Annotated in this window: 77 protein-coding genes, 2 tRNA genes and 1 other RNA gene; 51 read left to right on the forward strand and 29 right to left on the reverse strand. The window is 33.7% G+C overall.

Annotation, left to right across the window (positions count from 1 at the left end):
- Window positions 1–156 precede the first annotated feature (156 nt).
- An RNA gene (gene rnpB, locus RT228_RS13050) (RNase P RNA component class A) lies at window positions 157–471 on the forward strand.
- 76 nt (window positions 472–547) lie between these two features.
- Here rnpB and RT228_RS13055 read toward each other — a convergent pair.
- Window positions 548–1,120 carry an RsmD family RNA methyltransferase gene (locus RT228_RS13055; protein WP_039330231.1) on the reverse strand — a complete coding sequence of 191 codons (573 nt, stop codon included), beginning with the start codon at window positions 1,118–1,120 and terminating at the stop codon, window positions 548–550.
- On the reverse strand, window positions 1,117–1,908 hold the full coding sequence (locus RT228_RS13060; RefSeq protein WP_006258488.1) for a DUF3822 family protein: 792 nt from the start codon (window positions 1,906–1,908) through the stop codon (window positions 1,117–1,119). Before RT228_RS13060 ends, RT228_RS13055 begins: the two co-directional genes overlap by 4 nt.
- Before the next feature lie 123 nt (window positions 1,909–2,031).
- On the opposite strand from RT228_RS13060, the gene RT228_RS13065 reads away from it, so the two are divergent.
- Both RT228_RS13065 and kdsB read left to right on the forward strand, forming a co-directional pair.
- Window positions 2,032–3,465 carry an ATP-dependent RecD-like DNA helicase gene (locus RT228_RS13065; RefSeq protein ID WP_006258487.1) on the forward strand — a complete coding sequence of 478 codons (1,434 nt, stop codon included), beginning with the start codon at window positions 2,032–2,034 and terminating at the stop codon, window positions 3,463–3,465.
- 75 nt (window positions 3,466–3,540) lie between these two features.
- Entirely contained in the window at window positions 3,541–4,287 is a 747-nt protein-coding gene (kdsB, locus tag RT228_RS13070) for a 3-deoxy-manno-octulosonate cytidylyltransferase (RefSeq protein WP_313138695.1), read from the forward strand.
- A gap of 38 nt (window positions 4,288–4,325) precedes the next feature.
- On the opposite strand, the gene RT228_RS13075 is transcribed toward kdsB, so the two are convergent.
- From RT228_RS13075 to RT228_RS13085, 3 genes are all read right to left on the reverse strand, one after another.
- Window positions 4,326–5,411 (reverse strand): hypothetical protein, encoded by a 1,086-nt coding sequence (locus tag RT228_RS13075; protein ID WP_039330227.1) that lies wholly within the window; start codon window positions 5,409–5,411, stop codon window positions 4,326–4,328.
- Between the two features lie 21 nt (window positions 5,412–5,432).
- On the reverse strand, window positions 5,433–5,618 hold the full coding sequence (locus tag RT228_RS13080; RefSeq protein WP_006258484.1) for a hypothetical protein: 186 nt from the start codon (window positions 5,616–5,618) through the stop codon (window positions 5,433–5,435).
- Window positions 5,619–5,716: 98 nt separating this feature from the next.
- Window positions 5,717–6,790 (reverse strand): branched-chain amino acid aminotransferase, encoded by a 1,074-nt coding sequence (locus RT228_RS13085; protein ID WP_313138696.1) that lies wholly within the window; start codon window positions 6,788–6,790, stop codon window positions 5,717–5,719.
- Window positions 6,791–7,079: 289 nt separating this feature from the next.
- Between RT228_RS13085 and RT228_RS13090 the strand changes: the two genes are divergently transcribed.
- The 6 genes from RT228_RS13090 (at window position 7,080) to RT228_RS13115 (ending at window position 10,242) form a co-directional block, all read left to right on the forward strand.
- Window positions 7,080–7,556 carry a DUF4920 domain-containing protein gene (locus tag RT228_RS13090; RefSeq protein WP_039330225.1) on the forward strand — a complete coding sequence of 159 codons (477 nt, stop codon included), beginning with the start codon at window positions 7,080–7,082 and terminating at the stop codon, window positions 7,554–7,556.
- A gap of 6 nt (window positions 7,557–7,562) precedes the next feature.
- Window positions 7,563–8,024, forward strand: a complete 462-nt coding sequence (locus RT228_RS13095) for a hypothetical protein (protein WP_235280006.1) — start codon at window positions 7,563–7,565, stop codon at window positions 8,022–8,024.
- The gene (gene mnmD, locus RT228_RS13100) at window positions 8,021–8,686 is read left to right on the forward strand and encodes a tRNA (5-methylaminomethyl-2-thiouridine)(34)-methyltransferase MnmD (protein WP_039330224.1); all 666 of its coding nucleotides are present in this window, start codon (window positions 8,021–8,023) and stop codon (window positions 8,684–8,686) included. Before RT228_RS13095 ends, mnmD begins: the two co-directional genes overlap by 4 nt.
- A gap of 257 nt (window positions 8,687–8,943) precedes the next feature.
- Complete coding sequence (locus RT228_RS13105) at window positions 8,944–9,171, forward strand: hypothetical protein (RefSeq protein WP_006258477.1); 228 nt, start codon at window positions 8,944–8,946, stop codon at window positions 9,169–9,171.
- Between the two features lie 95 nt (window positions 9,172–9,266).
- A complete protein-coding gene (locus tag RT228_RS13110) occupies window positions 9,267–9,659 on the forward strand; it encodes a DUF4377 domain-containing protein (protein WP_039330221.1) in 393 nt (130 codons plus the stop codon).
- A gap of 4 nt (window positions 9,660–9,663) precedes the next feature.
- The gene (locus RT228_RS13115) at window positions 9,664–10,242 is read left to right on the forward strand and encodes a GNAT family N-acetyltransferase (RefSeq protein ID WP_006258474.1); all 579 of its coding nucleotides are present in this window, start codon (window positions 9,664–9,666) and stop codon (window positions 10,240–10,242) included.
- A 37-nt stretch (window positions 10,243–10,279) separates the two neighbouring features.
- On the opposite strand, the gene RT228_RS13120 is transcribed toward RT228_RS13115, so the two are convergent.
- Entirely contained in the window at window positions 10,280–10,840 is a 561-nt protein-coding gene (locus RT228_RS13120) for an AraC family transcriptional regulator (RefSeq protein ID WP_259638201.1), read from the reverse strand.
- A 290-nt stretch (window positions 10,841–11,130) separates the two neighbouring features.
- On the opposite strand from RT228_RS13120, the gene RT228_RS13125 reads away from it, so the two are divergent.
- On the forward strand, window positions 11,131–12,636 hold the full coding sequence (locus tag RT228_RS13125) for an NAD(P)H-hydrate dehydratase (RefSeq protein WP_006258472.1): 1,506 nt from the start codon (window positions 11,131–11,133) through the stop codon (window positions 12,634–12,636).
- Window positions 12,637–12,684: 48 nt separating this feature from the next.
- On the opposite strand, the gene RT228_RS13130 is transcribed toward RT228_RS13125, so the two are convergent.
- Window positions 12,685–13,233 carry a GNAT family N-acetyltransferase gene (locus RT228_RS13130; protein WP_006258471.1) on the reverse strand — a complete coding sequence of 183 codons (549 nt, stop codon included), beginning with the start codon at window positions 13,231–13,233 and terminating at the stop codon, window positions 12,685–12,687.
- 91 nt (window positions 13,234–13,324) lie between these two features.
- The gene (locus tag RT228_RS13135) at window positions 13,325–16,150 is read right to left on the reverse strand and encodes an FAD-binding and (Fe-S)-binding domain-containing protein (protein ID WP_313138697.1); all 2,826 of its coding nucleotides are present in this window, start codon (window positions 16,148–16,150) and stop codon (window positions 13,325–13,327) included.
- A gap of 455 nt (window positions 16,151–16,605) precedes the next feature.
- Here RT228_RS13135 and RT228_RS13140 point away from each other — a divergent pair, with 455 nt between their 5' ends.
- From RT228_RS13140 to guaB, 4 genes are all read left to right on the forward strand, one after another.
- Window positions 16,606–17,625 (forward strand): quinone-dependent dihydroorotate dehydrogenase, encoded by a 1,020-nt coding sequence (locus RT228_RS13140; protein ID WP_006258469.1) that lies wholly within the window; start codon window positions 16,606–16,608, stop codon window positions 17,623–17,625.
- An 8-nt stretch (window positions 17,626–17,633) separates the two neighbouring features.
- Entirely contained in the window at window positions 17,634–18,260 is a 627-nt protein-coding gene (locus RT228_RS13145) for a LysE family translocator (RefSeq protein ID WP_006258468.1), read from the forward strand.
- A 172-nt stretch (window positions 18,261–18,432) separates the two neighbouring features.
- A complete protein-coding gene (locus RT228_RS13150) occupies window positions 18,433–19,299 on the forward strand; it encodes a hydroxymethylglutaryl-CoA lyase (RefSeq protein WP_039851797.1) in 867 nt (288 codons plus the stop codon).
- Window positions 19,300–19,355: 56 nt separating this feature from the next.
- Window positions 19,356–20,828: an IMP dehydrogenase gene (gene guaB / locus RT228_RS13155; protein ID WP_006258466.1), complete on the forward strand. Its 1,473-nt coding sequence runs from the start codon at window positions 19,356–19,358 to the stop codon at window positions 20,826–20,828.
- Between the two features lie 115 nt (window positions 20,829–20,943).
- Here the strand turns inward: guaB and nhaC are convergent, their stop codons facing one another.
- The 6 genes from nhaC to RT228_RS13185 all read right to left on the reverse strand — a co-directional run bounded on the left by nhaC (window position 20,944) and on the right by RT228_RS13185 (window position 26,780).
- Window positions 20,944–22,443 (reverse strand): Na+/H+ antiporter NhaC, encoded by a 1,500-nt coding sequence (gene nhaC / locus RT228_RS13160; RefSeq protein ID WP_006258465.1) that lies wholly within the window; start codon window positions 22,441–22,443, stop codon window positions 20,944–20,946.
- Between the two features lie 178 nt (window positions 22,444–22,621).
- Window positions 22,622–23,065 carry a hypothetical protein gene (locus RT228_RS13165; protein WP_006258464.1) on the reverse strand — a complete coding sequence of 148 codons (444 nt, stop codon included), beginning with the start codon at window positions 23,063–23,065 and terminating at the stop codon, window positions 22,622–22,624.
- Window positions 23,066–23,185: 120 nt separating this feature from the next.
- Window positions 23,186–23,968: a hypothetical protein gene (locus RT228_RS13170; RefSeq protein ID WP_016361636.1), complete on the reverse strand. Its 783-nt coding sequence runs from the start codon at window positions 23,966–23,968 to the stop codon at window positions 23,186–23,188.
- 27 nt (window positions 23,969–23,995) lie between these two features.
- Window positions 23,996–24,817 (reverse strand): 5'-nucleotidase, lipoprotein e(P4) family, encoded by an 822-nt coding sequence (locus RT228_RS13175; protein WP_006258462.1) that lies wholly within the window; start codon window positions 24,815–24,817, stop codon window positions 23,996–23,998.
- A 176-nt stretch (window positions 24,818–24,993) separates the two neighbouring features.
- Window positions 24,994–25,929, reverse strand: coding sequence for a cysteine synthase A (gene cysK, locus RT228_RS13180; protein ID WP_006258461.1), 936 nt, complete (start codon window positions 25,927–25,929; stop codon window positions 24,994–24,996).
- Between the two features lie 23 nt (window positions 25,930–25,952).
- Window positions 25,953–26,780, reverse strand: a complete 828-nt coding sequence (locus RT228_RS13185; RefSeq protein ID WP_006258460.1) for a serine O-acetyltransferase — start codon at window positions 26,778–26,780, stop codon at window positions 25,953–25,955.
- A 567-nt stretch (window positions 26,781–27,347) separates the two neighbouring features.
- Between RT228_RS13185 and RT228_RS13190 the strand changes: the two genes are divergently transcribed.
- The gene (locus RT228_RS13190; RefSeq protein WP_006261699.1) at window positions 27,348–28,907 is read left to right on the forward strand and encodes an IS1182 family transposase; all 1,560 of its coding nucleotides are present in this window, start codon (window positions 27,348–27,350) and stop codon (window positions 28,905–28,907) included.
- Between the two features lie 144 nt (window positions 28,908–29,051).
- Here the strand turns inward: RT228_RS13190 and RT228_RS13195 are convergent, their stop codons facing one another.
- Both RT228_RS13195 and RT228_RS13200 read right to left on the reverse strand, forming a co-directional pair.
- Window positions 29,052–30,866 (reverse strand): chloride channel protein, encoded by a 1,815-nt coding sequence (locus tag RT228_RS13195; protein WP_006258459.1) that lies wholly within the window; start codon window positions 30,864–30,866, stop codon window positions 29,052–29,054.
- Window positions 30,867–30,954: 88 nt separating this feature from the next.
- The gene (locus RT228_RS13200; protein ID WP_006258458.1) at window positions 30,955–31,554 is read right to left on the reverse strand and encodes an ACP phosphodiesterase; all 600 of its coding nucleotides are present in this window, start codon (window positions 31,552–31,554) and stop codon (window positions 30,955–30,957) included.
- A gap of 98 nt (window positions 31,555–31,652) precedes the next feature.
- On the opposite strand from RT228_RS13200, the gene glmM reads away from it, so the two are divergent.
- Window positions 31,653–33,041 carry a phosphoglucosamine mutase gene (gene glmM, locus RT228_RS13205; protein ID WP_006258457.1) on the forward strand — a complete coding sequence of 463 codons (1,389 nt, stop codon included), beginning with the start codon at window positions 31,653–31,655 and terminating at the stop codon, window positions 33,039–33,041.
- A gap of 183 nt (window positions 33,042–33,224) precedes the next feature.
- Here glmM and RT228_RS13210 read toward each other — a convergent pair whose 3' ends face one another.
- On the reverse strand, window positions 33,225–33,911 hold the full coding sequence (locus RT228_RS13210; protein ID WP_006258456.1) for a TIGR02117 family protein: 687 nt from the start codon (window positions 33,909–33,911) through the stop codon (window positions 33,225–33,227).
- Window positions 33,912–34,030: 119 nt separating this feature from the next.
- Window positions 34,031–34,930 carry a lysophospholipid acyltransferase family protein gene (locus RT228_RS13215; protein WP_006258455.1) on the reverse strand — a complete coding sequence of 300 codons (900 nt, stop codon included), beginning with the start codon at window positions 34,928–34,930 and terminating at the stop codon, window positions 34,031–34,033.
- Window positions 34,931–35,030: 100 nt separating this feature from the next.
- Here RT228_RS13215 and RT228_RS13220 point away from each other — a divergent pair, with 100 nt between their 5' ends.
- Together RT228_RS13220 and RT228_RS13225 are read left to right on the forward strand one after the other, a co-directional pair.
- Window positions 35,031–35,681, forward strand: a complete 651-nt coding sequence (locus RT228_RS13220; RefSeq protein ID WP_006258454.1) for a rhomboid family intramembrane serine protease — start codon at window positions 35,031–35,033, stop codon at window positions 35,679–35,681.
- A gap of 93 nt (window positions 35,682–35,774) precedes the next feature.
- Window positions 35,775–36,467, forward strand: a complete 693-nt coding sequence (locus RT228_RS13225; RefSeq protein ID WP_006258453.1) for an SIMPL domain-containing protein — start codon at window positions 35,775–35,777, stop codon at window positions 36,465–36,467.
- A gap of 61 nt (window positions 36,468–36,528) precedes the next feature.
- Here the strand turns inward: RT228_RS13225 and RT228_RS13230 are convergent, their stop codons facing one another.
- Both RT228_RS13230 and RT228_RS13235 read right to left on the reverse strand, forming a co-directional pair.
- Window positions 36,529–38,220, reverse strand: a complete 1,692-nt coding sequence (locus RT228_RS13230; RefSeq protein WP_006258452.1) for an acyl-CoA synthetase — start codon at window positions 38,218–38,220, stop codon at window positions 36,529–36,531.
- A 269-nt stretch (window positions 38,221–38,489) separates the two neighbouring features.
- Window positions 38,490–39,458 (reverse strand): aminodeoxychorismate synthase component I, encoded by a 969-nt coding sequence (locus RT228_RS13235; RefSeq protein WP_059051229.1) that lies wholly within the window; start codon window positions 39,456–39,458, stop codon window positions 38,490–38,492.
- Between the two features lie 40 nt (window positions 39,459–39,498).
- Here RT228_RS13235 and RT228_RS13240 point away from each other — a divergent pair, with 40 nt between their 5' ends.
- From RT228_RS13240 to RT228_RS13285, 10 genes are all read left to right on the forward strand, one after another.
- Window positions 39,499–40,080, forward strand: coding sequence for an anthranilate synthase component II (locus RT228_RS13240; RefSeq protein ID WP_006258450.1), 582 nt, complete (start codon window positions 39,499–39,501; stop codon window positions 40,078–40,080).
- A gap of 312 nt (window positions 40,081–40,392) precedes the next feature.
- Complete coding sequence (gene mdtD, locus RT228_RS13245) at window positions 40,393–41,814, forward strand: multidrug transporter subunit MdtD (protein WP_059051227.1); 1,422 nt, start codon at window positions 40,393–40,395, stop codon at window positions 41,812–41,814.
- A gap of 53 nt (window positions 41,815–41,867) precedes the next feature.
- Window positions 41,868–42,305, forward strand: a complete 438-nt coding sequence (locus RT228_RS13250) for a GNAT family N-acetyltransferase (RefSeq protein ID WP_006258448.1) — start codon at window positions 41,868–41,870, stop codon at window positions 42,303–42,305.
- A gap of 1,660 nt (window positions 42,306–43,965) precedes the next feature.
- Window positions 43,966–44,625, forward strand: coding sequence for a succinate dehydrogenase cytochrome b subunit (locus RT228_RS13255; RefSeq protein ID WP_006258447.1), 660 nt, complete (start codon window positions 43,966–43,968; stop codon window positions 44,623–44,625).
- A 2-nt stretch (window positions 44,626–44,627) separates the two neighbouring features.
- Window positions 44,628–46,547, forward strand: a complete 1,920-nt coding sequence (locus tag RT228_RS13260; protein WP_006258446.1) for a fumarate reductase/succinate dehydrogenase flavoprotein subunit — start codon at window positions 44,628–44,630, stop codon at window positions 46,545–46,547.
- 12 nt (window positions 46,548–46,559) lie between these two features.
- Window positions 46,560–47,312 (forward strand): succinate dehydrogenase/fumarate reductase iron-sulfur subunit, encoded by a 753-nt coding sequence (locus tag RT228_RS13265; protein WP_006258445.1) that lies wholly within the window; start codon window positions 46,560–46,562, stop codon window positions 47,310–47,312.
- An 18-nt stretch (window positions 47,313–47,330) separates the two neighbouring features.
- On the forward strand, window positions 47,331–48,533 hold the full coding sequence (locus tag RT228_RS13270; RefSeq protein WP_006261690.1) for a porin: 1,203 nt from the start codon (window positions 47,331–47,333) through the stop codon (window positions 48,531–48,533).
- A gap of 24 nt (window positions 48,534–48,557) precedes the next feature.
- Window positions 48,558–49,988 (forward strand): anion permease, encoded by a 1,431-nt coding sequence (locus tag RT228_RS13275; RefSeq protein WP_006258443.1) that lies wholly within the window; start codon window positions 48,558–48,560, stop codon window positions 49,986–49,988.
- Window positions 49,989–50,107: 119 nt separating this feature from the next.
- Window positions 50,108–51,415, forward strand: a complete 1,308-nt coding sequence (locus RT228_RS13280; RefSeq protein WP_006258442.1) for a cryptochrome/photolyase family protein — start codon at window positions 50,108–50,110, stop codon at window positions 51,413–51,415.
- Between the two features lie 105 nt (window positions 51,416–51,520).
- On the forward strand, window positions 51,521–53,533 hold the full coding sequence (locus RT228_RS13285; protein WP_006261689.1) for a sensor histidine kinase: 2,013 nt from the start codon (window positions 51,521–51,523) through the stop codon (window positions 53,531–53,533).
- A 2-nt stretch (window positions 53,534–53,535) separates the two neighbouring features.
- On the opposite strand, the gene RT228_RS13290 is transcribed toward RT228_RS13285, so the two are convergent.
- Window positions 53,536–54,297, reverse strand: coding sequence for a hypothetical protein (locus RT228_RS13290; RefSeq protein ID WP_006261688.1), 762 nt, complete (start codon window positions 54,295–54,297; stop codon window positions 53,536–53,538).
- Between the two features lie 329 nt (window positions 54,298–54,626).
- Here RT228_RS13290 and RT228_RS13295 point away from each other — a divergent pair, with 329 nt between their 5' ends.
- From RT228_RS13295 to RT228_RS13315, 5 genes are all read left to right on the forward strand, one after another.
- Window positions 54,627–56,105, forward strand: coding sequence for a catalase (locus RT228_RS13295; RefSeq protein ID WP_006261687.1), 1,479 nt, complete (start codon window positions 54,627–54,629; stop codon window positions 56,103–56,105).
- A 132-nt stretch (window positions 56,106–56,237) separates the two neighbouring features.
- Window positions 56,238–57,284, forward strand: a complete 1,047-nt coding sequence (locus RT228_RS13300; protein WP_006261685.1) for a tyrosine-protein phosphatase — start codon at window positions 56,238–56,240, stop codon at window positions 57,282–57,284.
- A 54-nt stretch (window positions 57,285–57,338) separates the two neighbouring features.
- Entirely contained in the window at window positions 57,339–57,950 is a 612-nt protein-coding gene (locus tag RT228_RS13305) for a hypothetical protein (RefSeq protein ID WP_006258437.1), read from the forward strand.
- Window positions 57,951–57,972: 22 nt separating this feature from the next.
- Window positions 57,973–58,656 (forward strand): DUF4328 domain-containing protein, encoded by a 684-nt coding sequence (locus RT228_RS13310; protein ID WP_006261684.1) that lies wholly within the window; start codon window positions 57,973–57,975, stop codon window positions 58,654–58,656.
- A 23-nt stretch (window positions 58,657–58,679) separates the two neighbouring features.
- Complete coding sequence (locus RT228_RS13315; RefSeq protein WP_006261683.1) at window positions 58,680–59,378, forward strand: hypothetical protein; 699 nt, start codon at window positions 58,680–58,682, stop codon at window positions 59,376–59,378.
- Window positions 59,379–59,455: 77 nt separating this feature from the next.
- Here the strand turns inward: RT228_RS13315 and RT228_RS13320 are convergent, their stop codons facing one another.
- Both RT228_RS13320 and RT228_RS13325 read right to left on the reverse strand, forming a co-directional pair.
- Window positions 59,456–59,836 (reverse strand): lipocalin family protein, encoded by a 381-nt coding sequence (locus RT228_RS13320; protein ID WP_006261682.1) that lies wholly within the window; start codon window positions 59,834–59,836, stop codon window positions 59,456–59,458.
- Window positions 59,837–59,919: 83 nt separating this feature from the next.
- Window positions 59,920–61,416: a PLP-dependent aminotransferase family protein gene (locus tag RT228_RS13325; protein ID WP_006258433.1), complete on the reverse strand. Its 1,497-nt coding sequence runs from the start codon at window positions 61,414–61,416 to the stop codon at window positions 59,920–59,922.
- Between the two features lie 151 nt (window positions 61,417–61,567).
- On the opposite strand from RT228_RS13325, the gene RT228_RS13330 reads away from it, so the two are divergent.
- From RT228_RS13330 to RT228_RS13370, 9 genes are all read left to right on the forward strand, one after another.
- On the forward strand, window positions 61,568–62,377 hold the full coding sequence (locus RT228_RS13330) for a hypothetical protein (RefSeq protein ID WP_006261681.1): 810 nt from the start codon (window positions 61,568–61,570) through the stop codon (window positions 62,375–62,377).
- 125 nt (window positions 62,378–62,502) lie between these two features.
- Window positions 62,503–62,832, forward strand: coding sequence for a DMT family transporter (locus tag RT228_RS13335; RefSeq protein WP_006258431.1), 330 nt, complete (start codon window positions 62,503–62,505; stop codon window positions 62,830–62,832).
- 318 nt (window positions 62,833–63,150) lie between these two features.
- Window positions 63,151–63,741: a Crp/Fnr family transcriptional regulator gene (locus tag RT228_RS13340; RefSeq protein ID WP_036496749.1), complete on the forward strand. Its 591-nt coding sequence runs from the start codon at window positions 63,151–63,153 to the stop codon at window positions 63,739–63,741.
- Between the two features lie 102 nt (window positions 63,742–63,843).
- On the forward strand, window positions 63,844–64,464 hold the full coding sequence (locus tag RT228_RS13345; RefSeq protein WP_006261679.1) for a hypothetical protein: 621 nt from the start codon (window positions 63,844–63,846) through the stop codon (window positions 64,462–64,464).
- Between the two features lie 12 nt (window positions 64,465–64,476).
- Complete coding sequence (locus RT228_RS13350; RefSeq protein ID WP_006261678.1) at window positions 64,477–64,878, forward strand: DoxX family protein; 402 nt, start codon at window positions 64,477–64,479, stop codon at window positions 64,876–64,878.
- Window positions 64,879–65,610: 732 nt separating this feature from the next.
- Entirely contained in the window at window positions 65,611–66,525 is a 915-nt protein-coding gene (locus RT228_RS13355) for a pirin family protein (protein WP_006261677.1), read from the forward strand.
- Window position 66,526: 1 nt separating this feature from the next.
- Entirely contained in the window at window positions 66,527–66,928 is a 402-nt protein-coding gene (locus RT228_RS13360) for an OsmC family protein (protein WP_006261676.1), read from the forward strand.
- An 80-nt stretch (window positions 66,929–67,008) separates the two neighbouring features.
- Window positions 67,009–67,296: a GNAT family N-acetyltransferase gene (locus RT228_RS13365; protein WP_006261675.1), complete on the forward strand. Its 288-nt coding sequence runs from the start codon at window positions 67,009–67,011 to the stop codon at window positions 67,294–67,296.
- 223 nt (window positions 67,297–67,519) lie between these two features.
- Window positions 67,520–68,575, forward strand: a complete 1,056-nt coding sequence (locus tag RT228_RS13370; protein ID WP_006261674.1) for a hypothetical protein — start codon at window positions 67,520–67,522, stop codon at window positions 68,573–68,575.
- Window positions 68,576–69,182: 607 nt separating this feature from the next.
- Here the strand turns inward: RT228_RS13370 and RT228_RS13375 are convergent.
- Window positions 69,183–70,442 carry an alpha/beta hydrolase family protein gene (locus RT228_RS13375; RefSeq protein ID WP_006261673.1) on the reverse strand — a complete coding sequence of 420 codons (1,260 nt, stop codon included), beginning with the start codon at window positions 70,440–70,442 and terminating at the stop codon, window positions 69,183–69,185.
- Window positions 70,443–70,707: 265 nt separating this feature from the next.
- Here RT228_RS13375 and RT228_RS13380 point away from each other — a divergent pair, with 265 nt between their 5' ends.
- From RT228_RS13380 to RT228_RS13410, 7 genes are all read left to right on the forward strand, one after another.
- Window positions 70,708–71,196 (forward strand): hypothetical protein, encoded by a 489-nt coding sequence (locus RT228_RS13380; RefSeq protein WP_006261672.1) that lies wholly within the window; start codon window positions 70,708–70,710, stop codon window positions 71,194–71,196.
- Window positions 71,197–71,215: 19 nt separating this feature from the next.
- Window positions 71,216–71,758, forward strand: coding sequence for a HutD family protein (locus RT228_RS13385; RefSeq protein ID WP_006261671.1), 543 nt, complete (start codon window positions 71,216–71,218; stop codon window positions 71,756–71,758).
- A gap of 193 nt (window positions 71,759–71,951) precedes the next feature.
- The gene (locus RT228_RS13390) at window positions 71,952–72,368 is read left to right on the forward strand and encodes a hypothetical protein (protein ID WP_006261670.1); all 417 of its coding nucleotides are present in this window, start codon (window positions 71,952–71,954) and stop codon (window positions 72,366–72,368) included.
- Between the two features lie 98 nt (window positions 72,369–72,466).
- The gene (locus tag RT228_RS13395; RefSeq protein ID WP_006261669.1) at window positions 72,467–73,816 is read left to right on the forward strand and encodes an SMI1/KNR4 family protein; all 1,350 of its coding nucleotides are present in this window, start codon (window positions 72,467–72,469) and stop codon (window positions 73,814–73,816) included.
- Window positions 73,816–74,358: an RNA 2'-phosphotransferase gene (locus tag RT228_RS13400; protein ID WP_006261668.1), complete on the forward strand. Its 543-nt coding sequence runs from the start codon at window positions 73,816–73,818 to the stop codon at window positions 74,356–74,358. The genes RT228_RS13395 and RT228_RS13400 overlap by 1 nt, the downstream gene beginning before the upstream one ends.
- 134 nt (window positions 74,359–74,492) lie before the next feature.
- Window positions 74,493–75,251 carry a DUF2314 domain-containing protein gene (locus RT228_RS13405; RefSeq protein WP_006261666.1) on the forward strand — a complete coding sequence of 253 codons (759 nt, stop codon included), beginning with the start codon at window positions 74,493–74,495 and terminating at the stop codon, window positions 75,249–75,251.
- Window positions 75,252–75,560: 309 nt separating this feature from the next.
- On the forward strand, window positions 75,561–76,115 hold the full coding sequence (locus RT228_RS13410) for a hypothetical protein (protein WP_006261665.1): 555 nt from the start codon (window positions 75,561–75,563) through the stop codon (window positions 76,113–76,115).
- Window positions 76,116–76,187: 72 nt separating this feature from the next.
- On the opposite strand, the gene RT228_RS13415 is transcribed toward RT228_RS13410, so the two are convergent.
- The 5 genes from RT228_RS13415 to RT228_RS13435 form a co-directional block, all read right to left on the reverse strand.
- Window positions 76,188–76,688 carry a ClbS/DfsB family four-helix bundle protein gene (locus RT228_RS13415; RefSeq protein ID WP_006261664.1) on the reverse strand — a complete coding sequence of 167 codons (501 nt, stop codon included), beginning with the start codon at window positions 76,686–76,688 and terminating at the stop codon, window positions 76,188–76,190.
- A 6-nt stretch (window positions 76,689–76,694) separates the two neighbouring features.
- Window positions 76,695–77,240 carry an STM3941 family protein gene (locus RT228_RS13420; protein ID WP_006261663.1) on the reverse strand — a complete coding sequence of 182 codons (546 nt, stop codon included), beginning with the start codon at window positions 77,238–77,240 and terminating at the stop codon, window positions 76,695–76,697.
- A 4-nt stretch (window positions 77,241–77,244) separates the two neighbouring features.
- The gene (locus tag RT228_RS13425; RefSeq protein WP_006261661.1) at window positions 77,245–78,372 is read right to left on the reverse strand and encodes a GNAT family N-acetyltransferase; all 1,128 of its coding nucleotides are present in this window, start codon (window positions 78,370–78,372) and stop codon (window positions 77,245–77,247) included.
- A gap of 76 nt (window positions 78,373–78,448) precedes the next feature.
- Window positions 78,449–78,982 carry a GNAT family N-acetyltransferase gene (locus RT228_RS13430; protein ID WP_006258410.1) on the reverse strand — a complete coding sequence of 178 codons (534 nt, stop codon included), beginning with the start codon at window positions 78,980–78,982 and terminating at the stop codon, window positions 78,449–78,451.
- Between the two features lie 8 nt (window positions 78,983–78,990).
- Window positions 78,991–79,599 carry a class I SAM-dependent methyltransferase gene (locus RT228_RS13435; protein ID WP_006261660.1) on the reverse strand — a complete coding sequence of 203 codons (609 nt, stop codon included), beginning with the start codon at window positions 79,597–79,599 and terminating at the stop codon, window positions 78,991–78,993.
- Between the two features lie 967 nt (window positions 79,600–80,566).
- On the opposite strand from RT228_RS13435, the gene RT228_RS13440 reads away from it, so the two are divergent.
- Window positions 80,567–80,650 (forward strand) — tRNA-Ser (locus tag RT228_RS13440).
- A gap of 7 nt (window positions 80,651–80,657) precedes the next feature.
- Window positions 80,658–80,732, forward strand: a tRNA-Pro gene (locus RT228_RS13445).
- Window positions 80,733–80,824: the final 92 nt, after the last annotated feature.

Below are 80,824 nucleotides of genomic sequence, written 5' to 3' on the forward strand. Positions count from 1 at the left end.
TTTATTGTTATAGGACTAAAGAAATTTCAGAAAACTAAAAAGTCAAGATGACTTCTACTAAAGAATAAGGAGTTATTTAATGTCATTAGTTCTAAAATGGTAAAATAATACTAGTAAATAATTTTTTGTGTTGTGAGAAATGAATTACTTTTGCAGAGAGTAAACTGCCTTATCGCTACTTTCAGTAATGAAAATAGAGGAAAGTCTGGACACCATAGGGAGGCATAATGGGTAACGCCCATCCTTGGCTTGCCAAGAGGACAAGTGCAACAGAAAGTATGTACAGGTAATGCTGTAGTGAAACCAGGTAAACTCTATGCGGTGAAATGTCATGTATATTTAGCGTTTGAGGGTGCCCGCCCGATGCTTTAGGGGTAGGCAGATAGAGCTATCGAGTAATTGATAGCCGGGATAAATGATAAGGGGGTACTTCGGTACTTACAGAATCCGGCTTATAGGTTTACTCTTTATTTTTAGTATCTATTAGGTACTAAAAAAGGACTATTATCTAAGATAATAGTCCTTTTTTTATATGTTAGTATGATATTTATTCATCATCATCATCATCTTCCTCATCTTCTAGCTCGTATTCAAAGAAGGTAAATACAGAACCACCATAGTTTTTTTCGAAAGAGAAATGTTCTAAATGATCCATTTTAGTAAACTTAGAGTGTTCTATAACAACCATACCTTGCTCATCAACAAGTCCTTTCTCAAAAATATCCTTTAGTATTTTTTCAAATTGTTCTTGGGTAAAATCATAAGGAGGATCAGCAAAAACGATATCATAAGAAGCCTGATGCTTCTCTATAAATTTAAATACGTCAGACTTTAGTGGAATAATATTAAGGTCTAGTTCTTTTGCTGTTTTCTTTATAAAGTTAATGCACCCCATATCACCATCTACACTAACGATAGATTCTGCTCCTCTAGAAGCAAATTCGTAACTGATGTTTCCTGTACCTGCGAATAGGTCTAATATGGTTAGTTCACTAAAATTAAAGTGATTATTTAGAATATTAAATAGAGATTCTTTACTCATATCCGTTGTAGGACGGACAGGTAGGTTTTTAGGGGGCGAAATACGTCTTCCTTTTAGTTTTCCTGATATAATTCTCATGAATGGAATAAAATGTAATATTGTTTAGGTACTTGATGATGTAATAAAAGATCATCGCTAATAAAAAAATTATTATCTACTACACTGACTTCTCGAATGTAGGTATATGCTTGTTCATAATAAGAGTCGTCCGTATCTACTCTTCCAATCAAGTAAAGTGGGTTTGACTCTGTATTTAATTCTAATTGTTCATAAGTAAACAAGATGTAATAAATAAAGTCTTGTGCAGTCTGGCATTGAAATGAATTAAAAAAAAGTAATTCTCCATTACTGACTACTACTAATTCAAAGTGATCTTTTTGTAAAAAAGCATAAACTTCTTTTTCAGTATTTTTACTTGACTTTTTTAGTAAAATCTCTACTAGTAATGTATTAATGTTGTGGTAAGTAAAGCTTCCAAATTTATCAATTAAATAATTATTGATATTGACATAAGGAATATAAACATTATTAATAGCACTACTTTCTAATTCATCAAAAGCAAAGAAGTCTGTAGAAAACACTTTTGTTGAATACTGTAGATAATACCCCATAGAATCTTCATTGAATAGTTTTCTTGGGATAAATGTATTAAGTGTATTATCATGTAGTACAATTACTTCATCGTATCTTTCTGTTAATTCTATATGCTTTTGAAAAATTTTGTCTAATTGTTCCTCTATAGATTTAGTTTGAGAAATAGCTTCAGATGCAAAGTGAATAATCTCATGTGCTAATTTGTCTTTAATAGCAAAAGAGAATTTATTTAAAGAAACTTGTATTAAAAGTTTATGGTAATTCTTTGACATCGTGAGTTTAAAATATGAATTTCGAATATAGGCAAAATTACACTTTTTTATTGCAATCTTCTAGTCAAGGGATAAAAAGCTTAGTATCTTTGGCATACAATAGATAAAAAAGAATATACAACTATGATAGGTCAACAGTTTTATAAACTACTCCGTCAGAAATTTCCTTATGATTTAACTTTAAAGCAAGACATTTTTCTTCAGAAGATTGCTGATTTTGTTACAAATGATACACAAGATGAATTGTTTGTATTAAAAGGATATGCGGGTACTGGTAAAACTACATTGTTATCTACAGTAGTTAATGAATTGAGAAGCGTTAATAAGTTCTCTGTGATGCTTGCTCCTACAGGACGCGCAGCTAAGGTGATCAGTAATTATTCTAATCGATCTGCTTTTACCATTCATAAGAATATTTATTATCCTAAGCCTAGTAAGACAGGAGGTACTTTTCAATATACCATGCGTCATAATAGAAATCGAAATACGATATTTATAGTAGATGAGGCTTCTATGATAGGAGATGCTAGTGCAGGAGATACCTCTATGTATCCACATGGATCTTTATTGGACGACTTAGTTTATTATGTGTATTCTGGTTTTAATTGTAAGTTGATTTTAATAGGGGATACAGCTCAGTTACCTCCAGTAGGAATGAATATTAGTCCAGCATTAGATATAGACCAGCTTCGATTTAATTATGATATGGATATTCAGCATATAGAATTAGATGAAGTAATGCGACAAGAAGTTGATTCAGGAATTCTATATAATGCCACAGAACTACGTCTGGCAATCGGGTCTTATTTTGCAGATACTTTTCAGTTTCAATTACAAGGGTTTAAAGATATTATTCGCCTAATAGATGGTTATGATATTCAGGATGCTATTTATTCATCATATTCAAACAGTGGGCCAGAAGAGACTACTTTCATTGTGCGTTCTAATAAACGTGCGAATGCATATAATCAGCAGATCAGAGCTCGTATTCTAGATAAGGATAGCGAGATATCAGCAGGTGATTTATTGATGGTTGTGAAGAATAATTACTTTTGGCTTAAAGACTCAACTGTAACTGACTTTATAGCAAATGGCGATATTATTGAAGTTTTACAAATCTATAGAACAATAGAGTTGTATGGGTTTAGATTTGCTTCTGTACGAATTAGAATGATTGATTACCCTGATATGGCTCCTTTTGATACTATGATATTTTTAGATACTCTGACTAGTGAGTCACCTGCTCTTACTTATGATCAGATGAACAAACTGTATAATGAAGTGTTGTTAGATTATGAAGATGAGATAACCAAGTACCGAAAAATGCAGAAATTAAAAGAGAATGAATATTTTAATGCTTTGCAGGTTAAGTTTGCATACGCCATTACGTGTCATAAGTCACAAGGTGGTCAGTGGGAGACGGTATTTATTGAACAACCTTATTTACCTGATGGAATAACAGAAGATTACGTAAAATGGTTATATACAGCAATGACTCGTGCTAAAGATAAATTGTATCTAATCGGTTTTCAAGATGAATATTTTCTTCAAGACTGATAGATAAAATAGTTTAACATTACCCAATTATTATTAATAACAAGATAGTATATTTGAATACTAAAAAAGATTAAAATGAAAGTTATAGCAGTAATACCAGCTCGATATGCATCTACCCGTTTTCCTGCAAAGTTAATGGAAGATTTAGCAGGGAAAACTATTATCCGTCGTACTTATGAAGCAACATTAGCAACAGGGCTTTTTGATGATGTATTTGTAGCTACAGACTCAGAGTTGATTTACAATGAAATTATCCATCATGGGGGAAGAGCTGTGATGAGTGTTAAAGAACACGAGAGTGGGAGTGACCGTATAGCAGAAGCTGTAAAAGATATAGAGGCCGATATTGTTATTAATGTACAAGGAGATGAGCCTTTCGTTAGTAAAGAGAATTTAGAAAAGCTAATTGATATATTTCAGAGAGATGAGACTAAGCAAGTAGATTTAGCTTCTTTAATGACTCCAATTGATGAATGGACTACAATAGAGAATCCTAATAATGTAAAAGTAGTTGTGGATGATACCAATACAGCACTATACTTTTCTCGTTCTGTAATTCCTTATCCAAGAGATAAGGAAGTGAAAGTACAGTATTATCAACATATTGGAGTATATGCTTTTAGAAAAGAAGCTTTACTTGAGTTTACTACTTTACCAATGAAGTTTTTAGAAGCTTCTGAGAAGTTAGAGCAACTAAGATACTTAGAGTATGGTAAGCGTATTAAAATGGCTATTACAAAGCATTTAGGGATAGGAATAGATACACCAGAAGATTTAGAAAGAGCTAAACAGATAATAGCAGATAATCCAGAATTAAGATAAAAAAAGAGGCTTTAAAATAAAATTTAAAGCCTCTTTTTTTATATAGTAGAATTGGTTATTTCCTCTTTGTTTTCTGTTTCAGTATTTACTTCATGAGTATTGTTACTGTTTGTATTATTTTGATAAACAGGAGTAGGGATTGGAACTTCCTTTTTCTCAATAGGTACTTTGATTATAGTCTCCCATTCTGCTGCTAATCTAGAGTCAATAACAGACTTCTTAAGCAGTAAGATAATAGGTTCATCAGGTAGAATGTTTAATTCTTTATCACTAATCTCTGTTCTTGTCTTACGCATTGCTTCTGGTAAGAATGTGTAATAACCGATTAGTGTTGATTCAAAATAACTCTGTTTATCAAGTTTATCTATTTTATACTTTTCTTCTTCGTTTAAGTATATATTCCCTTTAATAGGTAAGGCAAATCGATAAGTAAGCGTGTTTTGTGCTTTCGAATTGTTCAATATCAAATAGGGATCTCCTGCTATTTCTATTTGGTTAGTAGAACAAAAATCAGATAAGTCCTTATTTAAGGCTAATAAGTCTTCATTTAATGTTCCTATAGAAGAAGAAGCTTCTAGGTATAGGTATTCGATACTAGGAGTTGACTTGACTGCATCTAGTTTTACTTCATATTCTTTATACTGTTTAATAAAGTAAACAATAAAAGCATCTATGTTTTTGTTAAGACTATTAGTAGCTACTTGGTTAGGTGATCCTTTAAAAAAAGAAGTAAACTTTGTTTGCAGGTCTAAAGTCCCATTAAAAGTAAAAGTAATTTGTGTTTTATTTTGTTGACCTTTTAATCTCCAAATAATATTTGAAATCTTATTGTCATTTAAAATATCTTGAGATAAGCTATCGTATGGATGGCTATATTCTGCTCTTATATGATAAGATCCTAAATTTTCTAACTCTATTTGGTAAGTTCCATTATTAGACTTTTGGGAAGTCATCCAATCAGTCCAATTGTCTAAATCATTGATATAATTATAGACTATTTCTTTAGGAGCATCCACAGTGAATGTTCTCTCTACTTTATATTCGGGACTTTGAGTAAGTATGAATACAAAAAGAGAAACTAATGTTAATAGTAGTAAAAGAGAGAAATACTTTAGAATTTTCATAACAATTTAGAGCTATATGAATTACTTCAAAAAGTTTTTTAAAATAAATAAAGAACCTATAAATGATAAAAAGGCAACTAAGACCCATAGTCTATTTTTGTAATAGATACGGTGTAGTTTTATATCTTTTCTATACATGATAATCATTACTATGGTAAAAGCAATAATGAAAAATATAGCAAACTTAAGTTGTCCAGGTGTAAACATAATTATTTTTTAGCAAAAATAGTCAAAAGAGTTAGATTGTAGATAAAAAAAACGGCAGAATTACTGCCGTTTTTTAATATGATAAAAGAAACTTTAGATTAGATTTTTTCTGTCCATCCAAAAGTATCTTCAATATTCTTTTGTTGAATTCCTTGAAGAGCTGTTTTTAATTGAATTGCAAAAGAGTTCTCATCACTCACTTCTGGTAATCTATAGTAATTATCTTGGAAAGCAAATCCTTCGATTTGTCCTACTGTAACTGCAGTTCCTGCTCCGAAGATTTCTTTTAATTCACCTTTAGCATGTGCATCTAGTAAATCTTGAACTACGATAGATTTTACTTCTACATTAATTCCTTTGCTCTTAGCGATGTCAAGCAAACTTTTTCTAGTCACACCATCTAAGATTCTCTCACTAGTAGGAGCTGTGATTAAAGTATCTCCAATTCTGAAGAATACGTTCATAGTACCTGCTTCTTCTAGTTTAGTATGAGTAGCATCATCAGTCCAGATTACTTGTTGGTATCCTGCTTCTTGAGCTAATTTAGTTGGGTAGAATTGTCCAGCATAGTTACCAGAACATTTAGTATAACCAACACCACCATTAGCAGCACGGCTATAGTGTTCAGCGATTTGAACTTTTACTTTTCCTGAGTAGTATGTACGTGCAGGCGAACAAATGATACAGAACATAAACTCACTAGAAGGTCCAGCTACTACACCTTCATGAGTTCCGATCATAAAAGGACGAATGTATAAAGCATTTCCTTGTCCTTGTTTAACCCAGTCTCTATCAAGGTTGATTAGTGCTTTTAATCCATCTACGAATCTTTCTTCGTCGATATGTGGCATAGCCATACGTTCTGCAGATTTGTTGAAACGAGCCCAGTTTTCACGTGGACGGAATAACCATACATCTTCATTTGCATCTTTGTATGCTTTCATTCCTTCAAAGATAGCTTGTCCATAGTGGAACACATTTGTTGAAGGTGCAAAAGACATTGGTCCATAAGGTTTGATTTCTACTTGTCCCCATTTACCATCTTTGTAGTGGCATACTAGCATGTGGTCAGTAAATACAGAACCAAACTTCAGGTTTTCGAAGTCAACTGATGCTATTTTTGATTTTTCTACTTTCTCAATAGAAAAAAGGTTGTTTGTTTCTAAACTCATTTCTTATAATGTTTTTTTAATTGTCTGTTTACTTATGCTTGCAATGTATTAAAAAAGCAACACATTACAAAATTATCAAAAAAAGTACTCAAAAATAGTTTCTTGTTGAACTTTATCTAAAATGCCGTGATAAATATTGTTTAATCGAAATTATTTACTGAAATTATAATAATCCATGAAAGATGTTTATATAAACTAAATCTTTTTGATTTATTTTTTTGACTTAATTTTGGTCTACCGAATACTTAATTTTTTTATCATGATAAGAATAATTGCTTCTTTAAGCATAATGGCTTTCATTTTGACTGGTTGTAAAAATGAAAATAAGGATAATTCTACTCTAGTAGATGTACAGAAGACATACGAATATTTTGGAGATAGTGTAGTAATGGGAGATGTTCTTTCTAAAGAAGCTATGCTTAAGAGATACCAAGAATTAAAAGAAGGAGATACTATAAAAGTACAATTTGAAACAACTATTAATGATGTGTGCCAAAAGAAAGGTTGTTGGATGAATGTAGAGTTGCCAGGTGAGAAAAAAGGATTTGTTCGTTTTACAGATTACGGATTCTTTGCGCCTATGAATGCCGCTGGACATGAAGTTATACTAGATGGTAGAGCGTTTATATCTGTAGTATCTGTAGATGAACTAAAACACTATGCTAAAGATGCAGGTAAGTCTGACGAAGAAATAGCAGCTATTACAGAACCTAAGGTTACTTACGCTTTTACAGCAGATGGTATCGCAATTAATAAAGATAAGTAATAGAAGGTGAGAAATAAATCAATATTGTGTCTTGTTCTATTAGTGTTTTCAGTTTTGTTATCTTGTAAAAAAGAAACTAAACAAATAGAAGATAATAAAGAATCTGTGACGAAAGATACAACTGCATTTAAGATGTATAATATGGCTCCGATGGCATCTCTTATGGAAGAGATGTATGCTCAAGGAGCATTTTTAAAGGCAGAAATAGAGCAAGAAAAGAAAGAATTGGGAACTTTACCTGATAAACATAGAGATATTCTTACTGCTAAGATGACAGATCCTAGTGATAGAGATATGTTTTTTACTGAGCAGGCAGAGCAGTATTTAAAGCTAGAACAGATTCTCTATCAAGATAATGAAGGTGATAAAGTACAACAGTTTAATGATATGATAAACTCATGTTTAACATGTCATCAAAAGAAGTGTGGTGGGCCTATTCCTAGGATTAAAAAATTATTGATACAGTGAAAAGAAAAATAGTGACAACTTCAGATGGCTCTACATCTATTGAAATTGAAGAATGGGGAGAAACATATCATTCAATTCATGGAGCTATTCAGGAGGCAAGACATGTCTATATAGAAAGAGGTTTTGATAGGATAGAGAAAACTACTGTGAAAGTATTAGAAATGGGGTTTGGTACAGGACTAAATGCTTTTTTAACACTAGTAGAGGCTAGAAGAAAGGGAAAAATAGTAGAGTATCACAGTATTGAAGCTTTTCCTGTAACAGAACAAGAAAGCGTAGCATTAGATTTTAGTGCTTTATATGACAGAGATGGAGATGATATCTTGTTTAAACAGATGCATCAGTGTACTTGGGATGTATCACATGAGGTTACAGCAGAGTTTACGTTGCATAAGATCCATAGTACCTTTGAAGAAGCAGTAGTCAATCAGTCTTATTTTGATGTTATTTATTTTGATGTTTTTGGATATCAGTTTCAACCAGATTTATGGTCTGTAGAAATATTCCAGAAGGTTTATGACGCATTAGGCGATACAGGCGTTATAGCCACGTATGCTTGTAGGGGGCCTATTAAAAGGGCGATGAAAGAAGTAGGATTTAAAATAGAGAAGGTTCCTGGACCTCCTGGTAAAAGGGAGATGTTAGTCGGGTATAAAGGATAATCTACTTCCATAAAATGACAAAGAAGGAAAATATACTGTCAATTAGATATTTATTTAATCATGAATAATATTAGTTATTTATTCGATTTTAGATTAACACTAATGTACTTTTTTAGGTTTTTTGTGGTTATTTTTTTGTTATTCTAGTATTAATTTTATGTAATTAAATATCTTTTAAGGTTAAGTTTTGTGTTATGTTTTGTGTTTTAACAGAAAGTGTGTAAGTTTGTTCATAGAAAAAGAAAAAAATTGTAGTTATGAACAAACGAATGATGTTAGAGTACACTACCCTTGTACTTAAGAATGTCAGTTTTGATTCGGCCTTGTTTTCTAAAGAATTAGAAAAAGCAATGCATGCATTATTACCTTATGATTTAGAACAACTAATGATTTGGGTTAATGAATTTTTAAAAGAACAACCTAATCTTAGAGCTGAATTAGCTTTATTAGACAGTGAAATAATAGAAGAGCTTGCCTATGCATAGGGCAAGCTTTTTTTGTTTATACTAGAATTAAGTACGTAAAAACGACTCATTGAGTTTTAAATTTATATTTTTACCAAACTAGAAAATTATAAAGAATGAAAAAAATAGTTTTATTAGCCATAATGTCTTTAGGTGTATTAATTTCTTGTAAGGATAAAAATATAGAGCAAGGAGAAAATAGTACTGTTGAGCATAATGATGTGCCTGAAGTAACCGAAATAGATGCTTCTGAAGAGGTGAAGGTATTATATGTAGCTTCTAAGCTGGATGAGTGTGCGGGTATTGCCCCTAAAAAATGTATGATGGTCAAGGAAGAAGAGGATGCACCTTGGGAGTTAATGTATCAAGAGATAGAGGGGTTTAATTATGAAGAAGGATATGAGTATAAAATAGAAGTGAAGAGAATAGATATAGCTAATCCTCCTGCTGATGCACCATCTTTCAGATATGTTTTAGTGACTGAAATCTCAAAAGAAAAAAAAGCATAGGGATATGGAGGATATTGTGTTAATGGATGATCGCGTCATTCTTAAACCACTAGAAGCTTATAATTACAATGATTTAGTAGGGTTTGCAATTAAAGAACCTGAAATATGGAAATATGCAACTGTCGGAGTTGAAGGAGCTGATGGAATGAAAAAGTATATTAGCCAAGCGATTGAAGATAGGAATAAGGGTAAAGCGTATCCTTTCATTGTTTTTGATAAAAGGACAGAAGAGTATGTTGGCTCTACACGATTTTATAATATTGATCAAAAGAACAAGACGCTATTAATAGGGTATACTTGGTATAGTAAACTTACTCAAGGAACTGGAGTAAACAAGCACTGTAAGTATATGATGTTTAAATATGCTTTTGAAGTGATGGGAATGGAAAGGGTAGAGTTTAGAGTAGACAATACGAATGAGAGAAGTAAAGTGGCTGTTCAGAGTGTAGGTTGTACGTTAGAAGGAGTATTGAGAAGTGAAATCATTATTCACAGTGGTAGACGTAGAGATACTGCTATATTTAGTATGCTTAAAGACGAATGGTTTAGTCATGCTAAAGAGGCTCTAGAAGCAAAATTATAAGAACAAAAAAGACGATTTAACCAAATCGTCTTTTTTGTTATATTTTATCAATAACCTTGCGGCGTTCTGCCCCAGTAGTTTTAAAATGAGTAGGAGTTAGACCTGTTACTTTTTTAAACTGTTTGCTTAAGTGAGCTACACTACTATAATTTAATTGATAGGTTATCTCTTTTAGGCTTAATTCGTCATATACTAACAGTTCTTTTACCTTTTCTATTTTTAATTGAATAAAGTATTGCTCTATAGTAGTAGGTTCTAGTTGCGAAAATAATAGGCTTAGAGCGTGGTAATCCATTTGCATTTTATCCGCTATATAAGCAGATAGTGGTATTTGTAGATTAGCATTGTGTTTTTGTACTAATTCTATTAATACTGTTTTGACTTTGTCTACTGTTTTACTTTTTTGATTGTCTAGGAGTTCAAAACCAATCTTTTGTAATTTAACTTCAATCTCTTTTAGCTGTGAAGAGTTCAAGTCTTCTTGTATTTCTATTTCTCCTAGTTCTATTTTAGTAGGGGTGTATTTTGCTTCTGTCAGTAGATTATCTACTGCCATTTTACACCTTTCACACACCATGTTTTTTATATATAGTTTCATCTGAAATATCCTTTTAGAAACTCAAAGATACTAAATCACATTTGAACATAAATATACAGAGACAATATAGTTTGACAGTAAAAGTGTTATTTTATGCTTTTAGTATTTAGTTGATTTTATAGTAAATAATCATTGTTTTGTTATTTTTTTGATATAATTAGTATTACTCAAAGTGAGAATCAATATGTTTCTTCACACTTAGATAATTCGGTGGTATAGTAGTGTATAGCTCAGTTTTCAATAGTTGTATTTGTTACCTTTACTCATGATGATTAACTATAAGTAGCAATATGAAAATTTTTAATACAGCACAAATGCAAGCATTGGATAAAGAGACAGTATCCAATCAATATATATCTTCATTTAAGTTAATGGAGAGAGCAACAACTAAAGTCTTTGAGAAGTTGCAAACTAGATATAAATTATATCAAACATCATTTGTTATTTTTTGTGGAACGGGAAATAATGGAGGTGATGGATTAACCTTAGCTAGATTATTAAAAGAAGGAGGAGCTATGGTGAAGGTATTCTTGGTGCAAACTAAGAAATATAGTCCTGATAATGCTCAGAATCAAGATCTATTAGAGGATAGAGATATCAATGTAGAGAAGTTTAATACAAAGAGTAAATTAAAAGTAAAGAAAGATGATGTTATCGTAGATGCTTTATTTGGTATAGGATTACATAGTCCTTTAGATGAAGAGTGGCGTCCTATCTTTGATTTTTTAAATGAAACTCCATGTCTAGAGAGAGTTTCTATAGATATGCCTTCAGGATTATTAGCAGATGTGGCAACACCAAAAGAAGCTATTGTATTTAAGGCTGATGTAGTTTATACATTCCAATTACCAAAAACAGCATTACTGTTATCTGATGCTAAAGAATATGTGAAAGAACTAGAAATATTAGATATAGGACTCGATCTAGACTATATAGAGAGTACTAAGTCGGATGCTTATTTTGTAGAACAGGATAAAGTGAAAAACTTAGTGAAATCAGGAACTAAGTTTAGTAATAAGGATGACTTTGGTAGAGTAATATTAATCGGTGGGAGTAAAGGAAAAATAGGAGCTGTGACTTTAGCAAGTAAGGCTGCTATGCATACAGGAAGTGGAATCGTGACGGCTTATGTACCGAGTTGCGGATATACTATCGTACAGACAGGGATACCTGAAGTCATGTGTGATACATGTACTAGTGAAGACTATATAAAAGTATTTCCATCTGTAGAACATTATGATGCAGTAGGAGTAGGGTGTGGTATAGGATTACATAAAGATACAGCTACTGCATTAATCAGTTTTTTAAAAGAGAATAAGGATAGGAAATTAGTAATAGATGCAGATGCTCTTAATATTATTAGTGAACAGAAGTGTTTAGATAAAGTTCCAGCCGAAAGTATCTTAACCCCACACGAAAAAGAACTGAAAAGACTTATCGGTGAGTGGGATAATGACTTTGATAAGATTGATAAAGTAAAACAGTTGGCTAAAAAGCACAATGTCATCTTTGTATTAAAAGGAGCACATACGATAACAATAGCACCAGACGAAATGATCTACTTTAACTCATCAGGTAACTGGGGAATGGCTACTGCTGGAGTAGGAGATACCTTGACAGGTATGATTACCTCTTTACTTGGGCAGGGTTACACTAGTAAAGAAGCCGCTATAGTAGGAGTCTATTTACATGGATTAGCAGGTGATTTAGCTATTGAGAATATTCATCCACATAGTCTAGTTGCTTCGGATGTAAGTAACCATATTAGTGCTGCTTATAATCAAATTGCATTATAAATAGTGAATATAAAAATGTAAGGCTACCTCTAAGAAGGTAGCCTTACTTTATTTGTTTAGTTTAGAATAGATCACCGTATCTAAGAATTGACCATCAAAGAACCAGTTTTCTTTTAAATGACCTTCTTTTATAAAGCCGCATTTTTCAAGAACTTTCATAGAACCAATATTCTCTGGATCTAAGAGCGCTTCTATAGAATGTAATTTCATGGTAGAGAAGCCATAATGTACGATGGCTTGAAGAGCTTCAGTTATATAACCTTTTCCATTATACTGGGGCAAAGACATATATCCTGTTTCTGCTCTATAGTGCTCTAGTTTCATACGATAAAACCCGATGGTGCCAATCATTGTACCTTCTTCTTTTAGTGTGATTGCCCAATTAACACATTCTTTAGCTGCCATTCTTTCATCTATAGAATGGATATATTGTTTTATTTCTTCTTCTGATTGTGTAACAGGTACAGGGATATACTTCATCACTTCTGGGTCTGTACGCATGGTGTACATCGTATTTAAGTCATTTATATCTAAACGTCTAAGAATAAGTCTATCTGTTTCGAGTATAGGAAATATGGTTAAGTCTATATTTAGCATGTTTTTTGAATTGGTTTAAAAACAAATCTAAATATAATATGGCATAGACTTGTTGTCTATGCCATATTATATCATTTTTAATAAGTAGGTTCTATTTAGTTACTTCATCTATCAAGTAGAAGATTGACTTAAAGTTTACACCTCCATATTCTGTTAGCCCTATTTCACACGTACGACTAGTAGAGAATGCATCCTTCGCATCAGTAGGTATTTGTTCTTTTAAGTGTCTATTACCATGTTTGTTTAATTCAGGGAACGTAAACCCTCTATCTCCTGCGAAGCCACAGCAGTTGCTATCAATATAGTTTACTTTCTCAGCACACAGCTTAGTCAATTCAAGTAACTTGCCTTCTAATCCTACTTTCTTAACAGAGCATACAGGGAATACACTGATTTCTTTTCTTGGACTCTTAACAGGTAATATATGCATCACATAATCTAACATAAATTCGATAGGATCGTGCATTTTTAGCTTACCATCTTTATGAGCATCATAGAAGGTATAAAAACAAGGACTCATGTCGAATAATACAGGATATCTACCATCCTCAGTAGCTTTTAATAAAGCAAGTTCTAATTCGGATGATTTAATATGACCTTCTTCTTTCATTCCTTTACTGCTAAATGGCATTCCACAGCACATATTATTTACGTTTTCTGGATAGATAATGGTATATCCAGCACGTTTAAGTAGTTCTACGGTTTTAGCAGTTAAGTCCATATCAGATTTAGGATAGTCATTAGATTTACCCATTGTTCTATTAATGCATGAAGGGAAGTAAACTACTTTTCTATCTTGTCCAGGATTAACGATAGCTTCTGTTATTTTGTGCTTATTGCCTTTAGGCATAGCTACGTTCCATTGCGGTATTTTATTACCAGACATCTTACGCATACCACTTGACACACTAGTCATAATCTTATTCCCTAAGATATTTTGGAATACCCCGACGGTGTTTAATGCTTTGCGTCCCATAGCTGTTACGCGCTCCATATTTTCTACGAAGTATTCAGCATTTTTTCTGTCTTTCTCAGTAATAGCGCTATGACGAATGTTTTTAATGTATTTACCCGTATCTATTTTTACAGGGCATGCTAAGGCGCATAGACCATCTGTTGCACACGTTTCGTCTGCATAGTAGTGAGCACTATCAACTAAGTTCTCTAACTCTTCTGTATCTTTTCCTATGGCTTGTAGTCTTGCTATTTCTCTACCTACTACGATACGCTGTCTTGGTGATAGTGTGAGCCCTTCTGAGACACAGTGTGATTCACAGAATCCACATTCGATACATTTATCTACTATTTCGTTGGTAGCAGGAGAAGCCTTGAAGTTCTCTAAGTGAACATGAGGATTAGCATTGATAATCACACCAGGGTTAACTAAGTTATGTGGGTCGAAGATAGTTTTGACTTTTAGCATAATGTCATACGCTTGTTTACCCCATTCTTTCTCTACGAAAGGAGCCATATTTCGCCCTGTTCCATGTTCTGCTTTTAATGAACCATCAAATCTATCTACTACTATTTCTACCAACCCATCCATTAATCGAGCATATCTGTCTATTTCTTCTTGAGTAGAGAAATCTTGTGAGAATACTAGGTGTAAGTTTCCTTCTAAGGCATGCCCGAATAGTACTGCATCATGGTATTGTAATTCTGCAAACAAATCTTTCATGGCAATACACGCATCGGCTAATTTCTCTACAGGAAAGGCAACATCTTCAATGATACAAGTAGTACCTGTCTTTCTCAATGCTCCTGTCGTAGGTAACAGACCATTTCTAGCCTTCCAATTGAATGCGTATTGTTGAGGTTCTGAAGTAAACTCAAAAGGTTTATAAGTAGGAGTAGAAGCAATTGCCTCTCTAATCTGTTGTTGTTTAGTTGACATTTCAGTTTCATTCTCTGCTTGTGCTTCGACAAGTAAGATACAAGCCGTTTCTGGTAATGTCTTGAAATATTCTGGGGCAAGAGCTTCATCTTCGATAGATTTAATACTATTTCTATCTAGTAACTCTACTGCCGCTACAGGGCTTTTCTTTAAAAAAGGCACTGCTTGACAGGCTTTTTCTATCGTTTCAAAAATCATTAATGTACATGCTTTGTGTTTGTAATTAATGACTGTATTATACGTAATATCAGAGATAAAGGCTAATGTACCCTCAGACCCTATCATAATATGCTTAATGATTTCATAAGGATCGTGATAATCTATAAACGCGTTAAGGCTATATCCTGTGGTATTTTTGATTTTAAACTTGCGCTCTATTCGGTCGTATAATGTGCGATCTGTGTGAATAGCATCCCTTAAACGCTCTATTTCTTTGATGATTTCAGGATGTTTCTCAGCGAATTCTTTTTTGCTTTCTTCGCTTGCTGTATCTAATACAGTTCCGTCATAAAGAACAATCTTAATATCTGCAATTGTATTATAAGAGTTCTGCGAAGTACCACAGCACATTCCACTAGCGTTATTAGCAGCGATACCGCCTATCATTGCGGCATTGATAGAACCAGGATCAGGACCGATTTTACGTCCATAAGGAGCCAGGATAATATTAGCTCTTCCTCCAATAATACCGGGCTGAAACTTCGCTTGAAGCCCATTGTTTAAGATTTCGTATTTTTTCCATTGATGAGTAGCCACCATCAAGACAGAATCTGTTACTGCCTGTCCAGATAGACTTGTTCCTGCCGCTCGGTACGTCACCGCTACATTATGCCTTGTAGCAGTCTGTAGAGTAGCTACAGCTTCTTGGTGATTGTGTACTTGAACAACTATTTTAGGAACTAATTTATAAAAACTAGCATCAGTACCATACGCTAATAGTTGAATCGGATTAGTGATAATTCTATCAGAATCTAAGTGATTAGCTAGTTCTTCTTTGAACTTTTGGTATTGTAATGGTAACATATTTCTATCTTTTTTAATATGCTACAATTTACAAAACATATAAAAAAGATAAGAGTGGAACGCTTTGTTTATACTGGATTTAAATAAGATGCGGTAGTTGGAGGTATGGTGATGAATAATGTTTAAATTATAATGTTTCGAGATTGCTAGGGGTTTTCTTGAGGTATTCTTGCACCTTTCTTCGAGAAAAATGCCTTCTGAGCTAGAAAATCCCAAGGAATCTCCAAGAAAACCTCAAGAAAGTGCAAGGAAAATAAGGCTTGGTTGGTAGAGAAAGATTAGTAGAGATTACTTAGAAGGACTTTTTTGTAAACTGTTTTGACCTAATTGGTTAGTGTTAGAAATAACTATTGGAAGGCCATCATAAAAAACAAAAAAAGACCACTATGAAATCCAAGGTTTAAATACTACCTTTGCACAAAATTTAGACACACAACAACACAAAGTCATTTAGTATGTATAAAAGCATTATTAAGCCTATATTTTTTAGGTTTGACCCAGAGAAAGTGCATCATTTTACCTTCGGTGCTCTTAAATTCGTGAATAGTATTCCTGGTGTATCCGCACTTATTCGCGCCAATTGTCAAGTAAATGACCCTAGATTAGAGAGAGAAGTATTTGGATTAAAGTTTAAGAATCCAGTAGGTCTTGCAGCAGGACTTGATAAAGATGCTAAGTTATACAGTGAATTAGAAAACTTTGGTTTTGGTTTTATAGAAATCGGGACTCTTACTCCAAAAGGACAACCTGGAAATCCTAAAAAGAGATTATTCCGTCTAAAAGAAGACAATGGTCTTATCAATAGAATGGGATTTAACAATGGAGGGATAGAAGAGGCTATTGAGCGTCTAAAGAAGAATAAAGGAACGCTGATAGGAGGGAATATTGGGAAGAACAAAGTGACTCCTAATGAACAAGCAAATGAAGATTATGAAATCTGTTTTGAAGCGTTGTTTCCTTATGTAGATTATTTCGTGGTAAATGTGAGTTCACCTAATACACCTAATTTACGTGCATTACAGGATAAAGAACCACTGAAAGCGTTACTTCACGGATTACAAGTTAAAAATAATCAGAAAGAGGCTCCTAAGCCTATTTTACTGAAGATAGCACCAGATTTAACAGATGATCAGTTATTAGATATTATAGAGATCGTTACAGAAACAAAGATAGCTGGAGTGATCGCTACGAATACTACTATCGATCGCAGTAATCTGAAGTCTATTCATCAGCAGGAGACAGGGGGACTAAGCGGAAAACCTCTGACAAAGAGAAGTACAGAGGTTATTCGATTCTTATCTGAGAAGAGTAATAAAGCATTCCCTATTATCGGTGTGGGAGGTATACATTCTGCAGAAGATGCGATAGAAAAACTAGAGGCAGGAGCAAGCTTGATTCAGCTTTATACTGGCTTTATATATGAAGGACCAGGCTTGATTAAAAAGATTAATAAAGCCATATTATCTAAATATTAGAATTAATTATGTCAACAGAAGTATTATATACTTTTTTTATAACTTGTTTTTTATTGATTATTACTCCAGGACCAGATATTCTATATGTGGTTTCGCAGAGCATTACCAGAGGGCGTAAGTATGGATATGCGGTAGTGGTAGGACAGGTAGGAGGTTTATTATTCCATTTATCATTATTTGCTTTTGGGATTTCTGCCTTAATTACGCAATCTGAATTACTGTTTAAAGGTGTTAAGTTATTCGGAGCCTTATATCTATTCTGGTTGTCTTATAAAGTATTTCAGGAAGAGAATGTAATCGTCATTGATGAATCTACTTCAGGACAGAATGATAAGACTTTTATGGGATTTGTCAGAAAAGGGTTGCTGATGAATGTATTAAACCCAAAGGTGATGATGTTCTTTTTGGCTTTATTCCCAGGGTTTATTACAGAAAGTGCAGGTAGTGTACAGAAACAGGTTTTTGTACTAGGTACCGTGTTTATTACAGAGGCAGTAGTCATTTTCTTTATCATCTGTACTATAGCAGCTAAGCTGACAGATTATATGAGAGATAATAAATATGTCAATATATTTTTAAAGTGGCTTCAAATCATCGTTTTTAGTGGATTAGCAGTTTTTCTACTAGTAAGCTAAGAAGAAAATAATAGTAAAAAAGGTTCTAAGGATAATATCTTTAGAACCTTTTTTTATTTTTAGGAACTCTATGTGTCAGATAATCAATAGAATGTTGTTTGAGTATGTTAAGTAAATAAAATAAAGAAAATCACATTGTAAAATTGTGGCTTTTCATTTATATTTGAATTATATGAAACCAGCAGTAAAAATTATAGAATGTCCTCGTGATGCTATGCAAGGCATTAAGATGTTTATCCCAACAGAAAAAAAGGTACAGTATATACAGTCTCTTTTAAGAGTGGGGTTTGATACCATAGATTTTGGTAGTTTTGTTTCTCCTAAGGCTATTCCTCAGATGCAGGATACGGCTGAGTTATTAGCTCAGTTAGACTTGAGTAAGACAGAGAGCAAGCTATTAGCTATTATCGCAAACACGAGAGGTGCAGAACAAGCTGCTGAGCATAAAGAAATTCAGTACTTAGGATTCCCTTTTTCTATATCAGAGAACTTCCAGATGCGTAATACACATAAGACTATTGCAGAATCTATCGTTACCTTAGATGAGATATTGAATATCGCTACTAAGGCGGATAAAGAGGTTGTGGCTTATCTATCTATGGGCTTCGGAAATCCTTATGGAGATCCGTGGGATGTAGATATCGTAGGGGATTGGACTGAAAAGTTGTCAAAGATGGGGGTGAAGATTCTTTCATTATCGGATACGGTAGGAAGTTCTACACCAGAAGTGATAGATTATTTATTTAGCAATTTGATTCCAGCTTATCCTAATATTGAGTTTGGAGCACATCTACACACTACTCCTGACAGTTGGTTTGAGAAGATTGATGCGGCGTATAAGGCAGGATGTCTGCGCTATGATGGTGCAATAAAAGGTTATGGGGGATGTCCAATGGCAAAAGATGATTTGACTGGAAATATGCCAACAGAGAAGATGTTGAGCTACTTTACAGCAAATAAGGTAGATACGAACTTGAGTGCTATGTCATTTGAAAGCTCTTATAATGAAGCTTTAAAAATATTTAATTTTTTCCATTAAAGTTTTTTATTACATAGAAAAATAGTAAATTTGCGTGCAATTCAACGACATTGCACATGAAAGCACACACAACTAAAATCATCGGTCAAGGACTTACTTACGATGATGTATTACTAGTTCCAAACTATTCAGAAATACTTCCAAGAGAAGTTAGTTTAAAATCAAAATTTTCTAGAAACATTACTTTGAACGTTCCTGTAGTATCTGCTGCGATGGATACTGTAACGGAAAGTGAAATGGCTATTGCTATGGCTCGTGAGGGGGGAATCGGAGTGATTCACAAGAACATGACTGCTGAAGAGCAAGCAAAAGAAGTAAGAAAGGTAAAAAGAGCTGAGTCTGGTATGATTATAGACCCAGTAACTCTTCCTCTTACAGCTACTGTAGGTGATGCGAAAAAGGCAATGGCTGAATTCGGAATCGGAGGTATTCCAATTGTTGATGACAATGGGCTTCTTAAAGGAATCATTACGAATAGAGATATGCGCTTCGAAAAACAAAACGATCGTGCTATCACAGAGGTAATGACTAAAGATAATCTAGTAACTGCTGCTGAGGGTACTACTTTAGATCAAGCAGAAGAAATTCTTCAAGAGAAAAAAATCGAAAAATTACCAGTAGTTAATGCTGATAATAAATTAGTAGGATTAATCACTTTTAGAGATATCACTAAACTTACTTTAAAACCAAATGCTAATAAGGACAAGTTCGGTAGACTACGTGTTGCAGCTGCTTTAGGAGTAACTGCTGATGCTGTAGATAGAGCTAAATTATTAGTACAAGCTGGTGTAGATGCGTTAATTATAGATACTGCACATGGTCACTCTCAAGGAGTGGTAGGGGTGTTAAAAGCGGTAAAAACTGCTTTCCCTGAAATCGATGTAGTAGTAGGTAATATCGCTACTCCAGAGGCTGCTTTATTCTTAGTAGAGAATGGTGCTGACGCTGTTAAAGTAGGTATCGGACCTGGATCTATTTGTACTACACGTGTAGTAGCAGGTGTTGGGTTCCCACAGTTCTCAGCTATCATGGAAGTAGCAGCTGCTCTAAAAGGAACAGGTGTACCAGTGATCGGTGATGGAGGTCTTCGTTATACAGGAGATATTCCTAAAGCATTAGGAGCAGGAGCAGACTGTGTAATGTTAGGATCAATGCTAGCAGGTACTAAGGAATCTCCAGGTGAAACTATTATCTTCGAAGGAAGAAAGTTCAAAGCTTACCGCGGAATGGGATCTGTAGCAGCTATGAAGCAAGGTTCTAAAGATCGTTACTTCCAAGATGTAGAAGATGATGTAAAAAAATTGGTACCAGAAGGAATCGAAGGTAGAGTACCTTATAAAGGAGAACTTAGCGAGAGTATGTTACAGTTCATAGGAGGTCTTAGAGCAGGTATGGGATACTGTGGTGCTAAAGATATTCCTACATTACAAGAAGTGGCTAGATTTGTTCAGTTAACTGCTTCTGGTATTGGAGAGAGTCACCCTCACAATATTACGATTACTAAATCTGCACCTAACTATTCTAGATAGTGTTAGATGGTATGTTACGGATTACAAATTCGCAACAACCTTAGAGATATAATTAAAATAATAGGGCTATTTCGTACGAAATAGCCCTATTATTTTTTATAAGATAAGTGAGTAATTATGCTTTTATAGTATCTACTAAACGTCTTATTTTAATATTTAATACAACATAAGTAAGAGATACAAATGGTGAAATAATATTAAAGAATGCGTAAGGAGCATATGTCATTGTATCAATTCCTAGTACTCCTGAGTGATAAGCCCCACAAGTATTCCAAGGAATTAGTACTGATGTCACAGTCCCTGAATCTTCTAGTGTTCTACTTAAGTTCTCAGGCGCAAGTCCTTTATCCTTATAGGCTTTAGAAAACATTTTACCAGGTATTACTAATGATAAATATTGTTCAGAAGCAGTTAAGTTTACAACAACGCAACTTGCCATTGTGCTTGCGAATAATCCAAAAACTGACTTTGCTATGCTCAATAGGGTTTGTGTTATTTTCTTTAAAGCTCCAATAGCTTCCATTGCTCCACCGAAGAACATTGCACAGATAATTAACCATACTGTGTTTAGCATGCTTTTCATTCCTCCTGCTTCGAATAAGCTATTTAAACTTTCCATAGGAGATAGAATAGCAATATCTGTAGTGATGGCATTCATAATTCCTTTATAGGCTGTAACTGGTGTCAATGAAGTTCCTTCTCCTACAAAGGCTACTATATCTGGCTGAAAAAATAGAGCGAATACAGCTCCTAATAAGGTTCCTAAAAGTAAAGCAAGTATTGGTTTCATCTTTTTTAATATTGCTCCAATTACAATCACAGGAACTAAGAATAACCAAGGTGTAATGTTGAATGTTTGATCAATTGCCTGTAATGAAGCGGACATATCTATTGTATCAGGTACATCAAGATTAAAACTGATGATGATAAATATGATTAAGGTTAGTACATAGGTAGGGATAGTAGTGAACATCATATATCTTATATGAGTAAACAAATCTGTACCAGCCATAGCAGAGGCTAGATTAGTAGTGTCTGATAGTGGAGATAACTTATCTCCAAAGTATGCTCCTGATATTACAGCACCTCCAATAAGCGCTAGATCAATACCCATCGCATTACCTATACCTACTAGAGCAATACCTACTGTAGCAGATGTGGTCCAAGAACTACCTGTTGCCAAGGCGATAATGGAACAGATAATTACTGTCGCTGGTAAGAATATATGAGGTTCTAAAATCTGTAAACCATAGTAAATCATTGTCGGAATAATACCACTCAATAACCAAGTTCCTGATAAGGCTCCTACTAATAACAGTATATAGATAGCTCTAGTGGTCTCTCTAACGTTCTTAGTGATTTTTTTAATAATATCTTCGTAATCGACTTTATTGTATAGACCTATTCCGATTGCAATAAGCCCACCTATTAATAGAACGAATTGGTTAGAACCCGCTAAAGCAGCACTACCATAAACGAATACATTAGTACCTAATAGTGCAATAAGGACTATCATAGGGATTAGAGATTGTAATAAGGTTATTTTTTTTGATTTGACTTTAGTTTCAATATTCATGATTGTTTTATGTTGTTTGTAAAGAGCTTGAAGATACATAAAAATCAATAGAATTTAATATCTGTACAATATTATTTAGAATAAAACTACATATTGCCGTTTTATTGCTAATCCTTTAAAGTACGGCTTTTGTGTGAGAAGTGTTTATAATGAATATGTTGTAATAAAAAAGCCTCATAAAATTAATTATGAGGCTTTGTCTTATAGGCTGATAATTTTATTTTATAGGTTCTTCATCTCTTGGAGGACCTATTTTTGTATAATTTATTTGAACAAGTTCTAATTGACCATTTATACTTACCCTAGTTACTAAAGAGAGCTCGTTTTGTTCTACTTTGACAATTTGTCTTTTGTCATTAACACTTTCAAAAACAATAAAATCATCAGAAACGTTACCTAACTTAACTTTAGGTTTTATTTCATTACTATAATATTGAACTAATTTGACTGATTCAAGTTGATCTGTGAAAACCTCTAGTTCTTCATTTTTATTAAATGTACCGATTTCAGTGTATTTAACTGTACTACCATCTTTTAATCTGATAGTGTTAGATTCCCATTTTCCAAAATAAGTTTTTACTGTGATTCCACTGTCATTACTACAGCTAGTGAATAGAATTGTAGTTAAAAGGAAACAACTGATAGATAATAGTTTTTTCATTAGTTTATGATGGTTTGTTATTTGTGTGGAAATATATAAAAAAAATGAATTGAATGTTGTAATAAAATATAAAGCCCCATAAAATTAATTATGAGGCTTAGTGTATTAACTAATATTAGTTTATTTATTTGAAGTGTAAGTGACAGTTACAGGTAATGTTGAACCTCTCATTGTATAGTCATAAGTAAGAGATAATTGACCTTTAACAATACCATTAATCTTACGTGGAGTATAATTCTCTTTTTCGAAAGTAATGATATTACCTTTAATTGTTCCTTTAGTAATAACAGGTTCTTTTTTGTTTTTGAAGTATTCAGTAAGAACAGCAGTATTTTCTGTTAATACTAAATTATCAGGTTGATTTACTGCATTATCACCAGGCATATCGGTATAGTTATGAATCATTTCTGTTGTTCCATAAGTATAAGACAATTCGTGAGAAATCCAAGTACCAATGTATTGAGTAGGGTTAGAATTACCATAAGTAACAGTTACAGGTAATGTTGCACCTCTCATTGTGTAATTATAGGTAAGTGATAATTGCCCATTAACAATACCATTGATTTGACGAGGAGCATATCCTTCTTTATCAAAAGTAATTATATTGTTTTTAACCGTACCTGTTGTAACTACAGGTTCAGAAACATTTTTAAAATATTCTGTAAGTGTAACTTTATTATTAATAATGACTAGTTTATCTGTTTGATATACGGCATTTTCACCAGGCATTTCAGTATAGTTATGAGTCATTTCTGTTGTCCCATAAGTATAAGATAATTTATCTGCATACCATGTTCCTTCAGCATTTATCTCAGATCTAATAGGAGCATTGTCATCGTTAGAACATGCTGTGAAAGATAGAGTAGCACTTACGAAAAGTACTAAAGCCATTAATTTTTTCATTGATATTAAGTTGTTAGTTTTTTGTTATTATTTAAAACCTTTTACGCTTTTGTCGTAGATTTTATCTTTGTCCTCTTTAGAAAGGTCTTTTCTGTATTGGAATAATGCCGCTTCCCAATCTCCATAACCTGTATTTGGTAAAACAATAAATTTCTTACCAAATTGCTCTCTATTGTTTTTTACATTTTCGATTCTCTCTTCTTGAGTCTTTTTATCCCAAAGCGTAGAGAAGTCAGATAAGTTATCTCCTAAAAGCATTACGATTTCGTGAGTTTCGCTTAATTTTTGGCGTCTTGCCTCTTTACTAGACTCAGCAGTTCTAACGATAACGTGTGTATCATCTGCATAAGGATAGTTATACTTTACTAAGTTTTTCATAGTACCAGGTTTGTCATTCTGGTTTCTATTTGTGATATAGAATACTTCTACACCTTTAGACTTAGCATAGTTAAAGAACTCTAAACTTCCTAATAGAGGAAGAGCTTCTCCTTTAGAAGTCCATTCTGTCCAAGTTGCTTGGTCATAAGATTTACCTTCTCTAGCCATTTGTACAGCATAAGGAGAGTTGTCTAAGAAAGTTTCGTCGATGTCAGTAACAATAGCAAGAGGCTTATTGTGTTGTTCTGTAAGAATGCGATCTAGTTGCAATGTAGCAATATTGAAAGCCTGAGCAGCTAATGCTTGATATTCAGCAGCATTTTGTTGAAATACAGCTGAGTATAACTTTCCATTTACTTCAATGTTGTTTAAGGCGTTTTCTGATGTTGTAGTTGTTCCTTGTGGTACTGACTTACATGCAGTTAAAGCTGTAAAAGCTAAAGCTGCTATTAGAAAAGATCTTTTAAGCATGTGTTTTATTATTTTCTGTTACAAGCACAAAAATACAATAATAATCTGGAAGAGAGCTACAGTTAGAGGAATACAGCTTAGTTAGCCTTCTTTAAAAATTGTTAAATAAACAGAAACGAAAAACAAAAAGGGAGTTTATGATTAAACTCCCTTGATATAGATCGTATGAATAATAATTACTTTATTTCTGCTGCTTTTTCATCAAATAATTCAGAAACAGACCAATATCTTTCTCCTGTATCATAGTTGAAGGTTAAAATAGTAGCTCCTTTTTCTATTTCTGGTAATTTTTTAGCAATAGCAGCTAAAGATGTACCTGTAGAAATACCAGCCAAAATACCTTCTTGACTAGCAATTTTATTAGTATAAGCATACGCTTCTTCTTTACCTATAGTGATAATACCATCAAAGATATCTGTATTCACTACTTTAGGTATAAATCCTGCACCAATACCTTGTAATGGGTGTGGACCTGGTTTTCCTCCACTTAAGACAGGAGAGTTTTCAGGTTCTACAGCAAACACTTTTAATTTAGGAAAAACTTTTTTTAACTCTTCTGCTACTCCAGTGATGTGTCCACCTGTTCCTACTCCAGTGATTAGATAGTCAATACCTTCAGGGAAGTCATTGATGATTTCTAGAGCAGTTGTTTTACGGTGTACTTCTGGGTTTGCTAAGTTGTTAAACTGTTGAGGTACCCATGCGTTCTCCATTTCTTCTGCTAGTTCAGTTGCTTTAGATACAGAACCAGATGTTCCTAATTCTTTTGGCGTTAGGACAAATTTAGCTCCATAAGCAGCCATAAGCTTTCTGCGTTCGATACTCATTGACTCAGGCATTACTAGGATTAATTTATAACCTTTAACAGCACATGTCATAGCTAGACCAACTCCAGTGTTTCCTGAAGTAGGCTCTATAATAGTAGTGTCTTTATTGATTAACCCTTTTGCTTCAGCATCTTCAATCATAGCTAAGGCAATACGGTCTTTTAAACTTCCTCCTGGATTTTGTTTCTCTAGTTTAATCCAAACATTAATATCATTTGGAAATAACTTGTTTATTTTAATATGAGGGGTATTTCCTATTGCCTCAAGTACACTATTTATTTTCATGATTCTTAGATTTTTTTGATTAATTAAATTATGAAATTAATTGGTTCAGGATAATTTTCTTGATCTTTAGAATAGCTTTTACTTTTACTATACATTATAGAGTTAGGCTTTACACTTTTGGTTAACCATACATTACCACCTATTACAGTATCATGACCTATAATAGTATCACCTCCTAATATAGTTGCACCAGAATAAATAATAACATTATCTTCAATATATGGGTGTCTTCTTGTATTTGCTTTGTCCTTAGATACAGAAATAGCTCCTAAAGTAACACCTTGATATATTTTTACGTTTTGACCAATAACACAAGTTTCTCCTATCACGATACCCGTTCCATGGTCTATGCAGAAATGAGATCCAATGATAGCAGCAGGATGAATATCAATACCTGTCTTACTATGTGCATGTTCTGTCCATATTCTTGGTAATAGCACTACTTTCTGTGTGTGTAGTTGATGTGCAAAACGATAAATAGCAATCGCATAAAATCCTGGGTAAGCTATGTATACTTCTTGTAAACAAGTAGCTGCAGGGTCATTTTCTAAAATAGCTTGCGCATCTGTTTTAAGTGTAAAGAAAATATGTGGTAAAGCTTCGAAAAAGTCATTAGCTATTTTTTGAGACTTATCTACATCATTATTAATTTTAAATACAATAGAAAGTAACTCTAACTTTAGTGTAGATAAACGGATATTGATAGCTTCTTCTGATAAGTATTTTTTATCTTCTAATTGAAATAGAAAATGAAATAACGTATCAGTGAATTTTTCAATTCTTTGTTTGTCTAAGAATGATTGTGAACTTTCATTTTGTGTCAGTATCTCTCTAACGAAATCATTTTGCATGAATAAACGTAATTTGAATTAAAGTATGTATACAATAAAGGAAATACCTTTTAATATACATAACTATAGTAATATTTGATAATAAATACATTATTATGTAAATGTAAGAATTGTACAACGAAGGTTGAAGAGTGTTTAACAAAACTTTCATTTTATTTATGAAATGTATTTAAAACGGCTTATTTAGAAGACGGATAGTGGCAAAGTATCTATTTGGGATAATAGTTGTTAAAAACAAAGGATCTCTCTTTTTACTATACAATATTATTTTATCTTTGTTAGAGAATTACAAAGGCGAAGTAATTCAATCAGTTATGTGTTTTGTTTCTGAAATAGATTTTTTATTTTAATTTCTTTTGAGCTGGCTACTTAAAAAGGGATTTGGTTTTGTTGTTTTGTTGTTCTATTTCAAAATTTGTGAAACAAAAAAAAATACATACTTAAAATAAAAAGGGGCTGTCTCATAAAGACAGCCTCTTTTTTATTCAATATTTGGTATATCTATACTTTTAAAATTTGTTTATTTCGTTGATTATCAGTATTTTTAAATCTTAAATCAATGTGTTTATGGCAAAACAATCCCCTAGATTTAAATACTACGCTCAGAATCAAATGAGCTTGATTCCTCATTCCTTAGATGATTTTATTCCTAAATTACATCCTGTACGTATTATTAATACAGTAATAGATAAGTTAGACTTAGAAAGCTTATATGATAGCTACTCTAAATGTGGTGGTATCAGTTATCATCCTAAGATGTTGCTAAAAGTTTTAATCTATGGTTACCTAAACAATGTATACAGTAGTCGCAAGCTTGAGCAGGCTTGCTTAGAGAATGTTCATTATATGTGGCTGAGTGGTATGTCTTACCCAGACCACAATACAATTAATCGTTTTCGCTCTTCAAAACTTAAGGGTTATATAGAGCAGATCTTTACTCAGATTGTTGAATTATTTATAGCCGAAGGTTTTATCAGTATTGAAGAGGCTTATATTGATGGAACTAAAATCGAAGCCAATGCTAATAAATTCACCTTTGTTTGGAAGAAAGCTATTTCAAATTATAAAGAAAAGATGGTTCAACAAATCCTAGAGATATGGGGGTATGCAGACTCTATTGCTAGACAAGAAAGTGAACTTCCACCTCCTCCAGATTTTAAGAAAATAGATACAGAAGCTATCTCTCAAGCCATTGATACATTAAATGCAGCGCTAAAAGACAATCCAGATGTTGATCAGAAAGTAAAGAATAAACTGAAGTATATTACTAAAGAGTATCCTACAAAAATTCAAGAGTACCAAGAGCATGAAGCTATATTAGAAGATCGTAATTCTTATTCTAAAACAGATAAGGATGCTACTTTTATGCGTATGAAGGAAGATCATATGAATAGTGGTTTTCTAAAAGCAGGCTACAATGTTCAAATATCAACCAACAATCAATATATCCTAGCCTATAGTATACATTCAAACCCAACTGATACAACTACATTAATACCTCACTTAGAAAAATTCAAAGAGAATTATGGAGTATATCCAAAGTCTGTTATAGCAGATGCAGGGTATGGTAGTCAAGAAAATTACACCTATTTAGAGGGGGAAGAAATTAAAGCTTTTGTGAAGTATAACACTTTTGATCAAGAGCAGGAACAAGTAGAAAAAAAACCAAGAAAGAATGCTAAGCAAAGTACAAAGCCTTTTACAACAGATAAATTGTTTTACCAACACAAAGGTGATTATTTTGTATGTCCTATGGGACAAAAAATGCACTATATTGGAGATACAACAAAAACTACAACTACAGGCTTTATCCAAACATTAAGGCAGTATCAAGCTAAAAATTGTCAAGGTTGTCCTTTAAATGGTGTGTGTCATAAAGCAAAAGGCAATCGGACTATAGAGATAAACTTTGAATTACAACGACACCGAAAACAAGCAAGTAAATTACTCACTACAAAAGAAGGTATTGACAAGCGTAAACAAAGGTGTCACGATGTAGAAACAGTTTTCGGAAATATTAAACAGAACCATGGGTTCCGCCGATTTATGCTTCGTGGTAAGGAAAAAGTCGCAATAGAATGGGGATTATTGGCAATTGCACAAAATATCAGAAAGAGAGCTGCCTAAAAAGACTCTTTTTACCCTTTTTTTTCCGAAATGTTTTTTTCAATCCTCTAAGGTTGCAATATTTCAAAAAAAATCCCCTAAAACAATATCTAAAATATCAGAACAAAGAGGGCTGTCTCTTTTTGCAATGAGACAGCCCCTTTTTTATTCTAATAACAGTGACTTTAGGTTGATACGATATGCTTTAAGTAATTCTGCTTTAATTAGATATCCTATATATTTTTTGTTTTCTTGTACTAGTACAAATTCTAAGTTGTTAGTTTCTAAAGTCTGCATAATGATTTTAGAAGAATCGTTTTTAGATACAATTATAGGTGTTTCTATTAGGTCTTTAATAGGTGTGAATTTGGTTTGAAACTCACTGAATATAATAGGTCTTACACTATCAAGGTTAACGATACCAATGATTTTTTGTTCACTATCTAGTATAGGAATAAAGGTCTGTTTAGTATTTGCAAAAATATCTACAACAGCTGCGGTAGTGTGTTGTGGTGTTAAAGTCTTAATATCATTTTTAATATAATCACTTGCTATTATAGTTGATAATATATTAGAATCTTTATCAGAAGTGAAGACCATCCCCGTTGTAGCTATAGATTTAATATCCATAGAGTATTTTTCCATGTGCTTAGAGATTGCAAAGCTAATAGATGATACGATTAATAGAGGAACCATTAATCCATATCCTCCTGTTATTTCTGCAATTAAGAAAATACCTGTCAGAGGAGCATGAAACAATCCACTGATTACAGCTGCCATTCCTACTACCGTGAAGTTTTGAACAGGAATCTCCTTTATACCTAATAACTGTAATAGTTTGGCTAGAGTAAAACCAAGATAAGAACCTACGAATAGAGAAGGAGCGAAGTTACCTCCATTTCCTCCACTTCCCATTGTTAATCCTACAGCATAAGTTTTTACTAATGCTGCCCCTCCAACAAAGAGTAATAATACCCATTGTTTATTAGAAAAATCAGCTAACAAAGTATTATTTAGAATAGACTGAGGCGCATCACTAGTTAGTATTTTAATGCTTTCATATCCCTCACCAAAAAGTGTAGGAAAGAGAAAAATTAAGACTGCTAACATAGAAGCCCCTATTAATGCTTTCTTATAAGCACCAAACTTCATACTTGATATATAGTGTTCTGTCTTTCGGAACATTCTAGCATGATATACACAAAAGAAACCAGATAAAATACCTAGTAAAATATAGTAAGCTGTGTTACCTGTATCAAATACCAACTGATTTTTAAAAGAAAGTAAAATGTCTTCTTTGATAATTAAGTTCGTTACAATAGTACCTGTAGCAGCAGAAATCATAATAGGTATAAAAGCAGATACAGAAACATCAACTAAGATAATTTCTATAGCAAAAAGAACACCAGCTATCGGCGCATTAAAAGCAGCTGATACTCCAGCAGCTACACCACAACCTAATAATAGTATTCGATCTTTGTAATTAAGCTTATAGTTCTGAGCATAATTAGAACCAAAAGCAGCCCCTGTAATAGCAATTGGAGATTCAAGACCTAACGAACCTCCCATACCTACAGTCAAAGAACTTGTGATAATCTGTGAGTACATCTGCTTACGTGGCATAATACCAGACTTCTTAGCAACAGCAATCATGATCTGATATGTACCTTTCTCAATAGATCCATTTAGAAATTTTCTAACAACGAATACGGTAAGTAAAATACCTATAATAGGTAGAATACTGTTCATATAAGGCAGATGAGAGATGTTGTCTATATAGGTAGCAAGTTTAAATACATTGTGAGCAAAGTACTTCAAAACTGTAACAGCGATAGCAGACGATGCCCCTACTAAGACACAAGAGAAATATAAAAATTGCCTATTGCTTAAGATAGACTTCAGGAAGAATAGTATTCCTTCAGCATACTTAAACACTTGACCAGCGTAGTACTTTATTTTCTTGGGATTTATAATTTTCATATTGCAAAAATAATGTAAAAGAAAACCCTTTTGGTAATAATTATCTAGTTTTGTTATTCGTGATAATAGAAAGATATAAGATAAGATATTATTTTAATAAGTAACGCTCTGTTTTTTTAAAATCAATTAAATGTTTTTGTAATTCTGTAAAGAAAGTAGAGAAATGCTCTTCGAATGTATCATAATGTTCTACTAGTTCTGTTGTAGCAAAAGACATCTTAGAGACTCCTTTCGTTCTACGATCCATTTGTGTCAGTATATATCTTAACCCTTCTATAGAACGATATTTTACAAGCCAATTTTCTTCAAGCATAATATGTAAGAAGTTTTGAACCTTAACAGGTAGGGCAGTAAAGTTCTCTTGTAATTCGGTATAGAAACGTTGAGCATATTCTTCTAATGGGATAGAACTGTATTGATTCCAATTTTTAGCTAGAAAGTGATCGTAGTACATATCTATTAGAACAGCGGCGTAATGGTTGTATTGGGGTACAATAAGTTTTTTACTTTTTCTCCAGATTTCATGAGCATCTGTATAAGTATCTATTTCTCGATGTAAGATTACACCTTGTTGAATTTTAGTAGGATAATTGATGTAGTCTTTTCCTCGAATACTATCCGCTACAAAGTTTCCTATTTTAAGTAAAGTGTCATCCCCAGAGAGGTATATATGGGCTAAGAAGTTCATAATCTCATTTTGACTATAAAAATACGGTATTTTACAAAATTGTTCAGGCTGTCCCACCTATAATTCTATATCTTTGTGTTAATAAAAAATATGTAATTATGACATTGATTAAATCTATATCTGGTATACGTGGTACTATAGGAGGAAAAGTAGGGGATAATCTTACTCCAATTGATGCAGTGAAATTTGCATCAGCTTATGGAACATTCCTTAAAAACAACTCAAATAAAGAAAGTTTAAAAGTAGTGATTGGTAGAGATGCTCGTATCTCAGGACCTATGATTCATAATTTGGTAGTAAATACTTTAGTTGGGTTAGGTATTCATGTAATAGACTTAGGTTTATCTACTACGCCTACTGTAGAGATAGCTGTTCCATTAGAGCAAGCAGATGGAGGTATTATCTTAACTGCTTCTCATAACCCAAAACAATGGAATGCTCTAAAATTATTGAACAGTAAAGGAGAGTTTCTAAGTGGTGCTGAAGGGCAAATCATTTTAGAAATTGCTGAGAAAGATGCATTTGATTTTGCAGATGTAGATAGTTTAGGGACTATAGAACATAAAGATAACTATATGGACATCCATATAGAGGAGATATTAAAACTAAAGTTAGTAGATGTTGAAGCTATTAAGAAACGTAAGTTTAAGGTAGTAGTAGATGCTGTTAACTCATCTGGAGGAATTATTATTCCTGCTTTATTGAGAAAATTAGGAGTAGAGGTAGTAGAGCTTTATTGTGATCCAACAGGACACTTCCCTCATAATCCAGAACCTCTAAAAGAGCACTTAGGTGATATCTGTGCCTTAGTGAAAAAAGAGAATGCAGACTTCGGTGTAGTAGTTGATCCAGATGTTGATCGTTTAGCTTTTATTTCTAATGATGGCGAAATGTTTGGAGAAGAGTACACTTTAGTAGCAGTAGCAGATTATGTATTAAGTAAAACACCTGGTAACACAGTGTCTAACTTATCATCATCACGTGCATTAAGAGATATTACTCAGAAACATGGAGGTACTTATAATGCATCAGCTGTAGGAGAAGTAAATGTAGTAGAAATGATGAAGGCTACTAATGCAATAATCGGAGGAGAAGGTAATGGAGGTATCATTTATCCAGAGACACATTATGGACGTGATTCTATCGTAGGTGTAGCTTTATTCTTAACACATTTGTCTAACTTAGATATGACTGTAGCAGAGTTAAGAGCTTCTTATCCTCAGTATTATATGAGTAAGAATAAGATAGAACTTACGCCTAAGTTAAATGTAGATATGATCTTAGAACAGATCGCTGAAAATTATAAAAATCAAGAAGTATCTACAGTTGATGGTGTGAAGATAGACTTCCCTTCGTCATGGGTACATCTAAGAAAGTCTAATACAGAGCCTATTATTCGTATATATACGGAAGCAGGAACACAAGAAGATGCAGACAGTTTAGCTTTGCGTATGATAGACGAGTTAAAAGTGATTGCTGGAATATAACTATAGAATTATAGCAAATAACAAAGGGAACCAAATCGGTTCCCTTTATTTGTATAATAAGTATTTATTGAATTCTGTATAGTAGTATACTTAGTACAGAATCACTTACCTAGCGCATGAATAAAGGTACTACACCTTTATAATAAAACTATACGGAAATCCTCATTCCGATATAAAAGATGTTTACAAATTATATTTTCTAAAGATACCTTCTTGGAAGGGAGTCCATAAGCAAGCTTTCATCTTAGCTTTTTTTAGACCAGAATTAGCCCAAGTATTGCATGTATATAAGAAGCTATACTTTCCTTCTCCTTCATAAAAAGAATCGTTTAATCCGTATGCTTTATCAGTTTTGATATTAATTATATTGTTATCTGTATCTCGTTTAAACGAAGATACGATGTAATCGATGAGTATCTGGTACTGTTGTTTGGATAATTTCACCTCTCTTGTATTTTCGTCTAGTTCTATATTAGATAAGTAAGTAGAGTGTATTGCAGTAGTTCCTAACCCAAAGACAGCATTGATAGCTATACCTGGTTTTACGTTATCCCAATCCTCTACGTCTAAAAAGAATCCTTTATCTCCCCAACCTAATGCGATATAAGCGAAGTTTCTACGTTGTCCTTTTGTATGTTCGAATTTTAGCTCTTTACTCCAATCAATTAAATCTGATTTAACAGGAAACACGAAGTCTGTATGCATACCATTAGTGGTAAGGTACATGGTGAATTCTTGAGGTTCTTCTTGTACTTCATTTACAGTAATATTAGAAAGCCCTCTTGCCGCTAAAAAGTAAATAATAACACATATCCCTAAAGTAGAGATTGAAATTAAGATTATCTTAATTAATAATTTGATGTATTTCATAAAAAATTAGAATACTTATAATGTGCTAATGTAATAATTTACAATGATATTAGCGATGTGGACTTACTTTTATTGTAAATAAAAAATCCTTTCTGATTAGAAAGGATTTAATGATATTACTATTTGATATTAGCAGGTTTTTTGCCTTGGTGTTTCCATCGCTTATGTGTCCAGAAGTAGTATGAAGGCGCTTCTATAATTTGCTTCTCTAATTCACCTAAGAATCGATGAGTCAATTCATAATTAGGAACATCCTCTAGTGCTTCTCCTTCTTTTAATAAAGGAACAAAAGTTGTCTTATAATGCCCGCGTTTAACATATTCTACTTTAAGATACATAGGTACCATATCGAATTTCTTACAGAGTGCTTCTCCTCCTGTAAATACGGGAACTTCTATCCCCATAAAGTCTTGCCAACAATTGGCTTTACTCACCATAGGAGATTGATCACTAATAAAAGCATAGACACCATGGTTTTTATTCACTTCATTTTGTCTGATTACCTTGATGGTTTCCTTCATTTCGACAAGTACGGTGTTAAAGCGAGAACGAATCTTCTTAATTAACTTATCGAAGTAAGGATTTGCAATTCTCTTATAGACAGCATAACCTTGGAATTGAATAAAGCGATCTAAGATGATGATCCACTCCCAGTTAGCATAATGTGCACAGAATAGCATGACACTCTTTCCTTGTTTCTCTACTTCTAAGACAGTATCTAAATTCGTAAAGGTAAATCTCTTTTTAAGTTCTTCTTCAGAGATAGTAAATGTTTTGATCATTTCTAAGAAGATATCACATAAATGTCTAAAGGATTCTTTCTCTACTTTTTGAACCTCCTTTTCAGAGAGGTGAGGCATAGTCATTCTAATATTCTCTCTCACTGTTTTCTTTCTGTATCCGACAACTTTATATAACAATACATAGAAGATATCCGAGATAAAGTAAAATATAGGGAAAGGCATCTTAGAGATTAGCCATATTATAGGGTAAACAATTATATATATAAGGAAATTCATTCTGTTTGATTTTGTGCAAAGATAGTTTAATACCATAATCTAACACAAATTTAATAGGCGAGTAGCGAACAATTCTTTATTTTTAACCAAATATTTTTATATGGATATATCTACGGTTACCCTAATTCTTTTGGGGTTAAATGGACTTGTTACTTACAAAGGGCTAAATGATTTTAGCTTTTTTAATAAGTATTGCTTTGATATTAATCAAATTAATAGAGGAGAGCGCTATCGTTTCATAACATCAGGTTTCTTACACGTTGACTGGATGCACTTCGCATTTAATATGTTGACCCTGTATTTTTTTGCAGATATTATTATCCATGTTTCAGGAGTATTATACTTCTTGATAGTTTATGTTGCAAGTTTATTGGTAGGAAATATATTGACCTATCAGTTTTATAAGAACCAACCTCATTACAGAGCAGTAGGGGCATCAGGAGCTATTATGGGAGTATTATATGCGTCTATTATGCTTAATCCTTCTATGAGTCTGTATATGTTCTTTATACCGATTCCTATTCCTGCTTATATATTTGCAGTAGGGTATTTACTGTACTCACTTTATGGAATGAAGAAGAATAGTGATGGTATTGGCCATACAGCACATATTGGAGGAGCATTAGCAGGTTTAATATTGATTGTATTAAAGTACCCTATCTTGATCCAAACAGAATTTAAATTAATAGCAATATTGCTAATCCCTGTACTGATTTTAGTGGGAATGTATCGAAGCAAAAGGATTCAATAGACTTTTTTTGGCAATTATTTATGACCTTGGTACTATTTACAGTATGTTTTTTAGATACATTTGTAATATAACAAAGCAAAAAGAAAGTCACAAATGAAAAAAATGTCAATTATGTTCGCGTCATTATTAATGACAACAACAGCTATCGTAGCTCAAAATAACAACGGTGTAGTTGTTCCACAGATTCAAGTAAATGGAGTAGGAAAGGTAAATGTTACACCAGATAAAGTAGTCATTAGAGTAGGAGTAGAGAATAAAGCTAATTTAGCAGCAGATGCTAAAAAAGCAAATGATAAAGCTATCGCAACTATTATCAAATATATAAAGTCGATGAAAATAGAAGATAAAGACATGCAGACAGAACGTGTGAGCCTTTATAAATCTAGAGACTATGAAGAGAAGAAAGATTATTTTACAGCATCTCAGACTTTATCTATTACATTGACAGATATCTCTAAATATGAGAAGTTAATGGTAGGACTTACAGAGTCTGGAGTGAATAGAATCGATGGAGTAGACTTCCAGTCTTCTAAGACAGCAATGTATGAAGCAGAAGCTCGTACACTAGCAGTAAAAGAAGCAAAACAAAAAGCTACTGATTATGCAAATGCATTAGGGCAAAAAGTAGGTAAAGCTATTTTAGTATCTGACAGTAGTGCATCTACACCTATTATCGTTAGACCGATGGCAATGATGAAAGCATCAGCAGACTTCGGAGAACAAACTATCGCTTTAGGAGAATTAGAAGTAGTGTCTAATGTGTCTATTAGTTTTACGTTAGAATAGTAAGTTTTTTATTTATAATTAGAGAGGGCTGTCAGATATCTGGCAGCCCTTTTCTCTTTTCTTATTTTACGTAGTCAAACTCTAGTTCGACATTTTGTTTTTTGGCAATTCTTTCAGCTTGTAAGGCTCTTAGTTCTACACGCTTTATTTTACCACTAATAGTCTTTGGTAACTCTGTCACGAACTCTATCTTACGAGGCATCTTATAAGGTGCTAGATGTTCACGAGAGTATTTAAATAGTTCTTGTGCTAATGTTGCAGATGCTTTAGTATGGTCATTTAAGATAATAAACGCTTTTACTTCAAATCCTTTTACTGGATGAGGACTCGCTACTACAGCAGATTCTACTACATCATGATGTTCTAATAATACACTTTCTACTTCGAATGGGCCGATGCGGTAATCAGAAGCCTTGATCACATCGTCATCTCTACCGATAAACCAGATATAACCATCTTCATCTTTATATGCCTTGTCGCCTGTGTAGTATAATCCATGTTTAAATACTTCACTCTGTTTTACTTTGTCGTATAAGTATTCTTTAAATATCCCGTTTAGCTGTCCTGTACCTGTTCTTACACAGATATTCCCTTCCTCATTGATCGCTACTTCTTTTCCATCATCATCCGCAATGACAATGTCGTATAAGAAAGTAGGTTTACCCATAGAACCATATTTTAGCTTAGCATTAGGATAGTTAGCGATCATACAAGTACTTTCTGTTTGACCAAAACCATCTCTAACGACTAACCCAGTTCCTTCTTTCCATTCCTCAATGATCTCAGGGTTTAGAGGTTCACCAGCTGCTACACATTTCTTTAGGCTAAAGTTGTATTTCTTCAGATCCTCTTGTATAAAGAAACGCAGTACAGTAGGAGGAGCACATAAAGATGTCACCTCGTGTTTCTCTATCATCTCTAGTGTTTTAGCAGCATTGAAGCGTTCTTTTGTAGCAAAAGCAAATATTGTAGCGCCCACATTCCAAGGTGCGAACAGACTACTCCAAGCAAATTTAGCCCACCCAGGTTGTGAGATATTATAGTGAATATCATTGCGAGTAAGTCCTATCCAAGAGGTAGTAGTAAGGTGCCCAAGAGGTTGACTTAACTGAGTATGGCATACTATCTTAGGCATTCCAGTAGTACCAGAGGTAAAGAACATAAATAGGGTATCATCAGGTTTAGTCATTTCACCTTTTGCCTCTTTGCTCTGTTCATCTAGTACAGTCAGTGGGTACCAACCTTCTCTTTGTCCATCTACGATAATCTTTACAGGGATCACTATACCAGATTCTTTCTCTGCTTGATCTATCTTTTCTACATTGTCACTATCAGCTAGTATTACTTTAGGAGCTATCTTTTGGAATCTGTATACTAGATCTTTTACACCTAGTATACTTGCAGCAGGTGATAATCGATATCCCGCTTTTATTGTAGCTAAATGCGTTACCCAGTTAATGCGTTGTAGCATCATTTGTGTTAGAATCACATCATCTTTTTGAATCCCTTTAGAACGCAAAAAGTTAATCAATTGGTTATACCTGTCATGTAAGGTCTGAAAGGTGTAGTGATGAGTCACCTCTCCATCTGTCCATAATAGGGCAGTCTTCTCAGGTGTCTCTTTTACGTGTATATCTTCATACACTTCTTGTACCCAGTTAAAGTACTCTGGCTTTTCGATTTTTAGATCATGTAAGGCATCGTAATTCTGATCGATGAGTAATTCACCGATTTGTTTATACAAATCTTTCATTCTTTATTAAATTAGTTTTTGGTAGGGGTAATTTACAGAATTAAGATGTATATAAAAATAAAATAATCAATTATGAATAGACAAAGTGCTTGTTTTTAGTGATTTTAATTAACTAAAATGCAATAAAAAGTAGTGCAATATGATAATTGAATAATTTAAATTCGCTCAGTAGAGTTGTTTTTTAACTATTATTAATAAGAGTTGTTTATCACTTTAAAAATGATAAAAATGAATTTATACTAGTTGATTTGTATTTTAATTGAAATTAATCAACTAGGTATGTATATTTTTTGAAGTAACTCTTCGTATTCTTTTTCTACTTCACTAGACGAGGTTATTCCTCCACCACTTTTATACACCAGTTGATTAGATTGTTGTTCTATAAAGCGAATCATCACAGCACTATCAACGCTTTCACCATCATAGATACCACATACTCCAGTATAGTAATTGCGGTCGTATTGTTCTGCTTTGGCTATTATATTTACTGTACTTTCTTTAGGAGATCCAGTGATAGAGCCAGCAGGTAGTAGTTTGCTAAATATAGTTCCTATTCCATGGTGCCAATTAGGAGATAGCTCTCCTGCTATCTCAGAACTCATTTGTAAGATAGGTCCTTTAGAAGTCTCTAATCGATCTAGATATCTAAATCGGTTCACTCTTACTTTTTTAGAAACAATGTTTAAATCATTTCGGATTAAATCAACTATTGTATAATGTTCAGCTGTTTCTTTTTGATTGTTTAACAGTATCTCAGCTGCATTAGGAATATCAGCTTTTATAGTTCCTTTCATAGGATAGGAGTATATCGCATTATCCTTGATTTGAACGAATATCTCAGGTGAGAAGCACGTGAACTGATCTTTTACCAGTAGTTTATACTTAGCTTTAGCAGTGTGATACACATCTTCTAAGGTGTATTCAGATGATATAGGCGTAGCTACAGTGAGGTTAATAAGGTATGTATTCCCTAGCTGTAACTCTTGTTTGACGATATCAAACTTCTCTTGATATTGCTTAAAACTAAGGGGAGTAGCTTCTATTTTTAGATCAGAGATATGCTCTTTTGGTTGTGTATTGCTTATTCCGTTGAAGTTATATTTTATTTCTTCTTGATCAATATCTTTTAAGGGTTGGATGATACAGTCTTTTCCATCATAGCTAATGATAAAAAGGAAAGGAATTCTCTGTGATCCCAATGAGTTCATTAGAGAGATAGTTGTATCTTTGAGCACCATATTTAATCAAGTTTAAAGGTTCAAAAGTACAAAATAGTTTATGAGTGAAATCAAACAAATTGTTATAATAGATAATCATGACTCGTTTACTTATAATTTGGTTCAGCTCTTTGATGAGAATGAACATTGTAATATTACCGTGATTCCTCACGATGAGGTTGTTCTAGAATCTTTGCATAAGTTTGATATGCTTGTTTTATCTCCAGGGCCAGATGTACCTCGTAGTTACCCTATCTTGTTTCGAATATTAGATAGGTATAAAGCAGACAAACCAATCTTAGGTGTTTGTCTAGGGCATCAGACTATCGGAGAGTACTTCGGAGCTAGATTAGAGAATCTGTCTTATGTCTATCACGGACAGTCTACTACCTTACATTATAGAACAGAAGACACTTTATTTACTACTATAGATACCCCTGTTTCAGTAGGGTTATATCATTCGTGGGCTTTATCGACTAATGATTTTCCAGAAGAATTAGAGGTAGTAGCGCTTAGTGATGAAGGAGTTATCATGTCTATTCGCCATAGAACATATAATATTAAGGGAGTACAGTTTCATCCCGAATCATATATTACTTCTCATGGTAGAGAAATCATAAATAATTGGGTGTTATCCCTGTAATGGTTAAATTATTTATTGTGTTTTGCTTGTAATAGCATTTTTTTATCAATCATTATAGAGTTTGTCTATCATATTTTGCAGTATAAATAATATAAAAATTATCTATCTAGTAATAGTATAGCTATAAAAATTCTATATTAACAAAGAAAGATATAGGGAAATGTATAATTGGTATAACTACTGTTTTTTCATCATTTTAAAGCCTATTTAGGATAAAAAATATCTATCTAATTCATTAAATAAATGAGAATAGATACTCTAATTTTGCACTGTGAAAAAGAAATTATTAATTACTAAATGATTTAGAATACAATGCAAGCAGGAGTAATAAAAGATGAAAGAACACGCAAATATTTGCCATGGCTAGGAGCTCTAGCTATCTTTATGCAAGCACTAGATGCTACAATTTTAAACACAGGATTACCCTCTATCGCTAAGAGCTTAGGAGAGTCGCCCTTAGGGATGCAGAGTATCATCGTGTCCTATACATTGACAGTCGCTTTATTGATTCCGTTGAGTGGGTGGTTAGCCGACCGATTTGGTACGAAGAGAATCTTTATCCTAGCAGTGGGGCTATTTACGTTAGGTTCTGTATTCTGTTCTATGTCAGCTACCTTAGATCAGTTAGTTCTAGCACGTATATTTCAGGCTGTTGGAGGAGCGATGATGGTGCCTGTAGCTCGATTAACTTTAATTTATGCTTATCCTAAAAACCAGTTGTTAAAGGTGATTAACTTTATCACCATACCAGGATTGATAGGACCTATGCTAGGACCTGCAGTAGGAGGTTTTTTAGTAGAGAAGTTGTCTTGGCATTGGATATTCCTAATCAATGTACCAGTAGGAGTGATAGCAGTACTCTTTGCTAGAAAAATCATTCCTAATTTTACCAATACGGTAGGGCGTTTTGACCTTATGGGATGGGTGTTGTTTAGTGGAGGATTGACTACCTTAACTTTAGTAATAGAGAAATGGAATAGCCCGACAATATCATCAGTACAATTAATTACACTATTTATTGTAGCGATGCTAATGGGAGTAGCTTATGTATTCTATGCTAGAATGACAAAAGAACCTTTGATTAAATTGAGCTTATTTAAGATTACCACGCTTCGTTTAGGGTTGATTGGTAACTTAATTACACGTTTCGGAATTGGGGGAATGCCATTGATGATCCCTTTATTATTACAAGTAGGATATGGGTACTCAGCGATGTACGCAGGGATGATGATGATTCCACAAGCCTTGTCTAATTTGGTTTCTCGTAATTTCGTAGTACCTATTGTAAGACGTTTTGGATACAGAAGTACGTTGATTACGAACACAGTACTGACAGGCTTGTTAATCAGCTGTTTCTTCTTTATAACGCCTACTACGCCTTATTGGGTAATTATCTTACTGATGATCGGTAACGGTGCTTTTAACGCGATACAGTTTACCTCTATGAATACCATTTCTTTAGCCGATTTAGACCAAGATACGTCTAGTGAAGGAAACAGTCTGCTATCTGTGACACAGCAGTTAGCAGTAAGTTTAGGAATATCTTTATCAGCGATGGTGTTGATGTTGTTTCAGAACAGTCAGATTGCAGAATCAGGTGATAAGATAGGTGTGTTTAGATATACCTTCTTAGTTATGGGATTGATCACGATACTGTCTAGTTTAGTATTTACTAATCTGAGTAAAGACGCAGGATCAAGTATGTCTGGAGCGCGCTCGTATAAAAAAGAATAAAAACATTGTCTCTGTTTTTTAAAATAGTTACTTTTCTTTAAAAATAAGTAGAGATGGAGATAAGAAAGATGGAAATCAACGATGCTGATGTAGTTGCTAATCTTTTAGAACAAATGGGATATCCTAATACCTTGGGTTTTTTGCCCCATAGAATAGCAGAAATGAATAATTGTGAACGAGAGGCGCTCTTAGTAGTAGAGGACGAGGGACAAGTCATTGCCTTTATCTCAGTACACTTTATTCCTCAGATAGCCTTAGAAGGTGATTTTGCAAGGATAAGTTATTTTACTGTAGATCAGAATATCAGGAGTAAGGGTGTAGGGAGATTAGTAGAAGAACACGTAACAGCTCTAGCGAAAAGCAGAGGGTGTGATAGAATAGAACTCCACAGCCATAGTAGAAGGACAGATGCACATCGCTTCTATTTCAGACAGGGGTACGAGGATGTACCTAAGTATCTAGTCAAGTATTTAAACCCGGATTCGCATTAGTCAAATACTATAAGGTAATTCTACTTCATATCTCTTTCATTAGTTCTTAAACCATATTATAGTATGCTTTACGCATTAATTCAGAGCTATTTTGTATAATTACTTTTCGTTTAGATGTCTATCGACAACCTAGGTTAAAGTAGAACTTCAGTCTTAGAGGAATAGATCAGAAAATATATATTATGAAGCAGTAGTATACTTTGGTGTACTACTGTTTTTTTATGTGCTTTAGTTTTGTATTCTATTAAAATTGCTTCTCATTTTTTTCTTTTTGAGTAGAAAATAGCCTCTTAAAAGACCAATTATATAGTTTTTAGACTCTTTTTTTTTCATTTTAAAGATGAAATAAAGGATATATAGCTGTTTTTATAAAAAATAAGGAGTGTTTTTTTTGATATGAAATTATGTTAACTAGTTAATAATAAGTTTGTTAATTGGTTTTATGTTCTTTTTAGCACTTATCTATAATAGCTCTCAAGCCTAGTATTTAAAGGTGTTATAAGAAGATCCTTCGACAATACATGGACAATACCTCGATAATGGTGGAGCAGAGCATGGGTTAGTCCAACAAATGTGCTTTTATACTCCACTTACTGTTCTTGTATTCCATGTTATGATTCAATCTAAATTAGATAGGAATAGAAGCTCCATTGATACACTTACATTATCCTATTCTGATTTAAACACACTTCTAATGACAGCTTTTAAAAGAAAGAGAAAAATAGAAGTGTAAAATTGAGGATTCTGCAATCGCTCTTTTTAGGGTTTGATAGGTAGAAAAAGTAATCTTCGGGAGAGGAATTACTTCTTTTTAGACTAAATTCTTAATATGAACCATTAATAGGAAAATACAGTTTAGTGTATAAAAGAAGAAGAAATGAGGCTTATTTAGGTTTATTACAACTTTTATAGAAAGTTATTTAGTCAGTTTAAGCAACTTTTTAGAATATATGTAATATGTACTTAAATGTAGTAAATAAGAGGGTTTCATGGTTTTATCTGTTTATAAATTATGAATAATATAATAGATTTCTTTTTTAGGGATCTGAAATGAATATAATGATTTTTACTACTATTTAGTTGTGTTTATTTGAAAGAATACATAAAGAGTATGATGTATTATTATTTGTAGTGCTAATTAAATTTGTTAAAAAGAGCATTGTGGTATGGAATTTGTTTTTTTGTTAAAAGAGCAGCGTATTCTTTAGAAGTATTAGTACTATTTATAATGATTATATACTTTATTATAACTAATTATTTTTTTAAGGAACGTTATTTATGTTAAAAATATTTGATAATTTTAAATACAAGTTCACATTGATTGTAATATTATATTGATGTACGTTAATGTGTATAGGTAGTGAGTAAAACCAAATGAGGGCTGATATATGTCATCTTTGAAATAACACTAAAATTATACTTTTAACATATAAATAAAGAAAACGATTAGAGTCTATTTGAAATTAGAATATAAAATTGTTTATAGGATGTTTTTGAGTGTATCAAGACATTTTACTCTTGTAGAATGTATGTATCTAAAAGAAGTAAAAACGAAAAAATACTCCATAATAAATAGAAGTAAAATATAGTACTGATTTTCTAAATAGGCTTTTAGTAACAATAATAAGGATTCATTAATTATTAAAAACAAAGTACAAAGATGAACACACTCTCACGCAAGATTGTAATGGCCGCGACAGGATTATTTCTTTGCTTTTTCCTATTAATTCACTTTTTAGGAAATACACAGTTATTTTTAGAGCCAGAACACGCAAGACTTAGCTTTAATGCGTACTCGCATTTTCTAACCGGAAATCCATTGGTAAAAATGGTTTCTTATGTTTTATATGCTTCTATTATAGGACATGCCATCTATGCTTTAATTATTACTTCTAAGAACAAGGCTTCTGGAGGTACTTATAAAAAAGATAATAGAGGTAGAGCTAGTAAATGGTACAGCAGAAATATGGGAGTATTAGGGACAATAGTTTTAATCTTTATTGTTCTGCATTTTCAAAACTTTTGGTATGTGTATAAGTTTGGAGAAATAGGCATCGATGCTAATGGAAACAAAGATTTATACGCAGTAGTAGTTACAGCATTCCAAGAGCTGTGGTTAGTAGTGGTATATGTTATCGCGATGGTAGCATTGTGTTATCACTTGATCCACGGAATTACGAGTGGAGTAAGAACGTTAGGTTTATTTCACCCAAAGTTTGTACGTTGGGTTAATATCTTCGGAGTTGCTTATTCAGTAATTATTTGTGTAGGATTTGCTGCAATGCCAATTTTTATTTACATCACTAATCTTAAAAACTAGCTATGAAATTAGATGCAAAAATACCTCAGGGGCCATTAGAAGAAAAATGGTTTAACTATAAAAAAACTGCTCGTCTGGTAAACCCTGCGAATAGAAAAAAACTTGATGTAATCGTTATCGGAACAGGATTAGCAGGAAGTTCATTAGCCGCTTCTCTAGGAGAGATGGGTTATAATGTAAAAGCTTTTTGTTTTCAAGATACACCTCGTCGTGCGCACTCTGTAGCTGCACAAGGAGGGGTGAACGCTGCAAAAAATTATAAAAACGACGGTGACAGTGTGTACCGTATGTTCGTAGATACATTAAAAGGAGGAGACTTTAGAGCGCGTGAAGCGAACGTGTATCGTCTAGCAGAATGTTCTCTTAACTTGATCGACCAAGCGGTAGCTCAGGGGGTTCCTTTCGGTAGAGAATACGGAGGATACTTAAACAATAGATCATTCGGAGGAGTACAGGTAAGTAGAACCTTCTACGCAAGAGGTCAAACGGGACAACAGTTATTATTAGGTACTTACCAAGCGTTAATGCGTCAAGTGGATAAGAAAACAGTACAACTATACTCTTCTCATGAGATGCTAGATATCGTGGTGATCGATGGTAAAGCGAGAGGAGTAGTAGTGCGTAACTTAGAAACAGGTGAGATAGAGAAACACTCAGCACATGCTGTAGTATTAGCAACAGGAGGTTTCGGTAAAATTTATTACCTATCTACTTTAGCGATGGGATGTAATGGATCTGCTATTTGGAGAGCACATAAAAAAGGAGCTTATTTCGCGTCTCCTAGCTGGACTCAGATTCACCCAACTTCATTACCTCAGTCTGGAGACTACCAATCTAAACTAACATTAATGTCAGAATCACTGCGTAATGATGGACGTATATGGGTACCTAAAAAAGCAGATGATACAAGAGAGGCAAATGATATTCCAGAGGATGAAAGAGATTACTACTTAGAGCGTCGTTATCCTGCATTCGGAAACTTAGCACCTCGTGATATCTCATCTCGTGCAGCTAAGGAGCGTATCGATGCTGGACATGGTGTAGGGCCATTAAAGAATGCGGTATACTTAGATTTCTCTAAAGCAATCAAAGAGCAAGGACAACCAAAAATCGCTGAGAAGTACGGAAACTTATTCCGTATGTATGAGAAGATCACAGGTATCAATGCGTATAAAGAACCGATGAAGATATCTCCTGCAGCTCACTTCTCTATGGGAGGACTATGGGTAGATTATGAGTTAATGACTACTATTCCTGGATTATTTGCATTAGGAGAAGCGAACTTCGCGGATCACGGAGCGAATAGATTAGGTGCAAACTCATTGCTTCAGGCTTCTGTAGATGGATACTTTATCGCACCTTATACGATCGCTAACTATCTAGCAGATCAGATTAGAGTAGGTAAGATCTCTACAGATCATCCAGAGTTCGACAAAGTGGTGACTGAGAATAAAGAAAAAATAGACCAATTATTAAATATAAAAGGGGATAAGTCAGTGGACTACTACCACAAAAAATTAGGTAAGTTATTATATGATTATTGTGGTCTAGCTAGAACAGCTGAAGGGTTAACTTATGCAATCGAAGAGATTAAAAAGTTAAGAGATGAATTTTATAAAAACGTTCATGTTCCAGGAGAGAATGATACCATGAATGCTGAATTAGAAAAAGCAGGACGTGTAGCAGATTATCTAGAGATCGGTGTGTTAATGTGTTATGATGCATTGACTAGAAACGAGTCTTGTGGAGCACACTTTAGAGAAGAGTACCAGACAGAGGAAGGGGAAGCTGAGCGTAATGACGCTGAGTTCCAATACATCTCTGCATGGGAGTGGCCAGGGTCATTAGATAAAGAGCCTATCTTAAATAAAGAGGAGTTAAAATTCGAATTCGTACAACCAACTATCCGTAGTTATAAATAATTAAAAAAGTCTATGAAACTGCATTTAAAAATTTGGAGACAAAAAAATCGTAAAACACAAGGAAAACTTGTTGATTATACGTTAGAAAATGTAAATCCGCATATGTCTTTCTTGGAGATGTTGGATACATTAAACGAACAATTAATTGTAAATAAAGAAGAACCAGTAGAGTTCGACCACGACTGTAGAGAAGGTATCTGTGGACAATGTGGTGTAGTAATCAATGGAAACCCTCATGGACCATTAGAGAATACAACGACATGCCAGTTACACATGCGTGAGTTCAGAGATGGTGAGACGGTATTAATAGAGCCTTTTAGAGCAAAGGGATTCCCAGTGAAGAAGGACCTAAAAGTGGACAGAAGTGCCTTTGACCGTATTATCTCTGCTGGAGGATATGTGTCTGTAAATACAGGACAGGCTCCTGAAGCTAATACAATCCCTGTGTCACATGAGACAGCAGAATCAGCTTTTGACTCTGCGGCGTGTATTGGATGTGGAGCATGTGTGGCTACTTGTAAGAATGGTAGTGCTGCTCTATTCACATCAGCTAAGATTACTCAATTAGCGCTGTTACCTCAATCTCAAGAGGAGCGAAAAGAAAGAGCATTGAGAATGATCTCGCAGATGGATGCAGAAGATTTCGGACACTGTTCTAATACAGAAGCGTGTGAAGTAGAATGCCCACAAGGTATTTCTGTACTTAACATTGCACGTATGAACTACGAGTACAATCGTGCTAGCTTTTTAAAGTTTAAGAAATAACAAATAAAAAATAAGCCTATGAGCACTCTCACACTCTATAATAGCTTAAAATTTAAAATAATAGTAGGAGCAGGATTATGCTGCTCCGCTATTTCATTCGCTCAAGAAGTCAAGACAGATACAATCCAAATCTTCGAAGACAAGGTTATTATCAATCCTGAACCGCAGAAATATCCTAAGTTTAAAGTAGGAGGGGTATTCCAGACTAGATACTTAGATAACTTTAAAAAAGGTGTGGATATAGATGGACTACATCACTCAGAAACACCAGAAAAGACAAGTTATGCTAACAATTCTTTTGATATCAAGAGAATGCGTGTTTCTATGAATGCGAAGATTACTGAAAACTTAGAAGTAACAGCTCTTGTTAATTTTGCGGACTTTAAGAATAAAGACGTAAGTACACGTGTTTTAGAAAATGCGTATGCTAAGTATACGGTTAACCGTTACTTTCAGATTACAGTAGGACAGTTTAGACCTCTATTCGGATTAGAAGAGACGTATGCAGTAGATATTGTTAAGTCCATAGATTATTCTAACTCTTATTATCTATTCGGTAATAACGGATGGATGAGCTTCCAGGTAGGTGCTGCTATTACAGGTAGCGTAGACTTAGGGAAGGTGCCAATGAGTTACGGGTTCTCTGTGACCAATGGTAATGGAAAGAATAAGACGGATAGTGATGATGGTAAGCATTACTCAAGTAGACTTTTATTTAACCTGAATAAGAAGCATGATTTTAATGTAGGTATTAGTGGAGGTATAGGTGAGGTGCAAAAAGAAAACGTATATGCAGTAGGAGTAGAGGCAGCAGCTAAGTTTCCTATTGGTGATCGTTGGTGTTTTGATTTTCAAACAGAGGCTAAGCAAGGGACTAATCACGATGCGTTCTTTAAGCTGGCAGCTGATAAGCGCTTAGGTAAGTTAGATGATTATGTGATGAAGAGTTTCTATGTGCTACCAAACATTCGATATGAAGTAGGTAAAAAGCACTTCCAGGCTATCGAGTTCGCATGTCGATATGAGTATCTAGATGCGGAGTCACAGTTAAACTCTAATGCACGTCAGACATTGACGCCTATGTTTAGTTTAGAGTTCCTTAAAAATTATGGAGCAAGAATCCAACTGGGGATGCAAATAGATAACTTTAAAGAAAATATAAAAGATTCGAAAACTTATAATTCTAATCTAGCATTTATCCAATTGCAATGTAGATTCTAATTGTACCACAAAGACGTATAAGTGATGAAAGAAGTAAATCTTAAGAATCTTGCGATTACAGCTGTAATCGGGATTGCACTATGGTTTTGTCCAATTCCAGAAGGAGTAACTCCAGATGCCTGGCATTTATTTGCCATATTCGTAAGTACCATTTTAGGTATTATCCTAAAAGCCGCACCGATGGGAACAATGTGTATGTTAGCAGTAGGTCTAACAGCATTCTTTCAATTGTTAGCACCTGGAGATCCAGGTAAGTCAATAGCACTGAGTTTAAGTGGTTTTGGAGATAAAGTAATATGGTTAATCGGTATCTCTTTCTTTATTGCAAGAGGTTTTATCAAAACAGGATTAGGAAATAGAATTGCGTTTTTATTTATTCGCGCCTTTGGAAAAAGTACATTAGGGTTAGCGTATGGATTAGGATTAGCAGACTTAGTATTAGCACCTGCTATTCCTAGTAATACTGCTCGTGGAGGAGGAATCATCTACCCTATTATGAAGTCTATGGCTATGAACTTCGGTTCTGATGCGACTAAACCAGAAACACATAAAAAGTTAGGTTCTTTCTTGACATTGAACTGTTATTATATGAACTTGATTGCATCATCTATGTTCTTAACAGGTACAGCGAGTAACCCAATGTGTCAGAAGTTCGCTGCTGATATGGGAATTAATATTTCATGGATGTCATGGGCAGCTGCAGGTTTTGTACCGGGGTTAGTTGCCTTTATTTTGACCCCGATAGTATTATATAAAATCTTCCCACCAGAGCTTAAGAAAACAGGAGATGCGCCTAAGGTGGCTGCTGAAAAATTAAGAGAAATGGGTAAGCTATCTATATCAGAGATTTTGATGTTAATGACTTTCGTTATTCTGTTAGCACTTTGGATTACTGGAGATTTATTTAGTATCGATGCGACTACTACTGCGTTTATTGGTTTAGCAATCTTACTGTTGACTTCTGTGTTGACATGGGATGATGTAAAGGCAGAAAAAGGAGCTTGGGATACTATTGTATGGTTCGCAGTATTAGTGATGATGGCGAGTTCATTGAATAAATTAGGATTCATCGGATGGTTCAGTGATTTAGTAAAAGGTAAAATGGGTGATATGGATTGGCATTATGCTTTCCCTATTATTGTGATTGTTTACTTCTTTAGCCACTACATCTTCGCGAGTGCGACTGCTCACGTAGCTGCTATGTATGCAGCCTTATTAGGAGTAGGGGTATCGCTAGGAGTGCCACCTGTATTATTAGCGATGATGTTAGGTTTTATGGGATCTATCTACGGAACATTAACACATTATGGACATGGTCCTGCACCAGTATTCTTCGGAAGTGGGTATGTAGAGCTAAAGTCGTGGTGGACTTATGGTCTAATCATCGGAGTTATGCTACTCGCTATTTATTTAGTGGTAGGTACGAGTTGGATGAGTTTAATAGGAGCTTTTTAATAAGTAGTTTATAATTTGATTTAGTAGGGCTAAGTATTCTTTTATATCTTTCGGGAATAAAAGAATGCTTAGCCCTTTTTTAATAATACGAAGGTAATCTAGGGATAAATAAGAAAACGATGAGAAAAGCAGAAGTAGTAGTAGTTTGGTTTAGACGTGATTTAAGATTAGAAGACAATGTCGCCTTTTATCATGCAGCAGAGAGTGGATACCCTATTCTACCTCTATTTATCTTTGATAAAGATATTTTAGAGCAGTTTAGCAATGTAGAGGATAGGCGTGTGCAGTATATTCACGAGCAGGTCGGGAAGATAAATGACGAGCTGAAGAAGTATAATTCAAGTGTTCAATGTTATCACAGTACAGTATCTGAGGCATTCGAACAATTAGCAGATAACTATTTAATAAAGGCTGTTTATAGCAATGAAGATTATGAGCCTCAGGCTATTCAAAGAGATCAAGAGGTAGCTTCTTTTCTTCAACAAAAGAATATCCTTTTTTATCAATATAAAGATCACGTTATTTTTAGAGGAGGTGAAATCTTAAAACAAGATGGCACAGCGTATCAAGTATATACTCCTTATGCTAAAAAATGGAGATCATTATTGACAGAAAATCATTTGTTTGATTATACCGTAGCCTTAGAAAAGGTATTGTTTCATCGTTTTCAAAGTGATATTCTATCTTTAGAACAGCTAGGGTATCGTCCTTCTGAAAACAGGAAGATAACCAATGAAGTAGATCTAGCTATCGTCTCGAGGTATGATCAGTATAGAGACTATCCAAGTATAAAAGGGACTAGTCTATTGGGTACAGCATTGCGCTTCGGTACAGTATCTATTAGGAAATGTGTACGTATTGCTTTAAAAGAAAACGATGTATGGCTATCAGAGTTGATTTGGAGAGAGTTCTTTAGTCAGATCATGTATTTATACCCTGCAGTAGAAAAGCATTGTTTTAAGTCTAAATATGAGGGTATAAAATATCGCAATAATGAGGCAGACTTCTTGGCATGGTGTGAAGGTAATACGGGATATCCGTTAGTAGATGCTGGAATGAGAGAGTTAAATGCTACAGGGTTTATGCATAATAGAGTGCGTATGGTAGTTGCTAGCTTTTTAGTAAAACATTTATTGATCGACTGGCGTTGGGGAGAGGCATATTTCGCTCAACAGTTACTAGATTACGACTTAGCTTCTAATAATGGGAATTGGCAATGGGTAGCTGGCTGTGGCTGTGATGCGGCACCCTACTTTAGAATATTTAACCCTACAGAGCAAGCAAAAAAGTTCGATAAAGACGGAAGCTATATGGATAAATGGGTTCCTGAGTGGCGAGAACTCTATTATAGACAACCAATAGTTGAACATAAGTTTGCTAGAGAAAGAGCTTTAGAAGTGTTTAAGGAAGGATTGCAAGAGTATTAATTTATTTTAGTAGTATTGTGTAAAATATTAATAAAAAGGTTGGTGATATAGGTGAGATAGCGTAATTTTTCATACATTTAACTTTTCTTAGAATCAAGAAGTGTAATGTTTAAAAAATACATTTTATATTGCTTATTAATCCCCTTTTTTCTTAGTTGTACTAAAAGTAAGGAGAGGCAAGTAGGTGTACAAAAACAGACACAAGGACTAGATTTAATAGATAAAAAAGAGGTTGTTGATTCTGTTCATTATGTAGAAACCAGTCGCTTGGCTAAACGTTTACTTTTATTAGGTAACGCGTATTATTATAAGCAAAATGCTTTAGCGAATAAAGAAGATGTTTATAATGAAAAAAATAAGTTAACCTATGAGTATCTTAATGCATTAAAGAATAAGGATAGTGCATCACTAGCGAGTGCCTATTTTGATTTAGGCGAGCATTATCAATATACTGCTATTTCAGATAGTAGTTATTATTATTACAATAAATCAGCTCAATATTATAAGGGGATAAAGAATATTGAAGATCTTCAAAAAACGTATTTGTATTTCAGTATATTGCTAGCTAGCAGAGGTGTGTTTTTAGAAGCTCATATACAACTGTTACAAGCTATATCATTAAATGGGTATAATGTATCAAAGCATACTCTGTATAGTCAAGCATTTGTACTAGCCGTGATAGAGTTGGGTTTAGATAAAAATGATGAGGCTATCACTATGCTAAAAAAAGCTGAAGCATATTTAGACTCAGAAGAACTTAAAAACTTCTATTTAAGGGAACAGATATTGATGAATAAGATTTCTATTAAAAATAATCTGTCTCGAGCCTATATAGAGAAAGGCGAATACAATGATGCAGAAGAAGCGATTCAAGAAGCTTTTAGGTATTTAGAACAATTGGAGAATAAGGATAAAGAATCTTTTTATTCTATGCTCCTGCATACGAATGCATCACTTCAATTAAAGTATAAAAACTATGATACTGTAATAAGTTATATAGTTGAAGCTATGGATCATAGTCTAACTATAGGTGACTATCATGCTTATAATCTGAATAAAATACTATATGCTGAATATCAATTAGAAAGAGGGGAGTTTGTAAATGGGATTAAATTATTAGAAGAGGTATTCTCTGCTGCTACTCAATATGATGATCTAAGAGTACAGAAAAAGGCAATAGAATTACTTATGATGTATGATAAGATCGATTCTAAATCTAATTTTTATCATTATAAACAGATTAATGAATTGATTAATAATGATATCAGTGCGGTTAGGAGTAAGTTCGCTAGATTAAAATATGAATCAGATTCGCTTATTCGCTCTAATCAAATTCTAAAAGATCAGAATAATCTTATTACTTATGCGAGTATAGCGCTTATTTTTAGTTTTATTGGAATGCTATGTGTTATTTTCTATAGAAATAAGGCAAAAGAAATAGCTCTGGTGCAAATGTATCAAAAGGATACAGAAAAATATTATGATTCTATTATTCATATTCAGAATAGTATAACAAGAGCTCAAGATATTGAACGTAAGAAGTTTGCGAAAGAATTACACGATGGAGTATTGAACAAGCTATTTGTTACTCGGTTTTCTCTTTTACAATTAGAAAATGATAACCTTGAGTTAGTTAAAGAATCTTTAGTCAAAGAAGTACAAGAAGTAGAGTTATTTATTAGAAATAGTTCTCATGCGCTATACAATGAAGAGAAGTTCTTAGTTAGTAATTTTGGACAGCTTTTAGAGGAGTTAGTTTATTTGCAAAATAGAAATGTCAGTACAGTTTTTAGTATTGAAATTGACTCTAGAATAGAACTAGAGAGACTAAGTCATAAGATAAAAGTGAATATCTATAGAGTTCTTCAAGAAGCATTTCAAAATGTACAGAAGTATGCTGAAGCGAAAGAATGTAAATTAGTAATAGAATATCTATCAGACCAATATTTTCGTATGGAAGTTATAGATAATGGTAAAGGATTTAGCTTTAAATCTGTTAAGCGTGGATTAGGAATTAAAAATATGGAAGAACGACTTCGAGGGTTGAATTCAAAACTTATTGTAAAGAGTAAAAGAGGAATAGGTACTTCTATTTCTTTTTCTATTCAAAATAGCTAGATCTACAGTTTATATATCATCCAGATATTAGGCTCTGTATAATATCCTTTGTTAAGCTCAACGTTTACTCTAAGCGTAGTTAATCCCATAGGTAAAATGTATTCTCCAGAAGACTGAAAAGTATACCCAGTCCATTTTTCCCATTGAAGAATAGTACCTTCGACGTAGAATGAGGTAGTGCAGACACCTTGAATAATAGCTCCATTGATTACGTGTTTTCTAATTTCAATATCGTATGGTAATCCCGAATTATTAATCCATTGAGAATAATTCATTATATCTTGTAAGGGATAATGTTGTTTCATCTTAGGTCTTATGGGACAGATAATGTTTTGATATTCTTCTTGAGTAGCATAAAGCTTTAGGTTGTTTATTACATATTGGTGTACTTCATTTTCAGAATAAGACTTATTCGTAAAAATAGATAAGCAACACAGAGTATTTGGTTTTAGGATACGTTCATGGTCGGCAAATGATTTCTCTAATGCCCATCTCCACCCTCCATCTGAGAGTTTAGCGAACTCTGTTTTAGTTAAATGTAAAGGCACACAATGTATAGTTGCAACAAGGTTATTATTCTCTAGTACTATAAATTGCTGACTAGAAAATACTTTAAAAATAGAATTCCAATATTTTACTTTGCCACTGTCTGCCTGTAAGTATTGTGGTAAGTTACTTAGTTCTTTAATTTTTTGTACTAAGTTATCTTTCTGAACTGAATTTAATTGATCAAAACATATAAAGCTAAATTCTGCTGTATTCATTGTGTGTTGAAAATTACCATTTGCTAAGAGTTAGAAAGATACTGCATTTACAGAGATAAATATATTTTAATTGAAATTATTATTAACTATTTTATAATCAGAGAATAAAGTTAATAAGCTGAAAAAAACGTATTTTTAGATATAGAAATGGCTTAAAATTTGAGTGCACTAAATAATTATAGGTATTGAAAAGAGTTATGTGTTTTTTAATAGTGATAGATTTTATCAATACATGTATTGATTCAAAGTATGCTAAAATCTAGTTATCAGTGGATTATAGCTGTAAGTTTGTAAAAGAAAAAGAGAGATAAACGACAAAAATAATAATTATGAAAGAACAGAAATTGACAACAGCTTCAGGTAGACCTTATGTAGATCATGAGGATTCATTAACAGCAGGTGCTAGAGGTCCTGTATTACTAGAAGATTATATTTTACATGAGAAGTTAGCTCACTTTAATAGAGAGCGTATTCCAGAGCGTATTGTACATGCAAAAGGTTCAGGAGCTTATGGAACATTTACAGTAACAAATGATATCACGAAATATACTAAAGCTAAATTATTTAGTGAAGTAGGAAAACAAACAGACGTTTTTGTTAGATTCTCTACTGTAGGGGGAGAGAAAGGGTCTGCTGATTCAGAGCGTGATCCACGTGGTTTTGCAGTGAAGTTTTATACAGAAGATGGTAACTGGGATTTAGTAGGTAATAATACACCAGTATTCTTTATTAAAGATGCTAAGAAATTCCCTGACTTTATCCATACTCAAAAAAGACACCCAGGTACTAACCTAAAATCACCTACTATGGTATGGGATTTCTGGTCATTAAACCCTGAGAGTTTACACCAAGTAATGATCTTGATGTCTGATAGAGGAACTCCATTTGGATATAGACATATGAATGGATATGGAAGTCATACCTTCTCTATGATTAATAGCGCGAATGAAAGAGTATTCGTGAAGTTCCACTTTAAAACAGCTCAAGGAATTAAAAACCTTACAGGGCCAGAAGCAGACCAAATGAGAGCAACAGATATGGACTATGCACAACGTGATCTATATGAAAATATCTCTAATGGTAACTTCCCTAAATGGAATCTAAAAATTCAAGTGATGACTGAACAACAAGCCAAAGAAGCAGTTGTTAATCCATTTGATGTAACAAAAGTATGGCCACATGGTGATTATCCACTAATCGATGTAGGGGTACTTGAATTAAACAGAATGCCTAAAAACTACTTCCAAGATGTAGAGCAAGCAGCTTTTGCACCAGCACATATTGTAGACGGTATTGGTTTTTCGCCTGATAAGATGTTACAAGGACGTATTTTATCTTATCCAGATGCACAACGTTATAGACTAGGTGCTAACTATGAGCAGATACCTGTGAATCGTTGTCCATTTATGACTAATAACTATCAGAGAGATGGCTATATGAGAGTAGATGGTAATGGTGATGACGCACCTAACTATTTCCCAAATAGCTTTGATAATATTACAGTAGATCAAAGTTATAAAGAACCAGCTCAAGAGTTGCATAGTGTTGTGGCTGATAGATATGATAGAAATGGAGAAGGAGAGAATGACCACTTCAGTCAACCAGGAAAACTATACGAGATTATGACTGCTGAAGAGAAAACAAATACTGTAGCTAATATCGTTGCGGCAATGAGTGGTGTAGAAGGGCCTAAGCGTGATGAGATTATAGGAAGACAGCTGTGCCACTGGTTTAGAGCTAATGTTGAATTAGGTACTAGAGTTGCACAAGGACTTAACTTCGACATCAGTAAATACATGAATTCATAATAGTTATCTATATATTTTTAAAGGATCCCATTTTGCTTCTTGCATTTGGGATCTTTTTTTTCATAACCATGTCAGAAGTTGTATTCTAGATTATTATACTTATTTTTGTTAGTAACAGTAATATCAATATTTATGCGCTACTATACTTTATTCAAGATAATATTTATATCAACTTTATTTGTAGGATGTTCTTATCAAACTTATCAACCTATTTCTTTTTCTGATTTAGATAAAAATGATAATGTAACAGAAAGCAAAAAAGGGTATATGGTGCAATTGGCTACTGATGAAAAACTTGTCTTAGATCAAAGTACGCATGTAGAGACAGAGGTAGGTCAATATTTTGTAAAAACTAATGAAAGACAAGTATTTCCCGTTATTTCTAATCATGATACTGTGTATCGATCAAATAGGCATATTGAGTTTAAGAAGGTTCACAACTTTCGTGATATGGGAGGGATTAGAAATAAAGACGGAAAACAGGTCATATGGGGGCATTTCTTTAGAAGTGGCCACCTCTCTAAGCTAAAGGAGAAAGAATATGCTAAACTTGAAAATCTAAATGTCAAAACAGTTATAGACTTGCGTACGGATAAAGAAGTGACGAAGAAACCTGATAGAGTACCAGAAGGTGTAGTATATAAGAATGTGCAAGTGTATGACGATTCTGAGGATATGTTCTCTAAGACTAAAAAGGATGTGCTTAAAGGAAAAGTGACTCCTGTACAATCTGATAGTCTAGTGATGGAGTTTTATAAACTGTATATGACAGAGAACCCACAGTTAGTTAGAGAGATAATGGATGATGTTTTTGAATCAAAAGAAGCAGTGTTGTTCCATTGTTCTGCAGGTAAAGATAGAACAGGTATGATAGGAGCTATGATACTTAGCATCTTAGAGGTAGATAGAGAGACTATCATTTCTGAATATATGTTATCTAATAATTATAGAGTAAGTGAAGTAGAGGGAAGAATGAAGCTTGCTAAAGTAGGCAAAGTAATCTTTCCGAAGATTAACTATCAGGTTATAGAGAACTTTTCGTGGATTAAGCCTATTTATATTCAAGCAATGTTTGAAGGAATAGAGAAGGAGTACGGTTCTGTTGATAATTATATTGAGCAAGGACTCAAAATAAGTAAAGAGAAACGAGCAGAATATATTCAGAAATTTACGTACTAGTTATTTTGTGTTCACTTTCAATTGTTTTAATTTAGAGAAATTAAAAGGAGAATTATGTATAGAATAGTATTTACTATGGTAGCCTTTCTTAGTGTAACAATTATGTGTGCACAGAAGCAATCTTTTAGTCAGAAGATAGGTCAATTAATGGAGTTAGTTACAGAGGAGAACGTTGATAATAATCAAGTAAGAGAAATATTAAAGACCTTAGCTATTGCCCCTAAAGAGATGAAAGAAGGAGCTATGGATTACAGTATATATGATAATTTTGAAGGAGATACTTTGTATTATATCCCGTATAAAACTGCAGAAGAATCTCGTTTTTCTGTTGAGAAACTAAAACAGGGAGAGAAGTTGTTCTATACGCTACAGTTTTTAATGCAAAGCACATATACCAAAGATGCCAAAGGTAAAGTAGAATTTGCAGACCCTACATATCTATATAATACAACGATAGAAGAATTAGAACCTTACTGTACTACACCTATGAAGTATAAGAATGGTAGAGGTAACAGTCCTGATTCTCCCTTGCTTAGCTGTGTTTATACTAACCCAAAGAGTAAGAGAAAACTAATGTATTGGGTAGTATGTGAGAATAAAATAGGAGACACAAAGGGAAATACAGTAAAAGAAATAAAGATTCAGAGTCAAGAACTTTGGAGATAAACTATAAATACAAATTAGAAATATGTTATTGTCTAATGTAAGTCGAGGTGATGCTTTAATTGTTGCAATTAAGCTATTGATAATATCTTCAGTAGCTAGTTTGAACTGTTTGTTAATCCAGCACAATATATATACTAAAGCGAATCTAGGTGTGCAATATGTAAATAAAGATTTAGTAAGGTTCGAAACGATAAACTTTATCGTGACAATATTAAATATCGTAGCAGCTGCCTTTTTCTTTATAGTATTCATTGTATGGTTTTATAGAGCTTATGTGAATATGCAGTCTTTAGATACTCGATTAAATGATTCTAAGTATTGGATAATATTCGGATGGTTTTTACCTGTTTTTAATCTAGTGATGCCTTATCGATTATTGAATAAGATGACTATCAGTGCGGTATCGTATATACATAAGAATACGACTACGAGATTACAGAAGTTTAGGTCTTATTGGATTTTATTGATTTGGATTAGTTTCTTATTGATCTATTTGTTGCGTATCTATCAGTATAGTATGGCTACGAGAATAGATGTTATGTATATTATCGAACTAGGGATAATCATTAATGCACTATCGTTACTTACTTTATTTGTGTTCGCTTCATATTTTAATTTCTATAGAAAGATGGAAGCCCTAATCTATAAGTTAGAGCATGAAAACAAAGAGGAGAATGCAAACTGTATTGAACTAGTAAGAGAATAAAATACAACTCTTAAACTGTTTTTATGTCAGGGAAACAAGTTTTTTTACAGTTTATTCAGAATATCAGTACACCTTATCTGCATGAAGGCTTTGTAGCTACTCAGAAAGGTCTGATATTAAAACAACGAATAGAATCATCAGATTTTGAGTTAGTATTGAAGTTTCATGCTATTCAGAGCGAAGTGAAAACTAGTGTACAGTTATCATGCCTTGTCATGGTGTTGTCAGAACAGTTAAAAGCATGGAGGTTGCAGAAGTACAGAAGTAAGGATTTAGCAGTAGATACTGTTTTTATAGCTAATCTTAATGATGTTATTCCTGTTCTCCCGAAGAAGTTTAGTTGGGAAATTAACTCCAAGAACCTTGATGATCAAACAGCTGTTTTCAGTGAGCTTCTTTCTACTTATGTGAATCCTATATTTGAGCAGTTTAGAAATAGAGAGGCACTGATAGCTTATACTATTGAACAAGGATGGAGATTTAATGTAAATATGTCTCCTAAGCAATTTGTTTATCCATTAGATTTTATGGCATGTTTTGCTTCTTATGAAGAGAATTGCTTAGGTTTTAATAACTTTATAAAGCAAGAAGGTCTAGTAGGACAAGCTAGGCGAATTTATAAAGAAATGAGCTCACCTAAGTATAAAGGATATATTAGAAGTGATGCTATAGAGGACAAATTATTCCAGCAAGCTTATCTACATAAAATACCGATTTGGTGATATATGACAACATAAAAAAGAGAGGGAAGTATACGTTATGATACTTCCCTCTCTTTTTTTATGTTTGAAAGTATAAATTAATTTGTACCTACTCTTTTATAGGTAAACTCTTGATTGTTTTTTTCTAAAACAAGGATATTCTCACTACTTGCTTTGATTGTAAAATGTAAGGTATCTCTATTAGATAACACTAGAAGTTCGTGATTCTGTATCCACCAATTCTCATATTCACTAGTCATCATATTTACTGATGTAGCGTCCCCATTCTCTTTTAAAGAAAAACTCTTAGGCTTATTCTCATTAAAGGGAGTGAATTCTGTCCAATCACCAATCACATGTATGCTTAATGACTTTTCATGTTCTGACATTTCAGGAAGTTTAAAGCTCTCTTCCTTTTTACAGCTATAAAAGGCTACTCCACATAATATTATAAAAATACTAGTCTTAAATGTTTTCATATTAATTGTTAAAATTAGGAAATACTAAACAAATATAGTGATAAAAATTAAATATGGGTATTTAAAATAATGTGAATTGGTTTCTATTTAGAAGGTTTTAGCGCATGTATAGTACGATAAAGAATATCTAGGTTAACTTCCATTTCATCTTTTGTTAAATGACCAAATCCTAATCTCATTCCTGTTAATTTTCTGTCTTGATAGAGTAGGGTTTTAGGTAGATATAAGTTATTTTTAGCACATTGTTTATGTAGTTGCATCAGGTTAATAGGAATGTTCCATTCTGTCCAAATAGCTAATCCACCAGCAGGTACTGTAAAATGAATATCATTATTAAAGAACTGTTGTAATAACTCAGCGAAAGAGTCCCGTCTTTCTTTGTATATTTTAGAAGCTTTTTTTAGATATCTAAAGATTTCGCCTTCTTCTATTAATTCATTTAGTACCTGTTCCATGATAATGTCTCCTCTAGGATCTAGTAATCTCAGGTATTTCTGCATTTCTATTAATACACTTTCTGGTGCTACAATAAACCCATGCTCAAAGGTTGGTGCTAATGATTTGCCAAATGATCCTATATATACTACCATACCATCTGAGTCTACACTTGCTAGTGGTAATACAGGGCTTTTGTCATAATGGAAGTCATAATCATAATCATCCTCTAGAATAATAAAACCATACTTACGTGCTAAGTTGAGAAGTTTTACTCTGCGCTGTGCACTTAGTGTTACAGTAGTAGGGTAGTGATGATGAGGTGTTAAATACAGCATACGAATAGTATGAGATTTACACAGTTCTTCTATAGCTTGTACATCTATACCATGCTCATCTACAGGTACTGTTAGTACATGAGCTCCAGTTTCTTGAAATGTCATATTACTAGAGTAGTAGCTCAGCTTAGCTACGATCACTTTATCACCAGGAGATAGTAGTACTCTACAAGCGATGTAGATACTCATTTCGGTATTACGTGTGATCAGTATATTATTCTTACTGATATGTAGTCCTCTAGATAGGTTTAGATAATTCGCCATATTACTTTTGAATGGGTAGTTATCCTCACTTTTTATATTGTATAGTTTTTTTCGATTGCTTTTTCTTTTGAGGTTAGCACTATAGAAAGAAGATAGTTGACTCAGTTGGCTTATTCTTGTATCTGTCGTACCATCATTAAACATATAGTCACAATGATTTGTCTCATAAGGAGAATCTAGCACATTATTGACTTGAAAGGAATATCCTGGTTTACTTGGATATTGTTGAATATTCTGATAATCTATATCAGTACTTGTTTTAGGGCGAATAGACTTTTTGCTCAATACAAAACACCCTTTATTAGGGATCATTTCTATCCATCCTTGTGTTGCTATTTCTTCAAATGCCGCGATTACTGTATTTCTATTTACCGAAAGCAATGTTGCGATTGTTCTAGTGCCAGGTAGTTTAGTCCCTTCAGGGATAAAGTTGCGTTGTATAGCATTGCTAAACTGATTAGCGATTTGCATATATACTGCAGTAGTAGAGTTTCTATCTATTTTTATAAAACTCTGATAAGGGATTTTAACCGGACTAGCCATGATTAGAAATATTAAGTATTATCTATTCCAGCAATATACAGTTTTTAGCATATAGATATACTTTTTTATGCTCAATATTTTTGTGAATATTGGCTTTTAGTTTTTGTGTCCTATCGTATATTTATATAATTTAGGGCTTTATTTTATAGCTATGAATGTATCGATCCTTCAGATGGTTAGTGTAGTTAGTTATTCTAACGCATACTTAAATGATCATTTACCAGAGATTTCTAATCAAGGAGAGAAGATCTCTATGTATTGTAATAAAGTGTTATTTCATATTCCTGTAGTAGGAGATAAGAATCAATATACAACTCAAGCGCCTATAGACTGGTTTATTTCTTTGAAATTCAGAGGAGTAAAGCAAGTAAAGTTATTCTATCAATCTTTTGCAAAACCGAATACACCAGAGTATATGACAGCAGGCTTTGTAGGAGGTGGGGGAGTATGGATGGTAGAGACTGTGTTAGAAGATCGATCAGAGTTTTGGTATAGCAAGTGGGAGGTCAATGAGGATAAACGTCAGTTAGGTGCAGATAGAATATGGGATGTAACCTATAGACTTGCTCCTATTGACGAATTGCCAAGCATTAAATATGAGATAGAAGAACAGAGCTTAGCCCTTATGTCAGTATTAGAAGAGCTAGTAGCTTTTTGTAAGGTAGAAGAACTTTCTAATTGGGAAGCGATATTCACAGGAGCTAAGAGTGTATTAGAGAATAAGAAACCGTCTACAACTACCTATCTAAAAGATATGATCGTAGAAGGGGGATACACAGAAGAGGCTTTAGCCTTAATGGAAGCTACTGATAGAGCCTATGTATTCGGGGGGATGGGCTCGTGGAATGATGTAGGACAGCTCAGTAATGATAATCAAGAGAAGAGGTATAAGGAACTGTCAGCAGAACTATATGCTGTCTTAAACCGAAGTATTCTAGCATTTGCTAATTCTTGTTTATAGGTCAAGAATAATTACACTTAGTAGATAAGCTTCTATATTAAAAATAAATGAGAATTTTATTTTCATTTGATAAAAAATAATAAAATTATATTATCCACCTTTGCACGCTTAAATTTTTAGAACAAATGAACTGGATAATTTTAATTATTGGTGGATTATTTGAAGTAGGTTTTACTTTTTGCTTAGGTAAAGCTAAGGAGGCTACAGGAACAGAAGCAGTAGGATGGTATGCCGCTTTTTTGATAGCCTTAGTTTGTAGTATGGCAGCCCTTGTAAAGGCAACTCAATCCTTACCACTAGGAACAGCTTATGCAGTATGGACTGGTATAGGTGCTGTAGGAACAGTATTAGTAGGAATATTTGTGTTTAAAGATCCTGCTACTTTTTGGAGGATGTTTTTTATCGCTACTTTGATCGGGTCTATTATTGGGCTTAAAGTAGTAGCTGCATCATAAGTAGTAATAAAGAGTGTTTTTTAGAATCTATTATAGATAAATTAAAAAAGGGACTATCAAGCGATAGTCCCTTTTTCATTGATAAAAAGTAGTTGATTGTGTTGTTAATAGTAGTAATTATAGATTAAGACCTTCTAACCTTTGATTGTCTTACCCTAAAAGTAATAAAGCTTTTTAGAATACAAAACAGGAGTGTTTGTTAAGCTTCATTATAAAATGATATTGTTTGATATGTGATATGTTTTGTTGATAATAAAGCTTTTTTTATCGTTTTTATATTGCTGTAAAAAGTGTTTCTTTGTTTTTTATTTTTGAGCAATGAATATGCAGGAGCAATATTTTGATGTCTTTATAGCACATTTAAGACAAACTATTACACTGGATGAACACGCTGTACATAAAGTATTAGACAGCGTAGAAATAGTGAAATTAAAAAGGAAAGAGTTTCTTCTCACTCCAGGGCAACCTTCTAAGTCTATGCGCTTTATTGTAGAGGGGAGCGCTAGATGTTATTATCTAGATGAGAATAGTCAAGAGCATACCCTACAGATTGGTATTGAGAATTGGTGGATAAATGATTTGTATAGTTTTTTGACACAGAAAGATTCTCAGATGTATATTCAAGCTATCGAACCTGCTGTAATTTTGCAAATTAGTCAATCTAATCTAGAGCAACTCTATCAAGAAGTTCCGGAGATATCTACATTTTTTAGAATTAAGATTCAGAGTGCTTATGTAGCACTACAGGAGCGTATGCTAGAGAATTTAAGCACAGAGGTCTATGCTAGGTACCAGAAGTTTATTAAGGATTACAGAGATATAGAACAACGCGTGCCTCAGTATATCATAGCCTCTTATCTAGGTGTGACTCCTGAGTTTCTAAGCTATTTAAAGAAAAAGAACTTATAATAAATAAGTTTTTTTACCCAATAAGTGTTTCTTAAGTTATCTTAAGAAGCACGTTCTCTCGAGCTAATACATTTGTCCTATACAAATAAGAATAGAAGACAAATGAGATTAGCTTTTTTTTATATAGTAATTTTAATGGTTTTTGGGCAAGGTGTTTTCGCTCAGAAATTTTCATATAATCCGGAAGGAATGGTAGGTCACCGTTCTTACTTTTACACCCATACATTTAATTATCAGATTAGCGATAAGGTCAAACTTCAGAACCTTATTCTATTCGATACAGAGTATGATGATGATAAGCACAATATTCTATTTATGCGTAATACGCTAGCTTATCAATTTTCAAAACACTTTACTTTAAACACCTCTATAGGAATTAAGAATCCAGGCAAGTTTGCCAGTATGTTGCTTCAATATCAGGTATCTGGTAAGGAGGTATTGTTCTCTTATGCTGTAGGGACAACATACCAAGCAGGTTTTACACTAGAACAATCATTATTATTTGAATATACCCCTCAGCTGACAGATAAGGTGAAAGGGTTATTCAGAGTATCTGCAGTCGGTAATGTGAACGCAGAGGAATACACTAGAGGATTTCAACATATCAGATTAGGGGTGAAGTATGAGGAATATAGCTTTGGGATAGCAGCCAACTTAGAACAGTTTAATAATTCATGGAAACACCTAGAAAACATTGGTGTTTTTGCAAAAGTAAATCTTTAAAATACAATAGAAATGAACAAGAATCAAGACATCGGTTTATTAATTACACGTATTAGTATTGGCTTTCCAATGTTGTTATACGGAATAGGAAAATTATTTAATGGTATTTCGTTTATCCAAAGTGTATTAATGGATAAAGGACTTCCTGCTTTTTTCGGATACGGAGTCTATGTAGGAGAAGTGATAGCCCCTCTTCTGATCTTAATAGGTTATAGAACACGATTAGCCAGTTTAGTATTTGCAATTAATTGTCTTACAGCTATGTTATTAGTACAGAGCGCAGACATCTTTAGTCTAAATGATAATGGTGGATGGAAGGTAGAGTTATTAGGTATCTATGCCTTAGTTGCTGTTGGGTTATTCTTTACAGGAGGAGGTAAGCTAGCTTTGTCATCTGAGCATAAATGGGATTAAATAGAAAAGGTAGAGTAGGTATCAATTTTATCCTAAAAAGAACATTCTAACTATAGAGGTAATAAAATACTCTAGAATACGATCTGTGATAAAAATAGCCTTACCCCTTGTCAATACTCAAGTTTAGTGAACTAATTGATGAGGTATGGTGTAGAGTTATGAATAAAAAATCATTCTAATCGTTCAAAATGCTTTTTTGGCACAGCATTTGTTATTGTATAGATGTAGTATACAATTTCATAGTTATTTTTTTTTGAGCGATGTTAACGTAGTTAATTAACATCAGATAAGTAATAAAGATTTTATTATTTAGGTTTTGTTTATAAAGCATAAGTTTATTGAGTTGACTTATGCTTTATTTTTTTTATACACCATTAACAAGGGTAGTGCCTTAGTCATGATGTAGGATGCTAGGAGATTCCTTGAGGGTTTCTAGAGGTATTCTTGCTGAAAAACGTGCTTTGGGCTAGTAAACTCGAAGAAAACCCCTAGCAAACCTCAAGAAACCCGAAGAGAATAAGGGATTAGAGAATGCTTAATTAACGCTGAGTACTTAGAAACGTTAAAAAAGTGTTTTCAACTTTACTGTTTTCTATAGAATCAGTATCTTTAAAGAGAAGAGTTTTAGGGATAAATTAAGGTGGTTCTTAATCTATATTAACTAGTAATGAAGAGAACTTCTTTAATTTTACACTAGAACAATAAAGTATTCATCAATTAAATATTCATATTATGTCAAACGTAGATTTAGTTATAGAGGAACGTGCAGCTAGTATTGGTAACTTTTTAGTAGGAAGACTATTGCCTTTTAGACAGAAGCGCACAGTAGGGCCATTTTCTTTTATAGATCACATGGGACCTATATCCGTAGCAGAACACGATAATTTAGATGTAGATCCACATCCTCACATAGGTCTATCTACATTGACTTATCTATTTGAAGGACAGATCATGCATAGAGATAGTGTGGGAAGCGTAGAGCGTATCACTCCAGGTGCGGTAAACTGGATGACAGCTGGTAGAGGGGTAGTGCATTCTGAGCGTATGCCAGAGGATATACGTACGACTATGCCTGATGCTATTCTACACGGGTTACAGATTTGGATTGCATTGCCTAAAGAATTAGAGGATATGGAGCCTTCTTTTGTTCATATTGAAGCAAAAGATTTACCAAGCTGGGAAGAAGATGGTGTATCGTATAAACTAATAGCAGGAGAAGCTTTAGGTAGAAAATCACCAGTGCCTGTATACAGTCCATTGTACTATATCGAAATCAAATCTACAGAACATAAGAAGATTAATATCGGAAGTGGACTATTCGGAGAGGCAGCGATGTATATCTTAGAAGGTGGAGTGAAGAGTGGTGAGCATGAGTACGAACCTAAGAATATCTTGATCTCTAATGATAGTACGCTATGTGAGTTTGAAATGAAGCCTAATACTACAGTCTATATCTTCGGAGGAGAACCTCTACCAGAAGAGCGCTATATACTGTGGAACTTCGTATCTCATGATACAGACAAATTAGAGAAAGCAAAACAAGATTGGATCGATCAGAACTATGAGGTATTCCCTTTAATAGAAGGTGATAGTGATAGTTATGTACCGTTTCCTGAAGGAATGAAATCATTTAAAAATAAGAAGTAATATGGACGTAACAGTAAAAGCCGTTTTAGGTACTGAATTATATTATACAGAGGTTACAGCTGGTAGTAATGTATTGATTACTGATGAGCCTGCTGATTTGGGTGGACAGAATAAAGGGTTTAACCCATTCGAAGTATTAGCTACTTCACTAGCGAGCTGTACAGCAGCTACACTGAGAATGTACATGGATAGAAAGAAGTGGGAAGCTGAGAAGATTGTAGTCGAAATAGAAATGACTAGAGATACTACAGGGACAAAGACTACTTTTAATAGAAAGGTGTCTTTCGAAGGTGCATCATTAGATGCTGATATGAAGAAGAGATTAGCTATTATAGCTGATAAGTGTCCTGTACATAAAGTATTGACAGGAGAGGTAACCATTAATACAGAATTAGCTGTTTAGAGAACGGGCAACAGGGAACAGAAAACCGATAAGGAGTATTAAGAAAAAAGAAAAGTATTAACCAATAAAAGAAATATACTATGGAAATAAAACATGAAGCCCAAGAAACAAAAGGCACATTCGTCGCTTATATAGACGGCCAACGCGCTGGAGATATGACTTACTCTGTAGCAGGTACAGATAAGATTATTATAGATCATACGGGAATAGAAGAGGCATTTAATGGTAAAGGAGTAGGAAAGGCTATATTGCTTGAAGGAGTAATCCCTTACGTAAGAGAAAAGAATTTAAAGGTATTACCGTTATGTCCTTTTGCATCAGCTATGTTTAAAAAGATGCATGCTGAGATAGGAGACGTATTAGTATAATTAAGAATTAAGAATTTTCTTATAGACAAGATGTACTTAGTGGTTATTGTGCGGTGTGATTGTCACGGATTATAAATCTGCACCATCAGTATTACAGTACTATGCTGTAGACAATTCTGTTAACAGTAAACTGTCTACTGTCCACTAAATAAGTTTTGTGTTCTAACGAGTATGTCTATATTGTTTTTGTTACCTTTGTACCAAATTAAATATATAGAATCTTATGAACGAAAAAACACCTTTTGGATTAATATCTACAATAGAAGTTCCTTATGCTTTAAGTGTAAAGGGAAACTGTTGGAGTAAAGAAGGATTGTTAGTCGCGAATTATATTTATTCGAATGAAGGAGATACTAATACGTACGAATTAGTATATACTATCATTGATAGTGAGGGAAATACAAAAGAGGAGAAAGAGACTAGAGGAGTATTACCTACTTTATTTTTAAGCCCTACTAAGGAGAACTTTGTTTCTCTAGTAAGTGGAGAGGAAGAAGAGATGACTTCTTATTCTATATTTGATAAGAGTATAAAAGGATTTAAAAGTAGCAAGTCATTTGATGGGCGTTTTGTAGGATGTACAACTGATCATTCTATTTTTTATAATGTAGATATCTGGAGCGAAAAGGCGGCAGATGTGATGAATGTTATAGTGTTTAAAGATGGTGTGCTAGTAGATGAAAAGAAAGTAGCTATTCCTTTTCCTAAAGATAATAAGATCTGTGTACGAAATGGAGAGATTCATATCATCACAGAAGTAGAGGACGGATGGCTTCATCGTCAGATAGATGAAAATGGAGAGGAAGTGAGAAGAAGATTATTAGAGTTTGATTTTCCTTTTGTACACGAAGCGCTGACCTTGTCATTTGATGAGAAATCATATTTATTATGTGAGGAGAATGGTGAGATAGGTATCGTAGAGATAGATGCAGATGGAGAAGGGATGTATGGTGACTTATTTAATATCGGTGATGAGTTCTTCGGTACTTGGCATCCACAACGCGTAAGTGATGATACTAATGCAGTACAATTCACGACTGAGTTTGGAAATGGATGGTTAGTGATTAAGAATGATGAGCTAGTAGAACTGTTCTATAACAAGAATAAAAAAGGATATCAAAACTTATTGACTAAGGAAGTGTTGTCTATTGATAATAACGATTTAGTATTGTCAGGAATAAGCCCTATCGCTGATGGTAAGATAGGATTAGTATTCTATCCTCGTAAACAACGCAAAGAGACTTATAATAAAGCTTTCGTATTACAACACGAGATATAGTTTTAATTAAGAATTAAGAATTAAGAATTAAGAATTAAGAATTAAGAATTAAGAATTAAGAATTAAGAATTTTCTGACTTAATGTACTTAATTTAAAGATATAAAAAAGGTCACTAACACTATGCTAGTGACCTTTTTGTTTGATGTTTATCTATTATTGAACAGGCATGTATTTATTGATAAACTTCACTGTTCCTAATCCGCAAAGTCTCCTGACTTTGAGGAATTAGTTGTTTGTTTTCATTGAGAGATGATGTATCTTGAGTTGATAAGATGAAGTTAGAAAGTGATATATGAAATGGGTTTGATAACCAAATATAGTATTACGAAGTCCTTTCGGCCTAAGCTAGTCAACGGGTATCTTCTCATTGAAGATTTGCTAACGGTCATTCCGCCGTAGGCGTGGGAATGTTAGTGCAAATCAAAATGTAAGAAGACCGTTAACTAGGTTGAGTCTTGACCTTTTTTGTTACTTTTTAGGGTCAAGCCAAAAAAGTAAATAACTACTGCATAGCGTAAGAACTCTCTGACTTAATGTACTTAATTTAAAGATATAATAAAGGTCACTAACACAGCGTTAGTGACCTTTTTGTTTGATGTTTATCTGTTATTGAGCAGGCATGTATTTATTGATAAACTTCACTAGTTCATCATTCTTCCATACTATAGCTTGAGTGTGTCCAGCACCTTCTACTAAGATAATCTCTACACTAGGAGAACCTAAATCTTGTAGTCCTTTTACCATTCCTTGAGTCACGATAGCAGGTACATTAGTATCCGCTTGTCCTTGGATGACTAAGATAGGTTTGTCTATTTTCTTGGTTCCTGGCTGACTATCTTGTAAGAACTTTTGGATGATAGGATCATTCTTAAACTTCTCATTATTAAGACCAGGGTAAGTCATTACCTTATTACTAGGATCTTCATTCATATACTTAATGATGTCAGCCATAAACGCTTGACGTACTCCATCTAGACAGTCACCATTATCTCCATTGCTTCCCTCAGCTAGTTTAGCAAAGTTCTTTGCTCTATCTTCGAATATCGCAGTATAGTCATAAGATGGAGTTTCTGCTTTAATACCTACTCCTGCTAAGGCAGCATAAGCTAATAGCGTAGCATAAGATGTAACAGAACTTCTTTTTTCTAAAGGTATAGGAGTAGGACTAGCGTTTTCCATAGCTTCTATTTTAGCAAGAGCTACTGGAGCTACTTCTAGAATGATCTTTCCTAAACTAGAGGCAGGAGCACCAGCTACAGCTCCTTTATAAGTGGTATCATTATTCGCTAACTCCGCTATACCTAGGGAAGCTTGACCACCTTGAGATTGTCCAGCAGACATCCAGTCTCCATTAAATTCGCTAGTGTATTTTTCTTTTACAGCTTTGATAGCATAAGTAGCAGATAGTGCTTCACTCTTTAGGTGTAAGTAAGGGTGTATACCTGGAGTACCTAGTCCTTCATAATCAGGAGCCACGATTACATATCCCTGTGCTAATAAGGCTTTGGCTGTTACTTTAAAGTTTTCTCCTAACGGATTACTACTAGGGGCACATGCGTCTGCTACTCCTACTGTACCATGAGCCCATACCACGATACGGTAACCGTCTTTTGGCTTAGGTGTTTTAGGGTACATAATAAGTGCAGTAGCATGCTGGTTCTTACCATTTAAATAAGGCATATTATAGGTCATTATCTTTATAGAGCTCGCCTCATCTAGTTTGTCTAGAGTATAATCCTTTTCAGATATATATTCTTTCTCGTTTTCGACTTTATTTTTATTATCATCACTATTACAAGATGTAAGCATTGTAAAGGTGAATGTAGTAGCTAGTATAGCTCCTATTAAGAACGATTTTCTCTTCATAGTTAAACGGTTTTTGTAATTATTCTGATTATTTGGTTAGCCTAAATATAGCAATATCTTTGAATAATGACATGATGTGGCGCTATATGTTTGTTTATTTTATATTATTTACAACTTATAATTTGTACTTATGTAAGGCCATTATGTTGAAGATATAAGTTTAATTCAAATTTATTTGGGATTTAATAGTTAAACTTTAATAGTTAAAGCTTGAACGACTTACAATAAATTTATTGAGGAATAGTTATTTATATAAATGAATAAGATGAAAAGAAATACATGGATATTAGTTGTATTAGCAATAGTATTGACAAGTTGTAATATTGGAAATACTAATAAAATAGCGATAGAAGAAGTAAAAGAAATGGAGAAAGTAATGACTAAAGATGTGCCTTACATAGAGGCTAAAAACTACTTTGTGCTTAATACTATAGAGAATGCTAAAGTAGAAAGTCTACGTATTACTTCACAAGATCACTTTGAGTCTTATTTTGGTACTGCAACTACAATGGGAGAACAGGGGACACCTACACCTATAGATTTTAAAAAGTCATTCGTTTTAGCATTAGTAGGACAACGTACTGAACGAGATACCTCTTTTGAGATAAATAGATTAGTAGAGAAAGGTGATATATTGGAGTTGTCTTATACAATTAAACAAAGTGGTGAAAATAGGAGTTTTACTATACATCCATGTCTTATATTAGTGGTGGATAAAACGAATGAGAAAGATGTTCGTTTTATAGCTGAATAAATAGTGAACTGTAGCTAGTATGATAATAGAAGTAATAAAAAAAGAAGAGATCAAAACAAGTGTTTGGTCTGGAGGTAAGACGAATGAATATGTGATATATCCATACAATGCTCAATATGCAGATAAGGATTTTATATTTAGAATAAGCAGCGCTACTATAGAAGTAGTTCCTTCTGAGTTTACCCGTTTTAATGGATATAGGAGATATCTATCTATGCTAGAAGGAGATTTAAAGCTATATAGGCAAGGGAAAGAGGAATATTATACTACTCATACTCTTTTCTCTTTTGGTTCTGAAGAAGATATTACTTCTTATTCCTTAGGTAAAGATTTTAATCTAATGTTGCATCAATCTATAAAGGATGAAGTAGTACAGATTAGCTCTGATGCGTTAGATACTAAAGCAGTATACCTATTTATATTCGCATTAGTAGATAGTATCGCAGTGGTTAATGATGTGTGTTATTCAATGCAACAATATGATTGTTTATTAATCATTAATGAAGAGTCTGATGATATATCTCTTACTTTAGATCAGAAAGCTATTATAGGATATTGGTAAATATAGAGTACTAAAATAATAGATTAATATTTGTCTAATATTAATATTATATAGAATAAAGGTTAAAAAGTTTGATTTGTTTCTTTATTAGTGTGATTTTAATAATTTAGTTATAATTACTTAAGATTTGGATTACAATACAGTGTATTATATATAGTAACTTGGATTAAGATAACATTAAACTGAGTTGTATATGGAAATGTCTTATATCGTAGTGCCTTTAGTGGATTGTAATGAGAATGCTTTTAATCAAGAATTGAGTAAGTTATTTCCTTTTAGTAATATTGTTAGTGTGGTATGCCATCAGAAACAATTCCTGGTTGTATATAGAGATATCGATACTCTAGTCAATGGGGCAAAGGAAGTAAAAGAGGTATTCGCGTATGACAATGGGATAGAATCCTTCAGTAGAAGACATCCTTATCTAGATATAGCTGTTTTGCAAGTATTAGGAGAAGAAAAGAATTGTTTCTACGATGGTTTTATCATGAAAAACAAGAAAAAAATAAAAGAACACAGTGGGATGCACAATGCTTATATCCCAATACTTCAATATTTTATGCCAGATTATGATGGGAGTGATTTAAGTATCTTTTCAAGTAATTTTTAAAATTGTTATTACAATAGTATTATCGTTTAAGATACCTTTTTATGGCGATATAATTATGTGGTTAAATTCACTTTCTTTGTAGTAGGAAAAAGAAAATTATGAATGTACAGATAGAGAGAATAAAAGATAAGCTTAGTACGATTAAGGATTTTGATAAGGAATATCAAGTTTTTGGAGCAAGTTCGCATCAATATGGAATAGGAGAAGTAGTACGTCATACAGATATAAAACACTTTGAACAAGAGTACAATGTAGAGTTGCCTGAGGCTTATGTCGCTTTTCTTACTCAGGTAGGAAATGGAACTAATCAAGAAGATGCTTATGGGGGTAGTGCTGCAGGACCTTATTATGGTATATATCCTTTAGGAACCAATTTAATCGATGTATTTGTAGAGGATATAAAGAGATCTATAGCACAAGCGTGTATTTTAGATCCCAAAATGACTAAGGAGGAATGGGAAGCATTAACTCTTACTTTACAAGAAGACGATTTGTCTGATGAAGATTACTACGAGATTCAAAACAAACTATTTAGTGGTTTATTAGCTATCGGTACACAAGGATGTGCTATTACGACTTGCCTTGTGATGAATGGGGAGCATCGAGGAAGAATTGTATATATAAATGAAGATTTTCAACCAAGCTTTGCTTATGAAGAACATTTCTTAGACTGGTATGAGCGATGGTTAGATGAGATTATATCAGGAGAGTTAGTAAGTAAAGATGCTGGATGGTTTGGATATGCTAGAGGAGGAAGTAGTGAATCACTATGGGGATCATTTAAAACCATTGAAGATAAAGAGGAGAAATTAGAGTATCTAGTCGGTCTAAGTCAAAAGAAAGAGATTAGTGAAGCTATTCTTCAAGAGATAGAATATGTTCTTTCTGAGGAGAGAGACGATGATATAAGGAGTTCTCTTACGATGATTTTGGCAAAAGTAGCATTTAAAAGAGCTATTCCTTTTATTACAGAATTAATAGGGCAAAACCTTCTTGTCTCTTTAAAAATAATGCATTGGTATGCAGAGGACAAGGCGTATTGGTTGCCGTTCATTACTCCATTAAGTAATACTATCAATGATGAGGAGACCTTTCGTTTTTATACTTACGTTGTGTCAAAAGCAACAGATGATTATGGTGAGCTGATGTTAGCAGGACTTCGATCTTCTAATCAGGCCATACGTGCAACGGCTATCTATACGCTAGGAGAAGCTAAGAACAAGAAGAAATATCTAAGTCAATTCATTCAATGTTTACATGACGATGATGAGAGAGTGGTTTTATATGCTCTACAAGGTTTAAAGGAAGTAAATGACGAAAGATTACTACCGTGTTATAACGCAGTGTATAAAAAATACAAGGCAAGTGAAGAGGAGAATTATATTATAGTAAATTTAGAGCATAGACTTAAAGAGTTAGGCCTAAGTTTAGAAGGATTAGAAAGATAATGGACGAAAGTAGAAAGAAAAGTATAGGAAAGTTTTTAAGTTTAGTACTTAGACATGAACCGAGTAAAATAGGAATACAATTAGACGAGAATGGGTGGGCTGATGTAGAGGAATTAATCAGTAAATGTGGTAAACATAGAGTTTTGTTTACCAAGAAAGAGTTGGATGAAATCGTAGAGACCAACAATAAGAAGAGGTATGCATATAGTACTGATGGTACTAGGATAAGAGCTAATCAAGGACATTCTATCGCTGTTGATCTAGAGTTTATACCTGTAGAGCCTCCACAGTTTTTATACCATGGAACAGCAGATCGTTTCTTGAATAACATAGAGGTAGAGGGGATTAAGAAGATGAGTAGACAGCACGTCCATCTAAGCCAAGATAAAGAAACGGCTATCAGTGTGGGGTCTCGTCATGGTAGAGTAGTGGTGCTGACTATCTTAGCGGGTAAGATGAATGAAGAGGGAATAGAATTCTATCAATCAGCTAATGGGGTATGGCTAACAGATTATATCGATCCGAAGTATATCTCTAAATAAAGAGCATTAAAATTGTGTTAATGCATGGCTATACTTGTTTTGATTACTTGAATATGTAAAAGAGATAAGTATTTTTGCACGGTAGGTTATAGAGTTCTAGTAGCCTATTTTATTAAATAGATAAAACACTTATTATGGAAAAAGAGAACCCGATTTTTTATGCAAAAGGAGATGACCCTATCTTAATAGAGGCATATAAGAAAGCTCAAGATACCTTCAAATACTTTTGGAGAGAGTTGTCTTGGGAATATAGAAGAATAGTACCTGCTTTCGATATGGCTAGTGTTAAAGTGGCTTTCACACAAGAGGTAGAAGGAGAAGAAGAGCCTGTAGTAGAGCATATGTGGATCGGTGATGTAGACTTCGATGGAGATATTATCTATGGAGAGCTATTAAATCAGCCTAATATACTAACGAATATAGAAGAAGGAGAGCAAATAGGAGTAACTCTTGATCAGATTAGTGACTGGATGTTTATTAGTCAAGGTAAATCTTTTGGAGGTTTTACTGTGCAGGCTATGCGTTCTGTGATGACTGAAGAAGAGAGAAAAGAACATGATGAAGCTTGGGGACTTGAGTTCGGAGATTTTAATGATGTTGTCTATGTATATGAACAAAAGGAGCATCCTGAGAATCTTATAGAGCACCCTATGAGTAAGAATATGAAAGAGAGTTTAGAGAAATTCTTAGATGAGAACCCTGATGAGGTAACGAATAAGGATGAAGCGGGCTATACGTTCTTACACAAAGAGGTTATCTCAGGTAACCTTACAAGTGTTGAGGTATTATTAGCAAAAGGAGCTAATAAGAACGAACCAAATAATGAAGGTAAGACTCCATTAGACTATGCTAAACAGTTAAACTGGGAGCATATCATCCCTGTATTAGGATAATCAGTTTTTAAATAAAAGTAGGAAAGCTCTAGTAAATAATACTAGGGCTTTTTTTGGTTAACGGCTTTCGGTTAACAGTTAACAGTGTATTGTGGTTACTTTGTAGAGTTTTATGAGAGATGCTTTTCACATACTCTGCTTGCATAGACTTTGTCAGCACGACATGGATGGTGGATATATATTGCGGTTGACGGTTTACGGTTTGTGGTTGACAGTGTATTGTACGGTTTTTAGTTGCGGTATTTGGTATGTTTAGAGGGTTAGTAAATTTCCATTTATGGTTATATTTGAACATCAGTAATAATCAAAATGACACATAAAGAACTATATCAGATCGTATTAGCAACAGATATACACGTTAAGAGTCGTATGGACACTTTAGCAGTTATTGGTAGTGATGAAGAAGTGTTACAGTTCTTGCTGAAATATAGCTTCGAATACGATGATGCTATTCATGTGATGTCTACTGTATTGTTGCAAGATATTCTAGATAGGGATATCCTACGTTTAGAGCCTTATTTAGACACTTTTATAAATAATGCAGAGTTCATTACTAATGAATCAAGTAAACGTCTGATAAGTCGTATATGTTGGTTGGTAGCCAAAAGTAAAAAGTTAGTGCGTACCCCTGCACAAGAAAAAAAACTAGTAGATGTCTCTCTGCTGTGGCTGTCTACTGATTCTAAAGTAGCTTCAGAAGCTTTTGCGATGGATATTTTGATGTTATTAGGGCATCAATATCAAGAGGATATGAAGTTAATCAGCGAGGTGATAGAGCTGAATTACGCTAAGCGAACAGCTGCTTATCAGAATAAAGCGAAGAAGTTTATGGCTTATAGTTTACGGTTGACAGTTGACAGTTGACGGCTTTGCCCTACACGGGGGAATTAGGAATTAAGAGTTGACGGTATTTAATTCAAAATAATATCAAGTAACTTATTTAATACCGTTTTTCTTCAGGAACTTTAATGCCCAGTCATAATGGCTAGAAGTAGCAGATACAAGATAAGCGCCTAATGAGGTGCTTCCTGTCCAATTATACCTTTTCTTCTCGAATAGTTCTTCATTACTGTGCTGTTGAATGATTTGAAGTACAGCGTTATGAGACTCTTTGATCTTCTGAATACTGTCAAGTACAGCTGTATTTTGATACTTCTGATTAATGGCAATATTTAATTCAGGAGTCGTCTTCCACGTATAGCCCTCAGCAGGCATAATAGGTTTGCTTCCTGCCATACCTATTTGATACCAAGACATAAACATGCTGTGCCATTCGTGCAGGTGCATAAGTACATCTCTCACATTTTTGTTGAGACTCTTTTCTGTAAAATCGTTGTTTAAACGTTGGTGGCCTAATAATTCAATCGTAGATATAAGTCTATTAAACATATCATTAGACAGTGTTATTAATGCTGTTTTATTAGTTGGTCTTGCCATGGTAGTTTATTTAAGCGTATTCTTATCTAGTTGTTGTTGAATAGCAATTGCCAATTCTACATCTGATACGTTAAGCATATTGGTATTGATAAATATAGAAGTACCATGTGTCTTTAAGTTAGCCTGCATTGATTTCTTCTTGATCATATTCTTTTGTCTGGCGATATATTCTTCAGGATTCTTCACATAGATCAATACAAACTTCTGACTCTGCATTTTATAGAGTTCAACAGAAGTAATATCTTGCCAAGGGATTAATCCATTCACTACTGCAGTGGCATTCTCAAGTATCCCTTGTTCATTAATTACAATACCTGGTTTATTACTAAATAATTTACTAATAAACATTATGGAAGCATATCCAAAGAATACTATAGCCAATACAGCTATAGCATAGGTCAGTTCTATAGAACCTAAGAAATACCTTCCCTTGTGATACAGACAGTTATAGAATACAAGTATTCCTGCTGCTACAAGTAATAAAGATCCCATAAGGTATAAACTTACTTTAATCTTGCTGATAGAATAAGTGATTGGTAGAATAGTATTCATAATGTTATAGCATTAAAATGAATTGTTGCATCTCTCTCATTCTGTTTTTTAAAGGGCTAGGTTCTATGATAAAGTCATATGCATGGATAAAACCGAATTTATTAGGAATATTTACACTTGCCTCATTACCTTTCTCTACTGCATAAAGTATAGACGAGGTATTGATCTCTGACTTGGTTATTTCTATCAGTTTTTTAGTAACCTCTGTGCCATATCCTTTGCTCTGTTTAGAAGTTTTAATCCAAAGGCCTATTTCAACAGATTCTTCATTGATATCGCTTAATCCACAGCTTCCGATAAACTCATTGGTTTCTTTGTCTAATAGCACTAATACTAAGGCTGTACCATTGGTTATTTCGATGCGTGAACGTCTGATATACTCTTTTAACAAAGGTTGATTACCATTAGCGTCAAAGCTTAAGAATCTTGTGATTTCAGGTGTTAGATTAGTTAAAAAGTCTTCTAGATAGGTATCTTCTACGATAACGTATTTTAGGTGTTCACTAGTCCAAGTCTTATCAAGAGAAATGATATTTCTCTGTTGATTTTTTACCATCTTAACTACAGTGAGTATGTCGTATATCAGCCCTTGTTCTATGTCATCACGAGCTACTAATTGTTCTAAGACAGGCTGATAAGCACATAAGACCTCTTTTGTATAATACCACGCATAGTCAAAGACTTTTTGCATATCTGTAGCAGCCCATATCATAGCATCTTGTTCTCTTGTTTCGAATTCAGGCCATAAGAACGAAGATTGGGTACTGTATAGTTCTTGGATAGAAGGGATGTTATCAAATTCATTGCTATCTCTAAAAAGCTCCCATTGAAAGCCTATTGCCTTAGCGACTTTTAGGATAACACGCAATAACATATCTTGATTATAAGGCGTTTCTTTAAGTAACTGAAATAAGCGTATCAATACAATAGGAGTAGTGGTAATCACTCCACCTTTATGTTCTATATTATTCGCTAAAGAAAAAAGAGCATATCTACTGTCTCTAATATCACTGCTTATAGCCTGATCTAGCAATGGTGGCAAATCATCTGCACGTCCATTATAGTGTACTAAAAATTCCCAAGGAATGGTATTCAAGTCGATCTGTTCTAATTCTGTTATTTTATAACGCATAATCTATATTGTATTCAATTATTGAAAAAAAGTTCAAAAAACACTGTGCTCTTTGAACTTTTAAATTTCTTATTTATTACTTCTTTTTATTGTCCTTGCGGTATTGAAGCATATTAAGTATCTTCTCTTCACTGATATTTCTCACGAAATCACTATGGTAAACATAACCTAATTTCTCAGCTATCTTAATACTTCCATGGTTATTCTTCTCTACATTGTAGATTAGATAGTCCACTGTAAGGTTTTCGTTTACATAAGTTTCTAATGCAGTGATAAGTTCTTGTCCGTATCCTTTGCCAAAAGCAGATTCTTTTAACCAGATACCAAGAGAGATAGACTCTTCATTCACATCGTGTATACCACAACATCCGATAAACTCTTTTGTCTCTTTATCTACTGCTACTAAAGTGATATCAGTACCTTGGTCTAATACACCTAAACTATAATCAATAAAACCTTGTGTATCTTCGATTTTACCTGTTGGTATAAAAGGTAAAAACTTAGCTACTGTAGGTGTTAACTCACGAAAAATATCTTCTTTAAAGCTGTCGTTTACTACTAGGTAAGATAGTCTATCAGAAGAAAATTGGATATCTCTACTAAATCCCATATTTGTTATTATTTATTCTTTTTAAAATGGCAGTACACAAAGTTCTGCTTGGTGTCAAATGGTGTAATATGATCTTCATAAAAGCTGTCCTTTAGTGTAAAAGAATCTTTAAATAGCTCATTTAGATCTTCTGTATTGTATTGAATAATCTCTAATCCACTACACTTCAGAGGTCCTTGTTTAGAGAACGTAGCAATAATAAGATTTTCTTTTACTGCCTTGGCAACTAACTGCGTATAAACTTGAGTCTCTTCAACTGTCAAAAAGTGAAACACAGCACGGTCATGCCACACATCGTATTGCTCAGTAGGGGTAAAAGTAGTGATATTACTTTCTATCCACTTTACCTGATAAGCCTTATCACCTAATCTCTTCTTAGCACGTTCTAGTGCTTCTCCAGAGATGTCTAACACTGTGATATCAGTATATCCTTCTTCTAGTAAGTAGTCAACTAAAATACTATCTCCACCACCGATATCGATAATCTTAGCGTCTTTAGAGATATTACTATTCTTTATTAGGCGAAGTGAGTTAATCGGTTTTACTTGTGTCCAACTTACCTGATCAGGTGTTTTAGTTTTATATACACCTTCCCAATGTTCTTTTATATTCTCCATGGCATTTAAAATAGTAAATAACAAAAGTAGTAATTCCTTAATCAAGAAGGAAACTGTCTTTTTGTTTTTTCATGAAATCGTGATGTTGTGAAACCGTGAAACTGTTTAGTCTATTGTATCAATACATAGTTTATCACATCATCTAAGAACATTCTGTCCATAAGGTAAGACTGTAAACTGCTTTGTGAAACCGCGATGTCGTGAAACCGCTGTTCCCTAACTGTAGGCGACTTCCCAGCGAAGCGGCTCTCTAGTAAGCGAAGTTAGACATTTTTCATTTAATCAAGAACTACAAAACAATACTATACTTAATGAGAAAACCTAAGACAAACCAAGTAGAGAACATTGCTGCTAATAGGATTATATACCCTAGGGGAATATCACTACACTTGTGCTGATGGTGTGTTAATGTACAGCTTGATGAGAGAATTTATATTCGATGCAATAGAGTAAAAACAAAAAAAGTCAGATAAGAGACTTATCTGACTTCAAATGATTAATTGAATTAGTTAGCGTGTATAGTTTTTATATCTATTAAATATGATCTATACTTAGTGTCCTGTATTAACTACTAATATCATAAAGATAGTAGTGGCGAACTGAACACTCTAATAACAAATATACGATTTATTTTCATTATTTATTGCTTTGAGGTTATTTAGATTTGTTATTGTTAGTCTAATGTAGTACTATGATATATGAAGATTATAAGGTGAGAGTCGATAGGGGGAAAGAGAGTTGAACACTAGAAAAGAGTTCTATTTTAAAGAATGATGAGATCTAACGGGTTATTTATTTAAAAATATTAAAAAAATAATTTTAAAGTACTTTGCTCATTTATAATTAAATATGATTTTGGTTGAAGAAAATGATAGAAATACTAGCTTTTTTATCTTCTCGAAATTTGCAGAACTCAAAAACTCGTAGTATGTTTGCACCGCATTAGAGAAGTAATGATCTAAGCAACGGAGAGGTGCCGGAGTGGTAACGGAGCAGATTGCTAATCTGTCATCGGGTAACCGATGCCAGGGTTCGAGTCCCTGTCTCTCCGCTTCTTTCGGGGTGTAGCGTAGCCCGGTCATCGCGCCTGCTTTGGGAGCAGGAGGTCGCAGGTTCGAATCCTGCCACCCCGACGAAATAACTTAGTTTAAAAAATATTAGATGACCCAATCGGGGTGTAGCGTAGCCCGGTCATCGCGCCTGCTTTGGGAGCAGGAGGTCGCAG

Origin of the sequence: Myroides sp., assembly GCF_032073645.1 — a bacterium.
GTDB lineage: Bacteria > Bacteroidota > Bacteroidia > Flavobacteriales > Flavobacteriaceae > Flavobacterium > Flavobacterium odoratimimum.

What these genes read in the sequence shown, in the direction of transcription:
- RT228_RS13415 (WP_006261664.1), bottom strand. Translation starts at nt 76,688, where the DNA reads ATGGCAAGACCAACTAATAAAACAGCATTAATAACACTGTCTAATGAT.
- RT228_RS13315 (WP_006261683.1), top strand. Translation starts at nt 58,680, where the DNA reads ATGTCAGGGAAACAAGTTTTTTTACAGTTTATTCAGAATATCAGTACA.
- guaB (WP_006258466.1), top strand. Translation starts at nt 19,356, where the DNA reads ATGAAAGCACACACAACTAAAATCATCGGTCAAGGACTTACTTACGAT.
- cysK (WP_006258461.1), bottom strand. Translation starts at nt 25,929, where the DNA reads ATGAAAATAAATAGTGTACTTGAGGCAATAGGAAATACCCCTCATATT.
- RT228_RS13320 (WP_006261682.1), bottom strand. Translation starts at nt 59,836, where the DNA reads ATGAAAACATTTAAGACTAGTATTTTTATAATATTATGTGGAGTAGCC.
- RT228_RS13365 (WP_006261675.1), top strand. Translation starts at nt 67,009, where the DNA reads ATGGAAATAAAACATGAAGCCCAAGAAACAAAAGGCACATTCGTCGCT.
- RT228_RS13105 (WP_006258477.1), top strand. Translation starts at nt 8,944, where the DNA reads ATGAACAAACGAATGATGTTAGAGTACACTACCCTTGTACTTAAGAAT.
- RT228_RS13270 (WP_006261690.1), top strand. Translation starts at nt 47,331, where the DNA reads ATGAGCACTCTCACACTCTATAATAGCTTAAAATTTAAAATAATAGTA.
- RT228_RS13145 (WP_006258468.1), top strand. Translation starts at nt 17,634, where the DNA reads ATGTCAACAGAAGTATTATATACTTTTTTTATAACTTGTTTTTTATTG.
- RT228_RS13170 (WP_016361636.1), bottom strand. Translation starts at nt 23,968, where the DNA reads ATGAAAAAATTAATGGCTTTAGTACTTTTCGTAAGTGCTACTCTATCT.
- glmM (WP_006258457.1), top strand. Translation starts at nt 31,653, where the DNA reads ATGACATTGATTAAATCTATATCTGGTATACGTGGTACTATAGGAGGA.
- RT228_RS13330 (WP_006261681.1), top strand. Translation starts at nt 61,568, where the DNA reads ATGAATGTATCGATCCTTCAGATGGTTAGTGTAGTTAGTTATTCTAAC.
- RT228_RS13405 (WP_006261666.1), top strand. Translation starts at nt 74,493, where the DNA reads ATGGAAAAAGAGAACCCGATTTTTTATGCAAAAGGAGATGACCCTATC.
- RT228_RS13135 (WP_313138697.1), bottom strand. Translation starts at nt 16,150, where the DNA reads ATGTTACCATTACAATACCAAAAGTTCAAAGAAGAACTAGCTAATCAC.
- RT228_RS13230 (WP_006258452.1), bottom strand. Translation starts at nt 38,220, where the DNA reads ATGAAAGATTTGTATAAACAAATCGGTGAATTACTCATCGATCAGAAT.
- RT228_RS13420 (WP_006261663.1), bottom strand. Translation starts at nt 77,240, where the DNA reads ATGAATACTATTCTACCAATCACTTATTCTATCAGCAAGATTAAAGTA.
- RT228_RS13265 (WP_006258445.1), top strand. Translation starts at nt 46,560, where the DNA reads ATGAAACTGCATTTAAAAATTTGGAGACAAAAAAATCGTAAAACACAA.
- RT228_RS13295 (WP_006261687.1), top strand. Translation starts at nt 54,627, where the DNA reads ATGAAAGAACAGAAATTGACAACAGCTTCAGGTAGACCTTATGTAGAT.
- RT228_RS13165 (WP_006258464.1), bottom strand. Translation starts at nt 23,065, where the DNA reads ATGAAAAAACTATTATCTATCAGTTGTTTCCTTTTAACTACAATTCTA.
- RT228_RS13290 (WP_006261688.1), bottom strand. Translation starts at nt 54,297, where the DNA reads ATGAATACAGCAGAATTTAGCTTTATATGTTTTGATCAATTAAATTCA.
- RT228_RS13410 (WP_006261665.1), top strand. Translation starts at nt 75,561, where the DNA reads ATGACACATAAAGAACTATATCAGATCGTATTAGCAACAGATATACAC.
- RT228_RS13340 (WP_036496749.1), top strand. Translation starts at nt 63,151, where the DNA reads ATGAATATGCAGGAGCAATATTTTGATGTCTTTATAGCACATTTAAGA.
- mdtD (WP_059051227.1), top strand. Translation starts at nt 40,393, where the DNA reads ATGCAAGCAGGAGTAATAAAAGATGAAAGAACACGCAAATATTTGCCA.
- RT228_RS13235 (WP_059051229.1), bottom strand. Translation starts at nt 39,458, where the DNA reads ATGGTGCTCAAAGATACAACTATCTCTCTAATGAACTCATTGGGATCA.
- RT228_RS13210 (WP_006258456.1), bottom strand. Translation starts at nt 33,911, where the DNA reads ATGAAATACATCAAATTATTAATTAAGATAATCTTAATTTCAATCTCT.
- RT228_RS13225 (WP_006258453.1), top strand. Translation starts at nt 35,775, where the DNA reads ATGAAAAAAATGTCAATTATGTTCGCGTCATTATTAATGACAACAACA.
- RT228_RS13220 (WP_006258454.1), top strand. Translation starts at nt 35,031, where the DNA reads ATGGATATATCTACGGTTACCCTAATTCTTTTGGGGTTAAATGGACTT.
- nhaC (WP_006258465.1), bottom strand. Translation starts at nt 22,443, where the DNA reads ATGTATCTTCAAGCTCTTTACAAACAACATAAAACAATCATGAATATT.
- RT228_RS13195 (WP_006258459.1), bottom strand. Translation starts at nt 30,866, where the DNA reads ATGAAAATTATAAATCCCAAGAAAATAAAGTACTACGCTGGTCAAGTG.
- RT228_RS13380 (WP_006261672.1), top strand. Translation starts at nt 70,708, where the DNA reads ATGAAAAGAAATACATGGATATTAGTTGTATTAGCAATAGTATTGACA.
- RT228_RS13260 (WP_006258446.1), top strand. Translation starts at nt 44,628, where the DNA reads ATGAAATTAGATGCAAAAATACCTCAGGGGCCATTAGAAGAAAAATGG.
- RT228_RS13255 (WP_006258447.1), top strand. Translation starts at nt 43,966, where the DNA reads ATGAACACACTCTCACGCAAGATTGTAATGGCCGCGACAGGATTATTT.
- RT228_RS13370 (WP_006261674.1), top strand. Translation starts at nt 67,520, where the DNA reads ATGAACGAAAAAACACCTTTTGGATTAATATCTACAATAGAAGTTCCT.
- RT228_RS13055 (WP_039330231.1), bottom strand. Translation starts at nt 1,120, where the DNA reads ATGAGAATTATATCAGGAAAACTAAAAGGAAGACGTATTTCGCCCCCT.
- RT228_RS13305 (WP_006258437.1), top strand. Translation starts at nt 57,339, where the DNA reads ATGTATAGAATAGTATTTACTATGGTAGCCTTTCTTAGTGTAACAATT.
- RT228_RS13085 (WP_313138696.1), bottom strand. Translation starts at nt 6,790, where the DNA reads ATGAGTTTAGAAACAAACAACCTTTTTTCTATTGAGAAAGTAGAAAAA.
- RT228_RS13275 (WP_006258443.1), top strand. Translation starts at nt 48,558, where the DNA reads ATGAAAGAAGTAAATCTTAAGAATCTTGCGATTACAGCTGTAATCGGG.
- RT228_RS13355 (WP_006261677.1), top strand. Translation starts at nt 65,611, where the DNA reads ATGTCAAACGTAGATTTAGTTATAGAGGAACGTGCAGCTAGTATTGGT.
- RT228_RS13240 (WP_006258450.1), top strand. Translation starts at nt 39,499, where the DNA reads ATGAGTGAAATCAAACAAATTGTTATAATAGATAATCATGACTCGTTT.
- RT228_RS13090 (WP_039330225.1), top strand. Translation starts at nt 7,080, where the DNA reads ATGGCTTTCATTTTGACTGGTTGTAAAAATGAAAATAAGGATAATTCT.
- RT228_RS13425 (WP_006261661.1), bottom strand. Translation starts at nt 78,372, where the DNA reads ATGCGTTATAAAATAACAGAATTAGAACAGATCGACTTGAATACCATT.
- kdsB (WP_313138695.1), top strand. Translation starts at nt 3,541, where the DNA reads ATGAAAGTTATAGCAGTAATACCAGCTCGATATGCATCTACCCGTTTT.
- RT228_RS13390 (WP_006261670.1), top strand. Translation starts at nt 71,952, where the DNA reads ATGGAAATGTCTTATATCGTAGTGCCTTTAGTGGATTGTAATGAGAAT.
- RT228_RS13350 (WP_006261678.1), top strand. Translation starts at nt 64,477, where the DNA reads ATGAACAAGAATCAAGACATCGGTTTATTAATTACACGTATTAGTATT.
- RT228_RS13150 (WP_039851797.1), top strand. Translation starts at nt 18,433, where the DNA reads ATGAAACCAGCAGTAAAAATTATAGAATGTCCTCGTGATGCTATGCAA.
- RT228_RS13130 (WP_006258471.1), bottom strand. Translation starts at nt 13,233, where the DNA reads ATGCTAAATATAGACTTAACCATATTTCCTATACTCGAAACAGATAGA.
- RT228_RS13115 (WP_006258474.1), top strand. Translation starts at nt 9,664, where the DNA reads ATGGAGGATATTGTGTTAATGGATGATCGCGTCATTCTTAAACCACTA.
- RT228_RS13075 (WP_039330227.1), bottom strand. Translation starts at nt 5,411, where the DNA reads ATGAAAATTCTAAAGTATTTCTCTCTTTTACTACTATTAACATTAGTT.
- RT228_RS13060 (WP_006258488.1), bottom strand. Translation starts at nt 1,908, where the DNA reads ATGTCAAAGAATTACCATAAACTTTTAATACAAGTTTCTTTAAATAAA.
- RT228_RS13325 (WP_006258433.1), bottom strand. Translation starts at nt 61,416, where the DNA reads ATGGCTAGTCCGGTTAAAATCCCTTATCAGAGTTTTATAAAAATAGAT.
- RT228_RS13300 (WP_006261685.1), top strand. Translation starts at nt 56,238, where the DNA reads ATGCGCTACTATACTTTATTCAAGATAATATTTATATCAACTTTATTT.
- RT228_RS13430 (WP_006258410.1), bottom strand. Translation starts at nt 78,982, where the DNA reads ATGGGATTTAGTAGAGATATCCAATTTTCTTCTGATAGACTATCTTAC.
- RT228_RS13110 (WP_039330221.1), top strand. Translation starts at nt 9,267, where the DNA reads ATGAAAAAAATAGTTTTATTAGCCATAATGTCTTTAGGTGTATTAATT.
- RT228_RS13080 (WP_006258484.1), bottom strand. Translation starts at nt 5,618, where the DNA reads ATGTTTACACCTGGACAACTTAAGTTTGCTATATTTTTCATTATTGCT.
- RT228_RS13335 (WP_006258431.1), top strand. Translation starts at nt 62,503, where the DNA reads ATGAACTGGATAATTTTAATTATTGGTGGATTATTTGAAGTAGGTTTT.
- RT228_RS13065 (WP_006258487.1), top strand. Translation starts at nt 2,032, where the DNA reads ATGATAGGTCAACAGTTTTATAAACTACTCCGTCAGAAATTTCCTTAT.
- RT228_RS13310 (WP_006261684.1), top strand. Translation starts at nt 57,973, where the DNA reads ATGTTATTGTCTAATGTAAGTCGAGGTGATGCTTTAATTGTTGCAATT.
- RT228_RS13250 (WP_006258448.1), top strand. Translation starts at nt 41,868, where the DNA reads ATGGAGATAAGAAAGATGGAAATCAACGATGCTGATGTAGTTGCTAAT.
- RT228_RS13360 (WP_006261676.1), top strand. Translation starts at nt 66,527, where the DNA reads ATGGACGTAACAGTAAAAGCCGTTTTAGGTACTGAATTATATTATACA.
- RT228_RS13200 (WP_006258458.1), bottom strand. Translation starts at nt 31,554, where the DNA reads ATGAACTTCTTAGCCCATATATACCTCTCTGGGGATGACACTTTACTT.
- RT228_RS13125 (WP_006258472.1), top strand. Translation starts at nt 11,131, where the DNA reads ATGAAAATTTTTAATACAGCACAAATGCAAGCATTGGATAAAGAGACA.
- RT228_RS13285 (WP_006261689.1), top strand. Translation starts at nt 51,521, where the DNA reads ATGTTTAAAAAATACATTTTATATTGCTTATTAATCCCCTTTTTTCTT.
- RT228_RS13140 (WP_006258469.1), top strand. Translation starts at nt 16,606, where the DNA reads ATGTATAAAAGCATTATTAAGCCTATATTTTTTAGGTTTGACCCAGAG.
- RT228_RS13435 (WP_006261660.1), bottom strand. Translation starts at nt 79,599, where the DNA reads ATGGAGAATATAAAAGAACATTGGGAAGGTGTATATAAAACTAAAACA.
- RT228_RS13280 (WP_006258442.1), top strand. Translation starts at nt 50,108, where the DNA reads ATGAGAAAAGCAGAAGTAGTAGTAGTTTGGTTTAGACGTGATTTAAGA.
- RT228_RS13175 (WP_006258462.1), bottom strand. Translation starts at nt 24,817, where the DNA reads ATGCTTAAAAGATCTTTTCTAATAGCAGCTTTAGCTTTTACAGCTTTA.
- RT228_RS13400 (WP_006261668.1), top strand. Translation starts at nt 73,816, where the DNA reads ATGGACGAAAGTAGAAAGAAAAGTATAGGAAAGTTTTTAAGTTTAGTA.
- RT228_RS13375 (WP_006261673.1), bottom strand. Translation starts at nt 70,442, where the DNA reads ATGAAGAGAAAATCGTTCTTAATAGGAGCTATACTAGCTACTACATTC.
- RT228_RS13185 (WP_006258460.1), bottom strand. Translation starts at nt 26,780, where the DNA reads ATGCAAAATGATTTCGTTAGAGAGATACTGACACAAAATGAAAGTTCA.
- RT228_RS13190 (WP_006261699.1), top strand. Translation starts at nt 27,348, where the DNA reads ATGGCAAAACAATCCCCTAGATTTAAATACTACGCTCAGAATCAAATG.
- RT228_RS13120 (WP_259638201.1), bottom strand. Translation starts at nt 10,840, where the DNA reads ATGAAACTATATATAAAAAACATGGTGTGTGAAAGGTGTAAAATGGCA.
- RT228_RS13395 (WP_006261669.1), top strand. Translation starts at nt 72,467, where the DNA reads ATGAATGTACAGATAGAGAGAATAAAAGATAAGCTTAGTACGATTAAG.
- RT228_RS13385 (WP_006261671.1), top strand. Translation starts at nt 71,216, where the DNA reads ATGATAATAGAAGTAATAAAAAAAGAAGAGATCAAAACAAGTGTTTGG.
- RT228_RS13215 (WP_006258455.1), bottom strand. Translation starts at nt 34,930, where the DNA reads ATGAATTTCCTTATATATATAATTGTTTACCCTATAATATGGCTAATC.
- RT228_RS13345 (WP_006261679.1), top strand. Translation starts at nt 63,844, where the DNA reads ATGAGATTAGCTTTTTTTTATATAGTAATTTTAATGGTTTTTGGGCAA.